The 115,343-nt window shown below is 60.5% G+C and carries 95 protein-coding genes, 3 pseudogenes and 1 riboswitch (1 of these 99 running past the window's edge); of the genes and pseudogenes, 49 read left to right on the plus strand and 49 right to left on the minus strand.

Going from position 1 to position 115,343, the window contains the following annotated elements:
* Positions 1-128: 128 nt before the first annotated feature.
* Positions 129-773: pseudogene (locus KGB07_RS19310) on the minus strand (MFS transporter); the annotation flags it as partial.
* Positions 774-846: 73 nt separating this feature from the next.
* On the opposite strand from KGB07_RS19310, the gene KGB07_RS19315 reads away from it, so the two are divergent.
* From KGB07_RS19315 to KGB07_RS19325, 3 genes are all read left to right on the plus strand, one after another.
* Complete coding sequence (locus KGB07_RS19315) at positions 847-1,749, plus strand: LysR family transcriptional regulator (RefSeq protein WP_223466284.1); 903 nt, start codon at positions 847-849, stop codon at positions 1,747-1,749.
* An 89-nt stretch (positions 1,750-1,838) separates the two neighbouring features.
* Positions 1,839-2,144 carry a type II toxin-antitoxin system RelE/ParE family toxin gene (locus KGB07_RS19320; RefSeq protein ID WP_218475880.1) on the plus strand — a complete coding sequence of 102 codons (306 nt, stop codon included), beginning with the start codon at positions 1,839-1,841 and terminating at the stop codon, positions 2,142-2,144.
* A complete protein-coding gene (locus KGB07_RS19325; RefSeq protein ID WP_223466285.1) occupies positions 2,141-2,428 on the plus strand; it encodes an addiction module antidote protein in 288 nt (95 codons plus the stop codon). The genes KGB07_RS19320 and KGB07_RS19325 overlap by 4 nt, the downstream gene beginning before the upstream one ends.
* A gap of 110 nt (positions 2,429-2,538) precedes the next feature.
* Here the strand turns inward: KGB07_RS19325 and KGB07_RS19330 are convergent, their stop codons facing one another.
* Together KGB07_RS19330 and KGB07_RS19335 are read right to left on the minus strand one after the other, a co-directional pair.
* Positions 2,539-2,793: a hypothetical protein gene (locus KGB07_RS19330; protein WP_223466286.1), complete on the minus strand. Its 255-nt coding sequence runs from the start codon at positions 2,791-2,793 to the stop codon at positions 2,539-2,541.
* A 70-nt stretch (positions 2,794-2,863) separates the two neighbouring features.
* On the minus strand, positions 2,864-3,211 hold the full coding sequence (locus KGB07_RS19335; RefSeq protein ID WP_223466287.1) for a DUF6124 family protein: 348 nt from the start codon (positions 3,209-3,211) through the stop codon (positions 2,864-2,866).
* Positions 3,212-3,660: 449 nt separating this feature from the next.
* Here KGB07_RS19335 and KGB07_RS19340 point away from each other — a divergent pair, with 449 nt between their 5' ends.
* Complete coding sequence (locus KGB07_RS19340) at positions 3,661-4,257, plus strand: helix-turn-helix transcriptional regulator (RefSeq protein ID WP_223466288.1); 597 nt, start codon at positions 3,661-3,663, stop codon at positions 4,255-4,257.
* Positions 4,250-5,122 (plus strand): queuosine precursor transporter, encoded by an 873-nt coding sequence (locus KGB07_RS19345; RefSeq protein ID WP_223466289.1) that lies wholly within the window; start codon positions 4,250-4,252, stop codon positions 5,120-5,122. Before KGB07_RS19340 ends, KGB07_RS19345 begins: the two co-directional genes overlap by 8 nt.
* 51 nt (positions 5,123-5,173) lie before the next feature.
* Here KGB07_RS19345 and queC read toward each other — a convergent pair whose 3' ends face one another.
* From queC to KGB07_RS19450, 21 genes are all read right to left on the minus strand, one after another.
* Positions 5,174-5,869: a 7-cyano-7-deazaguanine synthase QueC gene (gene queC, locus KGB07_RS19350; protein ID WP_223466290.1), complete on the minus strand. Its 696-nt coding sequence runs from the start codon at positions 5,867-5,869 to the stop codon at positions 5,174-5,176.
* A gap of 261 nt (positions 5,870-6,130) precedes the next feature.
* Positions 6,131-7,357, minus strand: coding sequence for a beta-ketoacyl-ACP synthase (locus KGB07_RS19355; protein WP_223466291.1), 1,227 nt, complete (start codon positions 7,355-7,357; stop codon positions 6,131-6,133).
* Complete coding sequence (gene fabG, locus KGB07_RS19360; RefSeq protein ID WP_223466292.1) at positions 7,357-8,085, minus strand: 3-oxoacyl-ACP reductase FabG; 729 nt, start codon at positions 8,083-8,085, stop codon at positions 7,357-7,359. Before fabG ends, KGB07_RS19355 begins: the two co-directional genes overlap by 1 nt.
* The gene (locus KGB07_RS19365) at positions 8,082-8,543 is read right to left on the minus strand and encodes a hotdog family protein (RefSeq protein WP_046039683.1); all 462 of its coding nucleotides are present in this window, start codon (positions 8,541-8,543) and stop codon (positions 8,082-8,084) included. The genes fabG and KGB07_RS19365 overlap by 4 nt, the downstream gene beginning before the upstream one ends.
* A complete protein-coding gene (locus KGB07_RS19370) occupies positions 8,540-9,736 on the minus strand; it encodes a beta-ketoacyl-[acyl-carrier-protein] synthase family protein (RefSeq protein WP_223466293.1) in 1,197 nt (398 codons plus the stop codon). The genes KGB07_RS19365 and KGB07_RS19370 overlap by 4 nt, the downstream gene beginning before the upstream one ends.
* Positions 9,733-10,350, minus strand: coding sequence for a hypothetical protein (locus tag KGB07_RS19375; RefSeq protein ID WP_080925291.1), 618 nt, complete (start codon positions 10,348-10,350; stop codon positions 9,733-9,735). Before KGB07_RS19375 ends, KGB07_RS19370 begins: the two co-directional genes overlap by 4 nt.
* Positions 10,350-11,075 (minus strand): class I SAM-dependent methyltransferase, encoded by a 726-nt coding sequence (locus tag KGB07_RS19380; protein WP_223466295.1) that lies wholly within the window; start codon positions 11,073-11,075, stop codon positions 10,350-10,352. The genes KGB07_RS19375 and KGB07_RS19380 overlap by 1 nt, the downstream gene beginning before the upstream one ends.
* Entirely contained in the window at positions 11,072-12,319 is a 1,248-nt protein-coding gene (locus KGB07_RS19385) for an NAD(P)/FAD-dependent oxidoreductase (RefSeq protein WP_223466297.1), read from the minus strand. Before KGB07_RS19385 ends, KGB07_RS19380 begins: the two co-directional genes overlap by 4 nt.
* Positions 12,306-13,466: a sodium:proton antiporter gene (locus KGB07_RS19390; protein ID WP_223466299.1), complete on the minus strand. Its 1,161-nt coding sequence runs from the start codon at positions 13,464-13,466 to the stop codon at positions 12,306-12,308. The genes KGB07_RS19385 and KGB07_RS19390 overlap by 14 nt, the downstream gene beginning before the upstream one ends.
* A complete protein-coding gene (locus KGB07_RS19395) occupies positions 13,463-15,802 on the minus strand; it encodes an MMPL family transporter (protein ID WP_046039689.1) in 2,340 nt (779 codons plus the stop codon). The genes KGB07_RS19390 and KGB07_RS19395 overlap by 4 nt, the downstream gene beginning before the upstream one ends.
* Positions 15,786-16,388, minus strand: a complete 603-nt coding sequence (locus KGB07_RS19400) for an outer membrane lipoprotein carrier protein LolA (protein WP_046039690.1) — start codon at positions 16,386-16,388, stop codon at positions 15,786-15,788. Before KGB07_RS19400 ends, KGB07_RS19395 begins: the two co-directional genes overlap by 17 nt.
* Positions 16,385-16,810, minus strand: coding sequence for an acyl-CoA thioesterase (locus KGB07_RS19405; protein ID WP_046039692.1), 426 nt, complete (start codon positions 16,808-16,810; stop codon positions 16,385-16,387). Before KGB07_RS19405 ends, KGB07_RS19400 begins: the two co-directional genes overlap by 4 nt.
* On the minus strand, positions 16,803-18,347 hold the full coding sequence (hutH, locus tag KGB07_RS19410; RefSeq protein WP_046039694.1) for a histidine ammonia-lyase: 1,545 nt from the start codon (positions 18,345-18,347) through the stop codon (positions 16,803-16,805). The genes KGB07_RS19405 and hutH overlap by 8 nt, the downstream gene beginning before the upstream one ends.
* The gene (locus KGB07_RS19415) at positions 18,328-19,269 is read right to left on the minus strand and encodes a glycosyl transferase (RefSeq protein ID WP_223466300.1); all 942 of its coding nucleotides are present in this window, start codon (positions 19,267-19,269) and stop codon (positions 18,328-18,330) included. The genes hutH and KGB07_RS19415 overlap by 20 nt, the downstream gene beginning before the upstream one ends.
* On the minus strand, positions 19,266-20,000 hold the full coding sequence (locus KGB07_RS19420) for a glycosyltransferase family 2 protein (protein ID WP_046039699.1): 735 nt from the start codon (positions 19,998-20,000) through the stop codon (positions 19,266-19,268). Before KGB07_RS19420 ends, KGB07_RS19415 begins: the two co-directional genes overlap by 4 nt.
* Positions 19,993-21,672: an acyl-CoA synthetase family protein gene (locus tag KGB07_RS19425; RefSeq protein ID WP_223466301.1), complete on the minus strand. Its 1,680-nt coding sequence runs from the start codon at positions 21,670-21,672 to the stop codon at positions 19,993-19,995. The genes KGB07_RS19420 and KGB07_RS19425 overlap by 8 nt, the downstream gene beginning before the upstream one ends.
* A complete protein-coding gene (locus tag KGB07_RS19430) occupies positions 21,669-22,214 on the minus strand; it encodes a hypothetical protein (protein ID WP_223466302.1) in 546 nt (181 codons plus the stop codon). Before KGB07_RS19430 ends, KGB07_RS19425 begins: the two co-directional genes overlap by 4 nt.
* Positions 22,211-22,465 carry an acyl carrier protein gene (locus KGB07_RS19435; RefSeq protein WP_008025124.1) on the minus strand — a complete coding sequence of 85 codons (255 nt, stop codon included), beginning with the start codon at positions 22,463-22,465 and terminating at the stop codon, positions 22,211-22,213. The genes KGB07_RS19430 and KGB07_RS19435 overlap by 4 nt, the downstream gene beginning before the upstream one ends.
* 9 nt (positions 22,466-22,474) lie before the next feature.
* Complete coding sequence (locus KGB07_RS19440; RefSeq protein WP_046039703.1) at positions 22,475-22,735, minus strand: phosphopantetheine-binding protein; 261 nt, start codon at positions 22,733-22,735, stop codon at positions 22,475-22,477.
* Positions 22,716-23,525 (minus strand): lysophospholipid acyltransferase family protein, encoded by an 810-nt coding sequence (locus KGB07_RS19445; RefSeq protein ID WP_046039704.1) that lies wholly within the window; start codon positions 23,523-23,525, stop codon positions 22,716-22,718. Before KGB07_RS19445 ends, KGB07_RS19440 begins: the two co-directional genes overlap by 20 nt.
* Positions 23,501-24,226 (minus strand): beta-ketoacyl synthase chain length factor, encoded by a 726-nt coding sequence (locus KGB07_RS19450; RefSeq protein WP_046039705.1) that lies wholly within the window; start codon positions 24,224-24,226, stop codon positions 23,501-23,503. Before KGB07_RS19450 ends, KGB07_RS19445 begins: the two co-directional genes overlap by 25 nt.
* Before the next feature lie 355 nt (positions 24,227-24,581).
* Here KGB07_RS19450 and KGB07_RS19455 point away from each other — a divergent pair, with 355 nt between their 5' ends.
* On the plus strand, positions 24,582-25,352 hold the full coding sequence (locus KGB07_RS19455; RefSeq protein WP_015093167.1) for a ParA family protein: 771 nt from the start codon (positions 24,582-24,584) through the stop codon (positions 25,350-25,352).
* A 65-nt stretch (positions 25,353-25,417) separates the two neighbouring features.
* On the opposite strand, the gene trxC is transcribed toward KGB07_RS19455, so the two are convergent.
* The 6 genes and pseudogenes from trxC to KGB07_RS29755 all read right to left on the minus strand — a co-directional run.
* Positions 25,418-25,852: a thioredoxin TrxC gene (gene trxC / locus KGB07_RS19460; protein WP_046039707.1), complete on the minus strand. Its 435-nt coding sequence runs from the start codon at positions 25,850-25,852 to the stop codon at positions 25,418-25,420.
* Positions 25,853-25,925: 73 nt separating this feature from the next.
* On the minus strand, positions 25,926-27,389 hold the full coding sequence (selO, locus tag KGB07_RS19465) for a protein adenylyltransferase SelO (RefSeq protein ID WP_046039708.1): 1,464 nt from the start codon (positions 27,387-27,389) through the stop codon (positions 25,926-25,928).
* A gap of 48 nt (positions 27,390-27,437) precedes the next feature.
* Positions 27,438-30,806: a mechanosensitive channel MscK gene (gene mscK / locus KGB07_RS19470; RefSeq protein WP_046039711.1), complete on the minus strand. Its 3,369-nt coding sequence runs from the start codon at positions 30,804-30,806 to the stop codon at positions 27,438-27,440.
* Between the two features lie 34 nt (positions 30,807-30,840).
* The gene (locus KGB07_RS19475; RefSeq protein WP_046039712.1) at positions 30,841-32,583 is read right to left on the minus strand and encodes a potassium/proton antiporter; all 1,743 of its coding nucleotides are present in this window, start codon (positions 32,581-32,583) and stop codon (positions 30,841-30,843) included.
* A 283-nt stretch (positions 32,584-32,866) separates the two neighbouring features.
* Entirely contained in the window at positions 32,867-33,739 is an 873-nt protein-coding gene (locus tag KGB07_RS29750; protein WP_404942354.1) for a methyl-accepting chemotaxis protein, read from the minus strand.
* Positions 33,722-34,492 (minus strand): annotated as a pseudogene (locus KGB07_RS29755) (MCP four helix bundle domain-containing protein); the annotation flags it as partial. The pseudogene KGB07_RS29755 and the gene KGB07_RS29750, both read right to left, overlap by 18 nt.
* A 274-nt stretch (positions 34,493-34,766) precedes the next feature.
* Between KGB07_RS29755 and KGB07_RS19485 the strand changes: the two are divergent.
* The 4 genes and pseudogenes from KGB07_RS19485 to KGB07_RS29765 all read left to right on the plus strand — a co-directional run bounded on the left by KGB07_RS19485 (position 34,767) and on the right by KGB07_RS29765 (position 37,328).
* Entirely contained in the window at positions 34,767-34,976 is a 210-nt protein-coding gene (locus KGB07_RS19485; protein ID WP_046039713.1) for a hypothetical protein, read from the plus strand.
* Entirely contained in the window at positions 34,973-35,275 is a 303-nt protein-coding gene (locus tag KGB07_RS19490; RefSeq protein ID WP_007981180.1) for a cell division protein ZapA, read from the plus strand. Before KGB07_RS19485 ends, KGB07_RS19490 begins: the two co-directional genes overlap by 4 nt.
* Positions 35,276-35,420: 145 nt before the next feature.
* Positions 35,421-36,464, plus strand: a pseudogene (locus tag KGB07_RS29760) (cache domain-containing protein); the annotation flags it as partial.
* Between the two features lie 132 nt (positions 36,465-36,596).
* Positions 36,597-37,328, plus strand: a complete 732-nt coding sequence (locus KGB07_RS29765; RefSeq protein WP_411741539.1) for a methyl-accepting chemotaxis protein — start codon at positions 36,597-36,599, stop codon at positions 37,326-37,328.
* Between the two features lie 142 nt (positions 37,329-37,470).
* Here the strand turns inward: KGB07_RS29765 and KGB07_RS19500 are convergent, their stop codons facing one another.
* Positions 37,471-39,273, minus strand: a complete 1,803-nt coding sequence (locus KGB07_RS19500; protein ID WP_223466306.1) for an acyl-CoA dehydrogenase — start codon at positions 39,271-39,273, stop codon at positions 37,471-37,473.
* A gap of 255 nt (positions 39,274-39,528) precedes the next feature.
* Positions 39,529-43,479 carry a trifunctional transcriptional regulator/proline dehydrogenase/L-glutamate gamma-semialdehyde dehydrogenase gene (gene putA / locus KGB07_RS19505; protein WP_223466307.1) on the minus strand — a complete coding sequence of 1,317 codons (3,951 nt, stop codon included), beginning with the start codon at positions 43,477-43,479 and terminating at the stop codon, positions 39,529-39,531.
* A gap of 460 nt (positions 43,480-43,939) precedes the next feature.
* On the opposite strand from putA, the gene putP reads away from it, so the two are divergent.
* The 5 genes from putP to KGB07_RS19530 all read left to right on the plus strand — a co-directional run bounded on the left by putP (position 43,940) and on the right by KGB07_RS19530 (position 49,856).
* Positions 43,940-45,424: a sodium/proline symporter PutP gene (gene putP, locus KGB07_RS19510; protein ID WP_046039719.1), complete on the plus strand. Its 1,485-nt coding sequence runs from the start codon at positions 43,940-43,942 to the stop codon at positions 45,422-45,424.
* Positions 45,425-45,721: 297 nt separating this feature from the next.
* On the plus strand, positions 45,722-47,137 hold the full coding sequence (locus KGB07_RS19515; protein ID WP_223466308.1) for a PAAR domain-containing protein: 1,416 nt from the start codon (positions 45,722-45,724) through the stop codon (positions 47,135-47,137).
* Positions 47,138-47,683: 546 nt separating this feature from the next.
* Positions 47,684-48,073 (plus strand): hypothetical protein, encoded by a 390-nt coding sequence (locus tag KGB07_RS19520; RefSeq protein ID WP_046039722.1) that lies wholly within the window; start codon positions 47,684-47,686, stop codon positions 48,071-48,073.
* 388 nt (positions 48,074-48,461) lie between these two features.
* Positions 48,462-48,785, plus strand: a complete 324-nt coding sequence (locus KGB07_RS19525) for a hypothetical protein (RefSeq protein WP_223466309.1) — start codon at positions 48,462-48,464, stop codon at positions 48,783-48,785.
* A 231-nt stretch (positions 48,786-49,016) separates the two neighbouring features.
* Positions 49,017-49,856, plus strand: a complete 840-nt coding sequence (locus KGB07_RS19530) for a 23S rRNA (adenine(2030)-N(6))-methyltransferase RlmJ (protein ID WP_223466311.1) — start codon at positions 49,017-49,019, stop codon at positions 49,854-49,856.
* Between the two features lie 158 nt (positions 49,857-50,014).
* Here KGB07_RS19530 and msrA read toward each other — a convergent pair whose 3' ends face one another.
* The 5 genes from msrA to aceE form a co-directional block, all read right to left on the minus strand.
* Positions 50,015-50,680 (minus strand): peptide-methionine (S)-S-oxide reductase MsrA, encoded by a 666-nt coding sequence (gene msrA, locus KGB07_RS19535; protein WP_046039728.1) that lies wholly within the window; start codon positions 50,678-50,680, stop codon positions 50,015-50,017.
* A gap of 63 nt (positions 50,681-50,743) precedes the next feature.
* Positions 50,744-53,437, minus strand: a complete 2,694-nt coding sequence (locus tag KGB07_RS19540) for a putative bifunctional diguanylate cyclase/phosphodiesterase (RefSeq protein ID WP_046039730.1) — start codon at positions 53,435-53,437, stop codon at positions 50,744-50,746.
* 233 nt (positions 53,438-53,670) lie between these two features.
* Positions 53,671-55,065: an alkaline phosphatase D family protein gene (locus KGB07_RS19545; RefSeq protein WP_223466312.1), complete on the minus strand. Its 1,395-nt coding sequence runs from the start codon at positions 55,063-55,065 to the stop codon at positions 53,671-53,673.
* Between the two features lie 275 nt (positions 55,066-55,340).
* On the minus strand, positions 55,341-57,305 hold the full coding sequence (gene aceF, locus KGB07_RS19550; RefSeq protein WP_223466313.1) for a dihydrolipoyllysine-residue acetyltransferase: 1,965 nt from the start codon (positions 57,303-57,305) through the stop codon (positions 55,341-55,343).
* An 11-nt stretch (positions 57,306-57,316) separates the two neighbouring features.
* On the minus strand, positions 57,317-59,962 hold the full coding sequence (aceE, locus tag KGB07_RS19555; protein ID WP_223466314.1) for a pyruvate dehydrogenase (acetyl-transferring), homodimeric type: 2,646 nt from the start codon (positions 59,960-59,962) through the stop codon (positions 57,317-57,319).
* Between the two features lie 383 nt (positions 59,963-60,345).
* On the opposite strand from aceE, the gene glnE reads away from it, so the two are divergent.
* The 15 genes from glnE to KGB07_RS19630 all read left to right on the plus strand — a co-directional run bounded on the left by glnE (position 60,346) and on the right by KGB07_RS19630 (position 78,431).
* On the plus strand, positions 60,346-63,285 hold the full coding sequence (gene glnE, locus KGB07_RS19560; RefSeq protein ID WP_046039740.1) for a bifunctional [glutamate--ammonia ligase]-adenylyl-L-tyrosine phosphorylase/[glutamate--ammonia-ligase] adenylyltransferase: 2,940 nt from the start codon (positions 60,346-60,348) through the stop codon (positions 63,283-63,285).
* A gap of 194 nt (positions 63,286-63,479) precedes the next feature.
* The gene (gene waaF / locus KGB07_RS19565) at positions 63,480-64,514 is read left to right on the plus strand and encodes a lipopolysaccharide heptosyltransferase II (RefSeq protein WP_046039741.1); all 1,035 of its coding nucleotides are present in this window, start codon (positions 63,480-63,482) and stop codon (positions 64,512-64,514) included.
* A gap of 1 nt (position 64,515) precedes the next feature.
* Positions 64,516-65,577, plus strand: a complete 1,062-nt coding sequence (gene waaC / locus KGB07_RS19570; protein ID WP_223461463.1) for a lipopolysaccharide heptosyltransferase I — start codon at positions 64,516-64,518, stop codon at positions 65,575-65,577.
* Positions 65,577-66,698, plus strand: a complete 1,122-nt coding sequence (locus tag KGB07_RS19575) for a glycosyltransferase family 4 protein (protein ID WP_223466315.1) — start codon at positions 65,577-65,579, stop codon at positions 66,696-66,698. The genes waaC and KGB07_RS19575 overlap by 1 nt, the downstream gene beginning before the upstream one ends.
* The gene (rfaP, locus tag KGB07_RS19580; RefSeq protein ID WP_046039744.1) at positions 66,699-67,505 is read left to right on the plus strand and encodes a lipopolysaccharide core heptose(I) kinase RfaP; all 807 of its coding nucleotides are present in this window, start codon (positions 66,699-66,701) and stop codon (positions 67,503-67,505) included.
* Complete coding sequence (locus KGB07_RS19585) at positions 67,505-68,239, plus strand: lipopolysaccharide kinase InaA family protein (RefSeq protein ID WP_046039745.1); 735 nt, start codon at positions 67,505-67,507, stop codon at positions 68,237-68,239. The genes rfaP and KGB07_RS19585 overlap by 1 nt, the downstream gene beginning before the upstream one ends.
* Positions 68,236-68,988 carry a lipopolysaccharide kinase InaA family protein gene (locus tag KGB07_RS19590; protein WP_046039747.1) on the plus strand — a complete coding sequence of 251 codons (753 nt, stop codon included), beginning with the start codon at positions 68,236-68,238 and terminating at the stop codon, positions 68,986-68,988. The genes KGB07_RS19585 and KGB07_RS19590 overlap by 4 nt, the downstream gene beginning before the upstream one ends.
* Positions 68,988-70,439, plus strand: a complete 1,452-nt coding sequence (locus tag KGB07_RS19595; RefSeq protein WP_046039748.1) for a lipopolysaccharide kinase InaA family protein — start codon at positions 68,988-68,990, stop codon at positions 70,437-70,439. Before KGB07_RS19590 ends, KGB07_RS19595 begins: the two co-directional genes overlap by 1 nt.
* Before the next feature lie 239 nt (positions 70,440-70,678).
* A complete protein-coding gene (locus tag KGB07_RS19600) occupies positions 70,679-71,014 on the plus strand; it encodes a YceK/YidQ family lipoprotein (protein WP_046039986.1) in 336 nt (111 codons plus the stop codon).
* 166 nt (positions 71,015-71,180) lie between these two features.
* A complete protein-coding gene (locus KGB07_RS19605) occupies positions 71,181-72,938 on the plus strand; it encodes a carbamoyltransferase (protein WP_046039750.1) in 1,758 nt (585 codons plus the stop codon).
* Complete coding sequence (locus KGB07_RS19610) at positions 72,922-74,052, plus strand: glycosyltransferase (protein WP_223466316.1); 1,131 nt, start codon at positions 72,922-72,924, stop codon at positions 74,050-74,052. The genes KGB07_RS19605 and KGB07_RS19610 overlap by 17 nt, the downstream gene beginning before the upstream one ends.
* Positions 74,052-74,948: an antimicrobial resistance protein Mig-14 gene (locus tag KGB07_RS19615; protein ID WP_223466317.1), complete on the plus strand. Its 897-nt coding sequence runs from the start codon at positions 74,052-74,054 to the stop codon at positions 74,946-74,948. Before KGB07_RS19610 ends, KGB07_RS19615 begins: the two co-directional genes overlap by 1 nt.
* 8 nt (positions 74,949-74,956) lie before the next feature.
* The gene (locus tag KGB07_RS19620; protein ID WP_046039988.1) at positions 74,957-76,399 is read left to right on the plus strand and encodes a PIG-L deacetylase family protein; all 1,443 of its coding nucleotides are present in this window, start codon (positions 74,957-74,959) and stop codon (positions 76,397-76,399) included.
* Positions 76,396-77,550, plus strand: a complete 1,155-nt coding sequence (locus KGB07_RS19625; protein WP_046039753.1) for a glycosyltransferase family 4 protein — start codon at positions 76,396-76,398, stop codon at positions 77,548-77,550. Before KGB07_RS19620 ends, KGB07_RS19625 begins: the two co-directional genes overlap by 4 nt.
* Entirely contained in the window at positions 77,547-78,431 is an 885-nt protein-coding gene (locus tag KGB07_RS19630) for a glycosyltransferase (protein WP_007996573.1), read from the plus strand. The genes KGB07_RS19625 and KGB07_RS19630 overlap by 4 nt, the downstream gene beginning before the upstream one ends.
* A 72-nt stretch (positions 78,432-78,503) precedes the next feature.
* Here the strand turns inward: KGB07_RS19630 and KGB07_RS19635 are convergent, their stop codons facing one another.
* Together KGB07_RS19635 and KGB07_RS19640 are read right to left on the minus strand one after the other, a co-directional pair.
* The gene (locus tag KGB07_RS19635) at positions 78,504-79,721 is read right to left on the minus strand and encodes an acyltransferase family protein (RefSeq protein WP_046039756.1); all 1,218 of its coding nucleotides are present in this window, start codon (positions 79,719-79,721) and stop codon (positions 78,504-78,506) included.
* Positions 79,718-81,583, minus strand: a complete 1,866-nt coding sequence (locus tag KGB07_RS19640) for a bifunctional O-antigen ligase/aminoglycoside phosphotransferase family protein (protein WP_046039758.1) — start codon at positions 81,581-81,583, stop codon at positions 79,718-79,720. Before KGB07_RS19640 ends, KGB07_RS19635 begins: the two co-directional genes overlap by 4 nt.
* 154 nt (positions 81,584-81,737) lie before the next feature.
* On the opposite strand from KGB07_RS19640, the gene msbA reads away from it, so the two are divergent.
* The 4 genes from msbA to hldE all read left to right on the plus strand — a co-directional run bounded on the left by msbA (position 81,738) and on the right by hldE (position 86,551).
* Positions 81,738-83,540 carry a lipid A export permease/ATP-binding protein MsbA gene (msbA, locus tag KGB07_RS19645; protein WP_046039760.1) on the plus strand — a complete coding sequence of 601 codons (1,803 nt, stop codon included), beginning with the start codon at positions 81,738-81,740 and terminating at the stop codon, positions 83,538-83,540.
* Between the two features lie 184 nt (positions 83,541-83,724).
* A complete protein-coding gene (locus tag KGB07_RS19650) occupies positions 83,725-84,429 on the plus strand; it encodes a sulfotransferase family 2 domain-containing protein (protein ID WP_046039761.1) in 705 nt (234 codons plus the stop codon).
* Positions 84,422-85,027: an adenylyl-sulfate kinase gene (gene cysC, locus KGB07_RS19655; RefSeq protein ID WP_046039762.1), complete on the plus strand. Its 606-nt coding sequence runs from the start codon at positions 84,422-84,424 to the stop codon at positions 85,025-85,027. The genes KGB07_RS19650 and cysC overlap by 8 nt, the downstream gene beginning before the upstream one ends.
* 102 nt (positions 85,028-85,129) lie before the next feature.
* Entirely contained in the window at positions 85,130-86,551 is a 1,422-nt protein-coding gene (hldE, locus tag KGB07_RS19660) for a bifunctional D-glycero-beta-D-manno-heptose-7-phosphate kinase/D-glycero-beta-D-manno-heptose 1-phosphate adenylyltransferase HldE (RefSeq protein WP_046039763.1), read from the plus strand.
* Between the two features lie 184 nt (positions 86,552-86,735).
* On the opposite strand, the gene KGB07_RS19665 is transcribed toward hldE, so the two are convergent.
* From KGB07_RS19665 to KGB07_RS19680, 4 genes are all read right to left on the minus strand, one after another.
* Complete coding sequence (locus KGB07_RS19665) at positions 86,736-87,701, minus strand: hypothetical protein (protein WP_046039764.1); 966 nt, start codon at positions 87,699-87,701, stop codon at positions 86,736-86,738.
* Between the two features lie 32 nt (positions 87,702-87,733).
* On the minus strand, positions 87,734-88,546 hold the full coding sequence (locus tag KGB07_RS19670) for an aldo/keto reductase (RefSeq protein ID WP_046039765.1): 813 nt from the start codon (positions 88,544-88,546) through the stop codon (positions 87,734-87,736).
* The gene (locus tag KGB07_RS19675; RefSeq protein ID WP_046039767.1) at positions 88,543-89,718 is read right to left on the minus strand and encodes an NAD(P)/FAD-dependent oxidoreductase; all 1,176 of its coding nucleotides are present in this window, start codon (positions 89,716-89,718) and stop codon (positions 88,543-88,545) included. The genes KGB07_RS19670 and KGB07_RS19675 overlap by 4 nt, the downstream gene beginning before the upstream one ends.
* A gap of 117 nt (positions 89,719-89,835) precedes the next feature.
* On the minus strand, positions 89,836-90,168 hold the full coding sequence (locus KGB07_RS19680) for a DMT family transporter (protein WP_223466318.1): 333 nt from the start codon (positions 90,166-90,168) through the stop codon (positions 89,836-89,838).
* A gap of 103 nt (positions 90,169-90,271) precedes the next feature.
* Here KGB07_RS19680 and KGB07_RS19685 point away from each other — a divergent pair, with 103 nt between their 5' ends.
* Entirely contained in the window at positions 90,272-91,174 is a 903-nt protein-coding gene (locus KGB07_RS19685) for a LysR family transcriptional regulator (protein ID WP_185754764.1), read from the plus strand.
* Between the two features lie 11 nt (positions 91,175-91,185).
* On the plus strand, positions 91,186-92,463 hold the full coding sequence (gene waaA, locus KGB07_RS19690; protein ID WP_223466319.1) for a lipid IV(A) 3-deoxy-D-manno-octulosonic acid transferase: 1,278 nt from the start codon (positions 91,186-91,188) through the stop codon (positions 92,461-92,463).
* Positions 92,464-92,546: 83 nt separating this feature from the next.
* Here the strand turns inward: waaA and KGB07_RS19695 are convergent, their stop codons facing one another.
* Positions 92,547-93,986 (minus strand): TolC family outer membrane protein, encoded by a 1,440-nt coding sequence (locus tag KGB07_RS19695; RefSeq protein ID WP_046039773.1) that lies wholly within the window; start codon positions 93,984-93,986, stop codon positions 92,547-92,549.
* Positions 93,987-94,190: 204 nt separating this feature from the next.
* A riboswitch (TPP riboswitch) is annotated at positions 94,191-94,296 on the plus strand.
* A 165-nt stretch (positions 94,297-94,461) separates the two neighbouring features.
* Here KGB07_RS19695 and thiC point away from each other — a divergent pair.
* Both thiC and cytX read left to right on the plus strand, forming a co-directional pair.
* Complete coding sequence (gene thiC, locus KGB07_RS19700; protein WP_046039775.1) at positions 94,462-96,351, plus strand: phosphomethylpyrimidine synthase ThiC; 1,890 nt, start codon at positions 94,462-94,464, stop codon at positions 96,349-96,351.
* Positions 96,352-96,566: 215 nt separating this feature from the next.
* Complete coding sequence (gene cytX / locus KGB07_RS19705) at positions 96,567-97,859, plus strand: putative hydroxymethylpyrimidine transporter CytX (protein WP_046039777.1); 1,293 nt, start codon at positions 96,567-96,569, stop codon at positions 97,857-97,859.
* On the opposite strand, the gene KGB07_RS19710 is transcribed toward cytX, so the two are convergent.
* Positions 97,828-98,574 carry an RsiV family protein gene (locus tag KGB07_RS19710; RefSeq protein ID WP_223466321.1) on the minus strand — a complete coding sequence of 249 codons (747 nt, stop codon included), beginning with the start codon at positions 98,572-98,574 and terminating at the stop codon, positions 97,828-97,830. The two genes, cytX and KGB07_RS19710, sit on opposite strands and share 32 nt — an antisense overlap.
* 225 nt (positions 98,575-98,799) lie before the next feature.
* On the opposite strand from KGB07_RS19710, the gene KGB07_RS19715 reads away from it, so the two are divergent.
* From KGB07_RS19715 to KGB07_RS19755, 9 genes are all read left to right on the plus strand, one after another.
* The gene (locus KGB07_RS19715) at positions 98,800-99,417 is read left to right on the plus strand and encodes an NUDIX domain-containing protein (RefSeq protein WP_008016925.1); all 618 of its coding nucleotides are present in this window, start codon (positions 98,800-98,802) and stop codon (positions 99,415-99,417) included.
* Positions 99,408-99,860: a DUF1249 domain-containing protein gene (locus tag KGB07_RS19720; protein WP_007977461.1), complete on the plus strand. Its 453-nt coding sequence runs from the start codon at positions 99,408-99,410 to the stop codon at positions 99,858-99,860. Before KGB07_RS19715 ends, KGB07_RS19720 begins: the two co-directional genes overlap by 10 nt.
* Before the next feature lie 112 nt (positions 99,861-99,972).
* Positions 99,973-100,788 (plus strand): 3',5'-cyclic-AMP phosphodiesterase, encoded by an 816-nt coding sequence (cpdA, locus tag KGB07_RS19725; protein ID WP_046039783.1) that lies wholly within the window; start codon positions 99,973-99,975, stop codon positions 100,786-100,788.
* Between the two features lie 164 nt (positions 100,789-100,952).
* Positions 100,953-101,561: a YqiA/YcfP family alpha/beta fold hydrolase gene (locus KGB07_RS19730; protein WP_046039786.1), complete on the plus strand. Its 609-nt coding sequence runs from the start codon at positions 100,953-100,955 to the stop codon at positions 101,559-101,561.
* 49 nt (positions 101,562-101,610) lie between these two features.
* On the plus strand, positions 101,611-103,515 hold the full coding sequence (gene parE / locus KGB07_RS19735) for a DNA topoisomerase IV subunit B (RefSeq protein WP_046039788.1): 1,905 nt from the start codon (positions 101,611-101,613) through the stop codon (positions 103,513-103,515).
* Complete coding sequence (locus KGB07_RS19740; RefSeq protein WP_046039789.1) at positions 103,515-104,504, plus strand: esterase-like activity of phytase family protein; 990 nt, start codon at positions 103,515-103,517, stop codon at positions 104,502-104,504. The genes parE and KGB07_RS19740 overlap by 1 nt, the downstream gene beginning before the upstream one ends.
* Positions 104,501-105,025: a TIGR02281 family clan AA aspartic protease gene (locus KGB07_RS19745; RefSeq protein ID WP_046039790.1), complete on the plus strand. Its 525-nt coding sequence runs from the start codon at positions 104,501-104,503 to the stop codon at positions 105,023-105,025. Before KGB07_RS19740 ends, KGB07_RS19745 begins: the two co-directional genes overlap by 4 nt.
* A gap of 7 nt (positions 105,026-105,032) precedes the next feature.
* Positions 105,033-107,300 carry a DNA topoisomerase IV subunit A gene (parC, locus tag KGB07_RS19750; RefSeq protein WP_046039792.1) on the plus strand — a complete coding sequence of 756 codons (2,268 nt, stop codon included), beginning with the start codon at positions 105,033-105,035 and terminating at the stop codon, positions 107,298-107,300.
* Positions 107,301-107,743: 443 nt separating this feature from the next.
* Entirely contained in the window at positions 107,744-108,457 is a 714-nt protein-coding gene (locus KGB07_RS19755; RefSeq protein ID WP_046039793.1) for a membrane integrity-associated transporter subunit PqiC, read from the plus strand.
* Positions 108,458-108,708: 251 nt separating this feature from the next.
* Here KGB07_RS19755 and KGB07_RS19760 read toward each other — a convergent pair whose 3' ends face one another.
* A complete protein-coding gene (locus KGB07_RS19760) occupies positions 108,709-110,232 on the minus strand; it encodes an AhpA/YtjB family protein (protein ID WP_046039795.1) in 1,524 nt (507 codons plus the stop codon).
* A 135-nt stretch (positions 110,233-110,367) separates the two neighbouring features.
* On the opposite strand from KGB07_RS19760, the gene serB reads away from it, so the two are divergent.
* Positions 110,368-111,582 carry a phosphoserine phosphatase SerB gene (gene serB / locus KGB07_RS19765; protein ID WP_046039796.1) on the plus strand — a complete coding sequence of 405 codons (1,215 nt, stop codon included), beginning with the start codon at positions 110,368-110,370 and terminating at the stop codon, positions 111,580-111,582.
* A 122-nt stretch (positions 111,583-111,704) separates the two neighbouring features.
* Here serB and asd read toward each other — a convergent pair whose 3' ends face one another.
* The 3 genes from asd to KGB07_RS19780 are packed head-to-tail and all read right to left on the minus strand — an operon-like array spanning position 111,705 to position 114,979.
* A complete protein-coding gene (gene asd, locus KGB07_RS19770; RefSeq protein ID WP_223466323.1) occupies positions 111,705-112,565 on the minus strand; it encodes an archaetidylserine decarboxylase in 861 nt (286 codons plus the stop codon).
* An 18-nt stretch (positions 112,566-112,583) separates the two neighbouring features.
* Positions 112,584-113,399: a thiosulfate sulfurtransferase gene (gene rhdA / locus KGB07_RS19775; RefSeq protein WP_046039798.1), complete on the minus strand. Its 816-nt coding sequence runs from the start codon at positions 113,397-113,399 to the stop codon at positions 112,584-112,586.
* A 41-nt stretch (positions 113,400-113,440) separates the two neighbouring features.
* Entirely contained in the window at positions 113,441-114,979 is a 1,539-nt protein-coding gene (locus KGB07_RS19780; RefSeq protein WP_223466325.1) for an HDOD domain-containing protein, read from the minus strand.
* A 167-nt stretch (positions 114,980-115,146) separates the two neighbouring features.
* Between KGB07_RS19780 and motA the strand changes: the two genes are divergently transcribed.
* Positions 115,147-115,343 carry the 5' portion of a flagellar motor stator protein MotA gene (motA, locus tag KGB07_RS19785; protein WP_046039800.1) on the plus strand. Its footprint extends 655 nt past the window's final position, so only the first 197 of its 852 coding nucleotides appear in the window; its start codon is at positions 115,147-115,149; the stop codon falls past the right edge of the window.

Here is a 115,343-nt window from a genome sequence, read left to right on the forward strand (position 1 = left end):
CAGCAAGAAGTGGACGATGCCGATCCGGGACTGGAAAGCGGCCTTGAATCGCTTCAGTATCCAGTTCGAAGATCGTCTGTTAACGGTTTAATAAAAATCCCGTTTACACAAAATCTAGGACACCCTCGGCCACCGATCACCAGCATCGCCGTGTGCCAGCTGACGAAGTCGATCAATACCCCGGTGATCAAGCGCCCGCTCATCCCGCCAATCGCGTTGCCACCGATGTACAAACCCATGGCGAGGCCGATGTGCTGTGGGTGGATCTCTTCGCTCAAGTAAGTCATCGCAACCGCGGCCAGACCGCTCAACGACAATCCAATCAGCGCACGCATCAGCAGCACACCGTGCCAGCTCGGCATCATCGCACTGGCCATGGTGCACAGCGCAGCGGCGAACAGTGCTGCCACCATCACCGGTTTGCGCCCGACCCGATCGGAAATCGGGCCGGTGATCAGCAGGCCGATAGCAAGCATGCCGGTAGCGATAGACAGGATCAGGCTGCTCTGCGCTGCGTTGATGGAGTACTCGTGGGACAGCAGCGGCATCATCGGCTGCACGCAATAGAGCAGGGCGAAAGTCGCGAAGCCGCCGCAGAACAACGCCAGCACCGTGCGCATGAACGCCGGGGTGCCTTTTTCGATGTAGATCTCCGCCAGCTCAGCGGCGATAGCGTCCGGTGCTGCGGGAGGAACTTCATGGGCGAGTGGGGCGACAGCAGTTTTCACGTGGGACCTCGGAGGACGCAGCCGGTCAGGTAATGAAAAAAGCATATAGCTGGCTAATGATTCAATCCAATATATTGTTCGACCTGTTTGATAGCTTTAACGACCTAATGGGGTTTCCATGGAATTGCGTCATCTGCGCTACTTCATCGCCGTCGCCGAAGAACTGCACTTCGGCCGCGCCGCACAGGTGCTGGGCATCTCCCAGCCACCGCTGAGCCAGCAAATTCAGGCGCTGGAACAGGAGGTTGGCGCGCGGTTGTTCGAGCGTACCAATCGTCGGGTCGAGCTGAGCGAGGCCGGTCGGCTGTTTCTGCAAGAGGCTCGGCTGGTGCTGGCGCAGGTCGACAAAGCGGCAGATGTCGCGCGACGGGCGCAACTGGGGGAGTTGGGTGAACTGAAAATCGGCTTCACCTCGTCGGCACCCTTCAACTCGACCATTCCCCAGGCGATTTTCTCTTTCCGCCAACGCTTCCCGGCGGTGCACCTGAACCTGCGGGAAATGAGCAGCACCCAGGTGGCCGATGCGCTGGTAGACGAGTCGATTGAAGTCGGCATCATGCGCCCGCTCGTGTTGCCGGATTGCCTCAGTGTGGTCGAATTGATGCGCGAGCCGCTGGTTGCGGTGCTCAGCTCCAAGCACCCATTGGTAGAGGGCAGCGAAGAGGGCTTGTTTCTGTCAGCCCTGGCGCTTGAGCCCTTTGTGTTTTTTCCGCGCAGCTATGGCAGTGGCCTGTATGCGCAGTTGCTCAGCCTGGCGCGGGATGCCGGTTTCACTCCGCATTTTGCACAAGAGGCTGGCGAGGCGATGACCATCATCGGGTTGGTGGCTGCGGGTCTTGGCGTCTCGGTGATGCCGGCGTCTTATCAGAGGATGCGTATTGACGGCGTGGTCTATCGGCCGTTGCTGGACCCGGCGGCGGTGTCAGCGGTGTGGCTGGTGCAGCGCAAGGATCAGAAGTCGGCGATGGCGCGGGCGTTTGTGGAGTTGCTGACGCGCAAGGTTGAGCCGTCGAAGGCGTGACTGTCTGCGATGGTTTGCTCTGACTACCGAACATCGAATGATCAGAACTCGGTATTGAGTGGGTGTAGCTCAAGCGCTACACTTCGCGCATGACGGAGATCCTTCGAAGTTCTACATTTTCAGGCTGGCTAACAAAGCTGGCCGATAGCCGCGCCAGGATGCGTATTCAGGTGCGGATTGACCGCATGGCTGACGGGCATTTTGGAGATGTCAAAGCTATCGGAGATGGATTGAGTGAAGCACGAATCGACTATGGTCCTGGGTATCGGATCTACTTCATGCAACAAGGCCGTCAGTTGATCATTCTCCTGTGTGGTGGAGATAAAAGCAGCCAACCTCGTGATATCAAACAAGCCAGGCTTATTGCGAAATCCTGGCAGGAGCAAAACCCATGACCGAACAATTCACTCGCTGGGACTCTGCTGAGTACCTCAAGACCGAAGAGGACATGGCTATCTATCTGGACGCTTGCATGGAGGAAGCGGGAGATGATCCAGCATTCATCGCCAAAGCTCTCGGGACCATTGCACGTGCCCGCGGCATGACTCAGGTCGCCCGCGATTCGGGGCTTTCTCGGGAAAACCTTTACCGTGCATTGTCGGGTGAAGGGAATCCGGAGTTCGGCACCATTCTTAAAGTCATCAAGGCTCTAGGTTTGAAGCTACACGCTAGCACGTGAGTAGCTGTGCAAAACGATGCAGGTCTGAGTAAGTCTCCTCGGCCGATACAAAACCGACCTGTTTGTGAAGGGGCGCCGCAAGGCGCCCTTTGTCGTGTCTGGTGTACGAGCTACACCGAAATTTGCTTCTGCAATCGTCGCCCGATGACATCCATCAAATCGCAGCCATCACGCAATGAAGTGACCAGCACCCGCGCCAGTTCGCTGTAAATGCCTTCGTCAAACGCAAGGCTTTCCAGCAGTTGAGTCGCGGTGCGAATGCGGTAGGCCGCTGTTTCGTGCAAGACGTCCAGCGGTGCTTGGGTGTCGATCACCAACGATGCAATTTTGCAGTCGATGCCAGTGATAGGCATATATCGATCCATGACAAAAAAACCTCCAGTGGTAAGAACGCGAACACAGGGTGCTCGCGGTTTGGCGAACTTCAGGCGATCCCTAAGGCGGGTCCAGGTTGTCTAACGCCCGGTTTACCAGTAACTCGCCTAGCACCGCGAGTTGCTGAATGGCCAGCGCCACATTGCGGCGGGAGCCTTCCAGTTCGCCGGCAAGATCGGTGGTCATGACATTCAGCGAGGCGAGGGTTTCGCAGGCATGGCAGAGCAGGGACTCCGTGTCGATGTTCGGGACGATGGTGAACACGTGGCTGATGGGATCGGGGCGGTCCGGGTTGCGCAGTCGAGCACTGACGAGACGTTCGGTGATCTCGGAGAGTTTGGACAGTTCGACGAAGTCAGCGGGTGGAAGGTCTGGGGATTGCGACGGACTGGGGGTGGTTTTTTTCATCATGGAACTCCCTGCAGAGTTTAAGAAAATATCAAACCAATGCTGCTCAGCAGCAGTTTTTAATAGTTGGACTCGGGTGGTATGCAGGTGGAAGTATTACCAGAAAATTCGGATTTATTAATCAAGAAAATGAACATTTGTGCAATTAAATGATTCGTAATTTGCAGTGTGTAGGAATTGTCTGGCATTGCTTTTAAGTGTTGTGGTTTTTCCTGTCTGTGTAGGTTTTTTCTGTAGGTTAAGTCCATGAGAGATTGTTGTGGGTATTTTCCGATTAGGATGTCGGAAGTATCTCGACGGAAATATTATTTAACGGTTGTCATGCGTATTTTTATATTTGCTTTTGTGCCGTGCTTCGCTATGTAGGATGCTGCTCTCACAAAAAGCCTCGGTAGCGGTCAAGCCGTAGTGGCTACCTGATGTAATCGGAAATGTGAGTGGTAAGGTTGATGTACAAAAAAGAAAAGACGGAAAATTTGAAAAATAATATCAAATACTTGATAAAAAGCCGTGGGGAGACGCAGCTGTCGCTGTGTAATTCCAGTGGTTTGACCAGAACTACGATATACAACATTCTCGAAGGGCGGGTTGTAAACGTTCAGCAGTCGACGATTCGCAAAATTTCTGATTTTTTTGGTGTGTCATATAAAGAGATAGAAACTGTTGATTTTGAAGAGAGAGAAATAATTGAAAGTGATGTTTCTCCGGAAGGGAATATGAACCCGGCCGCTGTTCCTGTGATCAAGGAAAGCGATTTGATTCGGAGTTTGGATAAAAGAATTGGCGAGCTCTGCACGATTTACCCATTGACATACTATTTTGGAACGGCTTGCAATTTAATAGGTGTTCTTCTGGAAAATGAAATTTCCGGTATAAATGACTCGGGAGACTTGTTGATCGTAAAGAAGGGGCTGTCGATTTGCGGTAAAGAGCAGTTGGTGTACGACGCCGAGATCAAGAGGCTGCGTATAACATCTGAATGTTGTGTTGAGTCAGATGTTGTTCGTGTTGTAGGTGAAATAATAGAGGAAAGATTTAATGGGTAGTGATTGTGAGAGCAGCAAGTATAAGTTGCTAGGTTTTGAGAGTAATAAAAGTCTAGCTGTAATTATGGTTATCTCTACTGGAAAAGTCATTAAGGTTAAGCTGGGTGAAGTGCTGAAGAGCGAAATTATAGATAACTTGAATAAGTCTGAAGTTAAAGACTTGTACAAAAAATATTACTCGGCTGGAGCAGCATTGACCACCTATGAAATGCAAGATCGTCATGAGCGATCATGGATGATTTATGTTGCGCTCAACGTTTTCCTGCTTGCGCTTTACGTTTTTACAAATATTGCGGCGACAAAGCTTGTTTATTTTCAGATGTTTGATCTGGTCCTTCCTCCTGCTGTATTTCTTTATCCATTGACGTTTTTAATAATTGATTTGTTGAATGAAGCATATGGGCTTAGATTGGCAAGAAGAGCGTTGATATTTGCTTTTGTTAGCAACGCTTTCATTGTGCTATTGCTAAATGCCGTCATGTATCTACCGGAATTGCCTGATTGGAAACTTAATGCGTCATATTCTGAAATTGTTGCTCAGGTGTCATCTGTTTTAGTAGCGTCTTCAGTGTCGTTTCTTTTTTCTGAATACATAAATACTTACTTGTTGTGTAAGATAAAAGAGCTGACGAACTCCAGGTTTCTATTTCTGCGAGTTTTTTTCAGTACTTTTTTTGCGGTGATAATAGATAGCTTTCTTTTTTGTTATATTGCGTTTTATGGCGTTATGCAAAGCAACGACATTCTCAATGTTGTGTTTGCTCAGATAGCTGTAAAGATGTGCTTTGCTGTATTTAATGTTTTTCCGGCCTACGGAGCAAGATCATTGTTTAAAAGGTATGTGACTAGTGGGTACGATAAATAGCGTAAGGGCCGTTAGATGTTGATTGCTCACGACCCTTGCGTTAGGTTGTACTTATAGGTCTATTTTTGCCTTTAGGCTTTTTATGATTTCGCTTTGATTTATTAGGAACTCACTAAGTCCATTTGCCCGAAGGTTACAAGCATCACAGTTTTCACAACCACTTCCCTTTAACCCGTTATAGCAAGTCAATGTGTGGTCGCGGATCAAACCAAGTTGTTCGTGATGGTCAGCCAAAGCCCAAGTTTCTGCCTTATTTAGCCGCATAAGAGGAGCTTCGATGCGAACGCTGTAATCCATTCCCAAGTCAGTGGCGTTGTTTAAGGCCTTAACAAAATCATTGCGACAGTCAGGGTAGCCGGAGCATTCTGTTTCAGAAACACCAGTTATTACCGTTTCAGCACGTACTTGATAGGCATAGATACATGCCAAGGTTAAAAACAGAATATTCCTGCCTGGTACGAAGGTGTTTGGTACACCGCCGTCGGCGCTGTTTGCGCTAGGCACTGGGATGTTGTCGCGTGTCAGGCTGCTGATAGCCAGCTCATTGAGCACTGACACGTCCAATACTTTATGAGCGGTCACGCCAAGTCGATTTGCAAGCTGCTGCGCCACTTCAATTTCCGCTCGATGGCGCTGGCCATAGTCAAACGTAATGCAGTGAATTTCGTCGTACTTCGGTAACGCATGGATTAAGCAGGTCGTTGAGTCTTGCCCGCCACTAAAAACGATAACCGCCTTTTTTGTCATGGTTCGGTCTTCCCTGGGATGCCCTGACGGGGTGTCTGGGGGCATTGACCCTACTTGGAAGTTCAAACGCTGGCTGTGGGACGTTTCCGAATTTACGTACTCCGGTTTCCGTTTATGTCATTTCATTGCGGGACAATGTTTGTGGCGAGGGAGCTTGCTCTTGCGGGGTCGGGCTGGCGCTCCAGCGCGCAGCGACCCCAAAGGGGGCTGCTTCGCAACCCAACGGGGGCAAGCCCCCTCGCCACATTTGTCGCGTGGGGCTCAAGACCAGCGCTTGAAAATCAGCGAAGTATTCACCCCGCCAAACGCAAAATTATTGTTCATCACGTACTGGTTGCTCATCTGCCGAAACTCGCCGCGCAGGTAGTCGAGCTTGCCGCAGTGCGGGTCGACTTCGTCGAGGTTGAAGGTGTGGGCGTACAGGTCGCGGTTCATCATTTCAATGCTGAACCACGATTCCAGTGCACCGCAGGCGCCGAGGGTGTGGCCGAGGAAGCTTTTCTGCGAGCTGATCGGCATGTGTTCGCCGAACAGGCTGCTGGTGGCCAGGGTTTCGGCGATGTCGCCTTGTTCAGTGGCGGTGCCGTGGCCGTTGACATAGCCGATGTCCGACGGTTTCAACCCGGCGTCTTCCAGGGCCAGTTCCATGGCCCGGCGCATGGTGACTTGTTCGGGACGGGTGGTGTGCTGGCCGTCGGCGTTGCTGCCGAATCCGACGATCTCGGCATGGATGTGGGCGCCGCGGGCCAGGGCGTGTTCCAGTTCTTCGAGCACTAGCATGCCGCCGCCTTCGCCGATCACCAGGCCGTCGCGTGCGGTGTCGTAAGGGCGCGGGCTGCGTTGTGGGGTGTCGTTTTTCAGGCTGGTGGCGTAGAGCGCGTCGAAGACCATGGCTTCGGTCGGGCACAGTTCCTCGGCACCGCCAGCGAGCATCAGTGGCAGGCGCCCGAACTTGATGGCCTCGTAGGCATAGCCGATGCCTTGGCTGCCGCTGGTACAGGCGCTGGAAGTCGGAATCAGGCGGCCGGTGAGGCCGAAGAAGATGCTGATATTGGCTGCCGTAGTGTGCGGCATCATGCGCACGTAGGAGTTGGCGTTCAGGCCTTCGGCCACCGAGTTGAGCAGCATGTTGCCGAACGCCTTGATCTCGTCGGTGCTGCCGGTGGAGGAGCCGCAGGCAACGCCCATGCGCCCGTCCTTGATCGACTCGTCGCCCAACAGGCCGGCGTCGGCCAACGCTTGCTCGGCAGCGCCCACAGCCAGCCGTGAAACCCGGCCCATGCTGCGCAGTTGCTTGCGGGTCCAGTGGCTCGGCACCTTGAAGTCATCGATGGGGCCCGCCAGGCGCGTGTTGAGTTCGGTAAAACGATCCCACTCGTCCATCCGGCGGATGCCGCTGCGGTTGGCCGCGAAATTGCCGGCGATGGTGTCCCAGTCGCTGCCCAGTGAGGTGATGCCGGCCATGCCGGTGACGACGACGCGCTTCATCAGCACAGGCCTCCGTTGACGGCCAGAACCTGCCGGGTGATGTAAGAAGCTTCTGCCGACATCAGGAAATTCACCGCGCCGGCCACCTCTTCAGGGGTGCCCATGCGTTGTGCGGGGATCATTTTCATCAGTTCTTCCACCGGCACGTTTTCGTCGAGCATGGCTGTGTCGATCAGGCCGGGTGCGACACAGTTAACGGTGATTTTGCGCTTGCCCAGTTCGATCGCCAATGCCTTGGCCGCGCCGATCAACCCGGCCTTGGAGGCACTGTAGTTGACCTGACCACGGTTACCGATCAACCCGGATACCGAGGTGATGCAGACAATCCGCCCGGCGGCGCGACGACGGATCATCGGCATCATCACCGGGTGCAGCACGTTGTAGAAACCGTCGAGATTGGTGCGCATCACCACATCCCAGTCTTCCTCGCTGAGGGCCGGAAAGGCTCCGTCGCGGGTCAGGCCGGCATTGAGCACCACGCCGTAATAGGCGCCGTGGGTTTCCACGTCGGCTTCGAGAATTTCTTTGCAACGGGCGCGGTCGGACACGTCGAACTGCAGGATGCGCGCACGACGGCCCAAGGCCTCGACGTCAGCCTTGACCGCTTCTGCGTCCGCCAGGCCGCTGCGGCAATGCAACACGATGTCGTGCCCGGCCTGGGCCAGGCGCAAGGCGATGGCGCGGCCGATGCCACGGCTGGAACCGGTGACCAGTACGGATTCAGTCATGACTGGACTCCTTCGGGTTCATGGAGATATTGAGCGGCCTGGGGTGGGCGGAATACGTTCAGACGAGCGGTAACGTGAATGCCGGGAGCGTTGATGTGGCACTCGAACACGCCCATGCCGTTTTCGTCTTCCAGGGAGCGAATCCCGTGGATGGTCAACTCGGTACCGGCCGGAAAACTTTCGACGTTGCATTCGAACTTTCGGCTGCCGAGCAGGAAGCCCAATTCCACCGCATCACCACGCTGGCGCGCATGGCAACCGGCGAAGGCGGCCACGCTCTGGGCCATCAGTTCGATGCCGACCCAGGCCGGCAGGCTGCCGTCGGGGAGATTGAACAGGCCATCGGGCTTGACGGTCAGGCGCGTGTGAATCTGCTCTTCATCGAACGCCAGGATCTGATCGATAAGGATCATGTCGCCAGCGTGGGGCAGCAGTTCGGCGAGCGGCCAGTCAATCATGGGGCGTCTCCGATAATCAGGCTGACGTTGTTGCCACCGAAGGCAAAGGAATTGCTCATCAGGTAGCGGGGTGCAATGGACGTCAGGCGAGTGGTCGGGGTCACCCATTGCAGCGGCGGCAGTTCGGGGTCGGGCTGTCCGTCCCAGACGTGGGGCGGCAGGGCATGCTCGCGATTGTCCGGGCTCAGGCTCAACCAGCAGAACGCCGCTTCCAGCGCCCCGGCGGCACCGAGGGTGTGGCCGGTCATGGGTTTGCTCGACGAACAGGGTACGCCGGCCGGGAACAGCGTCGCCACGGCCTGGCTTTCCATGGAGTCGTTATGCTGGGTGGCGGTGCCGTGCAGGTTCAGATAAGCGATCTGCTCCGGTTGCAGGTTGGCGCGGCCCAAGGCTTTGCGCATGGCTTGCAGGGCGCCACGACCACTCGGCTCCGGGGCGGAGATGTGATGCGCATCGGAACTGGCGCCGCTGCCGAGCAAGGCAATCGGTTGGCTGTCGCCTGCACGCCTGGTCATCAGGAACAGCACCGCCGCTTCGCCAATGTTGATGCCATTGCGGTTCACCGAAAACGGATTGCAACGCTGTTCCGAGACTGCTTCCAGCGCCGAGAAACCGTTGAGGGTCAGCTTGCACAAGGTGTCGACACCGCCACACAGCACCGCGTCGCAAATGCCCAGGTCCAACAGGCGTTGGGCGCTCATCAAGGCCCGGGCGCTGGAGGTGCAGGCTGTGGAAATGACATAGGCCGGCCCGCTCAATTGCAGCCACTCTGCGAGGAAGTTCGCCGGTGCCCCGAGTTCCTGTTGCTGATAGTCGTACTCGGCAGGGAACTGCTTTTCGCGCAGGTAATGCGCCAGGCCCTGGCTGGCCTCATCGATACCCGAGGTGCTGGTGCCCAGCACCACACCGATGCGGTCGCGGCCGTAGGTCTGGATCGCGCTGTCGATGTCCGGGCGAATTTGCAGCGTGGCCTCCAGCAACAACTGATTGTTGCGGCTGTGATGGCGCGACAGGTCGGCTGGAATGCTTGCCAGTTTGCCCTGGACCGCACCGACCGGCAGCGTGCGTTGCGGCACCCACCCGGTTTGCTCGCGCATGCCGCCGCAGTCGCCGGCAAACAGGTTGCGGGCAACTTCCTGCTTGTCGCGGCCCAGCGCGCACACCAATCCGAGGGCATTGAGGTAAGCCGTCATGGCGTTTCACCGCTCAGGGGGGTGACTTGATAGGCCGGACCATGCGGTAGCTTCAATTCAAAATTCTGCGGTTGTGCGTAGTGGATGTCCCAGCGCTCGGGCAGGTACCGTTGCCTGCCGTGCTGCCAGGCGCCGGGATAATTGGCCGCCAGTTCATCTTGCGGCGTCAGCGCAAACAGCAACGCTGCGAACAGCTCCCGGGCTCGCGGATTGGGCGGTAATAAACCATCTGACTCCCAGGTTTTATCGACCAATTTCTGGCGGGCCTGGGGAATGCCCAACAGGTCCATCATCGACCAGCGGATACCCGCCTCTTCACGCTGGATCACCAGCACCCAGTCCTCGCGTTCCTCGGCCTGCCCGCGCTGGATGTGCAATTGCAGCGGCAGCGGCAGATCCGGATTGTGTACGGGCAGCGGCGCCCGGCCGGCGCAGGCGCTCAGCAGCAGGGTTGCGGCGATCAACAGATATCGCATAGCACCGATAACCCCTGTAGGCGCGAGCCTGCTCGCGATGGCGGCGTTATAGTCGACATCCATTTTGACTGACCCACCGCTATCGCGAGCAGGCTCGCTCCTACAGGTTGTGCAGTTCAAGCGACGGGTAATCAACATCACACAGTTCCTTCAAAAGGTTTGCGCGCCACCACATTGACCAGGGTTTCTTCGCGTTGGCCAAAGGGTTTCGGCTTGCACACACCCAAGTGTTCGAGCAGGCCGAAATCCTTGGCGCGACTCCACCACAGGTACGGATAAGACACGTTTTGCGCGGTAAATTCGAAGCCCTGCTGGCGAATCATTTGCAGGTACTGCGCCGCGCTTTTCTGCACGTGCATCGGGTGGCGGAACAACCAGCGGATCACCCAAGTATCAATGTAAGCCTCGGTGGATTCGGCGAACAGCAGATAACCGCCGGGTTTGAGCACGCGGTAGAACTCGGCCAGTGCCTGTTCCTGCTCCACCAGATGATGGAAAGTCTGGTGACAGAACAGCAGGTCGATACTGGCGTCCGGCAGGTTGAGGCTGGCGCAGTCGCCGCCGATCAACTCCACTTCCATGCCCTGGCGGGCCGCTTCTTCGCGGCTCTGGTCCAGGCTCTGCGGATCAGCATCGATGCCAATCAGACGACCGGGCGCAAAGGCCTGGCGCAGTAGCGGGAATGACTTGCCCTGACCGCAACCGGCATCCAGCAACACCGGGCTTACAGGCAGCGCTTCGCTGAACAGGCTGCGCAAATCGTCGATCGCCAACCGCAGCACATAGTGTTGCCAGATCTGGCTGCGCAGGAACCACAAACCGAAACGGGTTTCTTCGACGTACTTGTCGCTCAAGTAGTTCATGTCGCATCCCTGGCACAGAATTCGGATATCGCCTTCAGCCGGCGCCTGGCTTCGCTGACGAACGGATTGCGGCGGTCCCAGGCATATCCGGCAAGAATGGAGCTGATCATCCCGCGAATTTCCGGCGAACTGCTCTCGTGGAAAATCACATCCTGGAAAGTCCCGGCGTACCAGCCTTCGACGTAGCAACGGAACGTGTCGACGCCGCGCTTGAGCGGTTCGGCGAACTCGGTTTGCCAGTCGACGGCTTCGCCTTGCAGCTGACGGTGCAACACGCCGGCGGCCATGCTCGCCGAACGCATGGCGATGGTCACGCCGGAGGAAAACACCGGGTCGAGGAATTCCGCGGCATTGCCCAGCAGCGCGAAGCCCGGGCCGTGCAAGGTTTTGACGTTGGCCGAGTAACCGCCGATGGTTCGGGCTTCGGTGTCCCACTGCGCATTTTGCAACACGCTGGCCAGGCTTGGCGTCTCGGCGATAAAGCTGCGCAGGCACTCGTCCAGATTGTCGCTGCGGCCGGCGAAACGCTCTTCTGCGGCGACCACGCCGACCGAGCAGCGCCCGTTGCTGAACGGGATGGTCCAGAACCACACGTCGCGCTGGGTCGGATGAGTGGTCACCAGGATCTTGCTGCGGTCGAAGGCCGGGAGGTCGATACGGTCTTCGACGTGAGTGAACACGGCCTGACGCACCGGGAAGTTCGACGGCGCCTCGAGGTCGAGCATGCGCGGCAGTACGCGGCCGTAACCACTGGCATCGAGCAGGAAGCCGGCCTCGACGCGATACTCGCTACCGTCTTCGCGGCGCACGCCGAGCTGCGGTTTTCCGGGGGAAATGTCGACGCTGACGATGGTTTCGCCATAGCGGATATCCACGCCTTGCAGCGCGGCCTGATCGGCCAGCAGCTTATCGAAATCGGCGCGCTGGACTTGAAAGGTCGTCGATTTGCCGTGGCTGAACGTCTCGCCGAAATCGAACGCGCTGTAGCGCTCGCCCCAGGCAAACGCAGCACCGGTTTTCAGCTGGAAGCCGGCGGCGTTGACGGCGTCGAGCATGCCCGCTTCTTCGACGAAATCCAGGCAATGGGCCAACAGGCTTTCACCGATGGAAAACCGTGGAAAATGCTGACGCTCGATCACCAGCACATCGTGTCCCTTGCGCTTGAGCAGCGCGGCGGCGATGGCACCGGATGGACCGGCGCCGATGACCACGACCTGACGACATTCCATTTCAACGGTTGGCATGGGGGCTCCTTGCCGGGACAGCGGCTTTCAGGGGGATTCGGTGCATGCCGGTCAGGGCTGGTAGCAGTGTAGCGATCAGGCCCATGAGCATCAGGCCAAAGTACAGCGGCGGGCTGATGAGTTGCTGTTGCAGCAGCAGGTTGAGAAAAACGATCTCGCTCAAGCCGCGGATGTTCAGCAGCACACTTTCCCGCCAGCGGCTGGCGCCTTGGAACGAGGCCCCGGCCCAGCCGAGGCCGAGCCAGTTACCCAGCAGTTTGCTCAGCATCGGCAACAGCAGCAGGGCGAGCAGTTGCACCCAGCCGAGGCTGTCCATCGCGCTGTGCACGTTGATCTGCACGATGCCGAACGTGAGGATCAGCGGGATGGCGATGTACGTCTGCAAGCGGCCCATCCACACGGCCGGCAGCGGCAGGACCAGCGGGGCTTTCAGCGCGGCCATGATCAACACATAGCCGATGCCGAAAATCAGCGCGTTGAGCTTGAAGTGTTCGGCGACGACCAGCAGGGCGAAAAAGCACAGGCTGTAGAGCCATGTCTGGCGCAAACCGAGCAACCGCAGCAGCACCGGCAGGCACGCGCCAGCCAGGGGCAGCAACAGGCTGCTCAGGTGCAGGCTGCCCTGGGCGATGCCGAACAGCGTCCAGCAGGCGAGGTCGATGAGGATCGCGGTTTGCACCAGTCGCCGGGTGGCGGCGGGCGGGTAATCGATGTGCCGCAGGTACAGGTACAACACCGGAATCGCGGTGATAGCGAACAACAGGCCGACGGCCAGCGAGCTGATCCACGGTTGCGGCGGCAACAACCAGACGGCGGTGGCGAGGCCGCAGGCAAACGGAATGCAAAAGCTGGGCAGGGCGATTTTCAGGCTTTGGCGATCCAGTTGCAGGTCGATCACATCGCTGAGGATGTAGCCCAGCAACAGGGCAAAGCTCAGGCTGTAGAGGTTCTTCAGCCAGCCCGGCGATACCAGCAGCGCACCGCTCAATTGCCATTGGGGCTCGATCCAGAAATACATCAACAGCGGCAAGCCGAGGGTCGCCAGCAACAACTGGCTGACGATGGGAATCAGGCCAAAATGCCGGCCGAAGCGGGTCGCAAAGGCGAACAACACCAGCGCCATCGCCCAGAACAGAACGACCATCATGTTGCCCGCTCCATGGCCGTGGGCTCATGCACCTGGCGACCGGCCCACGGTGCAAGCAGGAAGCTGAAGATCAGGCCGAGGCTCACCGACAGACCGAAGTTGCTCACCGCCGGGGTGCTCGACACCGCCAGCAGGCCGAACGACAGCCAGGTGGTCAACGCCGCCAACAGGGTGCCCAGCAGGCTCACGGCCGCGCCGCCGACCTGTTCGCGCATCAGGATCGCGTAGTCGACACTGATCGCCGTCACCAGCAGCAGGCCGAACAGGCTGAACAGGGTCAACGGCTGCCCCAGCCAGCCGAGGCTGGCCAGGCTGCACAACGCCGCCAGCAGGGGCAGGGACACGATACGCAACGCGCCGCCGAGGCCGAATGGCAGGATCAGTACCAGCACGATCAACACACAGGAGGCGAGTTTCAGTTCCGCGGCACTGATTTGGGTGGCCGCGAAGACGTTGTTCAATTCACCCAGTCGATCCACCAGTGTCACGCCGGGTAAATCCTCACCCTGGAGCCGCAGCAGGGCCGGGTTGTTGATGCCTTGCAGGCTGACCATCGCCGCCACGCCGTCATCAGTCGGCCCCAGCCACAGCGGCCGGTAGGGTTCTGCCAACGGGCCGCTGAGCGCTGCGTCGATGTCCACGGTCGGCAATGCCTGTAGCTTCGTCAGCTCGGCTTGCAGCGCCTCGGCCGGTACGCCGATGTCGAGCAAGGGTTGCCAGAACGACGGCAGTTTGCTCAGCGCGTTGCGCACCTGTTGCTGTTCGTTCGGCGGGCTGACCAGTTGATTGAGCGACAGATAACCCTGGAGCTTTTCCAGGCCTATCAATTGATCCAGCCGCTCTCTCAGGGCGGTCTGGCGTTCGAGCAACTGCTGCTGATTGGCGGCGCGTATCAGGAAGAACTGGCTGGTGGGTTGATAGCCGGTGATCTGGGCAATGGTCCGGGCTTCGTCGGTCAACTGTTGCGGTGCGCTGATCCACTGGCGGATGTCGTTTTTGCTGCCCAGTTGCAACAGGCCGCCTACACAAAAGGCGATCAGCAGCGCCAGCAAGACAGGCGTTTTCAGCTGTTTGAGCAGCGCTTCACGACAGTCCAGCAAAAGCTCGCACATGCGCAATGGCCACTGCGCCGGGCGCAGGTCTACGCCCTTGAGCAATGCCGGCAGCAGGCACACGGCGGACAGATAGGCGCCGAGCAAACCGGCGGCAGAGAATGCGGCAATCTGGGTCAGCGCCGGGAAGGGTGTCCAGGCCAGGGCCAGATAACCGATGCCGCTGGTGATCAGGCTCAGGGTCAATCCGGGCAAGGTCATGCGCAGGGCTGGCCAGCTGTGCCAGGGTTTCAGGCTCCAACTCTTGGACAGGTAGTGCAGCGGGTAATCGACGGCAACACCGATCAGGCTCGAACCCAGCACCAGGGTCATCACGTGCATATGGCCGAACAACGCCACGCAGGCCACCGCTCCGAAGAGCATCCCGACCAGCACCGGCACGAACGCCAACAAGACGCGCCAGCGCCGGAAGGCCAACAGCAGCAACAGCAAAATCCCCACGGTGGCACCGCCACCGACCCAGGTCATCTCCCGGGCGGCCTGCTGCTGCCCGCTGGCTGCGTACAACAGGCCGCTGGCGGCGAGCAGTTGCACGTCGTGCCGGGCGGCTACTTCGCGGCTGTGCTCGAGCAGGTCGGCCACTTGCAGCGGCAGGTTCATGTCGAAGGCGTTGCCGGTGGTGCGCGCGCGCAGCAGCACCCAGCTCTTGCCATCGGCATCGGCGACCAGGGCGCCGCTGCCGATGTCCAGTTGCACCGAGCCGCGTTGCGGCTGGCTGTTCTGGATGCGCCCGGTCAGGCCCAGCCAGTCGTCCTGGCCTGGCACCAGGCTGTAACCGTTGAACGGGTCGAACAACGCCTGAACCCGTTGCTGGATAAAGGTGTCGGGGTGCTCGATCAGCAGTTGTCGGTCCGCCGCCTGGAGCATCGCCAGGCGACCTTGCAGCAATTGCGTGCGCAGTGCCGGCAAGTCGGCTTGCAGGGTCCACTGGACCTTTTCGAACAAGCCGCTGGCTTGCCATTGCTCGCCGAGTGTCTGCGCCATGGCGACGGCCCGCTGGCGATCGCTGTGGCCGACCAGCACCAGCATTTCGCGGTTCAGCGGTTCTTGCATGCGTTGTTCGGCGCGCAGTTCCAGGGCATCGGGCGCTGTGCCGGGCACCAGGTCCATCAGGTTGGCCGACAGCGGCGCGGCGTCACGCCATTGCCAACCGGCGAGCGCCAGTACTGCCAGCAGCAGGAGCAGAAACAGCCGTGGCAACCACCGTTCACTCGGCAAAGTCATGTTGCTCCGCGTCGCTCAACGGTTGGGTGCTGGTGCTGTCCTGCATGCGCAACAACGTACTGTCGCCCTGGGTTTCGAGCAGTTCGATGCTGTGCACCAGTTCTGCGCCGGTAATGTTGATCTGGTTGAACACCTGCTTGAGCAGCATCGAGCGCGGCAGCAGCGTGAGCTTCCAGTTCTGCGCATCGCCGCTCAGGGACAGCTCGAAATCCCGTTGCAGGCCACTGCTGTCACCTTGCAGCACGGCGAGGAACAAACGGTTCTGCTCGGCACCGGCGCTTTTGCCCGGCAGCATTTGCCAAACAATGCCATCACGCCGGGCAATGCCTTTGGCGGTGATGCGATAGTCCTGTTGTAACGGCGTTTTCAGCAGCCATAACAGGCCGTGGTTTTTTGCCAGCACGAATGTGCCCTTGCTGGTCAGCGGCCGGGGCAGGGCGCGCAGGTGTTTTTCCTGGATGAAACTGCCGTGGATCACCTCGGGCCGGGCCAATTGATCGCTGAGTTGTTGCAGGTCGAAGGCGCTGGCCACTGAAGAGAGCCCGAGCAGCGCCAGAGCAGCGAGGCATCTGAAGATCGACTTCATGCCAGCACCCTCGCCACAGCGTCGGTGAACACTGTCGGTGAAACCAGTTGCATCTCGCGGCTGGCGATGTCGACGGCCACCTGTACCGACATGCCCCGGGTCAGGCGCTCACCGGTTTGCAGGTCGCTGATCAGGTAGTTGATCTTCAAGCGGTTCTCCCACTCCACCAGGTTGGCGCGCACGTTGAGTGTCTGGCCGAACACCGCGCCGCGCACGTAGCGCAATTGCAGGTCGATCACCGGCCAGGCATAGCCGGATTCGTTCATCGCCGTGTAGTTGTGGCCGATCTTGTCCAGCAGCGCACAGCGGGCGACTTCCAGGTATTTGACGTAATGGCCGTGCCAGACCACGTGCATGCTGTCGACATCAAAGAACGGTACGACGATTTCCGTGTCGGTGTAGAGAAATCCCTTGCTACGCATGCAGCCTCCAGTGTTGTTCGGCGATGCGTTGCAGGCACAGGCGCAATTCGCCTTCCAGCGCGCGGTCTTCGATGACCGGTGGGAAGTCCTTGGCCAAGGCTTCATGCATGGCGGCCAATGCGGGTGGCAGTGGTCGTGCATCTTCGGCCTGGCCGCGCAGCCAGACGCCCTGATTGGCCGCCAGCAGCGTGGCTGCGGCCACCTGTTCGGTGAGTTCCAGCACGCGGATCGCATCCCGGGCGGCGATGGTGCCCATGCTCACCTTGTCCTGGTTATGGCATTCGGTGGAGCGCGAGAAGACGCTGGCCGGCATGGTGTTTTTCAGCGCTTCGGCGGTCCAGGCACTGGTGCCGATCTGCACCGCCTTGAAGCCGTGGTTGAGCATGGCGCGGTCGGCCGTGGCGCCCGACAGGTTGCTCGGCAAGCCATGGTTGTAGCGCTCGTCCACCAGCAGCGCGAGTTGCCGATCCAGCAGGTCGGCGACGTTGGCCACGAGGTTTTTCAGGCTGTCCATGGCGAACGCGATGTGGCCGCCATAGAAGTGCCCGCCGTGCAGTACGCGCTCGGCTTCGGCGTCGATGATCGGGTTGTCGTTGGCGCTGTTGAGCTCGATTTCGATGAACGAGCGCAGCCAGTTCAGGCTGTCGGCCAGCACGCCCAGCACATGGGGCGCGCAGCGCAGGGAGTAGCGGTCTTGCAGGCGATGCAGCGGTGCGGTCGGCGCGTCGATGGCCAGATCCTGGCGCAACCACGCGGCGACCTGCATCTGCCCCGGGTGTGGCTTGGCGGCGAACAGGCGCTCGTCGAAGTGCTCCGGGTTGCCTTGCAGGGCGACCACGTTCAGCGCGGTGATGCGCGTGGCCAGATGCAGCAGGTAATCGGCGCGTGCGTACGCCAGGCAAGCCAGACCGGTCATCACAGCGGTGCCGTTCATCAATGCCAGGGCTTCTTTCGGACGCAACACCAGCGGTTGCCAGCCGAGTTCACGGTGCACATCGGCAGCCTGCCGGCGCTCGCCACGGAACATCACCTCGCGCTCGCCGGACAGCGTGGCGGCCACATACGAAAGCGGCGTCAGGTCACCACTGGCGCCCACCGAACCTTCTTCCGGAATCAACGGCAGGATGTCGTGTTCAAGAAACGCCTGCAGGCGCTCCAGCAACTCCACGCGCACCCCGGAAACACCGTGGCACAACGACTGTAAGCGCGCCGCCAGTACCGAGCGGGTGGCCTGGGCGTCGAGCAGTTTGCCCAGGCCACAGCCGTGGAAGGTGTACAGGTGACGGGGCAGCGCCTCGACGTGATGCAGCGGCACCGCGACCACGCAGGAATCGCCGTAACCGGTGGTCACGCCGTAGATCACGCCTTCCTTGTCCAGCAGCGAGTCGAGAAAACGCGCGCCCTTGGCGATGCGCTCGCGGTAGGCGGGATCGCTTTGCAACTGCGTCGGCACCTTGCGGTTGGCCAGTGCCAGCACGTCTTCAATGCGCAAAGGGCGTTCGCCGAAGGTTACCGGCTCAAGCGTTGGCGTCGTCATCGGTCTTCCAGAAAGGGTAAAAGTTGAACCATTGTTGGGGCGCTTCGAGGCAATAGTGACCCACGCGTTCGGCGTAGCGGGAGGCCCACTGATGAATGACCTGTTCGCGGTCGCTGCGCTTCCAGGTGATTGCCTCAGCGAAGGGTTCAATGGTCAGTCGATAGTCGCCGTCGGGCTTTTTCAGGCACAGCAGCAGGTTGACCGGGCATTTCAGCAGGCCGGCCAACAGCCACGGGCCCTGGGGGAGCCTGGCCGGATGACCGAGGAAGTCCACGGTCGCGCAGCGTCCGCCATGCAAGGGCACGCGGTCGCCGGCAATCGCCAGCCACTCGCCGCGCTCCAGGCGCTCGCTCAGTTGCAGCATGATCCCGGGGTCGAGTTCGCTGACCTGGATCAGGCGCAAATTGGTCGCCCCGGCTTCGCCCAGCAAACGGTTGAACTGTTCAGCGTGCTTGGTATGCACCAGCACGTTCATCGTGACCTTCTCGCCGATCTCCGCCAGTGCGCGGCAGACTTCCAGATTGCCCAGGTGTGCGCCCACCAGCATCTGCCCGCGGGTACCGCGCAACTGGTCGCGCAGCAGCGCCGGGTCGATGATCTCGATTTGTTCGATGCTCAGCTTGCCGTTCCAGACGTCGAGTTTGTCGAGCATGGAATCGGCGAAAGCCATGAACTGGCCGAACACCCGCCAATGGCTCGGGCGCAATTCGCTGCGCCCGCTCCAGTCGGTCAGGCGTTGCTGGTATTGCCAGGCACTGTGTCGAGCGCTGCGACCGAACAGGAAAAAGTACAGCACGATGCCGTACAACACTGGGCTCAGTACTCGACGGCCCAGCACTTTGGCGCCGAACGCGGTGAGCTTCATCAGCCAGAAGCTGCCCCGTTCTTCGCGGTCGGCCCAGTGCTGCTTGTCTGCGCTCATGCCCGCCACCGTCGCCAGAGGATCACTGGCGTACGCAGCAACATGCCGAAGAACAGCCGCGTGTGCATGCTGGAAATCAGCACGTTGTCGTGGAACATCCGAAAATGCGAAACGCCATCCAGCGGGTAATGGACTTTGGTTTGCAGCCATTGCATCGGCTGATTGCGCCAGGCCAGACGCACCAGAATGTCCGAGTCGAAGTCCATGCGCTTGCCGATTTTCGCTGATTCGATCAATGCCAGGACTGGCGGCAATGGGTAAACCCGGAAACCGCACATGGAGTCGCGAATCTGCAACGACAGGGTGTTGATCCAGACCATGACGTGAGTCAGGTAGCGCGCATACAAACGGCCCTTCGGCACGCTGGCGTCGTATTGCGGATAACCGCAAATCACCGATTGTGGGTAGCGGCGCGATTGTTCGATGAAGCGTTTGACGTCCTGCAAGTCGTGCTGGCCATCGGCATCCACCTGCAAGGCATGGCTGAAACCCAGGCGCGAAGCTTCGCGCAAGCCGGTCATGACCGCGCCACCCTTGCCCTGGTTTTCGGCGAGGCGGATCAGGTAAACCATGTCACGTTGGGCCAGGCGATCCAGCACCCGGGCGCAGCGCGGGCTGCTGGCATCGTCCACCAGGATGCACGGCAGATGGCTGGCGATCAGCGCATCGACCACCGTGGTGATGGCAGTTTCATGGTTGTACACCGGGACGATGGCGCAGGGGCTATGCATGCGCCGCCTCCAGCAAGACCCGCCCGCTTGAGCAGGTGGCGGTTTCGTTGCGATAGGCGAAATACAATTTGCCGCGCGCCGGATCGAAGCGCAAGTGCAGCTGGATCTCATCCCCCGGACGCACCAGTTGCTGGAACTTCAAGACTTCCATGCCGGCGAATTTTTTCGGCAGGTTCATCAGTTGCTGGCCCAGGCTCAGCGCCCAGTCCACCTGCACCACGCCAGGCAACACCGGCGCCTTGGGGAAATGCCCGCTGAAATAGGCCAGGTCCGGTGGCACGGCCAGTTGCAGGCTCCACTCGCCATTGCTTTCGACTTGCTCCAGCACCTCGGGCGCTTTGGGGCGCGGTGCCAGCAGCAGGGCGTCGACGTCGGCCTGGGGCAATTTGCCTTGAGTGTTCAGCGGCAGTTGTCGCAGCAGGCGCCAGCGTCTTGGCAGGGCCAGGGCTTCGCAGTGTTGGCTCAGGTGCTGGCGCAATTGCTCGGTGAGGCTGCGTCGACCCTGATTGCGCAGCACATGCAAACCGGCCTCGCTCAGCACCAGCAATGCCCCCAGGGAGGCGCGGTTTTCCTGAACGACACCGAGCCGCGCTTCGATGATCCATTCATGGGCCGTCAGCGCTTGTTCCAGCATCGGCAGCGAGATGCGTTTTTCTTCCAGTTTGACGATCCGGTCCAGTCGCCCAAGCAACTCGAAGCGACCATCGATGGCGATGCGCGCAGCATCGGCAGTGTGTTCGACATGGCCATTGGGCAAATACGGCGAAGCGATCAGCAGCGCACCCTCACTGTCTTGGGTCAGCGTGACATCGGCAAAGGGCTGCCAGAGTTCCGCGCCCTGACGCCAGGCGATGCCGCCGGTTTCCGAACTGCCGAAGATTTCCGTTGGCCATTGCCCCAGACGCTCGTGCAGGCTCTGTGCGGCCTCGACCGGTAATGCGCCGCCGGAGGAAAACACCCGGCGTACAGAGCTCAAGGCCGGCCAGTCGAGATTGTCGCTCATACGCTTGAGCAGCGCCGGGCTGGCCACCCAGGCGAAAGCCGGGTACTCGCGGCTGGTGCGTTGCAGGTCTTCCGGAAAGGCCAACTGCCGACGTACGAACGGGCGCCCGGCGCACAGCGGCCACAGCACCCGAAACAGCAGGCCGTAGATGTGCTGGGTGGCGACGCTGCCAATGATGCACGCCGGGCCCAGGTCGGCGCCCCACAGCTGTTCCAGGGCTTCGACTTCATTGGCCAGTTGGCGCAGGTTTTTTTCGATGCGCTTGGGTTCGCCACTGGAGCCGGAGGTGCACAGGCTGAGTTGGCAGTTATCCAGGTCCAGCGCGGCGGGACTGAGCGGCAGCTGTTGGAGGTCGCCAAGGTGCGCATCGTCGGGCTGATCGCTCAGCCACAGATCAACTTCACCTGACCAGCGTTGGCGGGTCTGGGGTTGCAGGTCAGACGGCAGCAGCACGCTGACCCCGGCACGCCAGGCGCCGAACAGGGCAGTCGCCAGGTCGGCGGCATCCTCGAGGTGCACAGCCATCTGCCGCACACCCCGGGCTTGCAGGCCGGCGGCCAGGCGCAGCGCCTGTTCGCACAGTCGAGCGTGATCCAGTGCCGGAGTGGTCGTTACGGCGCGTTCCGGCTGAGCCTTGAGCAGCAGGTGCTCAAGTTTTATCCAATTCATGGGCGGCCTCGTACCCTTTGTCGTATGAGCCATTCAATGGCAAACATCAGGCCTATCAATCCGTAGGAAATCAGGCCGGTGTACAACGTCCACCAGCTCAGCGGCGCCCAGAGGGTCAGGGCGGCGGCACACAAACCGTTGCATAGAAAAAAAACGCTCCAGGCGATGGTCACCTGACGGGTATAGCGAATGCCCTCGGCCGGCAATTGCGGTTCGCGCACCCGGGCCAGGCGTTCAACGATCGGTGGGCCGAATGTCAGGCTCGATCCAAACAGCACCAGCATGAAGCTGCTGATCAACACCGGATACCAGCGCAACAGCGCCGGGCTGTCGAACAGCGCCAGCAACAGACAGAACACAATGGCCGCCGTGGCCATCCACAGGCTGCCCGGCCGTCGTTTGCCGGTCAGCGCCCGGGCCAGCCACAGCCCACCCAGCAGCAGCCCGAACTGCCACGGGGCGAAATGCTCCATGCCGAAATACACCGCAAAGGGATACAAAAGGCCTGCCAGCAGCAGGCCGAGGCCAATCAGTCGATTCATGCGGCCGGTTGAACCAGACGGTAGACCGCCTCGACCACGTCACTGACGGTACGCACCGATTTGAATTCTTCGGCGGCGATTTTCTTGCCGGTCTGACGTTTGATGTGATCAATCAGGTCGACCGCGTCAATGCTGTCGATTTCCAGGTCCTGATACAGGTTGGAATCCAGGCTCACACGCTCCGGGTCCAGTTCGAAGAGCTCGACCAAGGCATCGCGCAGGGTGTTGAAAATGTCGTCACGAGTTTGCATGGTCCGGTCTCAAGCTGCCTGTTTTGCAGTGACGAACGCCGCAAGGCTCGCCACGTTACTGAAGTGATTACGTGTGTCCTTGGCATCGGCGTCGATTTTGATGCCGTACTTTTTCTGGATGGCCAGGCCCAGCTCCAGGGCGTCCACCGAGTCCAGGCCCAGGCCTTCGCCGAACAGGGGCTGGTCGTTGCCGATGTCGTCGGCACTGATGTCTTCCAGGCCAAGGGCGTCGATGATAAGCATTTTGATATCACGGTGCAGATCGCTCATCTTCGGCGAGCTCCTTAATAAAGTAAGAATGTAGATAATCGTTGAGCTTGCGCGAGGCCTGCGGAGCCGGCCCCTGCGTGGCGAAGGTCTGTGGGTCTATATCGGCCCCGACCCGGAAACTGAAGTGCACGCGCCGCTTGGGGATGCGATACCAGGGCTCGGCCTTGGTCAATGTGGTCGGGCTGACCTTGATAATGACCGGGGTGAGGATTTTCGCACCACGCAGGGCGATTGCCGCGGCGCCCCGATGAAAGGCCGGGGGGTGGCCGGGTTGGGTGCGCGTACCTTCCGGGAAAATGATCAGGGTCTGGCCGTCTTTCAGCGCGTCGGCAGCGGCGTCGAGCATGTCCATGCTGCCGTCGTTGCTGATGTATTCGGTGCAACCCAGCGGCCCGCGGGTGAAATGGTTTTCCCAGAGGCTTTGCTTGACCACGCAGTTGGCGTGACGCACCAGGCCGATCAGAAAGACCACATCGATCAGCGATGGGTGATTGGCAATGATCATTTGCCCGGGACGACCGAGTTTTTCCGCGCCCTCAATGTTATAGGTCAGTACCCCGGTACGGGCCATGAAACGCACAAAAATCCAGAAACAGCGGCTGACCGTTTGCCGGGCCCGCAGCCGATGGGTCCGGGCGTCGCCGGGCAGGCAGTTCAGCAAAGGGAAAATCACCAGGCGTAGGCACAGCCCGCCCAACCCGAACAGGGCAAAGCTCGCGGCGGTGGCCAGCAAGCGCCAGTAATAGGCGTCGCGGTTTTTCTCGGTCACGGGTTGCGTTGCCAGGTCCATTCACGATTTTTCCAGGCATGTTGGCAGGTGGTTTGCTGGCCGAGCAGCGCACACAACAGATTCAGCGCGTGGGGCCAGCGGGATTTGGACAACGCATCCGAGGAGCTGTTCAGGGACAACTGCCAGTCGGTGCCAGGGGTAATCAGCAGGCCGATGGCATAAGGGAACGGCACGTCGTCGATCCAGGTTGAGTAAGCCTCGGGCGGCCGCTCTTCGGTGATCACCAACAGCACCGCGCTAGCGCCTTCGGCCAACAGCGCGGCAGCTTCGATCATGCCATGTTCCAGGCCATCGCCTGCGGCTGCCAGGGCCGTCATTTCGCTGGTTTCACCACGCATGATCGACCACAAGCCAATGATCGCGTTATGCACCGACAAGCTGAACTGAGTCGGCGATAGCGGTTGATCGGTGGCCAGATCACTGAGAATCTCGATCGTGCGGGGCGTTTCGCCGTGACGGGAAACAAAGACCAATGGCAGATCCTGCCGACCTTCGGCCAATGGCCAGCCGACACTGAATGCCATGCGCGCCAGACGACTGAGCCGCCGACGCTGCATGGCCGGCAGAAAGGAAACGTCGGGAGCGACATCGCTGTCCGGCAGCACGACCGGTTGTCGGCACCAGGCCTGCCAATCGTTCACGCTATCAAGCCCTGGGGCCCAAGCGCGCCATTGGGCGATGTTGAAGTTGATCACAGACATTCATCCCACCCTCACGGGCTTACTTGACGCGGGGAGCGGCCGTGAGCCGGGACTTACCCTGCGTGGCGTTTGGCGCCGAGTGGCGCGCATTATCCCGGTGCCGGGAACGTGTAGCAAATGCTGGTTACATTTTGCTCAGCAAGATGAAGCTGCAGGTTCGCAAAAATTGAACGATTGGTAATTATTCACAGAATTATGACTCCGTCTGTCGGTTCTGGCGTTGAATCACCGGGGCGTTCAGGGCTTTTCAAGCAGGAGAAGGCAACTGACTGTGTAGTCCCTTTGCTGACAAGGTAGCGAAGCAACGCTGTGGACCACTACACTCGGTCATTCATTGGTACACGGAGGTTTTGACATGCGGCGCGTGGTGTTCAATCAGAAAGGTGGCGTCGGCAAATCCAGCATTGCCTGCAATCTGGCGGCGGTCAGTGCCAGCGAGGGTTTTCGCACCTTGTTGGTGGATCTCGATGCCCAGGCCAACTCCACTCAGTACCTGACGGGGCTCACCGGTAGCGATATCCCGATGGGCATCGCCGATTTCTTCAAGCAGACGCTGTCTTCCGGGCCGTTCTCCAAAAAGAATCAGGTCGACATCTACGAAACCCCGTTCGATAACCTTCATGTCATTACCGCCACGGCCGAGCTGGCGGACTTGCAGCCAAAGCTTGAAGCCAAGCACAAGATCAACAAGCTGCGTAAGTTGCTGGAAGAGCTGAGCGAAGACTACGACCGGATTTACCTCGACACCCCGCCAGCGCTGAATTTTTATGCGGTTTCGGCGTTGATCGCCGCCGATCGTGTGTTGATTCCATTCGATTGCGACAGTTTTTCACGCCAGGCACTGTACGGCCTGATGGCGGAAATCGAAGAGTTGAAGGACGACCATAACGAAGGCCTGGAAGTCGAAGGCATCGTCGTCAACCAGTTCCAGGCCCGCGCCAGCCTGCCCCAGCAAATTCTCGATGAACTGATCGCCGAAGGCCTGCCGGTGTTGCCGGTGTACCTGGCCAGCTCGGTACGCATGCGCGAATCCCACCAGGCCAATACGCCGCTGATCCATCTCGACCCGCGGCACAAGCTGACCCAACAGTTTGTCGAGCTGCACAATTTGCTGGAAAATGCCTGATCTTCCAGGCGACGCAAAACCCTGTGGGAGCGAGCAAGCTCGCTCCCACAGGGTCTGTGTTGCCTTCAGATCCCTTGGCTACGCAACCAGCTCATCAGTTGCGGTAGCGGAAAGGCCCCGCTCTGCCGGGCGATTTCCCGGCCGTTCTTGAACAGGATCAGGCTCGGAATCGAGCGAATCCCCAACTGTGCCGACAACTGCTGGTTCGCCTCGCTGTCCAGCTTGGCCAGCCGACACTTGCCCGCCAGTTGCCCGGCCGCCTGCTCGAACACCGGCGCAAACGACTTGCACGGCCCGCACCAATCCGCCCACACGTCCACCAGCAGCGGCAGATCGCCCTTGATCTGGCTGGCGTAGTCGCCTTGCTTCAATTCAAACGGCTTGTTCAGCAGGACTTCTGTCTTGCAGCGCCCGCATTTCGGGTGGTCATTGAGGCGCTCGGCGGGAATGCGGTTGAGGCCGTTGCAGTGGGGGCAGGGGATGAGGAGTGGGTCGGTCATGAAAAATCGTCCAGTCGAAAGCGAATGATCTTTATTTGGAGACATGACTGCGGATTTTCAATCGTGCAGTGCCTCACGACGAACAACTGATCTCCAGATGCTTGCCCCATTCCGGTGGTCGCTCGGCATAGCTTTCCATCCCCGGTTGTTCCTCGAACGGGTTACTCAGCACGGCGTGTAGCCGGCGGACTTCCGAGTAGTCGCCGTTCTGCGCCGCTTCGATGGCCTTTTGCGCCAGGTAGTTGCGCAGGATGTACAGCGGGTTGACCGCGTGCATCCGCTGGCGGCGCTGCTCTTGATCAAGCGTGCCTTCACGTGCCACCCGGGCGACGTAGAGCTCGCCCCAGGCGTCAAAGCCCTTCAGGTCGACGAAGTCGTCACGCAAGCGGGTGATGGCCTGTTCCGGTGCCTCATCACCCAAACGGCGGAAAAACAGACTGTAGTCGACGCCGCTGTTTTGCATGAGTTGCAGCAGGTTCTCCAGCAGTTTCTGGTCGTCATCCTCGGCTGTGGTCAGGCCGAGGCGGCGGCGCATCAGGTCCAGGTAATGGGCCTGGAACAGCGGCAGGTACAGGCCGAGGGTTTCGCGCAGGGCCTCGACGCTGATGAACGGCGTCAGGGCCTGGGCCAGCGCGCTGAGGTTCCACTGGCCAATCGGCACCTGGTTGCTGAAGGAGTAACGGCCCTGGTCGTCTGAGTGGTTGCAGATGAAGTTGGCGTCGAAGTCGTCGAGGAAGGCGAACGGGCCGAAATCGAAGGTGATGCCCAGGATCGACATGTTGTCGGTGTTCATCACTCCGTGGCAGAAGCCATAGGCCTGCCATTTGGCGATCAGTTCGGCGTTGCGCTCCACCACTTCGCGGAACATCGCCAAGTACGGCTCCGGTTGTTCCAGGCACTGTGGGAAGTGCATGGCCAGCACGTGATCACCCAGTTCTTTCTGCTGCTCTGGGCGCTTGGTGTAGTAGAAATACTCGAAGTGCCCGAAGCGCACATGGCTCGGCGCCAGGCGCAGGACCATGGCCGCGCGCTCCTGCTTTTCGCGCCACACCGGGGTATCGGAGCCGATCACGCACAAGGCGCGGGTGGTTGGGATGTTCAGGGCAATCAGGGCTTCGGAGGCGAGGAATTCGCGGATCGACGAACGCAGTACCGCCCGGCCATCGCCCATGCGTGAAAACGGCGTCTGGCCGGCGCCCTTGAGGTGCAGGTCCCAGTGTTCGCCGGCCTCGTTGTACACCTCGCCGAGCAACAGGCCGCGACCGTCGCCCAGTTGCGGGTTGTAGGACCCAAACTGATGCCCGGAATAGACCATCGCCCTTGGGATCGCGTCGGCCCAGAGCTTGTGGCCGCTGAACAGTTCGGCGAACTCCGGGGTTTCGGCCACGGCCGGGTCCAGGTCCAGCAGTGCCATGGCGGCAGGGCTGGCCACGACCAGGCGCGGATTATCGATGGGCTCGGGCAGCACGTGGGCGGAAAACGCATCGCCCAGGCGGTCGAAGCGGTTATCGAAAGTGAGTTCGTCGAGGGCTTTCAAGGGCCGGCTCCAGCAGAATGTCCGAGCATTCTGCTGGGGAATGGCCAGTTAGTCGAGTTTGGCGGCGGGCGGTTCTTGCGCCGGCTTGCCGTCGACGACCGGCACGATGGTTTTCGCTTCCGGTTCGATCGGCACCATCTTGTATTCCTGGCCGTGCAGGTTCTTGAGGTAGACCTCCATCTGCCGGAACGAGATGTTGATGTGCTGCTTCTTGAACTCGCGGTTGATGAAGCGGTTGACCTCGTCGAGCACCGGGTTGCGGTCGCCGAGGTCGCGCACGTGCATGCGCAACTCGTGGTCGAGGGTGCTTTCGCCGAAGTTCAGGAAGTACACGTGCGGTTCCGGGTCTTTCAGCACGCGCGGGTTATCGCGTGCGGCCTTGAGCAACAGCTCTTTCACCAGGTCCAGGTCCGAGCCGTAGTCGACGCCGAGCTTGAGGGTCACCCGGGTGATGGTGTCGGTCAGCGACCAGTTGATCAGTTGCCCAGTAATGAACGTCTTGTTCGGGACGATGATGTCCTTGCGGTCGAAGTCGGTGATGGTCGTGGCACGGATGCGGATCTTGCTCACGGTGCCCGACAGGTTGCCGATGGTGATGGTGTCGCCGATCCGCACCGGACGTTCGAACAGGATCATGATGCCGGAAATGAAGTTGGCGAAGATCTCCTGCATGCCGAAACCGAGGCCGACCGACAGCGCCGCCACCAGCCATTGCAGCTTGTCCCAGCTTACGCCGAGGGTCGACAGCGTCGAGACGAAACCGACGCCAGCGATCACGTAGGACAGCAGCGTGGTGGTCGCGTAGGCACTGCCCTGGGCAAGGTTGAGCTTGGACAGCACGAACACTTCGAGCAAGCCCGGCAGGTTGCGCGCCAGGGCGAAGGTGATGCCGATGATGATCAGCGCGCCAAGCATGTCGCCGATGCTGATCGGCACCATGCTCATGTTGGCGCCGGTACCGCTGGTGTATTCGTAGAGGGTGATGTTGTCCAGGTACGAGAAGACCGTGATCAGGTCGGCCCAGACCCAATACAGTGCCGCCATGAAGCCGCCGAGCAGCGCCAGGCGGATCAGGCGCAGGGACTGTTCGTTGACCTTCTCGATGTCCATTGTCGGCTCTTCGATGATGGCTTCGCCGTCGGCGGTCTCTTTCGCTGCGTTACGTTTGGCCAAGGCGCGCTGATAAGCCAGGCGACGCGCCGCTACGCTGAGACCTCGCACGAAGGTGGCTTCGATCACCAGCCAGAACATCAGCAGGTACAGGGTGTTGATCAAGCGGTCGCTGAGCTTCAGCGCGGTGTAGTAGTAGCCAAAGCACACGGCCACGAACAGCGCGACGGGCAGGGCGGTGAACAGGATCCCCACCAGTTTGCGGAACAGCGAGGCGTTCTCATGGGTCGGGCTGCTGATGAGCAGGCGGCTGAGCAGCAAGGTCATCAAGGCGTAGCAGATGAGCACCACCGGCATGCCGAGCACATCATCGGCCAGTGCCGCCGGTTGCAGCTCGGCAACGGCGACGACGGTCACCAGTGCCATCACCACGATGCCGAGGCGGCGGATCCATCTGCGCAGGAACTCCACCTGGGGCTTTTCCCAGCGGAAATGCAGTTCTGCCACACCACCCGGCGCGAGGATCCGGTAGGCGGTGTAGAACACCAGCCAGGCCCCGGCCATTTGCAGCAGCGCCGCACCCATATTGGCGTTCTGCCCACGGGCGTCAATTCGCAGGGCCAGCCCGCACAAGGCGAGGCCCAGTGAAACCGGCATCGCCAGCAGAATATTGATCAGAATCGCCTGCGGCGTGTGCCACTGGCTATCGCGCTTGAAGTGACCGATGTCCTGGTGAACCTTGTTCAGTCGCGCGTACAGATTCTTGCGCCGCCACAACAGCGCGCCGATCAGCAGGGCCAGTGGCAGGAACAGCAGAGGGCGCTGGGTCAGGCCGTCGGTCAGTTCGCTCAGGCTTGAAAGTACCGGCAGCGAATCGAGTTGCCGCTGGAGGCGATCCGGCACACTGTGAATCCACTCCAGGTCCAGCGGCTTGTTGCTGGGAATCCAGAACATCTGCTCATCGAGCGTCGCCCGCAGGCTTTGCGCGGTGCTGAGCAGTTGCTTCTGGTTCAGTTGCAAGGTGATGGATTCATTGAGCACCGCGCTCAGCTCGCGGTTCAGTCGCTCCAGCAGGTCGGCGCGGGTGGTGGCCAGTTCCATCAGGCTTTTGCGCAGCTGCGCCGTGACTTGCTCGGGGGGTTGGGTCGACAGCAGGTTTTCGACGTAGGTGGCCGGATTGCTCAGCAACTCCCGTTGCTGGCTGACTTCGAACTGATACAGGCGAATGTCGGCAATCTGGTCGGCCAGGTTGCGGTCGAGCCGCAGGCGCGGCAACGCCTGTTTCTGTTTGTAGAGAATCTTCGAGAGCAGCAGACTGCCTTTGAGCACGTTGATTTGCTCGTCCAGGGCCGCATCGCTCTGAGTCAGGCTGTCCAGTTGCTGCTTGGTCTGCAGGTTCTGCTGGGTGACTTCGTTCAGGCGGTCGGTGCTTTTGAGCAGGTAGTCCGAGAGCTTCAGGTTGGCCGCGCTTTCGGTGGCCAAAAGGCTGCTGCCGCCGGCCTTCTGCGCTTCGATGGATTGCTGGGTGACCGTTTCCTGGGACAACGCCAGACGCTTCTGGTTGATCAGGGTTTGCAGTTCCTGGATTTCCTGATCAAGGCGGTCGGATCGCTCCGACAACAGGTCATGCTGGCTGCTGCCGAGGTCTTGCAATTGGGTATTGCCGGCCAGCTCCTGGCGCCGCAGCGGGATCAGGGCGTTCAGCGCTGCCAGCTCGGCATTGAGCTGGTCGCGCTGCTCGGCGCTCAAAGCCTTGCCGGCGTCCTTGCCGTTCTTGAGGATGGTGTTGATCTGCTGGATGCGCGTCTGGCTGCTGGAAATCTCCGCTTGGGCGCGCTCGGGGCGGGTCTGGGCAGTGATGATCAGGCTGTTGGCATCGGCCAGGGCCTTTTGCAGGTCGCTTTGCTGGGTGGAGCGCTCGGTGAGCAATTGTTCCAGCTGCTGGATCGGTTCCTTGGCGAAACGCTGCGCCACCGGCACCACGGAACTGGCCTTGAGGCGGGTCAGTTCACGCTGGTTCTCGATGGTCTGTTTGGGCGCACTGCTCAATTGCTGCTTGAGTGTGACCAGCTTCTGCTCGTAGTCACGCTTGTTGTTGAGCTGGCTCAGCGTGCCTTGCAGGACGGATTGCAGGGCCTTCTGATCGGCTTCCGGCAGTTTGCGGTCGGCGATCTTGTCCAGGCTCGCCTGTACGGCTTCGCTGGAAGGCGGTTCGGTCGCTTGCGCCACTTGCGATAAACCAAGGGTGCCGACAGAGAGACTCAAGCCCAAAAGGGCGATGGCGAAAATGGAGCGCAGGTTAGGCATAAAGACCGGTCAAGCAAGTGATAGTGGAAGCAGTTTAGAGGAAGAGTCCGGGACCCGGGCGACTTCCTTCGGGGAATCTGACGCCCACTTTGCCGATCTTGTTCCCGTCCATGACGGCCACGGTCCAAATGGTGTTGTTCCATTCCACCTGGTCGCCTACCACCGGCGCGCCGCCGACCTTCTGGGCAATGAAGTGGCCCAGGGACATGTCCGGATCGATGCCTTCGACCTTCAGTCCATAGAGGGCTGCAACCGCGGCCAGCTGGGCGTCTCCTTCGAGTACGAAGTCGCCAAAGAAGCGCAGATCGAGGCCCCGTTGTGGCGCCTGGCTGAAGAGTTTTCCGAGGGCCGGCAGGTTGTGTTCATGGCCGATGACACACAGCAAATCATCGACTTCCAGCACCGTACTACCCGACGGATGGAGCAATTGTTGGCCGCGAAACAGGGCAGCGATACGGGTGCCTTCGGGCATTTTCAGCTCACGCAGGGGCGAACCGATGCACCATTTTTCCGCGCCGAGGCGATAGACGAACAGCTCCCACTCGCTGGTGACGTGCACTTCCAGGGCCGAGCGGGAGATGGGGGCAGGCTCCGGAGGCACCGTCACCTTCAGCAGCTTGGCGACCCACGGCAGGCTCGTGCCCTGAACCAACAGCGACACCAGCACGATAAAGAACGCGAGGTTGAAGTACAGCTGGGCGTTGGGCAGGCCGGCCATCAGCGGGAACACCGCTAGAATGATCGGGACCGCGCCGCGCAGGCCGACCCAGGAAATGAACGCTTTCTCGCGACCATGGAACGCCTTGAACGGCAGCAGGCTAACCATCACCGACAGTGGCCGGGCAAACAGAATCATCCACAGCGCCAGGGCCAGTGCCGGCAAGGCGATAGGCAGCAGGTCGTGAGGCGTCACCAGCAGCCCCAGCACCAGGAACATACCGATCTGCGCCAGCCAGGCCATGCCATCGAGCATGTGCAGGATGCCGTGGCGGCTGCGCACCGGACGGTTGCCGATCACCAGGCCGCAGATGTATACCGCCAGGAAGCCACTGCCGTGCAGGGCGTTGGTCAGGGCAAAGACGACCAACCCGCCAGCGATGACCAGAATCGGATACAAACCGGTGGCCAGGTTGATGCGATTGACCAGTTGCAGCATGAGCCAGCCACCGCCCAGGCCAATGACGCCACCTATGCCGAACTCGCGCAGCAGGTGGGTCAACAGGCTCCAGTGCAGGCCGGTCTGGCCGCTGGCGAGCATGTCGATCAGGGTGACGGTGAGGAACACCGCCATCGGGTCGTTGCTGCCGGATTCGATTTCAAGGCTGGCGGTTACCCGCTCGTTCAGGCCTTTGCCACCCAATAGCGAAAACACCGCCGCGGCGTCGGTGGAGCCGACGATGGCGCCGATCAGCAGGCCCTGGATCAGGTTCAGGTTGAACAGCCATGCGGCCGCCATGCCGGTCAGCCCGGTGGTAATCAGTACCCCGACTGTGGCCAGCGACAGCGCCGGCCATAACGCCACGCGGAAACTCGACACCCGGGTGCGCAAGCCGCCGTCGAGCAGGATCACTGCCAGTGCGAGGTTGCCGACCAGATAAGCCGTGGGGTAGTTATCAAAAAGAATGCCGGCGCCATCGACACCCGCCGCCATGCCGACTGCCAGGATGATCACCAGAATCGGGATGCCGAGACGGGACGAAAGTGAGCTCACCAGAATGCTCGCACCTACCAGCAACGCGCCGATCAAGAACAGGCTGTTGATGGTCGTTGCATTCAAAGGCAGTACTCCAGAAAGCTGAAAGGCGGGCGCAAACTGACCATGCAGTCTGCGTGCCAGCGATTCTAACCTGTTGAAATGTGATGCTGTCAAAAAGCTTTTTGCAGGCGATTCTTCACGCCGGGTGAAATCATTGTGGCGAGGGGGCTTGCCCCCGTTCGGCTGCGAAGCAGTCGTAAATCCGGTAGACGCGATTTAATGGATGTGCGCAGTTAACAGGTTTGGGGTCGCTGCGCGGCCCAACGGGGTGGTGCGGCATTCCGACAAGCCCCTCGCCACAGAGTTAAAGGCTGAACCGCCCAACCATCGTGTTCAGGTCCACCGCCAGGCGCGACAGTTCGTTACTGGCCGCACTGGTCTGGTTGGCCCCGGTGGCCGACTGCACCGACAGGTCACGGATGTTCACCAGGTTGCGATCCACTTCACGGGCCACCTGTGCCTGTTCTTCAGCGGCGCTGGCGATCACCAGGTTGCGCTCGTTGATTTCGACGATGGCGCTGTTGATGGTGTCCAGCGACATCCCGGCGCCACGGGCGATGTTCAGGGTCGATTCGGCGCGTTCGGTGCTGTTGCGCATCGAATCCACCGCGTGCTCCGTACCGCTCTGGATGCTGCCAATCATGCGTTCGATCTCGCTGGTCGACTGCTGGGTGCGGTGGGCCAGGGCACGAACCTCATCGGCCACCACCGCAAAACCACGACCGGCCTCACCAGCGCGTGCCGCTTCGATGGCCGCGTTCAACGCCAGCAGGTTGGTCTGGTCGGCCAGGCCACGGATCACGTCCAGCACCTTGCCGATGTCGCGGGACTCGTTGGCCAGGTCGCCGATCAGGGTCGCGGTGCTCTGTACGTCGGCGCTCATGCGTTCGATGGCGCTGACGGTTTCCTGCACCAGGTCACGGCCGTCACCGGCTGAGGTGGTGGCGTTTTTCGAGGCTTCGGACGTGCTCACCGCGTTGCGTGCGACTTCTTCCACGGCGCTGGTCATTTCGTTGACTGCGGTGGCGGCCTGTTCGATTTCGTTGTTCTGCCGGGTCAGGCCACGGGCGCTTTCGTCGGTGACGCTGTTGAGTTCTTCGGCAGCCGATGCCAACTGTGTGGCCGAGCCGGAAATACGCTGCAGCGTGTCGCGCAACTTGTCCTGCATCTTTGACATGGCCAGCAGCAAGCGGCCGGCTTCATCCTGGCCGTCAACGTTGATCGGACGCGTCAGGTTGCCTTCGGCGATCTGTTCAGCGGCGCCCAGGGCATTGGCGATCGGTTGGGTGATGCTGTTGGTCAGCAACCAGGCGAGCAGCAGCGTCAGCGCGGTGGCAATAACCAATAGGGCGATCACAAGGTTGAACGCCGAATCGTATTGATCCACCGCCTGTTGGTTGGTGTCGTTGGTTTGCTGGGTGTTGATCTCCAGCAGACGGTTCAACACGGTGTTGACCGCTTCGGAGTTGTTGAGCAAATCGGTGTTGAGCAAGCTGCGCAGTTCATCGACCTGATTGTTGCGCGACAGGGTTTTCATCCGGTCTTCGATCTGGCGGTACTGACCCAGCAGTTGTACGTATTGATCGTAGGTCGCACGCTCCTGCGGGCTGGCGATCAGCTTTTCGTAGGTTGCCTGGGCGGTGCGAATCTGCTGGTTGCGAGTCTCCAGCAGTTCCATGGTTTTCTGCTGCACGTCCGGCTCGCGGTTCACCAGCAAGCGGTAGGACAGCACCCGCAGGCGCAAGGTGAGTTGGGTGAACTCGTCCAGGCTCTTGATGCTTGGCACACTGTTGTTGGTGATGTTCTCGGCGGCGCCGCGGATCTTGCTCATCTGATTCAAGGCAAACACCCCCAGAACCATCATCAAGCCGCCAATCAGGGCAAAGCTGAGGAACGCGCGAGGGGCGATATTCATATTACGAAGGGACATGGCGATCACCGAAAAGAGCGCATCCGTGCGGGGCTGAGGCTGTTGTATGGATGACTTATCGGTCGCCAGGCTGAAGTCTTGAGCCCGCCGTGTTTCAGCCGGTTGCACCTTGTGGCGACGAAGTGCAGGAACCAGATGGGCCAATCACAGTCTTTAAAACTCGCGAGGAAGGTCGCCCGTCAGCAAAATCAAGGCTTTGCGTCTGTATAACCCTGGCATCCAGGGTGACTTTTCTTTATCGTACGCGCCCTTTGAAAAAGCCCGGAAAATCAAAATGTTGGAAGCATCCCTAAGCCAATTGGAACAACTGGTCAGTGACCTGGTGCAGCAGAACCAGAGCCTGACCACGGAACTGGCCCAGGCCAAAGATGAAAACGAAAGCCTGCAACTGAGCCTGATGGAACACGAAGAGAAGCAAGGCGCCACGGCGGCTCGCATCCAGGCCCTGGTTGAGCGCGTCAGCGCAGGCCCTGTCAGCGCATGAGTTACAACGCCGCAGGGGTAAAAGTCGTCTCGATCCTGGGAGAGGACTATTCGATCAAGGCACCGGCCGGGGAAGAACAAACCCTGCTCGATGCCGCGATGATGTTGAAGGCAGCCCTGGCCGAAACCAAGAGGAAGTACCCGACGCTGATCGGTGACCGACTGCTGGTGCTGGCGGCGATGAATCTGTGCTCCCAGCAGATCGAAATGCAGAAGCAGCACAAGCTCGAACTCGACCGTTACCAAGAGCAAGTCAGCGCCACGGTTGAAGTGATCTCCAAGACGATCAATCAGGCCTGATCGGCTTTGCGCACAACCAAAGAATAGATTGTCGGTTGGTTTGTATACAATCGGCACGGCTGTTGCAGTGTTTCAGCCTCTTATTCTTTGGGGGTGCTCCATGCAGTTCTGGCGACGCAGTATTCAATGGCAGTTGATCCTGAGCATGGGCACCGCTCTGCTCGTCAGTATTCTGATCGTGGTTGGCATTTATACCCTGGTGGTCAATCGTCTCGCCCAGAGCTATCTGGTCGAGCAGGCCTTGCCATCGAGCATCGAAGCGATGCGCAACGACATCGAACGTATCCTTGTCCAACCGCTCACCGCCGCCAAGGACATCGCCAGCAACAGCATGGTGCGCGACTGGCTGGCCGGGGGGGAAGACAGTGCCCAGGTCGGCACGTTTACTACCTATCTCGAAGGCATCCGCGCCGAGCACAAGGCCTTTACCGCGATTATTGTCGGCACCGCGTCCAACCATTACTTCACCGAAAAAGGCCTGGATCGGACCCTCAGTCGTTCCAATCCGAAAGACGCCTGGTTCTACTCGTTCCTCGACAGCAACCAGCCGCGCACTCTCAACATCGATAACGACACGGCCACCGGAGAATTGGCGCTTTTCATCGACTTCAAAGTCGAGCAGGCCGGTAAAGTCGTGGGCGTTGCCGGGCTTGGCCTGAGCATGAAAGAGCTGTCGGAGCTGATTCACAACTTCAGCTTCGGAGAGCGTGGCAAGGTCTATCTCGTGCGTTCCGACGGTTTGATCCAGGTGCATCCCGAGGCGCAATTCAGCGGCAAACGCACTTTGACCGAGCAGATTGGTGCTACGGCGGCACAAGCGGTGATGAGTCAGCTTTCTACCTTCAAGGCCACTGCCACCAACAGCGGCTTCCAGCGTGACGGTGAAGACTTCCTCGCGTTAAGCCTGCCATTGCGTGATCTCGGCTGGACCCTGGTGGCCGAAGTGCCGCAATCGCAGATCTACGCCGAAGCCCGCCGCGCCATGTGGATAAGCAGTGGTATCGGCCTGGCGGTGGCCTTGGTGTGCCTGTTGCTGGTGGTGTTGCTGGCCCGTGGGCTGGTGCGCCCGATTCGTCAGGTAACAGCGGCATTGGTAGCAATCGGTAGCGGCGGTGGAGATTTGACCCACCGGTTAGATTCCAGCCGTGCTGATGAGCTGGGCGATCTGGCTCGCGGTTTCAATCGGTTCCTGGATAGCCAGCGCGACATGATCGGCGAAGTGCTGACCACCAGCGAGCAGTTGCGCACCGCTGTCGGCCAGGTTGCACGGGTTGTGGATAACACCGCTGAACGCTCCGGCCGCCAACAGGAAATGACCGACATGGTTGCCACTGCGGTTCACGAAATGGGCCTGACCGTTCAGGAGATCGCCCAGAACGCCGGCAACGCGGCGGTCGCATCGCAAACGGCTCGGGATGAGGCGATGCAGGCACGGGAAGTGGTAGGCGGATCGATTCGGCACATTGAAAATATGTCTGACGAAATCGGCGTCGCGGCCACGGCGGTGGGTGAACTGGCCCATCAAGTGGCGTCGATCGACCAGGTGCTGGCGGTGATTCGCGGGATTTCCGAGCAGACCAACCTGCTGGCGCTCAATGCCGCTATCGAAGCGGCGCGGGCCGGGGACATGGGGCGTGGATTTGCCGTGGTGGCCGATGAAGTGCGGACTTTGGCGCGGCGTACACAGTCGTCAACCGATGAAATCCAGCAGATGATCGGCAGCCTCAAGCAAGGTGCGGAAAACGCAGTGTCGTCGATGCATTCCGGGCAAGCGGCGACAGGTACAGGTGTCGAGTCGAGCCAACGTACCGGCGCCTCGTTGACTGCGATTACCGGGCAAGTGGAACGCATCAGCGACATGAACCATCAGGTGGCGACGGCGACAGAAGAGCAGTCGGCGGTGACCGAAGAGATCAACCGTAACGTGCAGGGTATTTCCGATCTGGCCCGGGCGACGGCGGGGGAGGTCAGGGCCTGTCGGGATGATTGCCAGACGTTGCAGCGGTTGGCGGATGATCTGGCGCGGCAGATGGGGGGGTTCAAGCTGAAGTGATGTGCTGATAGTGCCGACGCCATCGCGAGCAGGCTCGCTCCTACAGGGTTTGGGTGTTGAACACAGGATTTGTGATCAACAGAGATACCTGTAGGAGCGAGCCTGCTCGCGATTGGATTTCAGCTACACCATAGATTCGGGATCAGAACCACTCATCCTGCATCCCCAGGCACACATCATCCCGCGCCTCAAGAATCGCCAGCTCATGATGGCAACCCGGCACTTCCCACGTCAGGAAGTACCGCGCCGCCTGCAGCTTGCCTTTGTAGAAGCTCACATCCGTCGCATTCCCCTTGACCAAACCTTCCTCGGCGCGAATCGCCTGTTCCAGCCAGCGCCAGCCAATCACCGTGTGGCCGAACACCTTCAGGTACAGCGCCGAGTTCGCCAGGCTGCTATTAACCTTGCCCTGGCCCAGATCAACCAGCAGGCCGATGGTCACGGATTGCAAACGAGCAACCAGTTTTTCCAGCGGTTCACGCAGCGGCGTCAATGAAGCAAACGCCTGTGCTCGCTCACCAGTGTCAGCGATCAGGCGGATCAGTTGCTTGAGCCCCGCGCCACCGTTCTGCGCCAGTTTTCGGCCCAGCAGGTCCAGCGATTGAATACCGTGGGTGCCTTCGTGGATCGGGTTCAGGCGGTTGTCGCGGTAGTACTGCTCCACCGGGTATTCGCGGGTGTAGCCGTGGCCGCCGAGGATCTGGATTGCCAGTTCGTTGGCCTTCAGGCAGAACTCCGAGGGCCAGGATTTGACGATTGGCGTCAGTAAATCCAGCAATTCATGGGCCTGCTTGCGCTCGGCTTCGGTCGCAAGGGTGGTGGTGTCATCGAACAGTCGCGCCGCATAAAGACCCAAGTCAAACGAGCCTTCAACGTAAGCCTTTTGTGTCAGCAGCATGCGTTTGACGTCGGCGTGCTGAATGATCGCCACCGGCGCGGTGTTCGGGTCCTTGCTGTCCGGCACGCGGCCCTGTGGACGCTCGCGGGCGTATTCCAGCGAGTACAGATAACCGGCGTAGCCGAGCATCACCGCGCCCATGCCGACGCCGATCCGCGCCTCGTTCATCATCTGGAACATGTAGCTCAAGCCCTGGTGCGGCTTACCCACCAGATAACCGACACACTCACCGTTATCGCCGAAATTCAGCGCGGTGGACGTGGTGCCGCGCCAGCCCATCTTGTGGAACAAGCCGGCCAGCAACACATCGTTGCGTTGGCCGAGGCTGCCGTCGTCATTGACCAGGAACTTGGGCACGATGAGCAGCGAAATGCCCTTCACCCCGGCCGGCGCGTCTGGCAGCTTGGCCAGCACCATGTGCACGATGTTTTCCGACAGCGGATGATCGCCACCGGAGATGAAGATCTTGTTGCCCTTGAGGCGATAAGTGCCGTCGGACGCAGGTTCCGCGCGGGTACGAATATCCGACAGCGACGAGCCGGCGTGGGGTTCGGTCAGGGCCATGGTGCCGAAGAAACGGCCGTCGATCATCGGCTGCAGGAAGCGGCGCTTCTGCTCTTCGGTGCCGAAGCTTTCGATCAGGTTGGCCGCGCCCATGGTCAGGAACGGATACGACGTCGAAGCCGCGTTGGCCGACTGAAAGTGCGAAAAACAGGCTTGGGACAGCAAGGTAGGAAGCTGCATGCCGCCGGCGTCGAAACTGCGCGCGGCGTTCAGGAATCCGGCTTCGAGGAAGGCATCCACTGCCGGTTTCACTTCGGGAATCAGAATCGCCTGACCGTTCTCATAGCGCGGCTCGTTCTCGTCACCCTTGCGGTTGTGCGGGGCAAAGAACTTCTCGGCGATGCTGCGGGCGGTGCCAATGGCCGCATCGAAGGTTTCGCGGTTGTGCTCGGCGAAACGCTCACGCTGGGTCAGGCCCTCGGCATCGAGGACTTCATACAGCTCGAAAGCCAGATTGCGGGAACTGAGCAACGTCTCGGACATGGCGGCCTACCTTTTGTTGGAATGGGCCGAGTCTAAGTGGGGGGATAAAGGCTGAACAGGATGATTGATGACCGTGATAATGGGCCAGCGCAGCAACTTTGCAGGCACCACAAAACAACTGTAGGAGTGAGCCTGCTCGCGATGACGGCGGCACATCCGAAACAGATGTGACCGACAGACCGCTATCGCGAGCAGGCTCACTCCTACAGGGATTTGATTGCCAGGCAGCCATTGCAGCTGCCTGGCGTATCGGTTTTAGCCGATGGTCATCAGGCTGGCATTACCACCCGCCGCAGCGGTGTTGACGCTCAACGCACGCTCGATCACCAAACGCTCCAGCGCAATGTTGGTTTCGCCTTGCGACAGACCCTGCACACCGACGATGGCGCCGGCACGCTTGGCAACCTGCTGGCACACCGCACGCAACTGGTCGGAATGGCCGTGATGCACAACCGCATCAAACACCACTTCATCCTTGTTCCAGTCGGAAACCAGCTTGATGCGCGCCTGAATATCCTTCGGCAGACGTGCGAACAAGGCTTTGGTCATGTCAGCTTCAGGCCATACCGCCGAACCGCCGACTGCCAATACCGCCGCCAGTTGCGTCAGCAGATCACCTTCGACTTCCGCCAGGCACAGCACGTGTTCACGCGGCAGGATCGCATAGCTGTTGCGCTCGCCGGTCGGGCCAGCCAGTACGCGGGTGATACCGCTTTGCGATTGCGCGGCGAATTGCACGCACAGGGTGCTCAGGTCGGCGAGCTTGTGGCTGTCGGCCCAGGCTTTCAGGGCGGTCAGTGGCTTGCTCATGGCGTCGCGCAGACGAACGTCCGGTGCCGCGGCAGCATCGCCGCGAGCGAAGGATTGTTCGATCGCATCCGCAGGGCGGGTCGACAGCAGGCGGTACAGGTACAGCGGGCCGCCGGCTTTCGGGCCGGTACCCGACAGGCCTTCGCCGCCGAATGGCTGCACGCCTACTACTGCACCCACGATGTTGCGGTTGACGTAGACGTTACCGGCATTGACGTTGTCGATCACCTTGGCGATGGTCTCGTCGATGCGGGTGTGCACGCCCAGGGTCAGGCCGTAGCCGGAAGCGTTGATCTGGCCGATCAGTTGATCGATGTCCTTGCGCTTGTAGCGAACCACGTGCAGCACCGGGCCGAAGATCTCCCGTTGCAGTTCGTCGAAGCTTTCCAGTTCGATCAGCGTCGGCATCACGAAGGTGCCGCGTTTGACTTCTTCGGCATCGGCGATGGCCACCTGGTACACGCTGCGACCTTTGTCGCGCATGGCCTGGATGTGCTTCTCGATGCCCGCCTTGGCTTCGGCGTCGATGACCGGGCCGATGTCCACGGACAGACGCTCAGGGTTGCCGAGACGGCTTTCAGCCATCGCGCCCTTGAGCATTTCGATGACGCGGTCTGCGGAATCTTCCTGCAAGCACAAGACACGCAGGGCCGAGCAACGCTGACCGGCGCTGTCGAAGGCCGAGGAAACCACGTCGATCACGACTTGTTCGGTCAGTGCCGAAGAGTCGACGATCATCGCGTTCTGGCCACCGGTTTCGGCGATCAGCGGGATCGGACGACCCTGGCTGTCCAGGCGACCGGCGATGTTGCGTTGCAGCAAGCGCGCGACTTCGGTGGAGCCGGTGAACATCACGCCTTTGACGCGCTCATCACCCACCAGGCCGGCACCGACGGTTTCGCCACGACCCGGCAGCAGTTGCAGCACGCCTTCAGGGATGCCGGCTTCGAGCAGCAGGCGCACGGCTTGGGCGGCAACCAGCGGAGTCTGTTCCGCAGGCTTGGCCAGTACCGGGTTACCGGCGGCCAGCGCAGCAGCCACCTGACCACTGAAGATCGCCAGCGGGAAGTTCCACGGGCTGATGCACACCACTGGACCCAGCGGACGGTGAGCGTTGTTGGTGAAATCGTTGCGTGCCTGCACCGCGTAATAACGCAGGAAGTCCACGGCTTCACGCACTTCGGCGATGGCGTTGGCGAAGGTCTTGCCGGCTTCGCGGGCCAGCAGGCCCATCAGCGGCTGGATCTCGGCTTCCATCAGGTCGGCGGCGCGTTCCAGGATCGCGGCGCGCTCGGCGGGCGGGGTGGCCTGCCAGATCGGTGCAGCGTTGATGGCGCACTGGATGGCGTTGTCGACGTCTTCGACGGTCGCTTCCTGCACATGGCCGACCACGTCACGCAGATCGGACGGATTCAGGACCGGTGCCGGCGCTTCGGTGCTGGAGGTGCAACCGAGCATCGGCGCCGCTTTCCAGTGGTTGTGCGCAGTGGCGAGCAGGGCGCAGGACAGCGAAGCCAAACGATGTTCGTTGGCCATGTCGATGCCGCTTGAGTTGGCGCGTTCCGAACCATACAGGTCGCGGGGCAGTGGAATGCGCGGGTGCGGCAGACCGAAGCCACCTTCCACGGTTGCCATCTGCTCGATGCTGGCCACCGGATCGGCCACCAGTTCCTGGATCGAAATCGACTGGTCGGCGATGCGGTTGACGAACGAGGTGTTCGCGCCGTTTTCCAGCAGGCGACGTACCAGGTAGGCCAGCAGGGTTTCGTGGGTGCCGACCGGAGCGTACACACGGCACGGACGGTTCAGCTTGCCTTCGGAAACTTTGCCTACAACCTGTTCGTACAGCGGTTCACCCATGCCGTGCAGGCACTGGAACTCGTACTGACCCGGGTAATAGTTCTGACCGGCGATGTGATAAATGGCCGACAGGGTGTGGGCGTTGTGCGTGGCGAACTGCGGGTAGATGACTTCCGGCACCGACAGCAGCTTGCGGGCGCAAGCGATGTAGGAAACGTCGGTGTAAACCTTGCGGGTGTAGACCGGGTAGCCTTCCAGGCCTTCGACCTGGGCGCGCTTGATTTCGCTGTCCCAGTACGCGCCTTTTACCAGGCGGATCATCAGGCGATGACGGCTGCGACGAGCCAAGTCGATCACGTAGTCGATCACGTACGGGCAGCGCTTCTGGTAAGCCTGGATCACGAAACCGATGCCGTTCCAGCCAGTCAGTTGCGGCTCGAAGCACAGGCGCTCGAGCAGATCCAGCGACAGCTCGAGGCGGTCGGCTTCTTCGGCGTCGATGTTCAGGCCGATGTCGTATTGCTTGGCCAGCAAGGTCAGCGACAGCAGGCGCGGGTACAGCTCGTCCATCACGCGCTCGTACTGGGCGCGGCTGTAACGCGGGTGCAGGGCGGACAGCTTGATCGAAATGCCCGGGCCTTCATAAATCCCGCGACCGTGGGAGGCTTTGCCGATCGAGTGGATGGCTTGTTCGTACGAGGCCAGGTACTTCTGCGCGTCGTGCTCGGTGAGCGCGGCTTCACCCAGCATGTCGTAGGAATAGCGGAAGCCCTTGGCTTCGAACTTGCTGGCGTTGGCCAGGGCTTCGGCGATGGTTTCGCCGGTCACGAACTGCTCGCCCATCAGGCGCATGGCCATGTCGACGCCCTTGCGGATCATCGGCTCGCCACTCTTGCCGATGATGCGGCTCAGGGACGACGTCAGGCCGGCTTCGTTGTGCGTGGAGACCAGTTTGCCGGTCAGCAGCAAGCCCCAGGTGGCGGCGTTGACGAACAGCGACGGGCTGTTGCCCAGGTGCGGCTGCCAGTTGCCGGTGCTGATCTTGTCGCGGATCAGGGCGTCGCGAGTGCCTTTGTCCGGGATGCGCAGCAGCGCTTCGGCCAGGCACATCAGTGCCACGCCCTCCTGGGACGACAGGGAGAATTCCTGCAGCAGGCCCTGAACGATGCCGGCACGGCCGCCGGCGCTCTTCTGGTTGCGCAATTTTTCAGCAATCGAGGCGGCGAGTTTGTTGGTGGCGTCGCACATCGGCGCCGGCAGGCGAGCCTGCTCGATCAGCATCGGCACGACTTCCGGCTCAGGGCGACGGTAGGCGGCGGTGATCGAAGCGCGCAGTACCGATTGCGGCAGGATGCTTTCGGCGAATTCGAGGAAGCACTGGTGGGCGTGATCCTGAGGCGCGTCGACGCTGTCGTCGGAATCCTTGGTCAAACCGCTCAGCTCGGTCAGGGTTGCACCACCCTCGAGTTTTTCCAGGTAATTGAAGATTGCCTGCTTGATCAGCCAGTGCGGCGTGCGATCAATCGAGGTCGCGGCGGCCTTGAGGCGTTCGCGGGTCGGGTCGTCAAGTTTGACCCCAAGGGTGGTGGTAGCCATGTTTTTATCCTCATGTTTGCCACGACTGCGTGGCATCAGCTGGCGGCAAGATTAGCCGTGCGACTGTTGAGGTGCAACCGGGTGCAACCCTTTTTTTGTCGGAATATTACGCAACTCGTCAGGAAATAAATTCCGGTACGGCAGTGCCGCCTCTGCTTGGTGCTTTTTAGGGTGGTTGGCCCTCTTTCTTGCTCCGAAAAGGAGCAAAAATCGGGGTTTGATATTTATTTCCGACTGGGTGCAACTTATTCTCGAGAAACTGGTTGCACCTTATTTGCTTTGTTGAATAGCATTCGCGCCCAAGGTGCAACCCGGGAAAACCCGGGTGCTCCGGCTGATGGCTTTCCTGGGGAAACATCAGTCATAAATGCGCGGGAATCCGGATCGTCTGTCAAACGTATGCGTTTGCGAGCGGTTCACCAGCCGCCGCTACATAAAAACAAAGCCAGGGCGTAACTCAATGAGCGTAAGCAATCCAACTCTGATCACGTTCGTGATCTACATCGCAGCAATGGTGCTGATTGGCTTGATGGCCTATCGCTCCACCAACAACCTTTCCGACTACATTCTGGGCGGCCGTAGCCTGGGCAGCGTCGTGACCGCACTGTCCGCCGGTGCCTCCGACATGAGCGGCTGGTTGTTGATGGGTTTGCCCGGCGCGATCTACATGTCCGGCCTTTCCGAAAGCTGGATCGCCATCGGCCTGATCATCGGCGCCTACCTGAACTGGCTGTTCGTCGCCGGCCGTCTGCGTGTGCAGACCGAGCACAACGGTGATGCACTGACCCTGCCGGACTACTTCGCCAGCCGTTTCGAAGACAAAAGCGGCCTGCTGCGGATCATCTCCGCGGTCGTGATCCTGGTGTTCTTCACTATCTACTGCGCTTCCGGCATCGTGGCCGGCGCCCGTCTGTTCGAAAGCACCTTCGGCATGTCCTACGAGACGGCGCTGTGGGCCGGTGCTGCGGCGACGATTGCCTACACCTTTATCGGTGGATTCCTGGCGGTGAGCTGGACCGATACCGTACAAGCCACCCTGATGATCTTCGCGTTGATCCTGACGCCGGTTATCGTGCTGCTGGCCACTGGCGGCGTCGACACCACTTTCCTGGCCATCGAAGCGCAAGATCCAAGCAACTTCGACATGCTCAAGGGCACCACTTTCATCGGCATCATCTCGCTGATGGGCTGGGGTCTGGGCTACTTCGGCCAGCCGCATATCCTGGCGCGTTTCATGGCTGCCGATTCGGTTAAATCGATCGCCAAGGCCCGTCGCATCTCCATGACCTGGATGATCCTGTGCCTGGGCGGCACCGTGGCCGTCGGCTTCTTCGGTATCGCCTACTTCTCGGCGCACCCGGACGTGGCTGGCGCGGTCTCCGAGAACCACGAGCGCGTGTTCATCGAACTGGCCAAGATCCTCTTCAACCCATGGATCGCGGGTATCCTGCTGTCGGCCATCCTGGCTGCGGTGATGAGCACCCTGAGCTGCCAGTTGCTGGTGTGCTCGAGCGCCCTGACCGAAGACTTCTACAAGACCTTCCTGCGTAAATCCGCCTCCCAGGTTGAACTGGTGTGGGTCGGCCGTGCCATGGTGCTGTTGGTTGCCCTGATTGCAATCGCGCTGGCGGCCAACCCGGAAAACCGTGTACTGGGCCTGGTGAGCTACGCCTGGGCCGGTTTCGGTGCCGCATTCGGTCCGGTCGTGCTGATCTCCGTGATCTGGAAAGACATGACCCGCAACGGCGCACTGGCCGGTATCCTGGTCGGCGCGATCACCGTGATCGTCTGGAAACACTTCGAACTGCTGGGCCTGTACGAAATCATCCCTGGTTTCATCTTCGCCAGCCTGGCGATCTACTTCGTCAGCAAAATGGGTACGCCGACTGCTGGCATGTTCCAGCGTTTTGCTGCTGCAGAGAATGATTACCGCCTGAACAAGTGATGAGTGATGAGTGATGGGTTGAACTCTTCCCATCCCTGATAAAAGAACGGCTCGCAGCTCTATGCTGCGGGCCGTTTTTTTTTGAGGTCAATCTAGAGCGCGCTTTGGTTCCTGCCTCCGTTTGCGTCACCCTTTTCTTTGGAGCTTGTAGGAAATTTCCTGTTTTGCCCGGCTGCCTTGAATTACCTCTCTGGTCACGTACTTTGCGTTAGCCCACTCATTCCGAGTCGGTGTTACCCATCGTTATCAAGGGCGCGCTTCCCATGACTGGGGCGCCAGTAGAAAGGGAGATCAGCAATGGCAGAGGGATTTTTCATTCGCAAGGATGACAAGACGACCTGCGGTGGCAAGGTTCTGGAGGCTGATACAAACATCATGATGTTTGGTATCGCTCATGCTCGTGCGGGGGATCGGGTTTCCTGTGGCAAGGACGACAAAACCTATGTCATCGAGGGCGGTGTTTCATACATCGTGAGTCACGGAAAGCTGGTGGCGGGCTCGCTGGACAGCTACAGCAGCTGCCCCTGCAAAGCCGGGCTGATCCCATCGTTTTTCACAAATAGCTACATGTCCAGCCGCAATGCTGCGCCGCATGCCACCCGTGCAGCGACTCAACAGACGACCCCCACCGCCTCCAGCAACCCGGTAGCCTCACGACCTTCCAGCTTTGCGCCGGCGCCAAGCGTTCCCAATCCAGTGCGATCAAGCAGTACAGCGGCCGAGGAACCGGGCTTCTACATCGTGCCCAAAAGCACCACCCGCGAACAACTCGAGGCCTCGCTGTTCACCCTGCGCGACCCGGCGGTGATGGGCAAATTCAAGTTGCTCAATCCCAACCTGCGGGACGTCAAAGCTGGCTCGATGATCGTGCTGAGCGATCCCAATAACTACCAGTGCACCCGTGAAGAAGCGCTGCTTATGGATGTGGCAGCCAGGACCAATCAGGTGCTTGAAACGCTTACTCCGGAGGAGGCGGATTTTATGGTGGAACACCGGGATGCCCTTCAGACGATCTTGGGCTTCGGTTCGGGCGCCATAGGTGTCGGCGCGAGCATTTTCAAGAATAATCTGGATAACGTTGGCGATACCTTGCGTGAAATGGAAACGCTGCATCAGCGTTCATTCCTGCGCGATGGACATCTGAACTCACCGACATTTCTGGCCGAGCGCCAAAAGCTGCTGGCACAACTCGATAGTCACCTGACAAGCCTGACGCGCAAAGGCATCGGTTTCCCACACCACCCCAATTTGAACCGTGCAATGTTCCTCTCTCCTCCCAGTCTGGTTCACCGCTGGACGGAAGCCGGCGGCGTGGGGCAGATGCCGGGGTATGCGACTCATCTTGAAGGTGTGGCTAGGGCTTCAAAGTACCTCAAGTTCGGCGGCTGGGTCGGCACTGCGGTCGGTGGCGGGGCTTCGGCTATGAAGGTTCAGGATGTGTGTACGGCGGGCAGTACTGAAGTTTGCGAGCGAATCAGATTTACTGAGGCGGGTGCCTTTGCCGGGGGAATAGGAGGTGGTGTAGCTACTGGCACGATTTTATCGGCCCCCGTTGTCGGTGCAATATGTGCTGGTTTGAGCATACCTACAGCCGGTATAGGGACATTGGCATGCGGTATCGTAGTGGTTGGTGCTGGTTCTTTTGTCGGCGGCCTATATGGCGGAAAGGGTGGGGAGATAATCGGAGAACTTATATATGAGAATGTGAGATGACAACATCAGAATTAATTGTAGGTGGTTTGTGTGGGGGAGTGTTACTTGGGATCTATATTTGGATCGGGTTTGCGCTATACCTTGGCTATACAAGGGGTGAAGAATTGTCGAAATATTTCAAGAATAGCTCGTCACTGATTACTGCAAAGACGCACAAGCATACAGGCCCTTTTGGGAAGCTTCAGTTAGTGGGCGGCATAGCCAGTGTAGTTACGTTTCCTCGATTTTTTGTGAGATGTGGGTTGGCCAGCGCTGAGGATATAGAAAAATTTCCACTTATATTTAGGCGAAAACTAATTTTTTTGCAATGGAGTGTAATAGGCTTGCTCGCCAGTTTGGTGTTTCTAGTTACATTGTGGGAGTCAGGAGTTCTTAAGTAATATAAGCGTGGGTCAGTAGCTGGCTCGCGTAAGGCAAGACAGAATGCCAACTGCAGCCATTATTTTTGGCGAGTAAATTTGTTGTGGCAGGGCACTTCTTTGGCTGCTGGGGTTGCCTCGGTGAGGCGGGTTAAAAAACTGGCAAATTAAACTACGAGACGCTGACATGAGCGTGAGTGTCGCGCAAAAATTATTTTTGTGTATCAGCCTTACTGGTTTCGGCGGGCTTCTAATTTTCCTTTGCGTATCGTTGCATTTGGCTTACGCCAAAATGGATGTAATGCTGGATCATTTGAAAAACTGCCCGGCTATTATGGTCCGGGCTCCTTTCAAGAACGGCGGAGCTTGGGGAAGGCTATTCGTACTTGGTGCAGTAATGGGCGTGATGACTATGCCAAATTTTTATCTCCGTGATGGCGGGGCCGATGCGAAAGATCTGGAAGCTTTTCCTGGAGGACTTAGGAAAAAACTAATAGTTTTGCATTGGGGCGGGGTTGCTTGTATTGCTCTATTGCTAGCGCTTTTTGCAGTTAACGCGCTTGGCTACATCCAGTAATGCCCGGGTTAAGTTGCAAGAAGCTCTATGGTGGATTGAAATCGCTACGAATTTTCTGGGCAAGGTCCTAGGACGTTTCCTTCAAAACGTAGCGGCTTTCATGAACTGGTGCCACGAGGGGTCTACCGATAGTCTTTGCCAGCCACTGACAACTCTGTGGCGGGGTGTAGGAACCTCTCAAGACCGTTAGAGCTACATTGGCGTCACTGCCTGGTTTGCGGCCGTTTTCATGCGGCCGTAAGATCAGTTGCGGCGGCTATGCGCGGGCACGCTTCGGCGTGGTCGAGTTTTGCTCTAAGGGTCTCGATATTCCTACCCCGTGCATAGCTGCCACCCTAGCCCGTAGGAAGGCTAATGGCAGGTCCATTTCTTCCTTAGAGCGTTAAAAATGAAATCAATACATCCCGATCCACCCTACGAAAAACCAATCCCCCATCCCGACAACCGCTTCATGGCATTGACCAGCAACTGCACCGATATGCCCACCCTGTTCGTCGATACCCATGCGCCACTCGACATCCTCACCGACGCCGCCAACTACCGAATTCGCGCAGTTACCCAAGTGCTTGAGAACCTGTCCATGCGCGGTTCGATTGAGTGCGAGTCCTTCATCCTCAGCGATTTTGCCTTGCTCTGCGCCATTTCGTTGCGCGATGGCTGTGATGTGCTGGATGTGGTTGGGCGACGGTTGCGGGCGCGGCCTTCGGCGTAGCGCAGAGGGCTTTTGTGGCGAGGGAGCTTGCTCCCGTTCAACTGCGTAGCAGTTGTAGAACAGGTGGAGTGCGGTGTGTCAGACCAGACCGGGGTTCAGGTTTTGGGGCCGCTTCGCAGCCCAGCGGGAGCAAGCTCCCTCGCCACAGGGGGTGGTTACGGCCGCTCAGCTGCCAACCCCTGACTTGCCGGCCGGTAAAAGGTAAACTTCCCGGCCTTCGCAGGAGCAACCATGAATTATCGTCACGCCTTCCATGCCGGCAATCACGCCGATGTGTTCAAACACCTGACCTTGACCCGCCTCATCGCCCTGATGTCGCGCAAGGAGCAGCCGTTTGCCTATCTCGACACTCACGCCGGCATCGGTCTGTATGACCTTCAGGGTGACCAGGCCAACCGTACCGGCGAGTACCTGGAAGGCATTGCGCGTTTGTGGGATCAGCCGGATCTGCCGATCCTGACCGCTGATTACATGCAAGTGCTGCACGAGATGAATCCGGATGGCCAGTTGCGCTATTACCCGGGGTCGCCGGAGTTGGCGCGACGCCTGACTCGCCCGCAGGACCGTGTGTTGCTCAACGAGAAGCATCCGGAAGACGGCGTGCTGCTCAAGGACAACATGGCCGGTGATCGCCGGGTCAAGGTGCACCTGGGTGAAGGCTGGCACGTGCCCCGGGCTTTGCTGCCGGTGCCGGAGAAGCGTGCGGTGATGTTGATCGATCCACCGTTCGAGAAGCTCGACGAGATGCAGCGCTGTGCCGCGTCGTTGAAGGAAGCGATTGGCCGGATGCGCCAGACTGTGGCGGCGATCTGGTACCCGGTGAAGGATCAGCGCGCGCTTCGCCGCTTCTATCAGGACCTGGCGGGTACCGGTGCGCCGAAGTTGTTGCGGGTGGAGTTGCTGGTGCATCCGCTGGATACGCCCAACAACCTGAACGGCTCCGGGCTGGCGATTGCCAATCCGCCGTGGGGGCTGGAGGAAGAGTTGCGTGAGCTGCTGCCATGGTTGTCTGAGAAGCTGGGGCAGACACAGGGTGGGTGGCGGATGGATTGGTTGATTGCTGAGAGTTGATCAGCAATCAACAACCTGTGGCGAGGGAGCTTGCTCCCGCTGGGGTGCGAAGCACCCCTAAAAACCGGTAACTGCATTCTTTCAGTAAGAACCGGTTCTCCGGTTTTGCGATTGCTGCGCAACCGAGCGGGAGCAAGCTCCCTCGCCACAGTTCAGGGTTAGTTGCCCGCCAGGCTCGGTGGCATGCACACGCCGGTACCGCCGATGCCGCAATAGCCTTCCGGGTTTTTCGCCAGGTACTGCTGGTGATACGTCTCGGCAAAGTAGACGGTCGGGGCCTGGTCGATTTCGGTGCTGATTTCACCGAGACCGGCCTTGGACAGCTCGGCCTGGTAGGTTTCCTTGCTCTTGAGCGCCGCGTCCAGTTGTTCCTGGCTGGTGGCGTAGATCGCCGAACGGTACTGGGTGCCGATGTCATTGCCCTGGCGCATGCCCTGCGTCGGGTTGTGCAGTTCCCAGAACATCGCCAGCAGTGCTTCGTAGCTGACCCTGGCCTTGTCATACACCACCAGCACTACTTCGGTGTGGCCGGTCAGGCCCGAGCAGACTTCTTCGTAGGTCGGGTTCGGGGTGAAACCGCCGGCGTAGCCGACCACGGTGCTGACCACGCCTTCGCGCTGCCAGAAGCGGCGTTCCGCACCCCAGAAGCAGCCGAGGCCGAAGATCGCGAAGTCGACGTCTTCGAAGAACGGGCCGAGCAACGGGGTGTCTTTAAACACAAAGTGCTTTTCAGGCAGGGTCATCGCGGTTTCGCGGCCGGGCAGAGCTTGTTCTTTAGTCGGGAGCACGTTTTTGTTCACCAGAATTTCCGAGCGCAGAACCATGATCAGTCCTCTCAGTCAGGATAATTAGACAGACAAGCAGTTTGCCCGAGAGTTGGATCGCTGTCAGGCGATTGGGCCACGGGGGTAGCGTTTGAGCTTGTCGATCAGCTCGTTGCCCGGGATCGGACGGTCGAACAGGTAGCCCTGGCCGACGTCGCAGCGGTGACGGCGCAGGAACGACAACTGCTCGGCGGTTTCGATGCCTTCAGCCACGACCTTGAGTTTCAGGTTGTGGGCCATGGCGATCACCGCGGAGGTGATTTCCATGTCGTCCTGGTTGTCCGGGATTTCGTGGATGAAGCTTCGATCGATCTTGATGATGTCGATGGGGAATTTTTTCAAGTAGCTGAGCGACGAGTAACCGGTGCCGAAGTCGTCCATGGCCAGGGTCAGGCCCAGACGCTTGAGCTGGTCGAGCTGCAAGTGGGTGTCTTCGGTGGCTTCCAGCAGCAGGCCTTCGGTCAGCTCCAGCTCCAGCAAATGAGCCGGCAGGGCTTCCTCCTTGAGGATGTTGGCAATGGAGGCCACCAGGTCAGGGTCGGAAAACTGCTTGGGTGACAGGTTGATCGCTACTTGCAGGTTGCCCAGGCCGGCGGCGGTCAGCGCTTTGCTCATGCGGCAGGCCTGGCGGGCGATCCATTTGCCGATCGGAATGATCAGCCCGGTTTCTTCGGCGACGCTGATGAACTGATCCGGGCGGATCATGCCCTTTTCCGGATGGTCCCAACGCAGCAGTGCTTCCATGCCCAGCAGGCGACCGCTACGCAGGCACAGCTTGGGCTGGTAGAACACGTCGAGTTCGTTCTGGGTCAGGGCGCGGCGCAGGTTGTTTTCGACGAACAGCTTGTAGCTGGCCTCGGCGTTCAGCGCTTCGGTGAACACTTGCACCTGGTGCTTGCCGTTGGCCTTGGCCTTGTGCAGCGCCAACCCGGCGTTGCGCATCAGGGTTTGCGGGTCGCGCCCGTGCAGCGGCGCGCAGGCCAGGCCAACGGAGCCGGTGACACTGATCAACTGGTTGTCGACGAACATCGGTTTGTCGAGGGTCGCCAGCAACTGGTTGGCCACTTGCTGGCCGACGGTGAGGTCGCTGTTGTCCAGCAACACGGCGAATTCGTTGCTGGCGAATCGCGCCAGGCTGCCGCTCGGGATCAGGCTGTTGCGCAGGCGTCGGGCCAGGCTGATCAGCAGTTTGTCGCCGGTCTGGTGGCCAAGGCTGTCGTTGATCCGCTTGAAGTTGTCGATGTCCACCAGCAGCAGGCTGATCGGCGCGTCGCTGTCCCGGGCGAAGCGTTCATCGAGGTTGCGGATGAACGCCGGGCGGTTGCCGAGGTTGGTCAGGTTGTCGGTGTAGGCCAAGCGCTCGATTCGCTGCTGAGCGAGCTTGGTCTGGGTGATGTCTTCGTAGATGCCGATGTAGTGGGTCAGCTCGCGGTTGTCGCCGTAAACCTTGGAGATCGACAACTGGCCCCAATAGGGTTCGAGGTTTTTCCGGCGGCTCTTGAACTCGCCCTGCCAACTGTTGCTCTTGGCCAGCGCCGAAGGCGCGTCGAACAGCAGTTCGCTGAGGTTCTCCAGGGCCGGTAGTTCTGACAGGCGCTGACCGTGCACTTCTTCGGTGGAATATTGGGTGATCGCGGTGAAGCTCGGGTTGACGTACTCCACCACGCCGTCGCAGTTGACCAGCAAAAACGCGTTGGCACTCTGTTCGACCGCCCGCTGGAACAGGTGCAGGGCGCTGGTGGCGGTTCGCCGGTTGTGGTTGCTGATGACCTGGGCAAACTGGTCCGCCAGTTCTCCGGCGAAGGCGATTTCATCCGACTGCCAGGCGCGGGTCGCCCCGGTCTGCTCCAGGCACAAAACGCCGACCACCTGGCCATCGACGCGGATACTGGCATCGAGCATTGCGTTGACGTCGCGCGGGCGCATGCTTTCGGCCATCTCCCGGGTACGCGGGTCGCGCATGGCGTTATGGGCGTCGATGGCGCGGCCGGTGTGCAAGGCGTCGAGGTAATCGGGGAAAACACTGACATCGATCGGCTGCGGCAGCAGGTATTCCTGCTTCGTGCGGTGATAGGCCGAGATCGGCACCAGCATCGAGCCTTCGAGGTGCCACAGGCTGGCACTGTCGATTTCGTAGATGTCGCAGGCGCTGCGGGTGATCAGCTCGGCGGCTTCGCGCAAGGAGTTGTTGCTGCTGTAGCGTTGACGGGTGAGCAGCAGGATCAGGTCCTGCTGGGCACGCACCCGCTCCAGGTGCAGCAGTTGCTCCTGCTGGGCCCGCTGATTGAGTTCCAGGGCGATTTGCAGGCGCGAATTCTGGGTTTCCAGATCCAGGGCCGGTTGCAGCGGGTCATCCTCGAACAGGCCGTCGATGACCAGCAGGTAGCCGCGCAACAGGTGTCGATTGTGTTGTTTGTAGGCTTCGCCCAGTTCAAGCAGAGTCAGGGAGCCAGCGGCGGTGTGCAGGGTGTAGCGGATCAGGTAGTGCGTGCTTTCAGTCAGTTGCTGCTGGATCGCGTCGTGCAGTTGATAGCGCGCTTGCGGCTCCATCAGGCTGGCGTAGGGCGAGCCCACCAGCGCGCACAGCTCAACGGCGGGCAGGCCGAACTGGCGTTCGCAATTGGGATCGAGAAACAGCAGTGCCCAGCTGGGTTCATTAAGCCGTTCGAAACGCAGCATGCCGAGCCGCGAGGGCACAGGCAACTGCGTCACTACCTCGGCCACCATACGGCTGGCGGCATCGGGTTGGCTTTTCATGGAGAGAACTCGCTTCGAATATGCTGAACGCGCTGGGCTCTCGCCCTCTTTACTGTTGCCTGCGGCAAGGTTGCATCATTGCGACACCGACTGACAAGAGAGATGAAGGCCAAGTGCTATAAGAATATGTCGGCAGACGACGGGATTTCTTCAGTCGGTGGCAGAAAGTATTGCTATTCGCCGAAAAATCGCAGTTTTGCAAGTATTGCCAATGACTGCGATCTGTTTCCGGGTCAGCGAATCTGGATGCCAACGGACTGCAGAGGCTTGCCCTCCCGGTCGTGGAAATTCACCTGAAGCTGCCCGGCATCGACGACCAGGTGGGCAAAGTTATCCTGGCTGATCACGTTGCTGGTCAGCTCATGTCGATAGTCGCCGGAGGCGGTGCGGACCAAGGGTTGATCGAGGACGAACGTGGAGGCTGTGGCATAGGGCAACATTCTGCTGTTGCACAGCGGTGACGAGACGATGGTGTGGACTTCGAAGTCCGCATCCTCGCTGTGGGTCAGGCGACTGGTCAGCGAGCCGTGGACATCGCCGGAAATGAACACGACGTTTTTGATGCTGTGTGTGCGAATGGTCTCCAGCAACCGTAGCCGTTGTTCGGGGAAGGCCTGCCAGGCGTCATCATCCGAGCGTTTTTGGTCAGGGTAGAACATGACACTGGTGACCACGAATTTGATCCGCGCCGGGCTGTGGATCAGCCAGTCGCACAAGGCCTGTTCCTGGGCTGCGTCGAGAATGCGTCGGTCAGTGGTCGACAGATTACGTCGGGTTCGACTGTCGGTAACAAACCATTCGATATCACCTTCAGTAAATTGATACCAATATTTGTCCAGTCGTTTATTTATCAGTCCATCACTGGTTAGTGCATGGGCTGGGCTATGGCTGGCCTGATACAACTCATAGGCCCTGATTGCGTTTGCATATAAGTAGTCATCGGACTTGCTCTTGTTGGCGGGCCAGTTGTCTTCTATTTCATGGTCGTCAAGGATCATGTAAGTGGGCAAACTGGACATTAACCTGGTGATATTTATCTGCGAAAACGCCACGCGATATTTATGCAGGATTTCCTTGAGCTCCCGATCCGGGGCAATGATGTTCAAATCATCGACGTAGATTTGGTCACCCGTCATCACCAGCGCACTGACGGGAGGACTGGCTTGCTCCACCAGGTGTGAAATTGAAGCGAAGATTCTGTCGCCCAAGTGAGGGGCGAATGCGATGCCTGCGGTCATGCGCAGGTATCGGCAAGAGCCGATAATGTAGGCCCTTGAAAGGCCGGCCTGGCTGGAGCGGGTATGCAGGTGATAAATCTGTCGTGGCCATCGCTGCGGCAGTTCTTTCACCGTGTCGACGGTGTGCGCCGGGCTCATCGGGCTGAACCACCCGGCCTGATATTCATAGTCGGAGTCGGCGGACAGGTTGTTTAGTGCAAAGACTTCGCACATGTCGTGCTCGGGTTCGAGTTTCGCAAAGTTGCCTTTTGACCAGTGATCTTCGCCTTGTCGTCTATAGCGAATGCCGGCAAATACCAAGGTGTTTTCATTGTGTTCGCCGCGCAAAAAAATACGTGCGTGATTAGTGGTGGTGTGACCAATAATCGGGCCGACAGTTGGTTTGAGCATGTTTGAGTCCATTCGGCTGCTAACGAATTAGGTAGATGATTGTTTCGGGTGTAATAAGTAGTCTTTCGGCCAAGGCTAGTTATTTGGCCCGAAAAAATATCTGGCAGAAATGGATTCGAGTTGTGGGCGATATCAGCCACAAATGTAGGAAGACGTTTTAAGTAAAAAATTCAGGCAAAAAAAAGCCCCGCCAAATTGGCGGGGTTGAGGTACGAGCGTGGCGCTCGGAAACGTGGAACGCAACAGGCCCTCCGGTGAAGGAGGGCCGGTCGGTGTTACAGGAGCATGGTGCGGATGTCGCCCAGCAGATCGCTCAGACGCTTGGTGAAGCGTGCAGCAGCGGCGCCGTTGATCACACGGTGATCGTAGGACAGCGACAGCGGCAGCATCAGTTTCGGCTGGAAGGCTTTGCCGTCCCAGACTGGCTGGATGGTTGCCTTGGAAACACCGAGGATCGCCACTTCCGGCGCGTTGACGATCGGCGTGAAGCCGGTGCCGCCAATGTGGCCGAGGCTGGAAATGGTGAAGCAGGCGCCTTGCATCTCGTCCGACGAGAGCTTCTTGGTCCGGGCTTTTTCAGCCAGGGAAGCAGCCTCGGCGGCCAGTTGCAGCAGGCTCTTCTGGTCGACGTTCTTGATGACCGGCACCAGCAGGCCATCCGGGGTGTCGACGGCGAAGCCGATGTTCACGTATTTCTTGCGGATGATTGCTTTGCCGCTTGGTGCCAGCGAGCTGTTGAAGTCCGGCAGTTCCTTGAGCAGGTGTGCGCAGGTCTTGAGCAGCAACGGCAGGATGGTCAGCTTGACGCCGGCCTTCTCTGCAACGGCTTTCTGGGCAACACGGAACGCTTCGAGCTCGGTGATATCCGCCGAGTCGAATTGCGTCACGTGCGGCACGTTCAGCCAGCTGCGATGCAGGTTGGCAGCGCCGACCTGCATCAGGCGGGTCATCGGCACTTCTTCGATTTCACCGAAGCGGCTGAAGTCCACGACCGGAATCGGCGGGATGCCCGCGCCACCGGTTGCGCCAGCAGCAGCGGCCGGTGCTTCCTTGGCCTTCTGCATCATGGCCTTGACGTAAACCTGCACGTCTTCCTTCAGGATGCGACCGTGCGGGCCGCTGGCGCCAACGGCGCTCAGCTCGACGCCGAATTCGCGGGCCAGTTGACGCACGGCTGGGCCGGCGTGAACTTTTGCACCAGGCTTGGCTGGAGCGGCAGCCGGGGCAGCAACAGGTGCGGCGGCGGCAGGTGCTGCAGCGGCTGGAGCAGGTGCGCTCGGTGCGGCAGCGGCAGCGGCAGGCGCTGTAGCAGCGGCCGGAGCGGCGCCTTTGACTTTCAGTTTCAGGATCAGGTCGCCGGTACCGACTTCGTCATCGAGCTTGATGGAAACGCTTTCCACCACGCCAGCGGCTGGCGATGGGATTTCCATGCTCGCCTTGTCGGATTCCAGGGTGATCAGAGACTGGTCGGCTGCAACGGTGTCGCCGGCCTTGACCAGGACTTCGATGATCTTGGCCTTGCCCGACGAACCGATGTCCGGAACGTGGATGTCCTGAACGCTGTCGGCCACTGGAGCAGCCGGTGCGGCAGCGGCAGGCGCTGGAGCAGCGGCGGCAGGTGCGGCCGCCTGAGCTGGAGCGGCAGCAGCCGGTGCAGCAGCACCTGCCACTTCCAGATCCAGGATCAGGTCGCCGGTGCCGACTTCGTCGTTGAGCTTGACGCTGATGGCCTTGACCACGCCAGCGGCAGGCGACGGGATTTCCATGCTCGCCTTGTCGGATTCCAGGGTGATCAGCGACTGATCAGCTGCGACGGTGTCGCCGACCTTGACCTGGATCTCGATGATCTGGGCCTTGCCCGACGAGCCGATGTCCGGCACGTGCACTTGCTGAACGCTGGCAGCAGCCGGCGCAGCAGGAGCCGGGGCGGCGGCAGGTGCTGCAGCCGGTTTGGCTTCAGCCTTGGCGGCTGGCGCAGCGGCAGCCGCAGGGGCCGCTTGCGCGGCACCTTCGACTTCCAGCTCCAGCAGTTCGTCGCCTTCTTTCAGACGATCGCCCAGCTTCACTTTCAGGCTCTTGATGATACCGGCCTTCGGCGCAGGCACTTCCATGCTCGCCTTGTCCGACTCAAGTGTCAGGATGCTCTGGTCGGCTTCGATACGGTCGCCGACCTTCACAAACAGTTCAATTACTTCACCTTCACCGCTGCCGATGTCAGGTACGCGAATGAGTTCGCTCACAGAATCTCTCCTCAGCAGTCCAGTGGGTTGCGTTTTTCCGGGTTGATACCGAACTTGGCGATGGCTTCAGCCACAACCTTAGGTTCGATGTCACCACGGTCAGCCAGTGCTTCCAGGGCTGCCAACACCACGAAATGACGGTCGACTTCGAAGAAATGACGCAGTTTCTTGCGGCTGTCGCTGCGGCCGAAACCGTCGGTGCCCAGGACTTTGAATTCCTTGGACGGTACCCACTGACGGATCTGCTCGGCGAACAGTTTCATGTAGTCGGTAGAGGCGATGACCGGACCTTTACGGCCGTTCAGGCACTCTTCGACGTAGCTCAGCTTAGGCTTCTGGCCAGGGTGCAGACGGTTGGTGCGCTCAACGGCCAGGCCGTCGCGACGCAGTTCGTTGAAGCTGGTAACGCTCCATACGTCGGCGCCGACGTTGAACTCTTCACGCAGGATCTTCGCTGCTTCACGGACTTCACGCAGGATGGTGCCGGAGCCCATCAGCTGAACGTGGTGCGCCGCTTCGCGGTTGTCTTCTTCGAGCAGGTACATGCCTTTCTTGATGCCTTCTTCGGCACCGGCCGGCATGGCTGGCTGCTGGTACGACTCGTTCATCACGGTGATGTAGTAGAAGACGTCCTGTTGCTCTTCGGTCATCTTCTTCATGCCGTCCTGAATGATCACCGCCAGCTCGTAGCCGTAGGTTGGATCGTAGGTGCGGCAGTTCGGGATGGTCGCGGCCAGCAGGTGGCTGTGACCGTCTTCGTGTTGCAGGCCTTCACCGTTCAGGGTGGTACGGCCGGCGGTGCCGCCGATCAGGAAGCCACGGGTGCGGCTGTCGCCAGCGGCCCATGCCAGGTCGCCGATACGCTGGAAGCCGAACATCGAGTAGAAGATGTAGAACGGCAGCATCGGCTGGTTGTGACTGGAGTACGAAGTACCGGCAGCGATGAAGGAGCTCATGGCGCCCGCTTCGTTGATGCCTTCTTCGAGGATCTGGCCCTTCTGGTCTTCCTTGTAGAACATCACCTGGTCTTTATCGACTGGCTCGTAGAGCTGGCCGACGGAGGAGTAGATGCCCAGCTGACGGAACATGCCTTCCATACCGAAGGTACGGGCTTCGTCCGGGATGATCGGCACGATGCGCGGGCCGATTTCCTTGTCCTTGACCAGTTGCGCGAGGATCCGCACGAAGGCCATGGTGGTGGAGATTTCGCGGTCGCCCGAGCCGTCCAGGATCGCCTTGAGGGTGTCCAGTGGCGGAGTCGGGATGTTGAAGCTCTTGGCGCGACGCTGAGGTACGAAGCCGCCCAGTGCGGTACGGCGCTCGCTCAGGTAACGGGCTTCGGCGCTGCCTTCTTCGGGTTTGAAGAATGGCAGGTTTTCCAGCTCGTCGTCCTTGACCGGGATGTCGAAGCGATCACGGAACAACTTCAGGCTGTCGACGTCGACTTTCTTGGTGTTGTGCGCAGTGTTCTTCGCTTCGCCGGCACCGGTGCCATAACCCTTGATGGTCTTGGCCAGGATGACGGTCGGTTGTTCTTTGTGGTTGACCGCTTCGTGGTACGCCGCGTAGACCTTATACGGGTCGTGGCCGCCACGGTTGAGCTTCCAGATCTCGTCGTCGGACAGGTCTTCGACCATCGCCTTGAGTTCAGGCGTGTTGAAGAAGTGCTCACGGACGAACGCGCCGTCTTTGGCTTTGTAGTTCTGGTACTCGCCGTCGATGACTTCGTCCATGCGACGTTGCAGGATACCGTGGGTGTCCTTGGCCAGCAGCGGGTCCCAGAAACGGCCCCAGATGACTTTGGTCACGTTCCACTGAGCACCGCGGAACACGCCTTCGAGTTCCTGGATGATCTTGCCGTTGCCGCGAACCGGGCCGTCGAGGCGCTGCAGGTTGCAGTTGATGACGAAGATCAGGTTGTCCAGCTTCTCGCGGCCGGCCAGGGAGATCGCGCCCAGGGATTCCGGCTCGTCGCACTCGCCATCGCCCAGGAAGCACCAGACTTTCTGCTTGCCGGCAGGAATGAAACCACGGTGTTCCAGGTACTTCATGAAACGTGCCTGGTAGATCGCCTGGATCGGGCCCAGACCCATGGATACGGTCGGGAACTGCCAGAAGTCAGGCATCAGCCAAGGGTGCGGGTAGGACGACAGGCCCTGGCCGTCGACTTCCTGGCGGAAGTTGTTCATCTGGTCTTCGGTGATGCGGCCTTCCATGAATGCGCGGGCGTAAACGCCTGGCGAGGTGTGGCCCTGGAAGTAGATCAGGTCGCCGCCGTGTTCTTCGGTCGGGGCCTGGAAGAAGTAGTTGAAGCCGATGTCATACAGGGTCGCACTGGAGGCGAAGCTGGAGATGTGACCGCCGAGGTCAGAATCCTTCAGGTTCGTACGCATTACCATGGCCATCGCGTTCCAGCGTACCAGCGAGCGAATGCGGCGTTCCATGAACAGGTCGCCAGGCATGCGTGCTTCGTGGGTTACCGGGATGGTGTTGCGGTAAGGCGTGGTGATGGCGTAAGGCAACTGCGAACCGCTGCGGGTCGCCAGTTCACCCATACGGGTCATCAGATAGTGAGCACGGTCTTCGCCTTCTTTGTCGAGAACCGATTCCAGGGCGTCCAGCCATTCCTGGGTTTCGACGGGATCGAGGTCTTGCATGGCTTGCTCCAGGGCGGAAAGGCTTCCAGAATCGGTTGCCTGAGTTTGCGACTGGCCTTGTGGGCAGACGATATAAATTCTTGGATTGCCGATAGGTTGTTCCGGCGGCGTGTAGTTTTACTACAAATCTTCCGGCATTTCAGCCCGGCTAATGTATATACGAGTAGTAAAACTACAGAAGAGCGGCTTGTGGCCCCCGGCTGCGTTGTGAGAATAATCGTTAAGGTTGGTCTTTTTCCAACTACAAAAGGTAAAAGCTTGATGCTGTCTGCCAAAATTGAAGAAATTTCAGCTATTTCTAACTTTTGTTCGACACTCCCTCAGGTAGTGGGTTTTCGAAAACCACTACATGCAGTCCGTTGTACGCCGATCAAGGATAGACCATGAGCCTCCCTTCGCTTGCCGAACTGCCCGCCATTCTCCTGCCGCTTGTCACCCGCGCCGAGCAGTCGTTCCGGGCTGCCGTCGCCGCCCTGGACGATGACCATTGGCTGTCTGCCTGGACGCCGGAACGCTGGGCGCAATTTGCCCGCGTCACCGCCGCCAGCGATTTCGTGATTGAACAGTGTGTTCGTGACCCTTTGATGTTGCTGGAGCTGGTGCAGTCCGGCGAACTGGACCGTAGCTTCGCTCCCGGCGAGTTGTGCGGGCAGATCGCGGCCGCCGTGAGCGTGGCCGAGACCGAGGATCTGCTTGGCCGCGCCTTGCGCCGCCAGCGTGCACGCCATCAAGTGCGGATCATCTGGCGCGACCTGACCCGCCAGGCCGATTTGATCCAGACCTGCCGCGACCTTTCGGACATGGCCGATGCCAGCATCGATCAGGCCTATCAATGGTTGTACGTGCGCCATTGTCAGCAGTTCGGCGTGCCGACCGGGCGGCGCAGCGGCGAACCGCAGCAGATGGTCGTTCTCGGCATGGGCAAGCTCGGTGCCGTGGAGTTGAACCTGTCGTCGGACATCGACCTGATTTTTGCCTACCCCGAGGGCGGCGAAACCGTCGGCGTCAAACGCCCGCTGGATAACCAGGAGTTCTTCATTCGGCTGGGTCAGCGGCTGATCAAGGCCCTGGACCCGATGACCGTCGACGGCTTTGTATTCCGCGTCGACATGCGCTTGCGTCCTTACGGTTCGGCGGGCGCGCTGGTACTGAGCTTCAACGCGCTGGAGCAGTATTACCAGGATCAGGGTCGCGACTGGGAACGCTACGCGATGATCAAGTCGCGGGTGGTGGCCGGCGATCAGGTGGCCGGCGCGCAACTGCAAGAGATGCTGCGACCTTTCGTTTACCGACGTTACCTGGATTTTTCCGCCATCGAAGCGCTGCGCACCATGAAGCAGCTGATCCAGCAGGAAGTGCGGCGCAAGGGCATGGCCGACAACATCAAGCTCGGTTCCGGCGGTATTCGCGAAGTCGAGTTCATTGCCCAGGCGTTCCAGCTGATCCACGGCGGCCGCGATCTGAGCTTGCAGCAGCGCCCACTATTAAAGGTGCTGAGCACGCTGGAAGGTCAGGGTTACCTGCCGCCGGCCGTGATCAGCGAGCTGCGTGAAGGTTACGAATTCCTGCGTTACACCGAGCACGCGATTCAGGCGATTGCCGATCGCCAGACGCAAATGTTGCCCAATGGCGAGCAGGATCAGGCGCGTATTGCCTTTATGCTGGGTTTCGCCAACTGGACGGCGTTCCACGAGCAACTGATGTACTGGCGCGGCCGTATTGCCTGGCACTTCGGGCAGGTGATCGCCGATCCCGATGAAGAGCAGGGCGCCGAAAGCGAAGTGGTGGTCGGTGGTGAGTGGTTGCCGCTGTGGGAAGAGGCCCAGGACGATGAGGCCGCCTGCCGCCAACTGGAGGAAGGTGGTTTCAAGGATGCCCCAAAAGCCTTGAGGGCCCTGGCCGGCTTGCGCAGCAGCCCGCAGTTGAGGGCGATGCAGCGTCTGGGTCGCGAACGTCTCGATGCTTTTATTCCGCGTTTGCTGGCGCAGGCCGTGGAACATGACAATCCGGACCTGGTACTGGAACGGGTGCTGCCGCTGGTTGAAGCCGTGGCCCGTCGTTCCGCGTATCTGGTGCTGTTGACCGAGAACCCCAGTGCGTTGCGGCGGTTACTGACGCTGTGCGCGGCGAGCCCGTGGATCGCCGAGCAAATCACCCGCTTCCCGCTGCTGCTCGACGAATTGCTCAACGAAGGCCGGCTGTTCAAGCCGCCACTGGCGCCAGAACTGGCGGCAGAGTTGCGCGAGCGTCTGACACGAATTCCCGAAGACGACCTCGAACAGCAAATGGAAGCCCTGCGTCACTTCAAGCTGGCGCACCGCCTGCGGGTGGCTGCCTCGGAAATCGCCGGCAGCCTGCCGCTGATGAAGGTCAGCGATTACCTGACCTGGCTCGCCGAAGCGATCCTGGAGCAAGTGCTGGCACTGGCCTGGCGCCAGACCGTGGCCAAGTACGGCACGCCGCTGCGCACCGATGGCACTTTGTGCGATCCCGGGTTCATCATTGTCGGTTATGGGAAAGTCGGCGGCCTGGAACTCGGGCATGGTTCGGACCTGGACCTGGTGTTCATCCACGACGGCGATCCGCAGGCTGAAACCGATGGCGTCAAACCCATCGATGGTGCGCAATTTTTCACCCGGCTGGGGCAGCGGATCATTCACTTGCTGACGGCGCAGACCAACTCCGGGCAGCTGTATGAAGTGGACATGCGTCTGCGGCCGTCCGGGGCGTCGGGGTTGCTGGTGAGTTCCCTGGGGGCGTTTGCCCGTTATCAGGAGAACGAAGCCTGGACCTGGGAACACCAGGCGCTGGTGCGGGCGCGGGTGTTGGTGGGCAGTCAGGATGTCGGCCAGGCCTTCGAGAAAGTCCGCGCTGCGATATTGGGCAAGACCCGTGATCTGCCGACCCTGCGCCAGGAGGTCAGTGAGATGCGCGCCAAGATGCGCGATAACCTTGGCAGCAAGAGCACGGCGGCCGGCACCGGGGCAAATGCCTTCGAAGCCACGGTGCCGTTCGATATCAAGCAGGACGCCGGAGGTATCGTCGATATTGAATTTATGGTGCAATACGCGGCCCTGGCGTGGTCCGAAACACACCCGCCATTGCTGCGCTGGACGGACAACATCCGCATTCTGGAAGGGCTGGAGCATGAAGGGCTGATGCCCGTCGAAGATGCCAGCCTGTTGCGTGAAGCGTATAAAGCTTACCGCTCCGCCGCCCACCGGCAGGCCTTGCAGAAGGACCCCGGGGTGATACCGGGCGACCAGTTCGCAGACGAACGGCAGCAGGTCATGCGGATCTGGCGTGAGCTGGGGCTGAGCTGAAACGCTCCGGTTGGAGCGAAGAGATTCAAATGTGGGAGCGAGCCTGCTCGCGATGAGGTCGTCACAACCAGCATCTATGCTGACGGTCAGGCCGCTTTCGCGAGCAGGCTAGCTCCCACGGTAGATCTGCGGTGTTTTGTAGAATTCTCGAGGCGGGGAGGCATAGGCCTCCCCGGTTCGTTTATGGAAACCACATGAAAATTCTGATCGTTGGGCCCAGTTGGGTCGGTGACATGGTGATGGCGCAGACACTTTTCCAGTGTCTGAAACAACGCCACCCGCAATGCGAAATCGACGTGCTGGCCCCCGAGTGGAGCCGGCCGATTCTTGAGCGCATGCCCGAAGTTCGCCAGGCCTTGAGCTTTCCGCTCGGTCACGGTGTCCTGGAGCTGGCAACGCGTCGGCGCATCGGCAAATCCCTGGCTGGCCAGTACGACCAGGCGATCCTGTTGCCCAACTCCCTGAAGTCGGCGCTGGTGCCGTTCTTTGCCGGCATCCCGAAGCGCACCGGCTGGCGTGGCGAATTCCGCTATGGCCTGCTCAACGACGTGCGCACGCTGGACAAGGATCGTTACCCGTTGATGATCGAGCGCTTCATGGCCTTGGCGTTTGAGCCGGGCGTTGAGCTGCCAAAGCCGTATCCGCGTCCGAGCCTGCAGATCGACCCGGTTACCCGCGAAGCTGCACTGGCCAAATTCGGCCTGGCCCTCGACCGTCCGGTGTTGGCCCTGTGCCCCGGCGCCGAGTTTGGTGAGTCCAAGCGCTGGCCGTCCGAGCATTACGCCAAGGTTGCCGAAGCGAAGATCCGCGAAGGCTGGCAAGTCTGGCTGTTCGGTTCGAAAAACGATCACGCCGTGGGCGAAGACATCCGCGCGCGGCTGATTCCCGGCCTGCGTGAAGAGTCAGTGAACCTCAGTGGCGGCACCTCGCTGGCCGAAGCCATCGACCTGATGTCCTGTGCCGATGCGGTGGTGTCCAACGACTCCGGATTGATGCACGTTGCCGCCGCCCTGAATCGCCCGCTGGTCGCGGTCTACGGCTCGACGTCACCAGGTTTCACACCACCATTGGCCGAGCACGTTGAAGTCGTTCGCCTGGGTATCGAATGCAGTCCATGCTTCGACCGCACCTGCCGTTTCGGCCATTACAACTGCCTGCGCCAACTCATGCCGCAAGCGGTGAACGAAGCCCTGCAGCGGTTGCAAGGCACTCCGGTCGAGGTCAAATAGCTTGCGGGTTCTGTTGATCAAGACTTCTTCGCTGGGCGACGTCATTCATGCGTTGCCGGCGTTGACCGACGCGGCGCGGGCGATTCCCGGCATCAAATTCGACTGGGTGGTGGAAGAAGGCTTTGCCGAAATCCCGACCTGGCATCCGGCGGTGGGCAAGGTGATTCCGGTGGCGATCCGTCGCTGGCGCAAAAACATCTGGCAGACCATCAAGAGCGGTGAGTGGAAACGCTTCAAGCAAAGCGTTCGCGCCACCAAATATGACTTGGTGATCGACGCCCAGGGCTTGCTGAAAAGCGCCTGGCTGACCCGTTACGTCAAGGCCCCGGTGGCCGGTCTCGATAAAAACTCGGCGCGCGAGCCCATCGCTGCGCGCTTTTACGATCGACGCCTGGCCGTTGCCCGTGGGCAGCACGCGGTGGAGCGAGTGCGTCAGTTGTTCGCCATCGCGTTGGGCTATGACTTGCCCAAAGGCCTGGGCGATTACGGGCTGAATATCGAGCGCCTGGTGGAGTTGCCGCGCAAGAACCCGTACGTGGTGTTTCTGCATGGCACCACCTGGGACACCAAGCACTGGCCCGAAGCCTACTGGCGCGAGCTGACCGAGCGGGTCGGCTACCTTGGCGTAGGGGTGAAGCTGCCCTGGGGCAATGCCCTGGAGAAAGCCCGGGCCGAGCGCATCGCTGCTGGGTTCAAACACGCCGAAGTGTTGCCCAAATTGAATCTGGCCGGTGTCGGCAAGGTGCTGGCGGGCGCACAGGCCTGCGTGGCGGTGGACACCGGTCTGGGCCATCTGGCCGCCGCGCTGGATGTGCCCACGCTGTCGCTGTTCGGCCCGACCAACCCGGGCCTGACCGGCGCCTATGGCAAGGTGCAGATTCACATGGCCAGCGACTTCCCTTGTGCACCGTGCCTGCAAAAGAAATGCACTTACCAACCGACGGCCGAAGATGGCCGTCAGTTTGACCTGAAACGCGAGTGGCCGTTGTGCTTCACGCGTCTGAATCCCGAGCGTGTCGCCAGCCGACTGAGCACGTTGTTAATGGCTGAGGAGCTGCGCTGATGCAATTGGCATTTGTCCTGTACAAATATTTTCCGTTTGGCGGCTTGCAGCGCGACTTCATGCGAATCGCCCTGGAGTGCCAGAAGCGCGGCCATCAGATTCGCGTCTACACGCTGATCTGGGAAGGCGACGTCCCTCCGGGTTTCGAAGTGCAGGTGGCGCCGGTCAAGGCGTTCTTCAACCATCGCCGCAACGAGAAGCTCAGCGAGTGGATGGAGGCGGACTTGGCCAAGCGCCCGGTGGACCGCCTGATCGGCTTCAACAAGATGCCGGGCCTGGACGTCTACTACGCGGCCGACGGCTGCTTCGAAGACAAGGCGCAGAACCTGCGTAACTCGCTGTATCGCCGTTGGGGCCGCTATAGCCACTTCGCCGAATACGAGCGGGCGGTGTTCGCCAAAGAGGCGAAGACCGAAGTGTTGATGATTTCCGAAGTCCAGCAGCCGCTGTTCATCAAGCATTACGACACGCCGCTGGAGCGCTTCCACCTGCTGCCACCGGGTATCGCCCAGGACCGTCGCCGACCGGCGGATGCCGATGAAATTCGCGCCGGGTTCCGCGCTGAATTCGATCTCAAGGACGACGAACTGCTGCTGGTGCAGATCGGCTCCGGGTTCAAGACCAAGGGTGTGGACCGCAGCCTCAAGGCGCTGGCGGCATTGCCCGCTGATCTTAAGAAACGCACCCAGCTGTTTGTAATTGGCCAGGATGACCCCAAATTATTCCAGATGCAGAGTGCGACATTGGGGCTCGGCGACAACGTCACGTTCCTCAAGGGGCGCAGCGATATCCCGCGTTTCCTGTTGGGCGCTGACCTGTTGATCCACCCGGCGTACAACGAAAACACCGGAACGGTTTTGCTCGAAGCCCTGGTGGCCGGCCTGCCGGTGCTGGTGAGTGCGGTGTGCGGTTACGCCCATTACATCGCCGAGGCCGATGCGGGCCTGGTGCTGGACGAGCCGTTCGATCAGGCACAACTGACGCAGTACCTGACCGGCATGTTGAACGACGCTCAAGCAAGGGCGGCCTGGAGCCGCAATGGTCTGGCCTTCGCCGAAACGGCCGACCTCTATAGCATGCCGCAGCACGCGGCCGATGTGATTCTGGCGGAGCACGCTTAAATGAAGTTGATGCTGGCTGAACCGTTCAAGAGCCTCTGGGCTGGACGCGACCCGTTCGCCGAAGTCGAGGGGCTCAAGGGCGAGGTGTACCGCGAGCTGGAAGCACGCCGGACATTACGCACGGAAGTCGACGGCAGCGGGTTTTTCGTGAAAATCCACCGTGGCATCGGCTGGGGCGAAATCTTCAAGAACCTGCTCACTGCCAAGCTTCCTGTACTGGGTGCCGGTCAGGAGTGGAAGGCGATTCAGCGCCTGCAGGAAGTCGGCGTGCCGACCATGACCGCCGTCGCGTATGGCGAAAAGGGCAGCAACCCGGCCGACCAGCACTCGTTCATCGTCACCGAAGAGCTGGCGCCGACAGTCAGCCTCGAAGATTTCAGCATCAACTGGACCCGGCAGCCGCCCGAGCCAAAACTCAAGCGCGCGCTGATCGCCGAAGTCGCCCGCATGACCGGCATGATGCACCGCGCCGGGGTCAACCACCGCGACTGCTACATCTGCCATTTCCTGCTGCACACCGACAAGCCGGTGACCTTTGATGACTTCAAGCTCTCGGTGATCGACCTGCATCGTGCCCAGACCCGCCCGGCGATCACCTCGCGCTGGCGCAACAAGGACCTGGCCGCGCTGTACTTTTCCGCGCTGGACATCGGCCTGACCCGCCGCGACAAGCTGCGTTTCCTCAAAGGCTATTTCCAGCAGCCGCTGCGTCAGATCCTGATTGAAGAGGCGTCTTTGCTGGCATGGCTCGACGGCAAGGCCAACAAGCTCTACGAGCGTAAACAGCGATACGGGGATGCGCTCTGATGTCGGGTTGGAAACTGGATCCGGCCTACAGCGAGCTGGCCGATGACTTTGGCAGCCTCGAGGCTGTGTTTGCGCTGCAAGGCGAGCGTTTGACCAGTGACGTGCTCTCGGAGGTCATCCGTGTCGAGCGCAATGGCGTCAACTATTACGTCAAGCGGTATGTGGGCGCTGGCAAAGGCTTGCGGCGTTACCTGGGCAAGCCTCGGGTGAAGATGGAGTGGCAGAACCTCAAGCGCTTTGCCAAGTGGGGGATCCCCACTGCCGAAGTGGTGGCCTGGGGGCTGGAGCGGCGCGGTGCGGCCTACGCTCGCGGCGCGATGATTACCCGGGAGCTGCCGCGCACCGAGGACTTGTCGGCACTGGCCGAGCGCCGCGACCCGAAACTGTCGGATCGCGCCTGGGTCGATACCGTCAGTCGTCAGCTGGCCCAATACACCCGGACCATGCACGACCACCGCTTCACCCATAATGATTTGAAGTGGCGCAACCTGCTGATCGACGATGAGGCTCGAGTGTTTTTGATCGATTGCCCCAACGGCGATTTCTGGCGCGGTTTCTGGCTCAAGTACCGTATTACCAAGGATCTGGCGTGCCTGGACAAGGTCGCCAAATATCAATTGTCGGCTACCCAGCGCCTGCGCTTTTACCTGCAATACCGCAACCGGACCCGGCTCAACGCTGCGGACAAAAAACGTATCCGGCATGTGGTGAGATTTTTCGAGGGACGCGAATGACTGATTTTCTGGCCGCTGAGGACCGAGCGCTGCTTGAGCGCCATGGCCTCGGCACGTTCGAGGCACTCTGGGCCAAACAGCTCGATGCGGTGGACGAGCCCAACACCGGTCGCGGCGGCTGGAGCAGCGTGTTTCGGCTGGATCTGGAAGGTCATGGTTTCTACCTCAAGCGCCAAAGCAACTACCTGACCCGCACCCTGCGCGCACCATTCGGTGAGCCGAGTTTCGCTCGCGAGTTTCGCAACATCTCCCGTTACCGAAAGATGGGCATTCCGGCGCTGGAAGCGGTGTTCTACGGGGAGCGCAAGGTCAATGGCGAAGTCCGCGCGATCCTGATGACCCGTGCCCTGGACGGTTGGGACGACCTCGACTCGCTGTTGCAGCGCTGGGCTGACTTGAGCCCTGAGCAGCACTTGGAAATCCTCAAGGCCAGTGGCGAACTGGCCCGGCAGCTGCACGCTGCGCGCCAGGTGCACGGGTGCTTCTATCCCAAGCACATTTTCATGCGCGCCACCGGCAATGGCTATCAGGCTCAATTGATCGACTTGGAAAAGACCCGGCCGCTGCTGTACGGGCAGCGTGACCGAATCAAGGATCTGGAACCGCTGGCACGCCGCGCGCCCGAGTGGGGCGAGTCGCAACTGCGGCAATTACTGGCCGCTTATTTGGACCAACCGCAGGACAGCTTGTTGATCGACAGCTGGCTGCGGCGTTTGACGACGCGGCGCAGCCAAAAGGGACCACGCTGATGCGTTTATCCGAGTTGAAGTCCGCCGGCCGCAATCCGGCGTTGCCGCTGAGCGTTTCGCTGGCTGATGCCGCCGGCCCCGCCGAACTGCAACTGCTGAGCCTGTTGCGGGTGTTGCCGGGGCAGCGTTATGTCGGTGCCGGCGTCTGGCGTGGCCGGCCGGTGTTGGCCAAATTGCTGGTTGGCAGCAAGGCCGCACGGCATTTTCAGCGTGAACTGGACGGCGTGCGCCTGCTCTCTGCACAAGGGCTGACCACGCCGCAGCTGTTGGCCGATGGCCTGAAAGAAGGCGAGGGTGGCTGGCTGCTGTTTGATTTCCTTGAGCATGCCGAGAGCCTTGGTGACACCTGGAAGCAGGTTGAGCAGCAGCCCGTGCTGTCCGATGGACAAGGGGCTGTGCTGGCCGAGGCGTTGGGTGCAATCGGTCAGATGCATCGCAAGGGCCTGTGGCAGGAAGACCTGCACCTGGACAACTTGCTGCGCCAGGGCGGTCGCCTGTACCTGATCGATGGCGCGGGCATCTGCTGCGAGACGCCTGGCCAGCCGCTGTCCCGGCAGAAGGTCCTGGAAAACCTCGGGGTGTTCTTCGCCCAGTTGCCGAAGTCGATCGAACCCTTCATTGAAGAGTTGCTGGTGTATTACCTGCTCAGCAACGGCGAACACGCCTTGCCTATGGAAGCGTTGCAAAAGCAGATCGACAAGGTCCGCAGCTGGCGCCTCAAGGACTTCCTGATCAAGGTCGGCCGCGAGTGCACGCTGTTCAGCGTCCAGCGCGGGGCGTTCGGCTTGCGGGCGATTCGCCGCGAGGAAGAAGCGGCCATGCTGCCGGTGCTGGAGCAGGCTGATGCCTTGCTCGATCAGGGGCATCTGTACAAGACCGGCGGTGCGGCGAGCGTCGGCAAGGTCGAGGTGGATGGCCGCACGCTGGTGATAAAGCGCTACAACATCAAGGGTTTTGCCCACTGGCTCAAGCGTTTCTGGCGCCCGAGCCGGGCCTGGCATTCCTGGCGCGAAGGCAATCGCCTGGCGTTCCTCGGGATTGCCACGCCCAAGCCGCTGGCGTTGCTGGAAAAGCGTTTCCTGTGGCTGCGCAGCCGGGCTTACCTGATCACCGAGTACCTGCCGGGGCCGGACATCATCGAGCGTTTTGCGCCGTATGTGGAGCGTGGCGATGCACCGGAAGCCGAGTTGGCGGCACTGGATCATCTGTTCGCCGAGTTGATTCGTCTACGCATCAGCCATGGCGACTTCAAGGGACATAACCTGTTCTGGCAGCAGGATCACTGGGCGTTGATCGACCTCGATTCGATGTGCCGGCACGGCTCCCTCGGCAGCTTCGCCCCGGCGTATGCCAGGGATCGCGCGCGGTTCATGCGCAATTGGCCTGAAGGCAGTGCCCTTTATCAGGTCATTGATCAGCGTTTGCCCAAGGACATCTCCAGCGCGGCCTGAATCGGACCTTCGGTCCTTTCGCGAGCAAGCCCGCTTCCACATTAGCTCTCCAGCGAACACAAAATTTGTGCGCGACATGGATCAAGTGTGGGAGCGGGCTTGCTCGTGAAGGGGCCGGAACTGCCAACCGAGAAGGGCGACAGGTTCTTGTGAACCGTCCTACGCGATCTTGGGAAGTCATGAACTGTGGCTGAAACCGCCCCGATGCTAGTTTGCCTGACGTTCTCGGAGGGCAGGCTGTGACGATCAAAATGGCAGTTTCAGCGGGTGTTTTATCAGTGTCGCTAACGGGCTGCGGGACCGCTGCCACCGTCCTGCAGGATGAGGCCGACGCAGCGCGGGGGTTACGCAGGCAAAAGACCTATTGCCAGTCCATTCCCCGGGTCTACAGCGGCCTCGCTTACGACTTCTGTGTGTTAAATGCTCCGCCAGACCCTACGGGTATCCTTGTGCCGCTGGTTTTGGTGGACCTGGTCGTGTCTGGCGCGCTGGATACCGTTGTCTTGCCGTACACGATTTACCGGCAAAGCGTGGACGGTAGTATCTCCATCTATTGGCGACCTGTGCGCGGATAAAAAATGCCGCGAGGCCCCGGCCGTAGTTGCATGCCGCTTGCAGCTAGAGGTTTGCCGCCGCTTTTACGCTATAATCCCGCCCTTTAGCTGTCTCTCGCCCCTTGCGAGGGCACATTAATTTTTGAGGCGCTTGCGCCTGCATGCAGACTAAAGAGGCTAGACCCCTGTGGCATTGACGATTCTTGGCCTGTCCGGCGCCCTTAGCCATGATCCTTCCGCAGCCCTGTACATCGACGGCAAGCTGGTCGCGGCGGCTGAAGAGGAGCGCTTCGTACGCGATAAACATGCAAAGAACCGCATGCCCTACGAATCGGCGAAATTCTGCCTGGAACAGGCCGGTATCAAGCCGTCCGACGTTGACGTGGTCGCGATTCCGTTCGCACCGATCAGCCTGTTCGGCAAGGCCCGCTGGCAGTACGCCAAGCGTTACTGGTACGCCCCGGACCGCGCACTCGACGCAATCCTGATGGGTAACCGTCGCTACAAGCGCTATCGCAACAAGATCGTCTGGTGCCTGGAGCAACTGGGTTTTGATCCGAAGAAGATCAAGATCGAGCCGGTCGAACACCACCTGGCCCACGCCTCCAGCGCTTATCACTGCTCCGGTTTCAAAGAGAAAACCGCGATCCTGGGCATCGACGGCAAGGGCGAGTACGCCACGACCTTCTTCGGTTACGGCGAAAACGGCAAGATCCACAAGATCAAGGAATTCTTCGATCCGGACTCCCTCGGCGGCCTGTACGGCGCGATCACCGAGTTCCTCGGTTTCGATATGCTCGACGGTGAGTTCAAGGTCATGGGCATGGCGCCGTACGGCGACGCCAGCAAATACGATTTCTCGCGCCTGGCTTCGTTCGAAAACGGCGAGCTGGTGATCAACACCGACTACGCCAACGTCATCGGCCTGCGTCGCTACAAAGAGAAGGGCAAGGGTTACTACTTCTCGCCGAAGCTGATCGAGTGGCTGGGTCCAAAGCGCGAAGGCGACATCGCCGACGAGCCTTACATCCACTACGCCGCCAGCATTCAAGCGCTGTTCGAAAAAATTGCGCTGCAGATGATCGACTACTACCTGGGCAACGTGCTCAAGGAAACCGGCAAACTGGCCTACGCCGGTGGCTGTGCGTTGAACGTCAAGCTCAACCAGAAAATCATCGCCCGTGACGACGTCAAAGAGCTGTTCGTACAGCCGGCATCCGGCGACGCCGGTACCGCAGTGGGCGCGGCAGCCTATGTGTCCCACGCCCGTGGCGTACCGGTCGAGAAGATGGAACACGTCTACCTCGGCCCGTCGTACAGCAACGAAGACGTGATTGCCGCATGCGCCCGTCACGAGAACAAGCCGACGTGGCGCAAGCTCGACAACATGCCGGAGCAGATCGCCAAAATCATGGTCGATGGCAACCCGGTGGCCTGGTTCCAGGGCCGCATGGAGTTTGGTCCGCGTGCGCTGGGCGGTCGTTCGATCATTGGTTGCCCGAGCATTCCCGGCGTGGCTGACCGCATCAACCACCAGATCAAGTTCCGCGAGCGCTGGAGGCCTTTCTGCCCGTCGATGCTCGATACCGTCGCTCCGCAGATGATCAAGATCGATCACCCGGCTCCGTTCATGACCTTCACCTTCGAAGTGGCGGAAGAGTGGAAGACCCGCGTGCCGGAAGTCGTCCACGAAGACGGCACCTCCCGCGCCCAGGTGCTCAAGCGCGAATACAACCCGCGTTACTACGACATGATGAAAGCGTTGGAAGTGCTCACCGGCAACGGTGTGTCGCTGAACACCTCGCTCAACCGTCGTGGCGAGCCGATGATCTGCTCGCCGACCGACGCCCTGAACATGTTCTTCGGCTCGGATCTACAGTATCTGATCATGGAAGATATCCTGGTGGTCAAAGAGGGCGCGAACGCCTATGACACGTTCGGCTGAACGCCATGTGCTGCAGTTCTGCCACGGCTATGACGGGCCGTTCCTCGACTGCGCACGGCAGTACGCCAGCCTGTTCGCGGGGACCGGTTATCGCGTGACCACGGTGTTTCTCACCGGGGTTGCCGACACCGAAGTCGCTGCGGGCTGTGCTTGCGATGAAGTGCTGTTCATGGAGTACAGCTCCAAGGCCATTCGTGGCCTGAAGCTGGGCGCCATCGGCGATCTGCGCAAGATCGCCGCTTCGCGCAACTTCAGTTTCTGCATCGCCCACCGCTTCAAGCCGATCTATATCGCCTTGCTCGGCACGTCGTTGCCGGTCATTGGCGTGCATCACGCTTTTGACGATTACAAGCGTGGCAGCCGCAAACTGTTCGCGCATATTTTCCGCAAGCGTTTGAGTCTGCTCGGTGTGTCCGACGCTGTGCGCGACGACATGCGCCAATGCCTGCCGAAGTGGCCGGCTTCGCGGATCCAGACCTTGTATAACCGTATCGATGTGGACGCCTTGCAGGCGACCCAGGTGTCGGCTCGCGAGGCCCGGGAAACCCTCGGTTTGTCGGCGGATGCCTGGATCGTCGGCAACGTCGGACGGCTGCATCCGGACAAGGACCAGGCCACGCTGCTGCAGGGTTTCGCCGAGGCGCTGCCGGGTTTGCCCGCCAACAGCCAGTTGGTGATTCTCGGCAAGGGGCGCCTGGAGGAGAACCTCAAGGCCCAAGCCCGGGAGCTAGGTATCGGTGACCGGGTTCTGTTCCTCGGTCAGGTGCCGGATGCGCGTAACTACTTCCGGGCCTTCGATGTGTTCGCCCTGAGTTCCGATCATGAACCGTTCGGCATGGTGCTGCTGGAGGCCATGGCCGCTGGCGTTCCATTGCTCGCCACGGCGTGCGGCGGAGCGAAAGAGGTGGTCGAAGGCGTGGGCATCCTGTTCCCGTTGGGCGATGCCGAGCGTCTGGCCCAAGGGCTGCAACATCTGGCCGGCATGGATGATCAGCAACGCCGGCAGTGTGCCGAGTTGATGCTCGAGCGCTTGCGCGAACGCTTTTCCGACCGCGCAGTACGCGATGCTTTCTGGCACTTGCCGCACGTTACCGAACTGGCACAGAGGGGCTGATGCTCAACCGATTTCAAGACTGGCGCGAGCGTGGCTGGGCGGTAGTCGACGCCTCGACTTACACCGAATCCTGGCAGCGTTATGGCGGCAGCGTCGCGACGCATCCCATGGTGGTCGAGCGGCTGGCGCAACTGGCTGACATTCCGGTGCGTTACCTTGCCTGGGTGCAGGGCGATGAGGTCAAGGCGGCGATCCCGACCTGGGGTCGCGACCTGGCCTTGTCCAAGGACGTACTCAAGCGTCGCGGCAAAAAAGGTCTGTTCGACCTGGGCAACGCCGAAATCATCCTGCCGGCCGCTGCCGATACCCAGGCGCCTTTGCGCCATCGCGCGCGGTATCTGTCGGCGCTGAACGAAGGTCGTTTCACTGGCATCAGGTTGCAGACCGAACAACTGGCCATGGCCCGCACGCCCGAAGAACTGTCGAAAAAATTTCGCTATAACCAGCGCCGCGAATTGCGTTTGCTGGAGGAGGCCGGCGGCGTGGTGCGGCCGGTGTCCGAATTTTCCAGCGCTGAGCTGGCGGCGATTTATTGCGACCTGTTCCAGCGCCGCTGGGGTTTCCCGGCGACGGGTGCCGAACGCATGGCCGAGGTCATCGAGTTACTGCGCGAGTTGCTGATCGGTTCGGTGATTTTCCTCAATGATGCTCCGATTGCGATTCAACTGGTGTACCGAGTCGAAACCCCGCAGTGGATCAGCGTCGAGTACATCAACGGCGGGGTCGATCCCGAGACTCGCGATTTCAGCCCTGGCAGTGTGTTGAGTTTCCTCAATACGCAAAGTGCCTGGGAGCATGCCCGGGCGCAGGACAAACCGTTGCGCTTTTCCTTCGGTCGCGCCGACCGTGAATACAAGGATCGCTGGTGCAACCCCGTGCCGGTCTTCACCGTATGAGCCAAGCCATGAGCCGCAAACAGCAACTGCTCAAGCGCCATCGGCGCAATAAACGTATCGGCCTGCTGATTGCGCTGGTGCTGTTGATTGTCATGGGTGTGCTGGTGGCTTGGTGGTTGCCGCTGGTGCTGGCGGTACTGGGCTGGATTGCCCACGAAGCCTGGTTTGCCGACCATCTGTTCTACTCACCGAAAGACGATTACCAGTACAGCTTTCCCCCCTACACGCCCCAGCCCAAGGTGCACCTGAACGGTGAACATTTGCGGCTGGACGAGGGCGTGATGCTGGTCGACGACGCGACGCTGGTGCTGGCTCTGCGGGTGAAAAGCACCTGGCTGGGTCGTTTTTTCGATCCGGTGGTCGAGTTGGCGGGGGGCGAAAACCCTGACCGACAAACCTTCGAACGGGGCGTGAACGGCCTGCGTTATCTCAATCTCAGTGGTCAGGCTCAGGCGCTGTCCCGTGGTGACCTGCGCTTGCGCGGGCGTTTCTGTCGCGTGTTCGGTGAGCCTGTGCTGTGGGCACTGGAACATCCGGATTACCGGCGTCAGCGGGTAATGGTCATCGCGCCCCACGCCGATGACGCCGAGCTGGCGGCCTACGGTTTGTACAGTCAGGCCGACGAAACCTGGATCGTCACGCTGACAGCGGGCGAAATCGAAGCCGAACACTACCAGCAGATGGGCCTGAGCAAGGTCGATGCGGCCCGTTTGAAAGGCCGCCTGCGTGCCTGGGACAGCATCGCCGTGCCACGTTGGGCCGGTGTAGCCGAGGCCCGCTGCGTACAACTGGGTTACTTCTGTCTGCAGCTGGCGAGCATGCAGGCTGCGCCTGCGGTGGCGGCGGGATCGCGGGAAGCAGACCTGAGCGACACCCGGCTGTTCCGTCAGTTGAATCCTTTCGCGCTGCCCGGCGATGCCGATGGTGCGCCGACCTGGAACAATCTGCTGGCGGATCTGCGAGAGTTGCTGCTGCGGGCCCGGCCCGAGGTCATCGTCCTGCCGCATCCGACCCTGGATCCGCATCCCGATCATATCTGCGCCCAGGCGGCAGTCCTCGAAGCCTTGCAAGGCCTGGACTGGCAACCGACCACGCTATTGGGCTATGCCAACCATCTGCACGACAACGACCGCTGGCCGATGGGCGATACCGGTGATGGCATCGCCTTACCACCTGCCTTCGATCCGGCCCAGGCGATGCAGCCTTATTGCCTGCCCTTGCCGCTGGAGCAGCAGCGAGACAAGGCCATGGCGATGGGAATGATGCACGACCTGCAGCCGGCGATGCCGTTCAAGCGTCGCTTGCGTCGGTTGATACAGCGCTTGTTGGCCGGCCGGTTGCCGCCCACCTATGGCCAGAACGAATTCTTTCGCAAGGCAGTCCGGCGCCACGAGCTTTTGTGGTCCATCAAGCACACACCAGGCAATGTTTCTCAGCGGGGAGAGTTATGAGTCAGCGGTCAAAGGTCCTGCAACTGCAGCCTGACTACAACGTCAAAGCCCATGATTTCGCCGACCTCGCGGAGCAAATCGTCAAGGCCCTGCCCAGTGATCGCTATGAAGTGACCGCTGCGTTTCTGCGCGGTAAGCCCGGGTCGGGCGAAGCGGTGAGCCGAGCCGACCGTTCGGTGTACTTCGAATTTTCAGACAAATCCCTCAAGGGCATGCGCCTGCGGGCCATGTGGCAGCTGTACAAGTTCTGCCGTCGGGAAAAATTCGATGTGGTGATCTGCAACCGCTTCAAGCCGGTGAACATGATGCTGGCGCTCAACCGCTGGTTGAAAGTGCCGTTATGCATCGGCATTTCCCACGGCTTTGGCGAGTACGACCGTTTTTACCGGCGCCGCCAGACCCAGCGCCTGATCGATCGTCACTGGCGCTTCGTCGGTGTGTCGCCTGCGGTGAAACAGTATCTGCTGGACTGTGACTGTGGCTTCACCGACCAGAATACCTACGCCATCACCAATGCCATCGACATCGAGCAGGCCGAAGGTCTGCAACACAGTCGTGAAAAGGCCCGTGAACTGTTGGGCATCGATCCGTCAGTGCGGCTGATCGGTGCGTTGGGGCGACTGGTGCCGGTCAAGGGCCATATCTATTTGCTGCAGGCCTTTGCCGCACTCAAGGACAAATACCCCAATACCCAGCTGGCGATCATTGGTGCCGGCCGTGAAGAGTCGCGCCTGGCGGCGGAAATCGACCGCCTCGGCCTCAGTGGTCGCGCCCATTTGCTGGGGTTCAAGGAAATTGCCCTGCAGTACATTCGCGCTTTCGATATCTGGACCATGCCCTCCCTGGCCGAAGGCCTCGGGCTGGCGCTGCTTGAAGGCATGAGCGGGCATTTGCCGGTGATTGCCTCGAACGTGCCGGCCATGTTGCCGCTCATCGAGGGCGCCGGTGGCCTGGCGATTACGCCGAAGGATGTGCCGACGTTGCAGGCGGCGCTGGACACTTACCTTGGCCTTTCGGATGACGAACTCAAGGCCAAGGGCGAGCAAGCTTTCCGTTATCTGCAGCAACACCATGACATCGAGGAGTTCCGTCGCGAATACCTCAATCTGATCGAATCCGGCCTGGAACAGGCCCGCAAGGAACAGCCATGAACGACGCGCAACCCATCGTCACTGTCATTATCGCGTCGTACAACCACGCCCCTTACATCGAGGAAAGCATTCTCAGCGTCCTCAACCAGACCTATCGGAACATCGAGTTGCTGGTGGTCGACGATGGCTCGAAAGATGACAGCGTCGAGCGGATCAAGGCGTTGCAGGCCATCCATGGTTTCGACTTTCGGGTTCAGGAAAACCAGGGGCTGACCAATACCCTCAATGGTGCGATTGCCCGGGCCAAGGGCAGCCTGATCGTGCCGTTCGGTTCGGATGACATCATGTTGCCGGAGCGAATCGCCACCCAGGTCGCGCATATGGACGGCAAGCCCGAGGTCGGCATTTGCGCCGGTAACATCGAATTGATCGATGCCGACGGCAATCTCTATCCCGAGAAGCGCCAGCGCCGGGATGTGCCGTTCCGTCGCCTGGACTTCGATGACATGTTTCTGGAGCGCAAGCCCTATCCTCCGGCACCCACCCTGATGATCCGCCGCGAAGCGCTGGACAAGGTGGGCGGGTTCGACCCGACCATTCGCCTGGAAGACTTGCTGATCGAGTTGAAGGTGACCCATGCCGGTTACTTCATCGATGGTCTGAATGTATTGATGGCACGCTATCGCAAGCATGCCACCAACTCCTACAAGAACCACCGCTTCATGATCGACAGCATCCTGCGCACCTACGCGCTCTTCAGCGATCACCCGCTGTATGACGAGGTGCGCTACAAGTTTCTCAATTCCATGTTCCTCAAGACCGCCAACCGTGATCGCAAGCTGGCGCGCGAGTTGCTGGCGCAGATTCCGTTCAAGGCCTGGAACAAGAAAACCTGGCGTGGGCTGGGCCGGATGTATTTCTCACGGCTGGAGAAAGACTGAGCCAAAGACTGGATTCAAGGGGGGGAAGGCGGGGCATTGTCCTTGGTGACATGCCCCGGCAATGGCTCACCGTTATTGAGCCGTCTCCTCTGGAAGTTCTTTCCTCGGCTTCCTGGTCTGGCGCAACCAGTGCAGGGTTTTCTTGCCTGCATTGATACCGGGCTTTTCAATGTACAGGTAAGTCAGGCTGCTGATGATGATCAGCAGGCAACTGCACACGGCCAGCAACGGCAGGAAGACCCAGGCTTGCCGGGCGTCCAGGTGCAATATCGGCGGCAGTCGCTGCACCAGTACCCAGAGCACGAATCCGTGCAGCAAATACGTGCTGTAGCTGATTTCCCCCAGCCAGCGAATGCTGCGTGGTCTCAGGGCGCCGAACAAGGTATTGCCGGACGCCACGATCACAAAGAACAGTGAAAGCAGCAGCAGCGCTACCAGGTTGAATGCCCGGTTGAACGCCGTAAAGGCGATCGTCAATGCGAGCAGGGCGATGATGCCCGCCAGCGGAGACAGGCTCCAGGCGACCCATTGTGGACGGCGAATCCAGTACGCCGCAGCGATGCCGCCGAGGAAGCTGGCCAGGTAGTGCTTCTTCAGCGAGTGTTCCCAGCCGACCACCTGGTACAGGGTGTAGATGCCGATCAGGCACAGCACCGTCTGCATCCAGCCGCCGCGGTATATGAACACCAAGGCGGCCAGTGGCAGGGCCAGGTAGAAAAACACCTCGTACCCCAGCGTCCAGGTGACGTTGGAGATCATCATGCCGGTCTGGTGGTATTGGTTGACGTCTGGCCGGTCGAAGGTCAGCCAGGCCAGGGCTTGGCCGATGACCTGGGCGCCGGAGTCCTTGAGTTCCCAGTCCTGCAAATAGAACACACAGACAAATACGGTCAACATCAGCGGCAGGTAGAGCGGATAGAGGCGAAACACCCGCGATACCGCAAATGCCAGCCAGTCGTGTTGCCGCCCGTGGGTGAGCAAGCGGTCCCAGAACAGAAAGCCGGTGATCATGAAAAAGAGGGCGACGCTGCCCTGGCCGAGCTGCGAGTAGAAGTTGCTCGGCGGAAAATCGATCACGCCGGTTTGCAGAAAGATCCACGTAATGATCGAGTGGTGAACGAACACGCCGAAGGCCAGATACCCGCGTAAGCCGTCGATGCCGGCAAAGCGGCTTTCGCCGGAATGTTCCAGCTGTCGGGTGATTCTCGGCACGTTGCGCAACAGTAGCGCAGCAGTCGCGATGGCGAGCAGGTAGGCCGTCATCGCGATAAGCGGGTTGGTTTCTATCATCCGTGAGCCCGGGCCGGAGGAATCCCGGCCAGCACGTGCCTGTTCAAATTATCCACGTCGGCTTTCGAAGCCGTCGCGGCGTATCCCTGCAGCAGCGCTTCGAAGTGATCCTCGAACAGCCAGTGCCGATCTGACGCATAGCGCTGCATGTGGCGCAGATTACGCCGACGCAGGGAAGGGCTCAATGATGATGGGTAAATTCGCAGGTCGGCCAGGTCGATCAGGCCGAACTCGCCGTCCTCCAGCACCAGTACATTGCCCAGGTGCAGGGAACGGAAGTAGACCCCTTGCTGGTGCAGTTGAGCCATGAATTTGCCGAAACGCTCCACCAGTGCCTGGCGTACCGCTGGCGCGGTGATACCTTGCAGGATCTGGCGCAGCGTGTTGCCCGGCAACGGGGAGTAATGCACAGCGCTGCTGCCGTCTTCGAACCGGTAAAGGTCGAGGATGTGCGGTGTCGGGATGCCCATGCTGCGCAGTTGCATGCTATTGACGGCAAAGCGATCGGAGTAGGGCGTGAAACTGCCCGAGGTATACCAGCGGCGGCGGCGGAACAGCTTGAGAAAACTGCCATCTGTCAGGCGCAGGACCTTGGGGCCCAGACCATCCTCTTCGATGATCCGGGCATCGGCAGTCAGCTGTTGCAGGGCGCTTGGTGTCGCGGTTTTGATCGGCATGTCCAGCAGGCGCCGGGCCCGTTGATTGATGCTCAATGCGGCAATCAGCGCCAAGGGGATCCACAGCAGGAACCAGTGCTCCTTGGGGCGAGAGATGATCCCGCCACCTTCAGTCAGGCCTGCACCGATACCGAAGGCCAGCCAGGCTGAGGCAATGATAAACAGCGGTTGCACGCGATGGCGCCGGCTGCTGATGAAGCCCCATGCGAGAAAGAACAGCCATGGCAGCAGGCCGATAAAACCGACGTAGTAGAGCACGCCCAGGGCAAAGCTATGGGGTTCCTGAAGGCTGTAGCCGACGCCGGGGTCCAGGGTCAGTTTGGCGTTGTAGCCGTGCCCGATCCATGGGTGTTCAGCGATCCTGCCCAGGGTCAATTGCCAGAGCTCGATGCGGAAGGAACTGCCTCTTTCGATGATCTTGTTCGAAAACAACGCGAACGTCGCCGTACCGGCGAAGAACATGGCGCCAAGCATGAAGGCCGAGCGTCGGCTCCAACAGATGAAGCACAGCCACAGCGTAGCCAGCGTCAGTGCAACCAGTGGCGTCCTGGAGCCGGTGGCCACTACTGTGGCGAACATGATCGCCATCGCCGGTACGCTCAGCCAAAGTACCTGGCGTCGCCTGCAGGTCATGCTCAGGCTCAGCCAGTAGGTACAAAAAAAGCCGAAAACGTGGGAGCTGAGCAGTGGGTTGTCGAAAGCGCCTAGACCGATCAGGCGCATTTCCGGTTGATAGATCTGGTCGAACCAGTACAGGTTGTAGACAGACATGACCAGCGCCACAGTCGCGGCGCAGAACAGCAGGGGCTGGATGATTTCGCTGCGATAGCGCACCAGCAGGTAGCAGCCAACGAACAGCAACAGGGTATGCAGTGGCGGTTTGAACTGACCAAAGTCGATTTCATCGCCTGGCCCCCAGGACAGGCTGAGCAATGCCCACGCCACAAACAGCAGGGCTGCAATGACGATCGGTTCGTGCAGCAGCTCTTTGCCGATCCGCGGACGCAAGCACAGTGCAATCAGTGCGGGAATGCTGAACAGGCCATAGTAAAGCTTGTGATGCACACTGCGCCCCGGCAGGAAAAACAGCGCACAAAGCAGTAATAAATAACCGAGCGGAAGGATCCACAAACAAATGAAATCGAAGATTCTGTTGGACGTGCTGTTCAAAGCGTTTAATTGCATGCTGGGTAACTTATTCCTGAATTGAGCGATCATACCAAGGCAGGGACATCTGGTGGCTATTTGACGCGTCACAATACACAGACTGTATGCGATTGCCAGAACCCAGGGGAAGCTGTGGTAAAGTCAGCGTCCTTTTCATCGACATTCGCGTGATATGGCCGACTCCAGTCTCTCCGCAAGCCCATCGAGCTTGAAAATCTACTTCCGCCTGCTCGGCTATGTCCGGCCGTATATCAGCCTGTTTCTGATCAGCATCGTCGGTTTTCTGATTTTCGCTTCGACGCAGCCAATGCTGGGCTACATCCTCAAGTACTTCGTCGACGGTCTATCCAACCCTGAAGCGGTGCTGTTTCCAAGTGTGCCCTATCTGCGGGATCTGCAACTGCTGCAGGCGGTGCCATTGTTGATTATCCTGATCGCCGCGTGGCAGGGGTTGGGGTCGTACCTGGGCAACTACTTCCTGGCCAAGGTTTCCCTCGGCCTGGTCCATGACTTGCGGGTCCAGTTGTTCAACAACCTGCTGGTGTTGCCAAACCGGTATTTCGACAAGCATAACTCGGGGCACCTGATTTCACGTATCACCTTCAACGTGACCATGGTCACGGGGGCGGCAACAGATGCGATCAAGGTCGTAATCCGTGAAGGCATGACGGTGATCTTCCTGTTTGCCTCGCTGTTGTTCATGAACTGGCGCCTGACGCTGGTCATGGTCGCCATCCTGCCGCTGATCGCCCTCATGGTGCGCACGGCCAGCAAGAAATTCCGCAAGCAGAGCAAGAAAATCCAGCTGGCCATGGGGGACGTGACGCATGTGGCGTCCGAAACGATCCAGGGCTATCGCGTGGTGCGCAGCTTCGGCGGTGAAAAGTACGAAGAGAAACGCTTCTTCGACGCCAGCCAGGGCAACACCGACAAGCAGTTGCGCATGACCCGCACCGGCGCCATCTACACGCCGCTGCTGCAATTGGTGATCTACACCGCCATGGCTGTGCTGATGTTCCTGGTGTTGTTCCTGCGTGGTGATGCGTCTGCCGGCGACATGGTGGCCTACATCACTCTGGCCGGCCTGCTGCCCAAGCCGATTCGCCAACTGTCCGAAGTCAGCTCGACCATCCAGAAGGGTGTGGCCGGTGCTGAGAGTATCTTCGAGCAACTGGATGTCGAGCCCGAAATCGATACCGGCACCATCGAGCGCGATGTCGTCAGCGGTCGCCTGGATGTGCGCAACCTCAGCTTCACCTACCCGGACACCGAGCGTCAGGTACTCAATGACATCAGTTTCTCGGTCGAACCCGGGCAAATGGTGGCACTGGTGGGACGTTCGGGCAGCGGCAAATCGACCCTGGCCAACCTGATTCCGCGTTTCTATCACCACGACAAGGGCGAAATCCTCATCGATGGCGTCGAAGTGGAGCAGTACAAGTTGTTGAACCTGCGTCGGCATATCGCCCAGGTGACTCAGCACGTGACCCTGTTCAGCGATACCGTGGCCAACAACATCGCCTATGGCGACCTGGCTGGCGCACCTCGTGAAGACATTGAAAAGGCGGCCAAGGATGCCTACGCGATGGACTTTATTGCTCAATTGCCTGAAGGCCTGGACACCCAGGTCGGGGAAAACGGCGTGCTGCTGTCCGGTGGCCAGCGTCAGCGCCTGGCGATTGCCCGGGCACTGTTGAAGAATGCTCCGCTGCTGATTCTCGATGAGGCGACTTCGGCACTCGATACCGAGTCCGAGCGGCATATTCAGGCAGCCCTGGATCAAGTCATGAAAGGTCGCACTACGCTGGTGATCGCTCACCGTCTGTCGACCATCGAGAAGGCCGACCTGATCCTGGTCATGGATCAAGGGAAAATCGTCGAGCGCGGCACCCATGAACAACTGCTGGCGCAAAACGGCTACTACTCGCGCCTCAATGCGATGGGCCTCGACGCCCCGGCCGAAGACATCGCCTGACACCGAAAGGGCGAGCCAGGCTCGCCCTTTCGCACACCTGGCGTGTAACGCGTCAGGTGATTTGTATCCAGACCTTTACGCTTCTTGACCAAACCGGAATAAATCTCGGCAACGTGCTTGTTAAGGTTCCTGAACGAACTTTGACTTGAATCGAGAGGGCCCTCCCTTTCGTGCGGGTATCTGCATGTTGCAACGTTATCTCTGGAAGCTGTTGCCAAAATCGCAACGGGCTTTTTTGCTGGGGCGCCTGTCGGTCGTGGACCGTCAAGTGGTGAACAAGTCGATGTCGGCCAACGTCAGTTTCCCTGAGCCCTTCGAGCAGCGTTCCTGCCTGTTCATCCACGTCCCCAAATGTGCCGGCAGCAGCATCTGTGCGGCCATTTTTGACGACTGGAGCCCGGGCCACTTGCCGTTGTACTGGTACGAGCAGCAATTTCCCGAGCAGTTTGCCGCCAGCTTCAAGTTCGCGTTCGTTCGCGATCCCCTGGAAAGGGCCTACTCGGCCTACGCATTCCTGCGGGGCAACGCCTTGGGGAAGCGGGATCACGCGGCGCAGAAACTGGTCAGCCACTACCGTGACTTTGATGACTTCGTCGGCCGCTGGCTGCACTCCGAAACGATCCAGCGACAGTTGCACTTCGCCGCGCAAACGGATTTCCTGACGGATTCCATGGGGCATCTGGCGCTGGACTTCGTCGGCTACCAGGAGCACCTGGAGCGGGATTTCAGGCTGGTTTGCGAGCAATTGGGCTATCCGGTGGAGCTGCCCCACGTGAACAGGTCGCAGCAGCGGCGCCCGATGCTGGCGCGCGAGTTCTGCACGGTACGCACCCGCAGGCTGGTTCGGCGGGTCTATCAGCGTGATTACGAGGTGCTTGGATATGAATGAAGCCGTTTCGTTGTCCCGCCACTCGATCATGCCCTACCCGTTATTGCTGTCGAGCGAGGACCGTGCGGCCCTCAAGTCGCAGGCACCACGCTGTCTCTGGCTGACGGGGTTGTCAGGGGCCGGCAAGTCGACCCTGGCCAATGCCCTGGAGTTGCAACTCAATCTACAAGGGCTGCACACGTTCGTGCTCGATGGCGACAACCTGCGCGCCGGTCTGTGCCGTGACTTGGGGATGGGGGTTGAATGCCGTCGGGAAAATATCCGGCGCACCGCCGAGGTGGCACGCCTGATGGTCGACGCGGGGCTGATTGTGATCGTCGCGGCGATCTCGCCGTTCCGGGCCGAACGCGAGGCGGCGCGTCGATTGTTTGCCGACGGAGACTTCATCGAGGTGTTTGTGAGCACGCCGTTTGCGGTTTGTGCGCAACGAGATCCCAAGGGATTGTACCGGGCTGCCCGGGAAGGCCGGATCAAGGATTTCACCGGCATCGACAGTCCCTATGAGGCGCCGCTGCACGCGGAGTGCGAAATCGATACACAGGCGATGGATATGAGCGAGGCGTGCTGTCGTCTCGCGGGTTTTCTGCTCAAAAAATGAGCAATAAAACCCGGCGAATCATCCGGTTGCAGCCACCGCACAAGCCGACACCAACCCTGTGTTAATATCGCGCCCCTGTTCATTCTGTATGTGGGTTGCACCATGAAGTTGTCCATGCCGCGATTCGATCAAGCCCCTGTCTTGGTAGTCGGCGATGTCATGCTCGACCGTTACTGGCATGGTGGTACCTCACGGATTTCTCCTGAGGCACCGGTGCCGGTGGTCAAGGTCGATCACATCGAAGACCGCCCGGGCGGTGCTGCCAACGTTGCCTTGAACATTGCCGCCCTGGGGGCTCCGGCCTCGCTGGTCGGTGTCACCGGCGACGATGAAGCCGCCAACAGCCTGGTCAACAGCCTCAAGGGCGCAGGCGTGCGGGCCATCTTCCAGCGCATTGCGCACCAGCCGACCATCGTCAAGCTGCGGGTCATGAGCCGTCACCAGCAATTGCTGCGCATCGACTTCGAAGAACCCTTCGCCACCGACGCGCTGGCGCTGGCCGCGCAGGTCGATGAGTTGCTCGAAGGCATCAAGGTGCTGGTGCTGTCCGACTACGGCAAAGGCGCGCTGAAAAACCATCAGGCACTGATCCAGGCCGCCCGTGCCCGTGGCATTCCGGTGCTGGCCGATCCCAAGGGCAAGGACTTCTCGATCTACCGCGGTGCGAGCCTGATCACGCCAAACCTCAACGAATTTGAAACCATCGTCGGTGGTTGCGCCGATGAGCACGAATTGGTGAGCAAGGGCGCGCAGCTGATGCACGACCTGGACCTCGGTGCCTTGCTGGTGACCCGTGGCGAGCACGGCATGACCTTGCTGCGTCCGGATCATCCGGCGCTGCACTTGCCGGCCCGTGCCCGTGAAGTGTTCGACGTGACCGGTGCCGGCGACACAGTAATTTCCACCCTGGCGGCCGCGATTGCCGCTGGCGAAGAACTGCCACACGCGGTGGCCCTGGCCAACCTGGCGGCGGGTATCGTGGTCGGCAAGCTCGGTACGGCGGCCATCAGTGCGCCGGAATTGCGTCGTGCGATTCAGCGCGAGGAGGGTTCCGAGCGTGGAGTGCTCGGCCTTGAGCAGCTGTTGCTGGCGGTCGATGATGCCCGCGCGCACAACGAGCGGATCGTGTTCACCAACGGGTGCTTCGACATCCTGCACGCCGGTCACGTGACCTATCTGGAACAGGCGCGAGCTCAAGGCGATCGCCTGATCGTGGCGATCAACGACGATGCATCGGTCAGCCGCCTGAAAGGGCCGGGTCGTCCGATCAACAGTGTCGACCGACGCATGGCCGTACTGGCCGGTCTGGGTGCGGTGGACTGGGTCATCAGCTTCTCGGAAGGCACTCCGGAAAACCTGCTGAGCGCGGTCAAGCCGGACGTGCTGGTCAAGGGCGGCGACTACGGGATCGATCAGGTGGTCGGCGCGGACATCGTGACGGCCTACGGCGGTACCGTGAAAGTGCTGGGGCTGGTGGAAAACAGCTCCACTACTGCGATTGTCGAGAAGATCCGCAAGTCCTGATTGTGATGCGGGCTTGTTGTGGCGAGGGGGCTTTGTGGCGAGGGGGCTTGCCCCCGTTCGGCTGCGAAGCAGTCGTAGAACCATGCTCTGTGGTGTATCAGGTAGAACACGGTTGCAGGTTTTAGGGCCGCTTCGCGACCCAACGGGGGCAAGCCCCCTCGCCACAAAAGCCTCTTTGTCCCTCTTATCGTGCCGCCTTGCGCGGCACGATTTTCTTCAGCAGCAATTTTGCCTTGCCGCGCAACCGCGCCAGACCCGAATCCTTCCCCGGCGGGGTCAGACCCTGCTGCCTCACCCAGTCCTTCCAGCGAATTCGTTCATCGCGAACCAGCCAGCCTTCCTGTCGGGCAAAACTCTCGGCCAGGTACAGTCCGCGCGTGCTGGCCGGGTACAGCTGATCCTTTTTCAAGGTGTACAGCTCGGCCATGGGGTGGCCGTCCTGCAAGGGCATCAAGTACAGATCGGGGCGCTTGCGGTCGAGACGGGCGACGAGTTGATCGCCTTCCAGTCGTTCATCGACATGGAACAGGCTCAGGGATTTGGCTTCCTTGGGTACGTCCAGGCGCAAGTCGTAGATCAGTTGCAGCGAGGCCGTTGGCAAATGCACGTAAGCCCGCGGGCGCTCCATCAGCATCAGGTTGGCGCAACGTACCGGCCGCGCCGAGCCGGACAGTGGTGACAAGCGAAACGGCAGGGCTTCACGGTAATGCAGGGCGGCCGAGTAGGGCGCCGGCAACCAGGTGTCGTTGAACCGCCCGCCGAGCCAACCTTCCGGGGTTTCCAGCAGGCATTCTTCGGCTATCTCCTGGATCGCCGTGTGCAAGGGCAGGTTCAGTTCATGGGCGGGCACGTACCCGGAGATCAGCTTGAGCACCACATCGCCACGGTCCTGCCGGCGTTGGCGCACCAGCACCCAATAGTCGCGATTCTGCCAATGCAGGGTCAGGCGCACCGAAACCCCGAGGTTGGCCAGTTCCAGGGCAAACCGTTCGCTGTCGCCGACCGTCACCGGCCGACGACGTTGCAGGGTCTGGGAGAAATTCAGCGGCCTGCCGACGCTCTGGTAAGCCAGGCCTTCGGGGGTCGCTTCGACGAATAACGGCAGGGTCTTGAAGTTGCTCGGGTTCTTTCTGATGAGCGTACGCGACATGTCGGCTCCTGCTTAAGGCCGCGTGGGCGGCGTCAGTGGCTACGTAGGACCTGGGCAACGGTCGCGACATTGTGGGCGAGGTGCAGCGGATTGATGGTCCCGACAATAGCACTGGCAACACCCGGATGTTCAAACAACAACTCGAAACTGGCGCGCACCGGATCCACGCCCGGACTCAGGCAGACATGACCGCTGGCGAGGGCTTTCTTGACCAGAATGGCTTTGCCGTGTGCAGCAGCATAGTCAATGACGGCCTTTTCGTTTTGTTCGTTCAGATTGTAGGTGACCATCGCGCAGTCGCCTTGCTCCAGTGCCTTCAGGCCACCGTCGACGGTTTTGCCGGAAAAGCCGAAACCGCGAATCTTGCCTTCGGCCTTGAGCGTGGCGAGGGTCTCGTAGACTTCGCAGTCATTGAGGATCGCCAGGTCGTTACCATCGGAGTGCACCAGCACCAGGTCGATGAAGTCTGTTTCCAGGCGTTGCAGGCTGCGCTCCACCGACATACGTGTGTGTGCGGCGCTGAAATCGTGACGGGACTGACCGTCGGCAAACTCTTCGCCGACCTTGCTGACAATCACCCAATCCTGACGCTGACCGCGCAGCAGCGGGCCGAGGCGTTCTTCGCTGCGACCATAGGCCGGGGCGGTGTCGATCAGGTTGATGCCCAGGTCGCGGGCGAGTTTGAGCAGCATGCGTGCTTCATCGTCATCGGGAATCTGGAAGCCGTTGGGGTATTTCACCCCTTGGTCGCGGCCCAGTTTCACCGTGCCCAGGCCCAGGGGTGAAACCAGCAGGCCGGTACTGCCCAACGGGCGATGCAAGTCGTGCAGGGTCGGTTGGCTCATGGCAGCAGTTGCTCCCAGGCCGGTACACCCATCGGCGGCTTCGGCAGTTCAGGCAGTGCTGCCGGGTGGCTTGGCTGGATACCGTCGCGGGTCAGGCTGGCGATCACGCGGTCGGCGAAGTCCGGCGCCAGGGCGAGTTTGGTCGGCCAGCCCACCAGCAGTCGGCCTTCCTCGGCCACAAAGGCGTTGTCGGGACGGGTCAAACCTGATTGCAGCGGTTCGGCGCGATCCACGCGCAAGGTCGCCCATTGCACCGTGCTCAGGTCGATCCATGGCAGCAATTGGCCGAGTTCTTTCTGTGCGGTGGCGATCTGCTCGGCGGGCTCACGGGTCACGCCTTCGGATTCTGCGATATCGCCGCCCAGGTACCAGACCCATTGGCCATCCGCCGCCGGGTGCGTGGTCACGGTGATGCGCGGTTTGGTGCCACCGCCCAGGCAGTGGGCGTACAGCGGTTTGAGGCTTGGCCCCTTGGCGATGATCATGTGCAACGGGCGGCGCTGCATGGCGGGCTGGCTCAGGCCCAGCGTTTCAAGCAATGCCGCGGTTCCGGCACCGGCGCTCAGGACGATGCGCTGGGCACGGATCTCGCGCCCGTCCACCTTCAGGCCGACCAGCACGCCGCCTTCCAGCAACGGCTCGATCTTCTGCCCGGCGAGCAAGCCATCTCCGGCCAGGTCGGCCAGGCGCTGGATCAGGCTCGGCACGTCGACCACCAGTTCCGCCAAGCGATAGACCTTGCCCTTGAAGCGCTTGTCTTGCAGGGCCGGCGGCAATTGCTCGCCCTTGACCTGATCGACGCGACCGCGCACGGCTTTGCTGGCAAAGAAACTGGTGAGGTTGCCGGCGAGGGTGCCGGGGGACCAAAGGTAATGGGCTTCGGACAGCAGGCGTACGCCGGACAGGTCCAACTCGCCGTCACCGGCCAGGGCTTCACGCCAGCGGCGCGGCATGTCGGCGATGGCTTCCGAGGCGCCGGTCAGGGCGCCGTGCAGCGCGTATTTGGCGCCGCCGTGGATGATGCCCTGGGACTTCACACTCTGCCCGCCGCCGAGGCTGGCGCTTTCCACCAGCACGGTCGAAAAACCCTGGCGACGCAGTCGCGCATTCAGCCAGAGGCCGGCGACACCAGCGCCGACAATCAGCACGTCGGTGGAAATAACGGATGGCATGCAGCGACCTCTGTGTTCAAAGCGAAGCCGCAAGTTTCAAGCTTCAAGCTTCAAGCTGCAAGCAAGAGTGGGAGAATATCCCTCTTGCAGCTTATGGCTTGCAGCTTGTAGCTGCTCTTAATGCCCCGCAGTTTTGGAGAACAGCTGGATGACCACAACACCCAGCACAATCAACGCCATCCCCAGCATCGCCGGCACGTCCAGCTTCTGCCCATAGATAAACAGCGCCGCGCCGCTGACCATCACGATCCCCATACCGGCCCACACGGCGTACGCTACGCCCACGGGAACGCTGCGCACCACCAGGGTCAGCATCCAGAAGGCGATGCCGTAACCGACGATGACCAACACCAGTGGCAGCGGGGTGCTGATGCCTTTGACCGCTTTCATCGAAACAGTGGCAATCACTTCGGCGCAGATGGCAATGGCCAGGTAGTAGTAAGCGGTCATGGGTCAATCCTCGTGTGAAGTGTTGCTCTCTGAGGTCGGCATTCTAGAGATTCGCCAGATGCGGTAAAGTCATTACCTATCTGTTTTGAAGATGGGTTGAGCCATGAGTATGCAATGGAATCTGGAGCAGCTGCGGTTGTTTGTCAGCGTAGCGGAGCAGCGGTCGTTTTCTGCCGTGGCGCGGGATCAGCGCAAGGCGCAGTCGGCGGTCAGCAGTTCGATAGCGTTACTGGAGGAAGACCTGGGCGTCAGCCTGTTCGACCGCAGCAGTGGCCGTCAGCCGAAACTCACTGAAGCCGGCACGGCTTTGCTGGACGAAGCACGGGAGGTGTTGCGCCAGTGCGAACGACTCAACGGCCGGGCGCTGGCGATGATGCGCGGGCAGGAGGCGCGACTGCGTGTGGCGCAGGATGAAGCGATGCCTTATCAGCCGATCATCGAGAGCTTCGAGGCCCTGGCGGAAAAATTCCCCAGCCTTGAAGTGCAACTGACCAGCGCCGCCCAAGGCGATGTTGCGCGCAAGCTGGTGGAGCGGCGCGCCGATCTGGGGCTGCTGTTCTTTCACGATCAGATTCCCGAGGCACTTGAGCGACGGGTGCTGGGCAGTGTGGAAATGGTGACGGTGTGCGGCAAGGATCATCCGTTGGCGCTCAAAGGCGCAGTGGACGGCCAACAACTGGCGCAACATCGGCAGTTGCTGATGTCCACGGAGTCGAGCATTTATCCCGGCAGTGATCCTGCCAGCCCGCAAGTCTGGCGCGCCGACAGTTTCTATGTGATGGCCGAATGGCTGGTGCGCGGCCTCGGCTGGGCCTGGTTGCCACGCCACGTGGTGCAGTACCCGACCTATCAGAACCAGATGGTCGAACTGGTCAGCGAATGGACCCCGCCGGCCCTGGTGGTGGAGCTGGTATGGCGCCGGGATGAACCGCTCGGCCCGGCCGCGCGCTGGCTCGCCGAACGTTTTGCCGTGCACTTGCAGGCGATTGGCGAAAAAAGCCGATAAACTCCGCCGCCATGAATAGAACTCTCTACACCGCGCTGTTTTATCTGGGGCTGCCATTGGTAGCGATTCGGCTTTGGCTGCGCGCGCGCAAGGCGCCGGCGTACGCCAGGCGCATCGGCGAGCGCTTTTCCTGCGGGATGCCGGCGATGAAACCGGGCGGTATCTGGGTGCACGCCGTGTCGGTGGGCGAAAGCATTGCGGCCGCACCGATGATTCGCGCCTTGCTGGCGCGTTATCCGGATCTGCCGATCACCGTGACCTGCATGACCCCGACCGGTTCGGAACGCATCCACGCACTGTTCGCCAATGAGCCGCGCATCCAGCACTGTTATCTGCCCTATGACTTGCCTTGCGCTGCCCGGCGCTTCCTCGATCGGGTCCAGCCGAAACTGGCGGTGATCATGGAAACCGAATTGTGGCCCAACCATATCCATCAATGTGCCAAACGCGGGATCCCCGTGGCGCTGGCCAATGCGCGGCTGTCCGAGCGTTCGGCCAAGGGTTACGGTCGGTTCCCCAAGCTGACCCAGCCAATGCTGGCCGAGATGAGTCTGTTCGCGGTGCAGACCGAGGCCGAGGCGCAACGCTTGCGCAACCTGGGCGCGCGGACTGAAACCGTCGAAGTGACCGGTTCGATCAAGTTCGACCTGACCATTGACCCGCAACTGCTGGAGCGCGCCGTTGAATTGCGCGGGCAATGGCAGGCGCTGGAGCGACCGGTGTGGATCGCGGCCAGTACCCATGACGGCGAAGACGAGGTGGTGCTGGCGGCCCACCGTCAGTTGTTGGCCAGTCACCCCGATGCCCTGCTGATTCTGGTGCCGCGTCATCCGGAACGCTTCAATTCGGTGTTCGGGTTGTGCCAGCAACAAGGGTTTGCCACGGTCCGGCGTTCCAGCGGCGATGCGGTCAGCGCGAATACTTCAGTGCTGCTTGGCGACACCATGGGCGAGTTGCTGTTTCTCTACGCACTGGCTGACAGCGCATTCGTCGGTGGCAGCCTGGTGCCGAATGGCGGGCATAACCTGCTGGAACCGGCGGCCCTGGCTAAACCTGTGTTGAGCGGTCCGCATCTTTTCAACTTCCTCGAAATCGCCGCGCAGTTGCGCAGTGCCGGGGCGTTGCAGGAAGTGGAGGATGCCGAAGGGCTGGCGGTGGCGGTGCAGCGGCTGTTCGAACTGCCGCGAGATGCGCAGCGCATGGCAGAGGCCGGGTTGAAAGTGATGCGCGCCAATCAGGGGGCATTGCAGCGGTTGCTGGATGGGTTGGGGCGGTTGATCAAGCGGTAGACCGAGTCGTATTCATTCGCGAGCAGGCTCGCTCCCACACTCGAAACACTGTGGGAGCGAGCCTGCTCGCGAAGCTTTTGCTTTTACTGATCAGGCCGCGCTTTCAACTGCTCCTCTGCCGCCTTGGCCAGATCCGGTGGCAGGAAGTCCTTGTCCGGGTTGTAGTTCGGATTGAGCCAGCGTGCCAGGACTTGCAGATCCCCCGGATTCAATGTGCCGGCCTGTTGCTTCAAGCGCAGGTTGTCGAGGATGTAGTCGTAGCGGGTGTTGTTGTAGTCGCGCACCGAGGTGTAGAGCTGACGCTGCGCATCCAGCACGTCGACGATGTTTCGCGTACCCACCTGATAGCCGATTTCAGTTGCTTCCACCGCGCTCTGGTTGGAGATGATCGATTGCTTGCGCGCCTGTACCTGCTCGACATCGGTGTTCACCGCGCGGTGCAGGTCGCGGGTGTTTTCCACGATCTGTCGGCGCAGGGATTCGCGTTGCTGCTCGGTCTGGTCCAGTTGTGCATAGGACTGACGCACCTGGGAGTTGATCAGGCCGCCGCTGTAGATCGGGATGTTCAGTTGCAGGCCCAAGGTCGTTTGCTCGACGTTGCCGCCGTATGCCTGGGGCAGGTTGTTCGGGTTGCTGAAGCCCAGTGCATCGTTGTCACCTTTCTCGTACTTGGCGACCGCATCAACCGTTGGCAAGTGCCCGGACCTGCGCTGCTTGAGGGTCTGCTCGGCGGCGCTGACGGCATAGTTGCTGGCCAACAGATTGAGGTTCTGCCTGCCCGCCGTTTCGACCCAGGCCTTGGCGTCGTTCGGTACTGGCGGCAGGATCGGCAGGTTATGGCTGATGCCCCAGATTGAGTTGTACTGACGGTTGGTCAGGGTGATCAATGCTTCAAAGGCGTCGTCCACCTGGCGCTGAGCAACGATGCGGTTGGCGCGCGCGGTGTCGTAGCTGGCCTGTGAGTTCAAGACGTCGGTCTTGTCCGAGAGGCCGACATCGAAACGTTCGTTGGATTGGTCGAGCTGGCGTTTGAACGCCGCTTCTTCGGCCTTGGTCGAGGCCAGGTTGTCCTGGCTGCGCAGCACGTTGAAATAGCTGTCAGCGGTTTGCAGGATCAGGTTTTGCTCGGTCGCCGAGAGCTGCAGGGCAGCCTGTTCGTTGACTTCCTTGGCGGCCTGGAACTGGAACCAGCGATCGGCGCGGAACAGCGGCTGCGCCAAAGTGGCCTGGTAGGAATGAGCATCGCGGTTGGTCGTGCCCGAAGGTTGATCGAGCGAGGTGCGCACCTCGGCAACATTGGCGCCGCCCGAGAGGTTCGGCAGCAGCCCGGCGCGGGCCTGGGGTACGACTTCTTTCTGCGCGCCGTATTGGGCGATGGCAGCCGCCAGGTCGGCGTTGTTGTTGACGGCTTCCTGATACACGCTGACCAGGTCCGTCTTGGCCGATAAGGGCACATCTGCTGCCCAGGCCATTCCGTTGGACGCACAAGACACGGCGAGGGCCAGTGAGAGTTTGCGCAGCATAGACGATCCCTAGAATTGATATTACAGAGGTAATTTGAGCGCCAAGGCTAAGGCCCCGCTTTGACAGCGTCAATGCCGGCTCAGCGTAGCGAGTGTAGTTGTGCATTGGGGCGGCAACAATCCTGATACTGCGTGTAATTACGCCATTCATCACGGTATTTGCAGTGGGGTTGGCGTTCTTTGCCAGTTGTGTCTAGACTGGCCGGGTTCTTGTCGGGGTGCCTTGCTATGAGGCTGAGATCGAATAATTTCGGATCCCGTTGAACCTGATCAGGTTAGCGCCTGCGTAGGGAACAAGATTTCTCGTCACCCGGCGAGTCCTCTTGTGCTTCGTCCGGGATGTTGTTCGACAATCGAACACCCCTCGAGCACTGAGCACAGCACAGCTGGTCTTCCCAGCGCCCGTGCGTCCATTCGTTTACAGGTTCGCTCCGACAAAAATCCACTGCCTGGATGTGTGTCTGGAGAGCCCGTGATGACTACAAAAGCAAAAATCGCCACTAACCTGAGTGACTCGGCCAAGGTCGATCAGCAATCGGTTCAGCCGTTTACCCGCTCGCAAAAAATCTATGTTCAGGGCACACGCCCGGACATCCTCGTGCCGATGCGCGAAATCAGCCTGGACGTGACGCCGACCGACTTCGGTGGCGAGGTCAACGCACCGGTAGTGGTGTACGACACTTCGGGCCCGTACACCGACCCCAATGTCATCATCGATGTGCGTAAAGGCCTGGCCGACGTGCGTTCGCCGTGGATCGAATCCCGTGGCGACACCGAGCGCCTGAGCGGCCTGAGCTCGAATTTCGGCCAGGAGCGCCTTGCCGATCCGGAGCTGACCAAGCTGCGCTTCGCCCACGTCAACAACCCGCGCCGCGCCAAGCCGGGTGCCAACGTCAGCCAGATGCACTACGCGCGCCAAGGCATCATCACCGCCGAGATGGAATACGTTGCCATCCGCGAAAACATGAAGCTGGAAGTGGCCCGCGCCGCCGGCCTGCTGGACCAGCAACACGCCGGCCACAGCTTCGGCGCCAGTGTGCCGAAAATCATCACCCCCGAATTCGTCCGTGACGAAATCGCCCGTGGCCGCGCGATCATTCCGGCCAACATCAACCACACCGAACTGGAACCGATGATCATCGGCCGTAACTTCCTGGTGAAGATCAACGGCAACATCGGCAACAGCGCACTGGGTTCGTCGATCGAAGAAGAAGTGGCGAAACTGACCTGGGGTATTCGCTGGGGTTCGGACACGGTCATGGACCTGTCCACCGGCAAGCACATCCACGAAACCCGCGAGTGGATCATCCGCAACTCGCCGGTGCCGATCGGTACGGTTCCGATCTACCAGGCCCTGGAGAAAGTCGGCGGCGCGGCCGAAGACCTGACCTGGGAGCTGTTCCGCGACACGCTGATCGAGCAGGCCGAGCAGGGCGTCGACTACTTCACCATCCACGCCGGCGTGCTGCTGCGCTACGTGCCGATGACCGCCAAGCGCGTGACCGGCATCGTCTCCCGTGGCGGTTCGATCATGGCCAAGTGGTGCCTGGCGCACCACAAAGAGAACTTCCTCTACACCCATTTCGAAGACATCTGCGAAATCATGAAGGCCTACGACGTCAGCTTCTCGCTGGGCGATGGCCTGCGTCCGGGCTCGATTGCCGACGCCAACGACGAAGCGCAGTTCGGCGAACTGGAGACCCTCGGCGAGCTGACCAAGATTGCCTGGAAGCACGACGTGCAGTGCATGATCGAAGGCCCGGGCCACGTGCCGATGCAGCTGATCAAAGAGAACATGGACAAGCAGCTGGAGTGCTGCGACGAGGCGCCGTTCTACACCCTCGGCCCGCTGACCACCGACATCGCGCCGGGCTACGATCACATCACCTCCGGTATCGGCGCGGCGATGATCGGCTGGTTCGGTTGCGCCATGCTCTGCTACGTGACGCCGAAGGAGCACTTGGGCCTGCCGAACAAGGATGACGTGAAGACCGGGATCATCACCTACAAGATCGCCGCGCATGCCGCCGATCTGGCGAAGGGGCACCCGGGCGCACAGATCCGCGACAATGCCTTGAGCAAGGCGCGTTTCGAGTTCCGTTGGGAAGACCAGTTCAACCTGGGGCTCGATCCGGACACCGCGCGTTCGTATCACGACGAAACCCTGCCGAAGGATTCGGCCAAGGTCGCGCACTTCTGCTCGATGTGCGGGCCGAAATTCTGCTCGATGAAGATCACCCAGGAAGTCCGCGAGTATGCGGCCAACCAACGGATCGAAGCGGTCGACGTGGACGTCGCCCAGGGCATGGCCGAACAGGCCGAGCGCTTCAAGCAGGAAGGCAGTCAGCTGTACCAGAAAGTTTGATTCGGCACTGATAACCCTGTGGCGAGGGGGCTTGTCGGGCCGCCGCACCGCCCCGTTCGGCCGCGAAGCGGTCGTAAATCCGGCGATGAGTTCTCACAGGCAGAATTCAGTTGTCTGTTTTGGGGCTGCTTCGCAGCCCCAACGGGGGCAAGCCCCCTCGCCACAAGGGCGTGTGTGAACAACACAACAACAAATGTCCCTCTGAGATAACACCCTTGAGCATTCAACCCAGCACTTATTCTCCCGATATCGCAGTGCCGACCGACAAACGTGTCTTCGGCGGCCGCGACCTGTTTTCCCTGTGGTTCTCCCTCGGCATCGGCCTGATGGTCCTGCAGACCGGTGCATTGCTCGCGCCGGGCCTGGGCCTGTCCGGATCGTTGCTGGCAATTTTTCTCGGCACCCTGGTCGGCGTTCTGCTGCTGGCCACCGTCGGGGTGATCGGCAGTGACACCGGCCTGTCGTCGATGGCCGCGCTCAAGCTCAGCTTAGGCGCCAAAGGCGCGAGCCTGCCGGCGGTGTTGAACCTGCTGCAACTGATCGGCTGGGGTTCGTTCGAAATCATCGTCATGCGCGATGCCGCCAGCCTGTTGGGCGCGAAGGCTTTCAGCGAAGGCAGCCTGCTGTCCAATCCCGTGCTGTGGACGCTGTTCTTCGGCGCACTGGCGACCTTGCTGGCCGTCAGCGGTCCGCTGACTTTCGTGCGGCAGATCCTGCGCAAATGGGGCATCTGGCTGCTGCTGGCCGCGTGCACCTGGCTGACCTGGAACCTGTTCGCCAAGGCTGACCTGGCCGCGTTGTGGGCCCAGGCCGGTGACGGGTCGATGCCGTTCGCCGTGGGGTTCGACATCGCCATTGCCATGCCGCTCTCGTGGTTGCCGCTGATCGCCGACTACTCGCGCTTCGGCAAACGGGCGAAAAACGTCTTCGGTGGCACCGCCATCGGTTTCTTCATCGGTAATTTCTGGCTGATGAGCCTGGGCGTGGCCTACACCCTGGCGTTCGCGCCGAGCGGTGAAGTCAATGCCTTGCTGCTGGCGCTGGCCGGTGCCGGCCTGGGGATTCCGCTGCTGCTGATTCTTCTGGATGAATCGGAAAACGCCTTTGCCGATATTCACTCGGCGGCGGTGTCCAGCGGGATTCTGCTGCGCGCCAAAGTCGAGCACCTGGCACTGGCCATCGGCGTTATCTGCACGCTGATTGCCCTGCTGGCGCCATTGGCTCAGTACCAGAACTTCCTGTTGCTTATCGGTTCGGTGTTTGCGCCGTTGTTCGGCGTGGTGTTGGTGGATCACTTCATCCTGCGCAAGCGCAGCGCCCAGGTGGCCTCGGCCGCACTGCGCTGGCCGGCGCTGCTCGCCTGGCTGGGCGGGGTCAGCACCTATCACTTGTTGGCCAACCTGTATCCGGACATCGGTGCAACCCTGCCGGCACTGGTAGTGGCAGGGTTGCTCCAGCTCGTGCTGGGCCGGGCCTTCAGTTACGGCCGGGAAACAGCTCGGGCTTGATGATGCCGTTCAGGCGAGGGTAGGGGATCTTCAGTTCGACATGGCCCAGCGCGTAAGGCGCGATGGTGCTGGTTTCGTACTTGAGGATCACCCCTCCGTAGGTCAGCGCCACGTTCTGGGTTTTCTGGAACGGCCAGCTCTTCACGAACTCCGGTTCCTGATCGAGCTTGGTGCTGATCAGCCAGCTGTTGTGTGCCACTTGCGCGGCTTTCCAGAACGCGTCTTCCTGCCCTGGCACCAGCATGTCCGACAGCGTCAACACTTTATGCTGCTGGCGCGAATAGTTGATGAAACCTCGACCTGGGGTGCCATGGGCACCGCCAGTGTCCAGGTAGCTGGACAATTCGACGATCACCAAGCCGTCATGCTGCTCGCGTACCTTTGCCTGCAGATAGCTGCTGTTGCGCGGGCCGGCGGTGCGCAAAAACTCATCGCGATAGGCTGCCAGGGTCGGCGCGACGGGGGCGTCAGGCGAGGTACGGGTCAATTGCAGCAGGCGTTTTTCGATGATGCCGTCCAGTGCAGGCTCGTCCGGGAAGTGCAGGGTGTCGATGTTGACCAGCGGGCAATCCGGGTTGCTGCAACCGGGCTTGAGTTGCTCGGAGGCGTCGCGGGTGGTTTCCAGCGGCGTCCGGTAGTTGGGCTGGAACAGGCTCGCGCAAGCGCCCAGGGTCAGGGCGATAGCGGCCACGGAGGCGATTTTGAAAAGCAACATGAGCGTCCTTTCTGAAACAGGGGAAGGCAAAAAGTTACCGGCTTCGACTCTCAACAAAGCAGTCAGTTCGCCACTAAGCTAATTAGAGTGGGTTTCGCCCTCACCGTCTATCCCGCTGACGGGAAAGGGGCTGCATCAAACGTCACGGGCGCGTTAGGATGGCGCGAAGTCGAGGCCCAGGAAAAAAGCAACCTCGAACAGGATTTGCAGTAAAAGAGGATAGTCATGACGGATTTTGCCAACGCCATTCCGACCGCCGTTGATATCGTGCGGCGCGAAAAGTGCTACGAGGGCTTCTACAAACTCGAACGCGTGCACTTGCGCCACGAATTGTTCGCCGGGGGCATGAGCCGCGAGATCAATCGTGAAGTGTTCGTTCGCCATGACGCGGTCTGCATGCTGCCTTACGACCCGCAGCGCGATGAAGTGGTGCTGATCGAGCAGTTTCGCGTCGGTGCCATGGGCAAGACCGACAACCCGTGGCTGATCGAACTGGTCGCTGGTCTGATCGACAAGGATGAAGTGCCGGAAGCAGTTGCTCACCGCGAGGCGCAGGAGGAAGCTGGGCTGGTAATCGGGGCGCTCTGGCCGATGCTCAAATATTTTCCATCGCCGGGCGGCAGCAACGAGTTCGTGCATTTGTACCTGGGGCGTTGTGACACCACCGGGGTTGGCGGCCTGCATGGGCTGGAGGAAGAGGCAGAAGATATTCGCGTCACGGTCTGGGCTTTCGAAGATGCCCTGCAAGCCGTGCGCGACGGACGTATTGCCAACGCGGCGAGCATCATTGCCTTGCAATGGCTGGCTTTGAACCGTGTTGAAGTGAGGGGGTTATGGTCGTAAACAAGCTGCGCGATCGCTATCGGGTGGACCTGGTGGGGCTGCAAGCGTCCTGCGAGGCGAACTACGCGCGCCTGATGCGACTGCTGCCGGACATGCGCAGCGAGCCTGCCGCGCGGCGCATCGCCGTGACCCATGGCGACCAGATGCTCGGCGTGCTGGCCCTGGAAGTGCTGCTGACCTGTCCTTACACCACGACCCTGCAAGTGCGTCAGGAGCACAGCCTGCCCTGGCTGCCGGTGCCGCAACTGGAAGTGCAGGTCTATCACGACGCGCGCATGGCCGAAGTGGTCAGCGCCGAACATGCACGACGCTTTCGCGGCATCTATCCTTACCCGAATGCCTCGATGCACCAGCCGGACGAAAAGGCCCAGCTGAACATGTTTCTGGGCGAATGGCTGAGCCATTGCCTGGCGCTGGGGCATGAGTACGAAGTAGTACGTTAGTTGTGAAGCGCAGTTGTGAACTGTGTCAGGTTCACAGGTTTCCCCTTTTGATCGTCCCCCAGCATAATTGCGGCACTTATCCATCCCCGTGATCACGCCCTGGGAGAACGCCTTGCCGAGCGTATCCACATTGACCACCGCCGATCCGGCGTTGCTGGTGCAAATCTCCGACAGCCACCTGTTTGCCGAAGCGGACGGCGTGTTGCTGGGCATGAACACCCGCGACAGCCTGCAAAAGGTCATCGAACTGGTGCGCGCGCAACAGCCGCGGATTGACTTGATCCTGGCCACAGGTGACCTGTCCCAGGACGGGACGCTGGAGTCCTACCAGCTGTTTCGCGACATGACGCGCCAGCTCGATGCGCCGGCGCGCTGGATTCCCGGCAATCACGATGAGCCGCAGATCATGGCCGAGGCGGCGGTGCAGAGCGCTTTGCTGGAACCTGTGGTGGATATCGGCAACTGGCGGGTCACCTTGCTCGATTCGGCGGTGCCAGGCTCGGTGCCGGGTTATTTGCAGGATGAACAGCTGCAGTTGCTCGCCCGCTCGTTGAGCGAAGCGCCGGAACGCCATCATCTGGTGTGCTTCCACCATCACCCGGTGTCCATCGGTTGTGCATGGATGGAGCCGATTGGCTTGCGCAATCCCGAGGCGCTGTTCGCCGTGCTGGACCGTTTCGAACAGGTGCGTGCAGTGTTGTGGGGGCATGTGCATCAGGAAGTCGACCAGATGCGCAATGGTGTGCGGTTGATCGCCTCGCCCTCGACCTGCATCCAGTTCGAGCCGGGGAGCGAGGATTTCAAGGTCGGGGAACAGGCGCCGGGCTATCGCTGGTTGCGGTTGCTGCCCGACGGGCGGCTGGAAACCGGGGTGGAGCGGGTCACCGGGTTTGATTTCACCGTGGATTACGGTTCCAACGGCTACTGAAACACCCCCCCCTGTAGGAGCAGCCGGTCGACGCTCGATTGCTCGCGATTAGCCTGAGAGCGCCGCAGGGCGCCAGGTTTTCACCGTTATCGTTGACGACCATCGCGAGCAAGCTCGCTCCTACAGTAAACTCCGCCTCTTTAGCCGACGCACAGGGAGCTCAAATGTCCGGTTCGATCCTTTATATCCACGGCTTCAACAGCTCGCCGTTGTCGAAGAAGGCCTGCCAGTTGATCGACGTGATGGAGCGACTGGGCCTGAGCGAACACTTGCGTGTTCCGGCATTGCACCACCACCCGCGCCGCGCTATCGAGCAGCTGGAACAGGCGATCGCCGAGCTGGGGCGACCACTGCTGGTCGGCAGCTCGCTCGGCGGCTACTATGCCACTCACTTGGCTGAGCGCCTTGGCTTGAAAGCCCTGTTGATCAACCCTGCCGTCAGCCCGCACCGGATGTTCGACGGCTTTCTGGGGACGCAGAAAAACCTGTATACCGAAGAGACCTGGGAAATGACCCACGACCACGTGACGGCCCTGGCCGAACTGGAAGTGCCGGCACCCCAGGAACCGCAGCGTTATCAGGTATGGTTGCAGACAGCTGACGAAACGCTGGACTATCGCCTCGCCCAGCAGTATTACCGGGCATGCGCCTTGCGTATCCAGGCCGGCGGCGACCACAGTTTCCAGGGTTTTGCCACGCGACTGCCGGCCATGTTGAGTTTTGCCGGCATTGGCGCCGATTTGTATCAGGCAATCGATTTCACCGCATTGTGAGCGATAGCCCATGAATTCTTTTTTCACCGAACACTGACGACGAGACCCCATGGCCACTCCCAGCGCTAGCTCTTATAACGCAGACGCCATCGAAGTCCTCTCGGGCCTCGACCCGGTGCGCAAACGCCCCGGCATGTACACCGACACCAGTCGGCCGAACCACCTTGCCCAGGAAGTCATCGACAACAGTGTCGACGAAGCCTTGGCCGGGCATGCCACATCGGTACAGGTGATCCTGCATGCCGACCATTCCGTAGAAGTCAGCGACGACGGCCGTGGCATGCCGGTGGACATTCACCCCGAGGAAGGAGTTTCGGGCGTTGAGTTGATCCTCACCAAGCTGCATGCCGGTGGCAAGTTCTCCAACAAGAACTACCAGTTCTCCGGCGGTCTGCACGGGGTGGGTATTTCCGTGGTCAACGCCTTGTCCACCGAAGTGCGGGTGCGGGTAAAGCGTGACGGCAACGAATACCAGATGACCTTCAAGGATGGCTACAAGGCCACCGAGCTGGAGATCATCGGTACGGTCGGCAAGCGCAACACCGGCACCAGCGTGTTCTTTGCGCCGGATCCGAAATACTTCGACTCCCCAAAATTCTCCATCAGCCGCCTCAAGCATGTGCTCAAGGCCAAGGCCGTTCTGTGCCCGGGCTTGCTGGTCAGCTTTGAAGACAAGGCCACCGGCGAGAAAGTCGAATGGCATTACGAAGACGGCTTGCGTTCCTACCTGGTGGATGCGGTCAGCGAATTCGAGCGCCTGCCGAACGAACCGTTCTGCGGCGCTTTTGCCGGTAACAAGGAAGCCGTGGATTGGGCGCTGCTGTGGCTGCCGGAAGGCGGCGATGCGGTGCAGGAAAGTTACGTCAACCTGATCCCGACCGCCCAGGGCGGTACCCACGTCAACGGCTTGCGCCAAGGCCTGCTCGACGCCATGCGCGAGTTCTGCGAGTTCCGCAGCCTGCTGCCGCGTGGTGTGAAGCTGGCGCCGGAAGACGTCTGGGAGCGCATCGCCTTCGTGCTGTCGATGAAGATGCAGGAACCGCAATTCTCCGGCCAGACCAAGGAGCGCCTGTCTTCTCGTGAAGCGGCGGCGTTCGTCTCCGGTGTGGTCAAGGATGCGTTCAGCCTGTGGCTCAACGCCAACCCGGAAACCGGCATGCTGCTGGCGGAACTGGCGATCAACAACGCCGGTCGTCGCCTCAAGGCCAGCAAGAAGGTCGAGCGCAAACGCATTACCCAAGGCCCGGCGCTGCCGGGCAAGCTGGCCGATTGTGCCGGGCAAGACCCGATGCGTTCCGAGCTGTTCCTGGTCGAAGGTGATTCCGCTGGCGGCTCGGCCAAACAGGCGCGGGACAAGGAATTCCAGGCGATCCTGCCGTTGCGCGGCAAGATCCTCAACACCTGGGAAGTCGACGGCAGCGAAGTGCTCGCCAGTCAGGAAGTGCACAACATTGCCGTGGCCATCGGCGTCGATCCAGGCGCGGCGGACATGAGCCAGCTGCGCTACGGCAAGATCTGCATCCTCGCCGACGCCGACTCCGACGGTCTGCACATCGCAACTTTGCTGTGCGCCTTGTTCGTCCAGCATTTCCGCCCGTTGGTGGATGCCGGTCACGTCTACGTCGCGATGCCGCCGTTGTACCGCATCGACCTGGGCAAAGAGATCTACTACGCCCTCGATGAAGCCGAGCGCGATGGCATCCTCGATCGCCTGGTGGCCGAGAAGAAGCGCGGCAAGCCGCAAGTCACCCGATTCAAGGGGCTGGGCGAAATGAACCCGCCGCAGTTGCGCGAGACCACCATGGACCCGAACACTCGGCGTCTGGTGCAGTTGACCCTGGAAGATTTCGAGGCTACCTCGGAAATGATGGACATGCTGCTGGCGAAGAAACGCGCCGGTGACCGCAAGACCTGGCTGGAGTCCAAGGGCAACCTGGCCGAGGTGCTGGGCTGATGCGTCTGGGCTTTGCCCTGGCCTGTGGGTTGCTGCTGACGTCGATTACGGTATTTGCCGAGCCGGCGCCACAGCTGCGCCTGTTGTCCGGGCATGCCGTCGAAGGCATGCGCGGCGGCAACCTGTCCGGGCTGGCGCAGTGCGGCAATGACCTGTGGACGGTTTCCGACCGTGATGATGACCAGATCTACCGCCTCGATACCCGCGAATCCGTATGGCAGGCCGAAACGGTGCACATCGACGTACCGACGGTGCCTGACAGCGGTTTGCCTTGGGGGCTGAAGGCTCGCGTCTGGGGGGCTTCGTTTGTGCGTGGCGGTGATCTGGACTTCGAAGGCATCACCTGCGACAGCGCCGGCAATCGCTACATCGTCAGCGAAGGCCATGCCGCTGTCTTGCAAGTGCCGCCAACGGGGCCTGCCACCTGGCTGAAAGTTTCGCCAATGATGGTTCGCGAAGCACGGGCCAGAGGCCTGCTGTTGCAATTCAATGCGCTGTTCGAAGGGCTGGTGATCAATCCGGCGGGGGATCAGATGTGGCTCGCCGCCGAGCGTCAAGGCCGGGGACTGCTGATGATCAAGCGCCAGCAGACGTTGTGGGATTGCGACGGTGGTTGCGTGCTGCTGAGCGAGGCGGGCATGGAAATGCAGCCCGAGCAGTTTCCCCATGCCAAGCCTGTCCCGCGGGATTTTTCTGACCTGTCGCTGTTCAACGGCAAGCTGTTCACCCTTGAACGCAATGCCTTCCAGATCTGCCGCCGTGATGCACAGACGGCCAAGGTCGAGCGCTGCTGGTCGTACGCCGACGAGCTGTTGCAGGAAAACCGTCGTTATTCACAGAATTACGGGTTGGAAGAAGCGTTGATCGTGGATGCCGATGGCGCCTGGATCGGCGTTGACAATAACTTCGGCGCGCGCGCCGATGGCGAAGTCCGCCCGGTGGTCTGGCGCTTCGCTGCACCGGACGGTGGCTGGAGTGCCAATCCATGAGGCAACAAAGCCCGGGGCAGCGAATCGGCCGGGTGTTCATGGTGCTGGCCTGGTGTGCGGCGCTGTTTCTGGCCACGCGTTTTTTCGGCCAGTGGGAAGCGCGTCAGCAAAATCCGAATGTGGTAGTCAGTTCGGAGCAGGGCGAAGGTTTCATCGAGGTGAAACTGGTGAGCAATGTGCAGGGGCATTTCGTCGCCAGCGGCCAGATCAACGGCCAGCCGGTGGACTTCATGCTCGATACCGGGGCGACCGATGTATCGATCCCTCTGGACCTGGCCAAGCGTTTGAAGCTCGAAGAAGGATTCGGCGTGACCCTGAGCACGGCCAATGGCCTGAGCCAGGGCTATCGCACCCGTATCGAGCGCCTGCAACTGGGCGACATCGTGCTGCGGGATGTACGCGCACTGGTGGCCCCGGGGCTGCATGGCGATCAGGTGTTGCTCGGCATGAGCGCACTGAACAAACTTGAATTTACCCAGCGCGGTGGCACCATGCTGCTGCGCCAGACAACGAACCGATGAGGCCCGCATGAGCGACTCCCTTGATCTCAGCCTGGACGGTGTAGAACGCCGGTCACTGGCTGACTTCACCGAAAATGCCTACCTCAACTACTCCATGTACGTGATCATGGACCGTGCCCTGCCGCATATCGGCGACGGCCTGAAACCGGTACAGCGTCGCATCATTTATGCGATGAGCGAGTTGGGGCTGGACGCCGATTCCAAGCACAAGAAATCGGCGCGTACCGTCGGTGACGTGCTCGGTAAGTTCCACCCCCACGGCGACTCGGCCTGCTACGAAGCCATGGTGCTGATGGCCCAGCCGTTCAGCTATCGCTACACGCTGGTCGACGGCCAGGGCAACTGGGGTGCGCCGGACGATCCCAAGTCCTTCGCCGCCATGCGTTATACCGAAGCGCGGCTGTCGCGTTATTCCGAAGTGCTGCTCAGCGAGCTGGGCCAGGGCACGGCGGACTGGGGCCCGAACTTCGACGGCACGCTGGACGAGCCACTGGTGTTGCCGGCCCGTCTGCCGAACATCCTGCTCAACGGCACCACGGGTATCGCCGTGGGCATGGCCACCGACGTTCCGCCGCACAACCTGCGGGAAGTCGCCACGGCGTGCGTGCGTTTGCTCGACGAGCCGAAGGCCACGGTCGAGCAGCTCTGTGAACACATCCAGGGCCCGGACTACCCGACCGAAGCGGAAATCATCACCCCGCGCGCCGACCTGCTGAAAATCTACGAAACCGGTCGTGGTTCGGTGCGCATGCGCGCCGTGTATCACATCGAAGACGGCGACATCATCGTCACCTCGCTGCCGCATCAGGTCTCGGGCGCCAAGGTGCTGGAGCAGATCGCCGCGATGATGCAGGCCAAGCCGTCCAAAGCGCCGCAAATTGCCGACCTGCGTGACGAATCCGACCACGAAAACCCGTGCCGGATCGTGATCATTCCGGGTGCGCGGAAAAACTTCGACCACGATGCGCTGATGCAGCACCTGTTCGCCAGCACCGAGCTGGAGTCGAGCTACCGGGTCAACATCAACATCATCGGCCTGGACGGCAAGCCGCAGCTGAAAAACCTGCGGGCGCTGCTGGTCGAATGGCTGGAGTTCCGGGTGCAGACCGTGCGTCGTCGCCTGCAATTCCGCCTCGACAAGGTCGAGCGTCGCCTGCACCTGTTGGATGGTTTGTTGATTGCCTACCTCAACCTGGATGAAGTGATCCACATCATCCGAACCGAGGAGCATCCGAAAGCTGCGCTGATCGAGCGTTTCGCCCTGAGCGAAATCCAGGCTGACTATATCCTCGACACCCGTCTGCGTCAGTTGGCGCGACTGGAAGAGATGAAGCTGCGTGCCGAGCAGGATGAACTGCTCAAGGAACAAGCCAAGCTGCAGGCCCTGCTGAGCAGCGAAACCAAGTTGAAAAAACTGGTGCGCAGCGAACTGATCAAGGACGCTGAAACCTACGGGGATGACCGTCGGTCGCCTATCGTCGAGCGCGCCGAAGCCAAGGCCCTGACCGAGCACGATCTACTGCCGAACGAGAAAGTGACGGTCGTGCTGTCGGAAAAAGGCTGGATTCGCTCCGCCAAGGGCCACGAGATCGACGCCACCGGGCTTTCCTACAAGGCCGGGGACGGTTTCAGGGCGCTGGCAGCCGGGCGCTCCAACCAGTTTGCCGTGTTTATCGACTCCACCGGCCGCAGTTATTCGGTGGCCGCCCACACCTTACCGTCGGCCCGTGGCCAGGGCGAGCCGCTGACCGGTCGCCTGACGCCGCCGCCAGGGGCGAGTTTCGAATGTGTGCTGATGCCGGAAGACGATGCGCTGTATGTGATTGCCTCCGACGCCGGCTACGGCTTCGTGGTCAAGGGTGAAGACCTGCAGGCCAAGAATAAGGCGGGCAAGGCCCTGCTGAGCCTGCCGAACAACGCCAAGGTCATGCTGCCGCGCCCTGTGGCCGATCGTGAGCAGAACTGGCTGGCGTCGGTGACGACCGAAGGTCGCCTGCTGATCTTCAAGATCAGCGACCTGCCACAATTAGGTAAGGGCAAAGGCAACAAGATCATCGGGATTCCCGGTGAGCGAGTGGCCAGTCGCGAAGAGTATGTGACGGACATCGCCGTATTGCCGGACGGTGCAACATTGGTGTTGCAGGCCGGGAAACGTACCTTGTCACTGAAAGCGGACGACCTCGAACACTACAAGGGTGAACGTGGCCGTCGTGGCAATAAGTTGCCGCGTGGCTTCCAGCGGGTAGATGCGCTGCTCGTCGAAAACCTCAATTAGGCGACCTAGGGGGCGTTCTCGACTGGTTTCACCACCGCGCCGGGTCTGCTGTTGAGCAGGGCAAGGCGCGAGAAGCGAGGTTTGGTCATTCCAAATAAGCTTCGAGCAACACAGCCCTGCACAACAGCAGGTCCGGCCCTTCGGGTTGTGCCTTAAAGCGGGCCAGGCTGCGTTGGAGGCCTTGGAAAGGGAACAACCATTACCAGCGGCCTCCGCCTTGCCTGGCCCGCTTTAAGGCGACAACGCGGTGGTGAAACCAGGCGAGAACACCCCCTGGAAGCGCCGAACTACGAATTAACCCGTAGTTCGGCGCTTTGCGCTGGAGTCGGAACGCATATTCACGGATGATATGGCCTTTCAAACGCCGGCATTGCCGCGCGTTCTTCATATTTGTTGAGTATTTTCACTGTGGTCAGCCTTTTAGCAACCACCTGGATGGGACGATGACTGCTCTGCGCCTTCCTTTTATTCTTTTGCTCGCCGGCGTTCTTGGCCTGGCGGGTTGCAGCGTTCACCAACCGGTGTCGCTGTATCAGCTGGACGCTGGTAGTCCGGTTCAGCCTGCGCAGAACGCGGGCATGGCGGTATTGTTGGGGCCGGTCACGGTGGCCGACTACCTGCAACGCGAAACCCTGTTGCAGCGCCAGCCGGATGGCAGCCTGCAAGCCTCGACCGACGGTCGTTGGGCTGGCAGCCTTTCGTCGGATATCGATCAGCTGCTGCTGCGTCAGGTTGCAGGTCGCCTGGACAGCCAGCGCGTAGTGCTGGCCCCGGCGACAGTAGGCTTCACCCCAGACGTTCAGGTGCTGCTGACCATCACGCGCCTGGATTCAGGTGAAAAACAACCGGCGATTCTCGACGCGCAATGGCGCCTGATCGACCGTCGCGGGCAGGTTCGCGAAAACCGCATCATCCATTTGCAGGAGCAGCATGCCGGCAGTACGGCGGCTCAGGTTCAGGCACAGGGTGTGTTGTTGCAACGCCTGGCCGAACAACTGTCGGTGGCGCTCAAGCCCCTGGCCAATCAGCCACCGATCGCCGAAGTCCCGCGCAAGCCGGCAGCCAAGGCGGCAGCACCTGCGGTAGAACAGGAAAAACAGCCGAAGATTCCGATGGCCGCGCCTATTCGTACGGATATGGAAGTGTTCCGCTTCTAAGCCTGGATGGATTTGAAACAAAGCCCGCATTGATGCGGGCTTTGTTGTTTCTGCAGGTTGGAGATATCTGGTGTCAGTTCCGGCCTCTTCGCGGGCAAGCCCGCTCCCAGAATTATCTCTGTGAACACAGATCTTGTGTACGACCACGTCCCCTGTGGGAGCGGGCTTGCCCGCGAAGGCGTCATGACAGGCAACAAAAAAGCCCGCAGACGATCGCTCATCTGCGGGCGTCTTCACATCGGGGTCAAGGCTTAAGCGCGACGCTCGTGCATCCGCGCCAATTGCCGTTCAAGCATCGATGGATACGGCTCCATCAACCGTTCCACGCAGCACGCACCTTCAGGGCTGGCAATCGGGCGGATCCGTGCGCGTTGGCGGATCAACGCGTCGTCACTGATCTTGCGCTCCACCAGCAGCAGGTTGCGGCTGTGTTGCGACAGGGCCAGTGCGTCCTGGGCGGGATCAGTCAGCAGCAGGTCGATCTGGCTCAGGCCGAACAGTTCCTCACCCAGTGTCAGGCCCAGCTGCAATTGCAGGGTGATGCCGCTGTCCGCGACTTCGATCTGCAACTGGTGGCCCAGGGCCCGCAGCAGCTCGCCACAGCAAATGGCGTTGGTCAGGTAGTCGTCGCCGCTGTCTTCGGTGTGGAACAGCATCAACGTGCTGCCATCGTTCAAGGTTTCCACTTCGCCTTGATACAGCGACGCGGCCTGGTCGAGGCAGTCGCGATAGCGTTCGAGCAGTTCTTCAAGACGCGCCCGCGGCAGGCGTCGCAGTTGCTCCTGAGAGCCCAGTTGCACCGCCAGCACCGCGCTGTGTTGCGGCACGCTCGGTGTGGCCTTGCGAATCACCGGTTGCGGGGTGCTATCCAGCGACTCGTCGCGCAGATCGGCGAACGGGTCTTCATCATCGTCATCTTCGACGGTGCTGACGATCTGCCGTGGGGCTGGCTTGAGCGCCGCTACCGGGCGGCTCTCGTCGAAACTCGGATCGCGCAGGTTACGGACTTCGAAGGCCGGGTCGGCCTCGTCATCCATGTCGTCGAATTCCGGTTCCGGTTCCGGTTCCGGCACAGGGGCGGGCTCCGGGGCGAAGTTGGCGTGCAGCTGACGCGCCAGGTCGCCGATTTCGTCCTGGCGGTCGGTGGCCGGGGTGTATTCATCGATATTGCGCAGCCACACCCGCAATTGCAGCAGCGGCGTGGAGAGATAACGCCCCATGCGCAGGCTCAGTGCCAGGGACAAAGCCAGCAGGATGGCGCTCAGAATGCCCATGCTTTGCAGGCTGATGGTCATCGGTTGCTGGAACTGGTCCATGTCCAGGCTGATGCGCAATTGCCCGGCAGTCACGTCCTGGAAGGTGATCTTGCTCTGGTACATGCCCTCGGCTTCGCCCAGCAGGCCATGCTTGGGACGCTGGCCGGACTCGGCGAGGATGCGGTTGTCCGGGCTGTAGATGGCGGCGTGGGCCACCAGCTTGTTCTTGGTCAGGTTATTGAGCAGCACATTGAGGCTGAGGATGTCGTTGGACACCAGCAGCTCGGTGGCCGAGGTGGCCGTCTGCGTGGTCAGGCTTTCGCCCAGCGCATCCGCCTGCTCGTGCATGGCCTGCTTGAACTGCAGGCCCATCACACCGGCATAGATGACCAGGGCCAGGGCGACCAGGATCACGTTATGGCTGGCGATGCGCAATGCAATCGGTACACGGCGGTGGCGCAGTGCCCGGAAGATCAGCAGGAAGAAGTTGTCGGTTTTTACTGGCGTAGGCCGGTTCACTTGAGCTCGGCTCTTTTGTCCGTGGAGTTGACGCGCAGTATAGCGACAGGCCCTAGGCCGTCAAAGCGCTCACGGTGCCCGATGGTCACTGAAAGTGGGTAGAATGCGGTTTTTTTCCACCTGCGGGGGTGCGCCTTGCGCGAAATCGTCCTGATAAACATCACGGGAGTCGACCGTCCGGGTCTGACTGCGGCCATTACCGGCGTTCTGGCCCAGGGTGGTGTGAATATTCTCGACATCGGTCAGGCGGTGATCCACGACACCTTGTCGTTCGGCATCCTGGTTGAAATTCCCGACACCGAGCAAGGCAAGTCTGTGCTCAAGGACATCCTGTTCAAGGGTTACGAGCTCGATCAACAGGTGCGTTTCACGCCAGTGTCCGAAGTGGATTACCAGCAGTGGGTCGGCAACCAGGGCAAAAAGCGCCACATCGTGACCCTGTTGACCCGCAAGGTGACAGCCGGGCAGTTGCAGGCCGTGAGCTCGATCACCGCCAAATATGGCCTGAACATCGATCACATCGATCGTCTGTCCGGGCGCATGCCGCTGGACACCCCGGCCGACAAGGGCAAGGGCTGCATCGAGTTTTCCGTGCGTGGCGAAGCGGCTGATCCGCAGGCGCTGCGTGCCGAATTCCTCAGCGTCGCCCAGGAACTGAACGTCGACATCGCCTTCCAGGAAGATTCGCTGTTCCGTCGCAACCGTCGCCTGGCAGTGTTCGATATGGACTCAACCCTGATCGAAGCCGAAGTGATCGATGAACTGGCCAAGGCTGCCGGCGTCGGCGACAAAGTGTCGGAAATCACCGAGCGGGCGATGGCAGGTGAACTGGACTTCCGCGCCAGCTTCAAGGAGCGCCTGGCCTTGCTCAAAGGTCTGGACGTCAATGTGCTGGATTCCATCGGCGCCTCGCTGCGCCTGACCGAAGGCGCCGAAACCCTGTTCGCCGAACTCAAGCGCCTGGGCTACAAGACTGCGATTCTGTCGGGCGGCTTCACTTACTTCGCCAAGCAATTGCAGGCCAAGCTGGGTATCGACTACGTGTTCGCCAACGAACTGGAAGTGGTCGACGGCAAAGTCACTGGCGTGGCGGTCGAGCCGATTGTCGATGCGCAGCGCAAGGCGGATTTGCTGAAGGAACTGGCACACAAGGAAGGCTTGCGCCTGGAGCAGACCATTGCGGTCGGCGATGGTGCCAATGACTTGCCGATGCTGGCGATTGCCGGGTTGGGCGTGGCGTTCCGCGCCAAGCCGCTGGTGAAGCAGTCGGCCAAGCAGGCGATTTCCACCTTGGGCCTGGATGGCGTGCTGTACCTGCTGGGCTTCCGCGATCGCGACGGCCAGCTCTAAAGCGAACTGTAGGAGCGAGGCCTGCTCGCGATGGACGTTAACGATGACGCGGGCATTCTGAATGCACGCGTCGCCCTTACACTCATCGCGAGCAGGCTCGCTCCTACAGGTTTGCGAACAGGTCAGGCTTTTGGTGAGCCCATGCCCTGCCCCATCTGCACCGCTGTACCGGCGGTCATTTCTTCAGCCCACTTAACCTGATCCGGCCCGAACAGCACGACGGCGGTCGAACCCAGCTTGAAGCGTCCCAGTTCCGCACCTTTTTCCAGATGGATCGGCGCGCGCGCGGCTTCGTCGTAGCGGAAGGTTTTCAGCTCGCGTTTCGGCGGCGTAACCAGGCCGGCCCAGACGGTTTCAATCGACGCAACGATCATCGCGCCCACCAGCACCACGGCCATCGGCCCGCGCTCGGTGTCGAAAATGCACGCCACGCGCTCGTTGCGGGCGAACAGTTCCGGAACGTTTTCAGCGGTGGTCTGGTTGACCGAGAACAGGCGACCCGGGATGTAGACCATCTCGCGCAGGGTGCCGGCCAGCGGCATGTGCACGCGGTGGTAGTCCTTCGGCGACAGGTAGATGGTCGCGAAGTCGCCACCCATGAACGGCGCAGCGTTTGCCGCGTCGCCACCCAACAATTCCAGCACGCTGAAGCTGTGGCCCTTGGCCTGGAACACGCGGCCGTGCTCGATCGGGCCGAGCTGGCTGATCGCGCCGTCGGCCGGGCTGAGGATCGCGCCCGGGGTTTCGTCCAGCGGACGGGCGCCGTCTTTCAGGGCGCGGGTGAAGAAGGCGTTGAAGTGCTCGTAGGCGGTCAGGTCTTCGACCAGCGCCAGGGACATGTCCACCTGATAACGCTTGGCGAACCAGGCGGTAAAGGCATTCTTGAACCAGCGCACGCGGCATTCGGCGATGCAGCCGGCCAGTCGCGAGAGCAGGTTGTGGGGCAGCAGGTACTGGCCGAGGAGAAACAGACGCTTGTTCATTAACGGTCCTTAAAAATCTTAAATTTCTACCGGGGTATCGGGATGGTTGCCCCATTCGCCCCAGGAGCCGGCGTAGCCCTTGACCCGCGGATAACCGAGAGCCTTGGCCACCAGATAGGTGAAGCCAGAGCGATGGTGTGTCTGGCAGTGGGTAATCACTTCTTTGTCTTTGCTGATCCCGAGTTGTTCGAGAATCTGCGGCATGTCGGTGCGGATGCGCAGCTGGCGCGTCTGATCCATGCCGGCGGTCCATTCGAAATTGACCGCGCCGGGAATGTGCCCGCCCTTGGCTGCCAGGACTTTCTCACCGGAGTACTCCAGCGGCCCGCGTGCATCCCAGATCGCCAGGTCGGCGGCGCCGAGACGGCTTTGCAGGTATTCGCGGGTGGCGGTGGGTTCGTCGTGCAAGGTCAGTGGAACCGGGCCGCCCACGGATGGCGGGATCTGGATCGACATGGGCAAGCCTTCCGCCAGCCAGGCCGGCAGGCCGCCATCTATATAGTGGTACTTGCTGTGGCCGATGACATCCAGCAGCCAGATGAAGCGCCCGGCCCAACCGCCGCCTTCGTCGTCATACACCACGTAGACCGCATCGGGGTTGTGTCCCAGCTCACCAAACAGCGCTTCGAGTGCTGCCTGCGGAGGCATCAGCCCCGGGGCGGGGGCCTGGCCGAGCTGCGTGCGTTTCGGATCGACAAAGCGCGCGCCGGGAATGTGCCCTTCGGCGTAGCGGGCGGGACTGGTCAAGTCCACGAGAATCAGTTCGCGGGCGTCGAGTCGAGGGAGCAAGTCGCTCGGCTCGATCACCAGCGGCAAGCCAGAGAAGTCAGACATGTGAGGTCTCCAGAGCACAAAAGGGAGGATTGTAACGCAGCTTATTGGCCTCGGTGGCTAAAGCTGTGCAGGGCTTTTTCGATGCACTGTGCGGTTTTACCGAAGGCCTGTACGGAAATTTCCGAAAATGGCCCGCCGCCCTGATCCGCCACGACGATCATGATCACCCGGCCATTGTTGACCAGCGAACGCAGCAGCAAGTGTTCGCCGCTGAACTGCGAACGCAGGCTGTTGGGCAACAGGGCCGAGAATTGCGCGTTGTTGGCGGGCGTCAGGCGCACCTGGGCCTGCTGCGCGAGCAGGCGCTGCAACACGTTGCTCTGGCTGACCACGAAATTCAACCCGGCTGCCTCCTTCGGCAGCCCGGCCGTCTGGTGCACGCGCAGGTTGGCGTGGGTGCGGTCGGCCATCAGGATCATCACCCGGCGCATGCCGCAGGCCCCGAGGGCGTCCCGGGCGGCGATGGTCAAGTGCATGGCGTTGGTGAAGCGACTCGGCTCGACCAGTAATTCGGCGCATTGCTTGCGCCACTTCGCCAGGTCTTCGGCGGTGGGTGCCGCCGCCGGCAGCAAGCCTGCGTGGACACGGGTCATGCCCCATGGCCAGATCAGCGACTCGGCGGGGTGCCAGAGGTCGGGCATGGCGTGTTGGCGTGCGCTGTTTGCGGCCTGCTGGTGCAATTGTTGCTGCAGTTCGTCCATCGGCATTTGCAGGTAAAGGCTGGTCAGGTACTGCCAGCGCTCACTGTGGGGGCTGTCCCAGGCGTGTTGCGCCGACAGTGCCAGCCCGTTGGCCAGCAGCACCGTATTGGCTGGTTGATTGAGCCAGCGGCGAAGGGTCGGATCGTCATCGAGGCGGTTCTGCTGGCGCAGTGGATGCCCGCTGTCACGGGCAATGCGCAGCACTTTCACCAATTCCCGCTGCTCGGTGAGCAGCAGTCGATAGCCTTGCTGCACCCAGATCGGCAAGCGCCAGGCCTCCACCAGCGCCTGGCCGATGTCCAGCAGGCGTACGCCAAACAGTTGCTGCTCGACTTTGTGTGCCGACTCGCCTTTATGGATGACCCGCAGCTCCCAGTCTTCGAGCAGTTTTGGATGGGTCAGTGCCAGTGGCCACAGGGGCGAAAGAAACAGCAGGCTGCCCCAGTGGATGTCCTGCCACAGGCGCGCCAGGCGACTGGCAAAAAAACCGTTGGCCTGTTGCGTGGCGTGCTGGCTGATCATCTGCAACTGACGCAGGGCTTTGGGAATCTCGGACTGGGGTTCGGCGGGCAGGCGCGCGAGCAGTTCTTCGGTGCGTTTCAGGCCGAGGCGATTGATCGCGACCTCAAGGTTTTCCGCAGGCTCGGCCATGCCGCCATGGGGGTGCCGGTTGGCTTCGCGAATCACGCTCAAGGCCAGGGCCGGGCTGCTTTGCATGAGGTCGGCGATATCGCGCAGCGAGCTGCGATTGTCGCGGATGGCCCTGCAAACCAGGTCGTGGCTGGCTTGCGGAACCGGCAGGCGCACGCCATCGAGAAGCTTGACCCAGCCTTCGAGAGTGGTCGGTTTCGGGGTTGGGACGTTCGTTTCGTTAACCATGGTGGGAGGCGATCATCGTCAACATTACCTATGCCCGCAAGGGGTCAAATTAGCTTTTCGCCTGAACTGGCTATAGTCTGGCGCAGTTTTGCCGATAAGTAGAAGAAGAGATTTTTTAACTTCCGAATATGACCTTGAACCCGACTCAGTAAGTGCTCTCCTAACCTATGGCTAAAATTATCGGCATCATCGTCGTATTCGCGAGCGTGCTCGGCGGATACGTGCTTTCCCACGGCAAGATTGCCGCCCTGATCCAGCCTTTCGAGGTCATGATCATCGGCGGTGCGGCCCTCGGCGCCTTCTTGCAGGCCAACCCCGGCTACATGACGATGCACGTGCTCAAGAAGTCCCTGGGCATGTTCAG

This window comes from Pseudomonas sp. GL-RE-26 (assembly GCF_019956275.1).
GTDB lineage: Bacteria > Pseudomonadota > Gammaproteobacteria > Pseudomonadales > Pseudomonadaceae > Aquipseudomonas > Aquipseudomonas grandcourensis.

What these genes read in the sequence shown, in the direction of transcription:
- queC (WP_223466290.1), bottom strand. Translation starts at nt 5,869, where the DNA reads ATGACAAAAAAGGCGGTTATCGTTTTTAGTGGCGGGCAAGACTCAACG.
- KGB07_RS19390 (WP_223466299.1), bottom strand. Translation starts at nt 13,466, where the DNA reads ATGATGGTCGTTCTGTTCTGGGCGATGGCGCTGGTGTTGTTCGCCTTT.
- KGB07_RS19625 (WP_046039753.1), top strand. Translation starts at nt 76,396, where the DNA reads ATGAGTCAGCGGTCAAAGGTCCTGCAACTGCAGCCTGACTACAACGTC.
- KGB07_RS19365 (WP_046039683.1), bottom strand. Translation starts at nt 8,543, where the DNA reads ATGATTGACTGGCCGCTCGCCGAACTGCTGCCCCACGCTGGCGACATG.
- KGB07_RS19355 (WP_223466291.1), bottom strand. Translation starts at nt 7,357, where the DNA reads ATGAAGCGCGTCGTCGTCACCGGCATGGCCGGCATCACCTCACTGGGC.
- KGB07_RS19670 (WP_046039765.1), bottom strand. Translation starts at nt 88,546, where the DNA reads ATGAGCCAACCGACCCTGCACGACTTGCATCGCCCGTTGGGCAGTACC.
- glnE (WP_046039740.1), top strand. Translation starts at nt 60,346, where the DNA reads ATGAGCCTCCCTTCGCTTGCCGAACTGCCCGCCATTCTCCTGCCGCTT.
- KGB07_RS19435 (WP_008025124.1), bottom strand. Translation starts at nt 22,465, where the DNA reads ATGCAAACTCGTGACGACATTTTCAACACCCTGCGCGATGCCTTGGTC.
- KGB07_RS19455 (WP_015093167.1), top strand. Translation starts at nt 24,582, where the DNA reads ATGCGGCGCGTGGTGTTCAATCAGAAAGGTGGCGTCGGCAAATCCAGC.
- KGB07_RS19415 (WP_223466300.1), bottom strand. Translation starts at nt 19,269, where the DNA reads ATGAGCGCAGACAAGCAGCACTGGGCCGACCGCGAAGAACGGGGCAGC.
- waaA (WP_223466319.1), top strand. Translation starts at nt 91,186, where the DNA reads ATGAATAGAACTCTCTACACCGCGCTGTTTTATCTGGGGCTGCCATTG.
- KGB07_RS19375 (WP_080925291.1), bottom strand. Translation starts at nt 10,350, where the DNA reads ATGTTGATTACCCGTCGCTTGAACTGCACAACCTGTAGGAGCGAGCCT.
- KGB07_RS19370 (WP_223466293.1), bottom strand. Translation starts at nt 9,736, where the DNA reads ATGACGGCTTACCTCAATGCCCTCGGATTGGTGTGCGCGCTGGGCCGC.
- msrA (WP_046039728.1), bottom strand. Translation starts at nt 50,680, where the DNA reads ATGGTTCTGCGCTCGGAAATTCTGGTGAACAAAAACGTGCTCCCGACT.
- thiC (WP_046039775.1), top strand. Translation starts at nt 94,462, where the DNA reads ATGACTACAAAAGCAAAAATCGCCACTAACCTGAGTGACTCGGCCAAG.
- KGB07_RS19610 (WP_223466316.1), top strand. Translation starts at nt 72,922, where the DNA reads ATGACACGTTCGGCTGAACGCCATGTGCTGCAGTTCTGCCACGGCTAT.
- trxC (WP_046039707.1), bottom strand. Translation starts at nt 25,852, where the DNA reads ATGACCGACCCACTCCTCATCCCCTGCCCCCACTGCAACGGCCTCAAC.
- KGB07_RS19335 (WP_223466287.1), bottom strand. Translation starts at nt 3,211, where the DNA reads ATGAAAAAAACCACCCCCAGTCCGTCGCAATCCCCAGACCTTCCACCC.
- KGB07_RS19680 (WP_223466318.1), bottom strand. Translation starts at nt 90,168, where the DNA reads ATGACCGCTTACTACTACCTGGCCATTGCCATCTGCGCCGAAGTGATT.
- cysC (WP_046039762.1), top strand. Translation starts at nt 84,422, where the DNA reads ATGAATGAAGCCGTTTCGTTGTCCCGCCACTCGATCATGCCCTACCCG.
- KGB07_RS19330 (WP_223466286.1), bottom strand. Translation starts at nt 2,793, where the DNA reads ATGGATCGATATATGCCTATCACTGGCATCGACTGCAAAATTGCATCG.
- KGB07_RS19345 (WP_223466289.1), top strand. Translation starts at nt 4,250, where the DNA reads ATGGGTAGTGATTGTGAGAGCAGCAAGTATAAGTTGCTAGGTTTTGAG.
- KGB07_RS19675 (WP_046039767.1), bottom strand. Translation starts at nt 89,718, where the DNA reads ATGCCATCCGTTATTTCCACCGACGTGCTGATTGTCGGCGCTGGTGTC.
- KGB07_RS19745 (WP_046039790.1), top strand. Translation starts at nt 104,501, where the DNA reads ATGAGGCAACAAAGCCCGGGGCAGCGAATCGGCCGGGTGTTCATGGTG.
- waaF (WP_046039741.1), top strand. Translation starts at nt 63,480, where the DNA reads ATGAAAATTCTGATCGTTGGGCCCAGTTGGGTCGGTGACATGGTGATG.
- KGB07_RS29765 (WP_411741539.1), top strand. Translation starts at nt 36,597, where the DNA reads ATGGTTGCCACTGCGGTTCACGAAATGGGCCTGACCGTTCAGGAGATC.
- KGB07_RS19575 (WP_223466315.1), top strand. Translation starts at nt 65,577, where the DNA reads ATGCAATTGGCATTTGTCCTGTACAAATATTTTCCGTTTGGCGGCTTG.
- KGB07_RS19650 (WP_046039761.1), top strand. Translation starts at nt 83,725, where the DNA reads ATGTTGCAACGTTATCTCTGGAAGCTGTTGCCAAAATCGCAACGGGCT.
- KGB07_RS19730 (WP_046039786.1), top strand. Translation starts at nt 100,953, where the DNA reads ATGTCCGGTTCGATCCTTTATATCCACGGCTTCAACAGCTCGCCGTTG.
- rhdA (WP_046039798.1), bottom strand. Translation starts at nt 113,399, where the DNA reads ATGTCTGACTTCTCTGGCTTGCCGCTGGTGATCGAGCCGAGCGACTTG.
- aceE (WP_223466314.1), bottom strand. Translation starts at nt 59,962, where the DNA reads ATGCAAGACCTCGATCCCGTCGAAACCCAGGAATGGCTGGACGCCCTG.
- KGB07_RS19320 (WP_218475880.1), top strand. Translation starts at nt 1,839, where the DNA reads ATGACGGAGATCCTTCGAAGTTCTACATTTTCAGGCTGGCTAACAAAG.
- KGB07_RS19640 (WP_046039758.1), bottom strand. Translation starts at nt 81,583, where the DNA reads ATGCAATTAAACGCTTTGAACAGCACGTCCAACAGAATCTTCGATTTC.
- parC (WP_046039792.1), top strand. Translation starts at nt 105,033, where the DNA reads ATGAGCGACTCCCTTGATCTCAGCCTGGACGGTGTAGAACGCCGGTCA.
- KGB07_RS19515 (WP_223466308.1), top strand. Translation starts at nt 45,722, where the DNA reads ATGGCAGAGGGATTTTTCATTCGCAAGGATGACAAGACGACCTGCGGT.
- putA (WP_223466307.1), bottom strand. Translation starts at nt 43,479, where the DNA reads ATGGCTACCACCACCCTTGGGGTCAAACTTGACGACCCGACCCGCGAA.
- KGB07_RS19545 (WP_223466312.1), bottom strand. Translation starts at nt 55,065, where the DNA reads ATGCTCAAACCAACTGTCGGCCCGATTATTGGTCACACCACCACTAAT.
- putP (WP_046039719.1), top strand. Translation starts at nt 43,940, where the DNA reads ATGAGCGTAAGCAATCCAACTCTGATCACGTTCGTGATCTACATCGCA.
- KGB07_RS19400 (WP_046039690.1), bottom strand. Translation starts at nt 16,388, where the DNA reads ATGAAGTCGATCTTCAGATGCCTCGCTGCTCTGGCGCTGCTCGGGCTC.
- mscK (WP_046039711.1), bottom strand. Translation starts at nt 30,806, where the DNA reads ATGCCTAACCTGCGCTCCATTTTCGCCATCGCCCTTTTGGGCTTGAGT.
- hutH (WP_046039694.1), bottom strand. Translation starts at nt 18,347, where the DNA reads ATGACGACGCCAACGCTTGAGCCGGTAACCTTCGGCGAACGCCCTTTG.
- KGB07_RS19585 (WP_046039745.1), top strand. Translation starts at nt 67,505, where the DNA reads ATGTCGGGTTGGAAACTGGATCCGGCCTACAGCGAGCTGGCCGATGAC.
- KGB07_RS19740 (WP_046039789.1), top strand. Translation starts at nt 103,515, where the DNA reads ATGCGTCTGGGCTTTGCCCTGGCCTGTGGGTTGCTGCTGACGTCGATT.
- KGB07_RS19380 (WP_223466295.1), bottom strand. Translation starts at nt 11,075, where the DNA reads ATGAACTACTTGAGCGACAAGTACGTCGAAGAAACCCGTTTCGGTTTG.
- KGB07_RS19450 (WP_046039705.1), bottom strand. Translation starts at nt 24,226, where the DNA reads ATGTCTGTGATCAACTTCAACATCGCCCAATGGCGCGCTTGGGCCCCA.
- KGB07_RS19620 (WP_046039988.1), top strand. Translation starts at nt 74,957, where the DNA reads ATGAGCCGCAAACAGCAACTGCTCAAGCGCCATCGGCGCAATAAACGT.
- KGB07_RS19720 (WP_007977461.1), top strand. Translation starts at nt 99,408, where the DNA reads ATGGTCGTAAACAAGCTGCGCGATCGCTATCGGGTGGACCTGGTGGGG.
- fabG (WP_223466292.1), bottom strand. Translation starts at nt 8,085, where the DNA reads ATGACTGAATCCGTACTGGTCACCGGTTCCAGCCGTGGCATCGGCCGC.
- KGB07_RS19405 (WP_046039692.1), bottom strand. Translation starts at nt 16,810, where the DNA reads ATGCGTAGCAAGGGATTTCTCTACACCGACACGGAAATCGTCGTACCG.
- KGB07_RS19440 (WP_046039703.1), bottom strand. Translation starts at nt 22,735, where the DNA reads ATGAGCGATCTGCACCGTGATATCAAAATGCTTATCATCGACGCCCTT.
- KGB07_RS19340 (WP_223466288.1), top strand. Translation starts at nt 3,661, where the DNA reads ATGTACAAAAAAGAAAAGACGGAAAATTTGAAAAATAATATCAAATAC.
- KGB07_RS19420 (WP_046039699.1), bottom strand. Translation starts at nt 20,000, where the DNA reads ATGCATAGCCCCTGCGCCATCGTCCCGGTGTACAACCATGAAACTGCC.
- KGB07_RS19500 (WP_223466306.1), bottom strand. Translation starts at nt 39,273, where the DNA reads ATGTCCGAGACGTTGCTCAGTTCCCGCAATCTGGCTTTCGAGCTGTAT.
- KGB07_RS19710 (WP_223466321.1), bottom strand. Translation starts at nt 98,574, where the DNA reads ATGTTGCTTTTCAAAATCGCCTCCGTGGCCGCTATCGCCCTGACCCTG.
- KGB07_RS29750 (WP_404942354.1), bottom strand. Translation starts at nt 33,739, where the DNA reads ATGTCAAAGATGCAGGACAAGTTGCGCGACACGCTGCAGCGTATTTCC.
- KGB07_RS19530 (WP_223466311.1), top strand. Translation starts at nt 49,017, where the DNA reads ATGAATTATCGTCACGCCTTCCATGCCGGCAATCACGCCGATGTGTTC.
- KGB07_RS19325 (WP_223466285.1), top strand. Translation starts at nt 2,141, where the DNA reads ATGACCGAACAATTCACTCGCTGGGACTCTGCTGAGTACCTCAAGACC.
- parE (WP_046039788.1), top strand. Translation starts at nt 101,611, where the DNA reads ATGGCCACTCCCAGCGCTAGCTCTTATAACGCAGACGCCATCGAAGTC.
- msbA (WP_046039760.1), top strand. Translation starts at nt 81,738, where the DNA reads ATGGCCGACTCCAGTCTCTCCGCAAGCCCATCGAGCTTGAAAATCTAC.
- KGB07_RS19665 (WP_046039764.1), bottom strand. Translation starts at nt 87,701, where the DNA reads ATGTCGCGTACGCTCATCAGAAAGAACCCGAGCAACTTCAAGACCCTG.
- hldE (WP_046039763.1), top strand. Translation starts at nt 85,130, where the DNA reads ATGAAGTTGTCCATGCCGCGATTCGATCAAGCCCCTGTCTTGGTAGTC.
- KGB07_RS19315 (WP_223466284.1), top strand. Translation starts at nt 847, where the DNA reads ATGGAATTGCGTCATCTGCGCTACTTCATCGCCGTCGCCGAAGAACTG.
- KGB07_RS19635 (WP_046039756.1), bottom strand. Translation starts at nt 79,721, where the DNA reads ATGATAGAAACCAACCCGCTTATCGCGATGACGGCCTACCTGCTCGCC.
- rfaP (WP_046039744.1), top strand. Translation starts at nt 66,699, where the DNA reads ATGAAGTTGATGCTGGCTGAACCGTTCAAGAGCCTCTGGGCTGGACGC.
- asd (WP_223466323.1), bottom strand. Translation starts at nt 112,565, where the DNA reads ATGAACAAGCGTCTGTTTCTCCTCGGCCAGTACCTGCTGCCCCACAAC.
- KGB07_RS19595 (WP_046039748.1), top strand. Translation starts at nt 68,988, where the DNA reads ATGCGTTTATCCGAGTTGAAGTCCGCCGGCCGCAATCCGGCGTTGCCG.
- KGB07_RS19685 (WP_185754764.1), top strand. Translation starts at nt 90,272, where the DNA reads ATGAGTATGCAATGGAATCTGGAGCAGCTGCGGTTGTTTGTCAGCGTA.
- KGB07_RS19755 (WP_046039793.1), top strand. Translation starts at nt 107,744, where the DNA reads ATGACTGCTCTGCGCCTTCCTTTTATTCTTTTGCTCGCCGGCGTTCTT.
- KGB07_RS19485 (WP_046039713.1), top strand. Translation starts at nt 34,767, where the DNA reads ATGTTGGAAGCATCCCTAAGCCAATTGGAACAACTGGTCAGTGACCTG.
- KGB07_RS19590 (WP_046039747.1), top strand. Translation starts at nt 68,236, where the DNA reads ATGACTGATTTTCTGGCCGCTGAGGACCGAGCGCTGCTTGAGCGCCAT.
- KGB07_RS19520 (WP_046039722.1), top strand. Translation starts at nt 47,684, where the DNA reads ATGAGCGTGAGTGTCGCGCAAAAATTATTTTTGTGTATCAGCCTTACT.
- KGB07_RS19425 (WP_223466301.1), bottom strand. Translation starts at nt 21,672, where the DNA reads ATGAATTGGATAAAACTTGAGCACCTGCTGCTCAAGGCTCAGCCGGAA.
- KGB07_RS19385 (WP_223466297.1), bottom strand. Translation starts at nt 12,319, where the DNA reads ATGCCAACCGTTGAAATGGAATGTCGTCAGGTCGTGGTCATCGGCGCC.
- KGB07_RS19630 (WP_007996573.1), top strand. Translation starts at nt 77,547, where the DNA reads ATGAACGACGCGCAACCCATCGTCACTGTCATTATCGCGTCGTACAAC.
- KGB07_RS19445 (WP_046039704.1), bottom strand. Translation starts at nt 23,525, where the DNA reads ATGGACCTGGCAACGCAACCCGTGACCGAGAAAAACCGCGACGCCTAT.
- KGB07_RS19430 (WP_223466302.1), bottom strand. Translation starts at nt 22,214, where the DNA reads ATGAATCGACTGATTGGCCTCGGCCTGCTGCTGGCAGGCCTTTTGTAT.
- KGB07_RS19615 (WP_223466317.1), top strand. Translation starts at nt 74,052, where the DNA reads ATGCTCAACCGATTTCAAGACTGGCGCGAGCGTGGCTGGGCGGTAGTC.
- KGB07_RS19395 (WP_046039689.1), bottom strand. Translation starts at nt 15,802, where the DNA reads ATGACTTTGCCGAGTGAACGGTGGTTGCCACGGCTGTTTCTGCTCCTG.
- KGB07_RS19695 (WP_046039773.1), bottom strand. Translation starts at nt 93,986, where the DNA reads ATGCTGCGCAAACTCTCACTGGCCCTCGCCGTGTCTTGTGCGTCCAAC.
- KGB07_RS19540 (WP_046039730.1), bottom strand. Translation starts at nt 53,437, where the DNA reads ATGAAAAGCCAACCCGATGCCGCCAGCCGTATGGTGGCCGAGGTAGTG.
- KGB07_RS19780 (WP_223466325.1), bottom strand. Translation starts at nt 114,979, where the DNA reads ATGGTTAACGAAACGAACGTCCCAACCCCGAAACCGACCACTCTCGAA.
- KGB07_RS19490 (WP_007981180.1), top strand. Translation starts at nt 34,973, where the DNA reads ATGAGTTACAACGCCGCAGGGGTAAAAGTCGTCTCGATCCTGGGAGAG.
- KGB07_RS19525 (WP_223466309.1), top strand. Translation starts at nt 48,462, where the DNA reads ATGAAATCAATACATCCCGATCCACCCTACGAAAAACCAATCCCCCAT.
- KGB07_RS19715 (WP_008016925.1), top strand. Translation starts at nt 98,800, where the DNA reads ATGACGGATTTTGCCAACGCCATTCCGACCGCCGTTGATATCGTGCGG.